Origin of the sequence: [Limnothrix rosea] IAM M-220, assembly GCF_001904615.1 — a bacterium.
Classification (GTDB): Bacteria; Cyanobacteriota; Cyanobacteriia; order Cyanobacteriales; family MRBY01; genus MRBY01.
On sequence record NZ_MRBY01000002.1, the window covers coordinates 1 to 115343 of the forward strand.

Annotated in this window: 93 protein-coding genes and 2 pseudogenes (1 of these 95 running past the window's edge); 44 read left to right on the forward strand and 51 right to left on the reverse strand. The window is 46.0% G+C overall.

Annotated elements, in window-relative coordinates; genetic code table 11:
• Positions 1-175 precede the first annotated feature (175 nt).
• Both NIES208_RS01345 and NIES208_RS01350 read right to left on the reverse strand, forming a co-directional pair.
• Complete coding sequence (locus tag NIES208_RS01345) at positions 176-1132, reverse strand: ABC transporter permease (RefSeq protein ID WP_075888945.1); 957 nt, start codon at positions 1130-1132, stop codon at positions 176-178.
• Between the two features lie 21 nt (positions 1133-1153).
• On the reverse strand, positions 1154-2095 hold the full coding sequence (locus NIES208_RS01350; protein WP_075888947.1) for an isoaspartyl peptidase/L-asparaginase: 942 nt from the start codon (positions 2093-2095) through the stop codon (positions 1154-1156).
• Between the two features lie 310 nt (positions 2096-2405).
• Between NIES208_RS01350 and NIES208_RS01355 the strand changes: the two genes are divergently transcribed.
• Positions 2406-3128: a WecB/TagA/CpsF family glycosyltransferase gene (locus NIES208_RS01355; protein ID WP_075888949.1), complete on the forward strand. Its 723-nt coding sequence runs from the start codon at positions 2406-2408 to the stop codon at positions 3126-3128.
• Positions 3129-3174: 46 nt separating this feature from the next.
• Here the strand turns inward: NIES208_RS01355 and NIES208_RS01360 are convergent, their stop codons facing one another.
• On the reverse strand, positions 3175-6966 hold the full coding sequence (locus tag NIES208_RS01360) for a response regulator (protein ID WP_216349338.1): 3792 nt from the start codon (positions 6964-6966) through the stop codon (positions 3175-3177).
• Positions 6967-7513: 547 nt separating this feature from the next.
• On the opposite strand from NIES208_RS01360, the gene NIES208_RS01365 reads away from it, so the two are divergent.
• Positions 7514-7951: a hypothetical protein gene (locus tag NIES208_RS01365; protein ID WP_139324951.1), complete on the forward strand. Its 438-nt coding sequence runs from the start codon at positions 7514-7516 to the stop codon at positions 7949-7951.
• A 71-nt stretch (positions 7952-8022) separates the two neighbouring features.
• Here NIES208_RS01365 and NIES208_RS01370 read toward each other — a convergent pair whose 3' ends face one another.
• Together NIES208_RS01370 and NIES208_RS01375 are read right to left on the reverse strand one after the other, a co-directional pair.
• Entirely contained in the window at positions 8023-8649 is a 627-nt protein-coding gene (locus NIES208_RS01370; protein WP_075888955.1) for a class I SAM-dependent methyltransferase, read from the reverse strand.
• Between the two features lie 196 nt (positions 8650-8845).
• Entirely contained in the window at positions 8846-10159 is a 1314-nt protein-coding gene (locus NIES208_RS01375) for a DUF4912 domain-containing protein (protein WP_084176491.1), read from the reverse strand.
• A 322-nt stretch (positions 10160-10481) separates the two neighbouring features.
• Here NIES208_RS01375 and aroA point away from each other — a divergent pair, with 322 nt between their 5' ends.
• Positions 10482-11822: a 3-phosphoshikimate 1-carboxyvinyltransferase gene (aroA, locus tag NIES208_RS01380; protein ID WP_075888957.1), complete on the forward strand. Its 1341-nt coding sequence runs from the start codon at positions 10482-10484 to the stop codon at positions 11820-11822.
• A 25-nt stretch (positions 11823-11847) separates the two neighbouring features.
• Here the strand turns inward: aroA and NIES208_RS01385 are convergent, their stop codons facing one another.
• Entirely contained in the window at positions 11848-12693 is an 846-nt protein-coding gene (locus NIES208_RS01385; protein ID WP_075888959.1) for an HAD family hydrolase, read from the reverse strand.
• A 291-nt stretch (positions 12694-12984) separates the two neighbouring features.
• Here NIES208_RS01385 and NIES208_RS01395 point away from each other — a divergent pair, with 291 nt between their 5' ends.
• The gene (locus NIES208_RS01395; RefSeq protein ID WP_139324952.1) at positions 12985-14610 is read left to right on the forward strand and encodes a hypothetical protein; all 1626 of its coding nucleotides are present in this window, start codon (positions 12985-12987) and stop codon (positions 14608-14610) included.
• On the opposite strand, the gene NIES208_RS01400 is transcribed toward NIES208_RS01395, so the two are convergent.
• The 6 genes from NIES208_RS01400 to NIES208_RS19760 form a co-directional block, all read right to left on the reverse strand.
• The gene (locus tag NIES208_RS01400) at positions 14600-17587 is read right to left on the reverse strand and encodes a UPF0182 family protein (RefSeq protein ID WP_075889165.1); all 2988 of its coding nucleotides are present in this window, start codon (positions 17585-17587) and stop codon (positions 14600-14602) included. The two genes, NIES208_RS01395 and NIES208_RS01400, sit on opposite strands and share 11 nt — an antisense overlap.
• 72 nt (positions 17588-17659) lie before the next feature.
• The gene (locus tag NIES208_RS01405; RefSeq protein ID WP_075888965.1) at positions 17660-18577 is read right to left on the reverse strand and encodes an NAD(+) kinase; all 918 of its coding nucleotides are present in this window, start codon (positions 18575-18577) and stop codon (positions 17660-17662) included.
• 3 nt (positions 18578-18580) lie between these two features.
• Entirely contained in the window at positions 18581-19198 is a 618-nt protein-coding gene (locus tag NIES208_RS01410) for a hypothetical protein (RefSeq protein WP_075888967.1), read from the reverse strand.
• Between the two features lie 3 nt (positions 19199-19201).
• The gene (locus tag NIES208_RS01415) at positions 19202-20344 is read right to left on the reverse strand and encodes a citrate synthase (RefSeq protein WP_075888969.1); all 1143 of its coding nucleotides are present in this window, start codon (positions 20342-20344) and stop codon (positions 19202-19204) included.
• 91 nt (positions 20345-20435) lie between these two features.
• Complete coding sequence (gene sixA, locus NIES208_RS01420; protein WP_139324953.1) at positions 20436-20936, reverse strand: phosphohistidine phosphatase SixA; 501 nt, start codon at positions 20934-20936, stop codon at positions 20436-20438.
• A gap of 148 nt (positions 20937-21084) precedes the next feature.
• Complete coding sequence (locus NIES208_RS19760; protein WP_075888971.1) at positions 21085-21198, reverse strand: hypothetical protein; 114 nt, start codon at positions 21196-21198, stop codon at positions 21085-21087.
• Positions 21199-21441: 243 nt separating this feature from the next.
• Here NIES208_RS19760 and NIES208_RS01430 point away from each other — a divergent pair, with 243 nt between their 5' ends.
• Both NIES208_RS01430 and psb32 read left to right on the forward strand, forming a co-directional pair.
• Positions 21442-21927, forward strand: coding sequence for a photosystem I reaction center subunit XI (locus tag NIES208_RS01430; protein ID WP_075888973.1), 486 nt, complete (start codon positions 21442-21444; stop codon positions 21925-21927).
• A 310-nt stretch (positions 21928-22237) separates the two neighbouring features.
• A complete protein-coding gene (psb32, locus tag NIES208_RS01435) occupies positions 22238-22936 on the forward strand; it encodes a photosystem II repair protein Psb32 (RefSeq protein WP_075888975.1) in 699 nt (232 codons plus the stop codon).
• Between the two features lie 655 nt (positions 22937-23591).
• Here psb32 and NIES208_RS01440 read toward each other — a convergent pair.
• The 3 genes from NIES208_RS01440 to NIES208_RS01450 form a co-directional block, all read right to left on the reverse strand.
• Positions 23592-24434 (reverse strand): prephenate/arogenate dehydrogenase, encoded by an 843-nt coding sequence (locus tag NIES208_RS01440; protein ID WP_075888977.1) that lies wholly within the window; start codon positions 24432-24434, stop codon positions 23592-23594.
• A 121-nt stretch (positions 24435-24555) separates the two neighbouring features.
• The gene (locus NIES208_RS01445; protein WP_075888979.1) at positions 24556-25008 is read right to left on the reverse strand and encodes a YlqD family protein; all 453 of its coding nucleotides are present in this window, start codon (positions 25006-25008) and stop codon (positions 24556-24558) included.
• Positions 25009-25375: 367 nt separating this feature from the next.
• Complete coding sequence (locus tag NIES208_RS01450; RefSeq protein WP_075888981.1) at positions 25376-27283, reverse strand: AMP-dependent synthetase/ligase; 1908 nt, start codon at positions 27281-27283, stop codon at positions 25376-25378.
• 227 nt (positions 27284-27510) lie between these two features.
• Between NIES208_RS01450 and argF the strand changes: the two genes are divergently transcribed.
• The 4 genes and pseudogenes from argF to NIES208_RS01470 all read left to right on the forward strand — a co-directional run bounded on the left by argF (position 27511) and on the right by NIES208_RS01470 (position 29910).
• The gene (gene argF, locus NIES208_RS01455) at positions 27511-28431 is read left to right on the forward strand and encodes an ornithine carbamoyltransferase (protein ID WP_075888983.1); all 921 of its coding nucleotides are present in this window, start codon (positions 27511-27513) and stop codon (positions 28429-28431) included.
• Between the two features lie 185 nt (positions 28432-28616).
• Positions 28617-29128, forward strand: a pseudogene (locus NIES208_RS01460) (Uma2 family endonuclease).
• Positions 29129-29193: 65 nt separating this feature from the next.
• Positions 29194-29556, forward strand: a complete 363-nt coding sequence (locus tag NIES208_RS01465; RefSeq protein ID WP_139324954.1) for a 3'-5' exonuclease — start codon at positions 29194-29196, stop codon at positions 29554-29556.
• A gap of 24 nt (positions 29557-29580) precedes the next feature.
• Complete coding sequence (locus NIES208_RS01470) at positions 29581-29910, forward strand: hypothetical protein (RefSeq protein WP_075888987.1); 330 nt, start codon at positions 29581-29583, stop codon at positions 29908-29910.
• 3 nt (positions 29911-29913) lie between these two features.
• On the opposite strand, the gene NIES208_RS01475 is transcribed toward NIES208_RS01470, so the two are convergent.
• Positions 29914-31188: an MFS transporter gene (locus NIES208_RS01475; RefSeq protein WP_075888989.1), complete on the reverse strand. Its 1275-nt coding sequence runs from the start codon at positions 31186-31188 to the stop codon at positions 29914-29916.
• A gap of 114 nt (positions 31189-31302) precedes the next feature.
• On the opposite strand from NIES208_RS01475, the gene msrP reads away from it, so the two are divergent.
• The 7 genes from msrP (at position 31303) to NIES208_RS01510 (ending at position 39165) form a co-directional block, all read left to right on the forward strand.
• The gene (gene msrP, locus NIES208_RS01480; protein WP_075888991.1) at positions 31303-32277 is read left to right on the forward strand and encodes a protein-methionine-sulfoxide reductase catalytic subunit MsrP; all 975 of its coding nucleotides are present in this window, start codon (positions 31303-31305) and stop codon (positions 32275-32277) included.
• 248 nt (positions 32278-32525) lie between these two features.
• Complete coding sequence (locus NIES208_RS01485; RefSeq protein WP_084176492.1) at positions 32526-35042, forward strand: response regulator; 2517 nt, start codon at positions 32526-32528, stop codon at positions 35040-35042.
• A 90-nt stretch (positions 35043-35132) separates the two neighbouring features.
• A complete protein-coding gene (xth, locus tag NIES208_RS01490; protein WP_075888995.1) occupies positions 35133-35918 on the forward strand; it encodes an exodeoxyribonuclease III in 786 nt (261 codons plus the stop codon).
• 52 nt (positions 35919-35970) lie between these two features.
• A complete protein-coding gene (gene folP / locus NIES208_RS01495) occupies positions 35971-36819 on the forward strand; it encodes a dihydropteroate synthase (RefSeq protein WP_075888997.1) in 849 nt (282 codons plus the stop codon).
• 111 nt (positions 36820-36930) lie between these two features.
• Positions 36931-38166 carry a polymorphic toxin type 44 domain-containing protein gene (locus NIES208_RS01500; RefSeq protein ID WP_075888999.1) on the forward strand — a complete coding sequence of 412 codons (1236 nt, stop codon included), beginning with the start codon at positions 36931-36933 and terminating at the stop codon, positions 38164-38166.
• A 125-nt stretch (positions 38167-38291) separates the two neighbouring features.
• Complete coding sequence (locus NIES208_RS01505; protein ID WP_139324955.1) at positions 38292-38633, forward strand: hypothetical protein; 342 nt, start codon at positions 38292-38294, stop codon at positions 38631-38633.
• Positions 38634-38859: 226 nt separating this feature from the next.
• Positions 38860-39165, forward strand: coding sequence for a hypothetical protein (locus NIES208_RS01510; protein ID WP_216349339.1), 306 nt, complete (start codon positions 38860-38862; stop codon positions 39163-39165).
• Positions 39166-39330: 165 nt separating this feature from the next.
• Here the strand turns inward: NIES208_RS01510 and NIES208_RS01515 are convergent, their stop codons facing one another.
• The gene (locus NIES208_RS01515) at positions 39331-40008 is read right to left on the reverse strand and encodes an SAM-dependent methyltransferase (RefSeq protein WP_075889005.1); all 678 of its coding nucleotides are present in this window, start codon (positions 40006-40008) and stop codon (positions 39331-39333) included.
• A 340-nt stretch (positions 40009-40348) separates the two neighbouring features.
• On the opposite strand from NIES208_RS01515, the gene NIES208_RS01520 reads away from it, so the two are divergent.
• The 5 genes from NIES208_RS01520 (at position 40349) to NIES208_RS01540 (ending at position 47066) form a co-directional block, all read left to right on the forward strand.
• Entirely contained in the window at positions 40349-44350 is a 4002-nt protein-coding gene (locus tag NIES208_RS01520; RefSeq protein ID WP_075889007.1) for a magnesium chelatase subunit H, read from the forward strand.
• 110 nt (positions 44351-44460) lie between these two features.
• Entirely contained in the window at positions 44461-44721 is a 261-nt protein-coding gene (locus NIES208_RS01525; RefSeq protein WP_075889009.1) for a type II toxin-antitoxin system RelB/DinJ family antitoxin, read from the forward strand.
• 3 nt (positions 44722-44724) lie between these two features.
• Positions 44725-45033 (forward strand): type II toxin-antitoxin system YafQ family toxin, encoded by a 309-nt coding sequence (locus NIES208_RS01530; RefSeq protein ID WP_075889011.1) that lies wholly within the window; start codon positions 44725-44727, stop codon positions 45031-45033.
• 264 nt (positions 45034-45297) lie between these two features.
• Positions 45298-46389 (forward strand): hypothetical protein, encoded by a 1092-nt coding sequence (locus NIES208_RS01535; RefSeq protein WP_075889013.1) that lies wholly within the window; start codon positions 45298-45300, stop codon positions 46387-46389.
• A gap of 128 nt (positions 46390-46517) precedes the next feature.
• Positions 46518-47066 carry a Uma2 family endonuclease gene (locus NIES208_RS01540; RefSeq protein ID WP_075889015.1) on the forward strand — a complete coding sequence of 183 codons (549 nt, stop codon included), beginning with the start codon at positions 46518-46520 and terminating at the stop codon, positions 47064-47066.
• Between the two features lie 339 nt (positions 47067-47405).
• Here NIES208_RS01540 and NIES208_RS18445 read toward each other — a convergent pair whose 3' ends face one another.
• Both NIES208_RS18445 and NIES208_RS01550 read right to left on the reverse strand, forming a co-directional pair.
• Positions 47406-48599, reverse strand: a complete 1194-nt coding sequence (locus NIES208_RS18445; RefSeq protein WP_139324956.1) for a hypothetical protein — start codon at positions 48597-48599, stop codon at positions 47406-47408.
• A 327-nt stretch (positions 48600-48926) separates the two neighbouring features.
• Positions 48927-50021, reverse strand: a complete 1095-nt coding sequence (locus NIES208_RS01550; RefSeq protein WP_075889019.1) for a YbaY family lipoprotein — start codon at positions 50019-50021, stop codon at positions 48927-48929.
• Between the two features lie 564 nt (positions 50022-50585).
• Between NIES208_RS01550 and NIES208_RS19855 the strand changes: the two are divergent.
• Positions 50586-50660, forward strand: a pseudogene (locus NIES208_RS19855) (hypothetical protein); the annotation flags it as partial.
• Positions 50661-50704: 44 nt separating this feature from the next.
• Here NIES208_RS19855 and NIES208_RS18790 read toward each other — a convergent pair.
• Both NIES208_RS18790 and chlG read right to left on the reverse strand, forming a co-directional pair.
• Entirely contained in the window at positions 50705-50851 is a 147-nt protein-coding gene (locus NIES208_RS18790; protein ID WP_171971687.1) for a hypothetical protein, read from the reverse strand.
• 74 nt (positions 50852-50925) lie between these two features.
• Positions 50926-51927: a chlorophyll synthase ChlG gene (chlG, locus tag NIES208_RS01560; protein ID WP_075889023.1), complete on the reverse strand. Its 1002-nt coding sequence runs from the start codon at positions 51925-51927 to the stop codon at positions 50926-50928.
• A 207-nt stretch (positions 51928-52134) separates the two neighbouring features.
• Here chlG and NIES208_RS01565 point away from each other — a divergent pair, with 207 nt between their 5' ends.
• The 4 genes from NIES208_RS01565 (at position 52135) to NIES208_RS01580 (ending at position 56242) form a co-directional block, all read left to right on the forward strand.
• Positions 52135-53277 carry a pyridoxal-phosphate-dependent aminotransferase family protein gene (locus tag NIES208_RS01565; protein ID WP_075889025.1) on the forward strand — a complete coding sequence of 381 codons (1143 nt, stop codon included), beginning with the start codon at positions 52135-52137 and terminating at the stop codon, positions 53275-53277.
• Between the two features lie 108 nt (positions 53278-53385).
• A complete protein-coding gene (locus tag NIES208_RS01570) occupies positions 53386-54132 on the forward strand; it encodes a DsbA family protein (RefSeq protein WP_225875227.1) in 747 nt (248 codons plus the stop codon).
• 352 nt (positions 54133-54484) lie between these two features.
• The gene (locus NIES208_RS01575) at positions 54485-55204 is read left to right on the forward strand and encodes a mechanosensitive ion channel family protein (RefSeq protein WP_235641323.1); all 720 of its coding nucleotides are present in this window, start codon (positions 54485-54487) and stop codon (positions 55202-55204) included.
• Positions 55205-55303: 99 nt separating this feature from the next.
• Complete coding sequence (locus tag NIES208_RS01580; RefSeq protein ID WP_075889031.1) at positions 55304-56242, forward strand: bestrophin family protein; 939 nt, start codon at positions 55304-55306, stop codon at positions 56240-56242.
• Between the two features lie 56 nt (positions 56243-56298).
• Here NIES208_RS01580 and NIES208_RS01585 read toward each other — a convergent pair whose 3' ends face one another.
• Positions 56299-57234 (reverse strand): LysR family transcriptional regulator, encoded by a 936-nt coding sequence (locus NIES208_RS01585; protein WP_075889033.1) that lies wholly within the window; start codon positions 57232-57234, stop codon positions 56299-56301.
• Positions 57235-57453: 219 nt separating this feature from the next.
• Here NIES208_RS01585 and NIES208_RS01590 point away from each other — a divergent pair, with 219 nt between their 5' ends.
• Positions 57454-58818: a cytochrome P450 gene (locus NIES208_RS01590; RefSeq protein ID WP_075889169.1), complete on the forward strand. Its 1365-nt coding sequence runs from the start codon at positions 57454-57456 to the stop codon at positions 58816-58818.
• A gap of 156 nt (positions 58819-58974) precedes the next feature.
• On the opposite strand, the gene NIES208_RS01595 is transcribed toward NIES208_RS01590, so the two are convergent.
• The 6 genes from NIES208_RS01595 to NIES208_RS01620 form a co-directional block, all read right to left on the reverse strand.
• Positions 58975-61245 (reverse strand): heavy metal translocating P-type ATPase, encoded by a 2271-nt coding sequence (locus tag NIES208_RS01595; RefSeq protein ID WP_075889035.1) that lies wholly within the window; start codon positions 61243-61245, stop codon positions 58975-58977.
• Positions 61246-61654: 409 nt separating this feature from the next.
• Positions 61655-64870 carry a response regulator gene (locus NIES208_RS01600; RefSeq protein ID WP_075889037.1) on the reverse strand — a complete coding sequence of 1072 codons (3216 nt, stop codon included), beginning with the start codon at positions 64868-64870 and terminating at the stop codon, positions 61655-61657.
• Positions 64871-65121: 251 nt separating this feature from the next.
• Complete coding sequence (locus NIES208_RS01605; protein WP_075889039.1) at positions 65122-69504, reverse strand: GAF domain-containing protein; 4383 nt, start codon at positions 69502-69504, stop codon at positions 65122-65124.
• 96 nt (positions 69505-69600) lie between these two features.
• Entirely contained in the window at positions 69601-70095 is a 495-nt protein-coding gene (locus NIES208_RS01610) for a chemotaxis protein CheW (protein WP_075889040.1), read from the reverse strand.
• Between the two features lie 155 nt (positions 70096-70250).
• On the reverse strand, positions 70251-70613 hold the full coding sequence (locus NIES208_RS01615; RefSeq protein ID WP_075889042.1) for a response regulator transcription factor: 363 nt from the start codon (positions 70611-70613) through the stop codon (positions 70251-70253).
• Between the two features lie 84 nt (positions 70614-70697).
• Positions 70698-71930 carry a response regulator gene (locus tag NIES208_RS01620; RefSeq protein ID WP_225875224.1) on the reverse strand — a complete coding sequence of 411 codons (1233 nt, stop codon included), beginning with the start codon at positions 71928-71930 and terminating at the stop codon, positions 70698-70700.
• A 757-nt stretch (positions 71931-72687) separates the two neighbouring features.
• On the opposite strand from NIES208_RS01620, the gene NIES208_RS01625 reads away from it, so the two are divergent.
• Positions 72688-73365 carry a uracil-DNA glycosylase family protein gene (locus NIES208_RS01625; protein ID WP_075889044.1) on the forward strand — a complete coding sequence of 226 codons (678 nt, stop codon included), beginning with the start codon at positions 72688-72690 and terminating at the stop codon, positions 73363-73365.
• Between the two features lie 89 nt (positions 73366-73454).
• Positions 73455-74054: a hypothetical protein gene (locus NIES208_RS01630; RefSeq protein WP_075889046.1), complete on the forward strand. Its 600-nt coding sequence runs from the start codon at positions 73455-73457 to the stop codon at positions 74052-74054.
• On the opposite strand, the gene NIES208_RS01635 is transcribed toward NIES208_RS01630, so the two are convergent.
• Positions 74051-75586: an NAD(P)/FAD-dependent oxidoreductase gene (locus tag NIES208_RS01635; RefSeq protein ID WP_084176494.1), complete on the reverse strand. Its 1536-nt coding sequence runs from the start codon at positions 75584-75586 to the stop codon at positions 74051-74053. The two genes, NIES208_RS01630 and NIES208_RS01635, sit on opposite strands and share 4 nt — an antisense overlap.
• Positions 75587-75852: 266 nt before the next feature.
• Here NIES208_RS01635 and NIES208_RS01640 point away from each other — a divergent pair, with 266 nt between their 5' ends.
• The 3 genes from NIES208_RS01640 (at position 75853) to ftsH3 (ending at position 84358) form a co-directional block, all read left to right on the forward strand.
• Positions 75853-76242, forward strand: a complete 390-nt coding sequence (locus NIES208_RS01640) for a hypothetical protein (RefSeq protein ID WP_139324957.1) — start codon at positions 75853-75855, stop codon at positions 76240-76242.
• Between the two features lie 301 nt (positions 76243-76543).
• Positions 76544-82357 (forward strand): translocation/assembly module TamB domain-containing protein, encoded by a 5814-nt coding sequence (locus NIES208_RS01645; RefSeq protein ID WP_075889050.1) that lies wholly within the window; start codon positions 76544-76546, stop codon positions 82355-82357.
• Between the two features lie 138 nt (positions 82358-82495).
• The gene (ftsH3, locus tag NIES208_RS01650) at positions 82496-84358 is read left to right on the forward strand and encodes an ATP-dependent zinc metalloprotease FtsH3 (protein WP_075889052.1); all 1863 of its coding nucleotides are present in this window, start codon (positions 82496-82498) and stop codon (positions 84356-84358) included.
• Between the two features lie 470 nt (positions 84359-84828).
• On the opposite strand, the gene der is transcribed toward ftsH3, so the two are convergent.
• Complete coding sequence (der, locus tag NIES208_RS01655; RefSeq protein WP_075889054.1) at positions 84829-86190, reverse strand: ribosome biogenesis GTPase Der; 1362 nt, start codon at positions 86188-86190, stop codon at positions 84829-84831.
• A gap of 225 nt (positions 86191-86415) precedes the next feature.
• Here der and NIES208_RS01660 point away from each other — a divergent pair, with 225 nt between their 5' ends.
• A complete protein-coding gene (locus NIES208_RS01660) occupies positions 86416-86964 on the forward strand; it encodes an NUDIX hydrolase (RefSeq protein WP_075889056.1) in 549 nt (182 codons plus the stop codon).
• 62 nt (positions 86965-87026) lie between these two features.
• Positions 87027-87173 carry a hypothetical protein gene (locus NIES208_RS18795; protein WP_171971688.1) on the forward strand — a complete coding sequence of 49 codons (147 nt, stop codon included), beginning with the start codon at positions 87027-87029 and terminating at the stop codon, positions 87171-87173.
• A gap of 85 nt (positions 87174-87258) precedes the next feature.
• Here NIES208_RS18795 and NIES208_RS01665 read toward each other — a convergent pair whose 3' ends face one another.
• From NIES208_RS01665 to NIES208_RS01705, 9 genes are all read right to left on the reverse strand, one after another.
• Positions 87259-87492, reverse strand: a complete 234-nt coding sequence (locus tag NIES208_RS01665; protein ID WP_075889058.1) for a hypothetical protein — start codon at positions 87490-87492, stop codon at positions 87259-87261.
• 195 nt (positions 87493-87687) lie between these two features.
• Positions 87688-89157 carry a TM0106 family RecB-like putative nuclease gene (locus NIES208_RS01670; protein WP_075889060.1) on the reverse strand — a complete coding sequence of 490 codons (1470 nt, stop codon included), beginning with the start codon at positions 89155-89157 and terminating at the stop codon, positions 87688-87690.
• Between the two features lie 205 nt (positions 89158-89362).
• Positions 89363-89668, reverse strand: coding sequence for a CpeR family transcriptional regulator (locus NIES208_RS01675; RefSeq protein ID WP_075889062.1), 306 nt, complete (start codon positions 89666-89668; stop codon positions 89363-89365).
• A 175-nt stretch (positions 89669-89843) separates the two neighbouring features.
• On the reverse strand, positions 89844-90470 hold the full coding sequence (locus tag NIES208_RS01680) for a chromophore lyase CpcT/CpeT (protein WP_075889064.1): 627 nt from the start codon (positions 90468-90470) through the stop codon (positions 89844-89846).
• A gap of 42 nt (positions 90471-90512) precedes the next feature.
• On the reverse strand, positions 90513-91046 hold the full coding sequence (locus tag NIES208_RS01685; RefSeq protein WP_075889066.1) for a phycobiliprotein lyase: 534 nt from the start codon (positions 91044-91046) through the stop codon (positions 90513-90515).
• A gap of 251 nt (positions 91047-91297) precedes the next feature.
• Complete coding sequence (locus NIES208_RS01690; protein WP_075889068.1) at positions 91298-92065, reverse strand: phycobilisome rod-core linker polypeptide; 768 nt, start codon at positions 92063-92065, stop codon at positions 91298-91300.
• A 77-nt stretch (positions 92066-92142) separates the two neighbouring features.
• Complete coding sequence (locus tag NIES208_RS01695; protein WP_075889070.1) at positions 92143-92877, reverse strand: phycobilisome rod-core linker polypeptide; 735 nt, start codon at positions 92875-92877, stop codon at positions 92143-92145.
• A gap of 231 nt (positions 92878-93108) precedes the next feature.
• Positions 93109-93873, reverse strand: a complete 765-nt coding sequence (locus tag NIES208_RS01700) for a phycobilisome rod-core linker polypeptide (protein WP_075889072.1) — start codon at positions 93871-93873, stop codon at positions 93109-93111.
• A 60-nt stretch (positions 93874-93933) separates the two neighbouring features.
• Positions 93934-94815, reverse strand: a complete 882-nt coding sequence (locus tag NIES208_RS01705; protein WP_075889074.1) for a phycobilisome linker polypeptide — start codon at positions 94813-94815, stop codon at positions 93934-93936.
• Positions 94816-95406: 591 nt separating this feature from the next.
• Between NIES208_RS01705 and NIES208_RS01710 the strand changes: the two genes are divergently transcribed.
• The gene (locus tag NIES208_RS01710; RefSeq protein WP_075889076.1) at positions 95407-95919 is read left to right on the forward strand and encodes a hypothetical protein; all 513 of its coding nucleotides are present in this window, start codon (positions 95407-95409) and stop codon (positions 95917-95919) included.
• A gap of 357 nt (positions 95920-96276) precedes the next feature.
• Here the strand turns inward: NIES208_RS01710 and NIES208_RS01715 are convergent, their stop codons facing one another.
• Positions 96277-97380, reverse strand: coding sequence for a zinc-binding metallopeptidase family protein (locus tag NIES208_RS01715; RefSeq protein ID WP_139324958.1), 1104 nt, complete (start codon positions 97378-97380; stop codon positions 96277-96279).
• A 249-nt stretch (positions 97381-97629) separates the two neighbouring features.
• Between NIES208_RS01715 and NIES208_RS01720 the strand changes: the two genes are divergently transcribed.
• A complete protein-coding gene (locus tag NIES208_RS01720) occupies positions 97630-99021 on the forward strand; it encodes a malic enzyme-like NAD(P)-binding protein (RefSeq protein ID WP_075889078.1) in 1392 nt (463 codons plus the stop codon).
• A 185-nt stretch (positions 99022-99206) separates the two neighbouring features.
• On the opposite strand, the gene NIES208_RS01725 is transcribed toward NIES208_RS01720, so the two are convergent.
• The 3 genes from NIES208_RS01725 to NIES208_RS01730 all read right to left on the reverse strand — a co-directional run bounded on the left by NIES208_RS01725 (position 99207) and on the right by NIES208_RS01730 (position 101285).
• On the reverse strand, positions 99207-99464 hold the full coding sequence (locus tag NIES208_RS01725; protein ID WP_075889080.1) for a DUF6761 family protein: 258 nt from the start codon (positions 99462-99464) through the stop codon (positions 99207-99209).
• Between the two features lie 528 nt (positions 99465-99992).
• Positions 99993-100259, reverse strand: a complete 267-nt coding sequence (locus NIES208_RS18450) for a hypothetical protein (protein WP_139324959.1) — start codon at positions 100257-100259, stop codon at positions 99993-99995.
• Positions 100260-100640: 381 nt separating this feature from the next.
• The gene (locus NIES208_RS01730) at positions 100641-101285 is read right to left on the reverse strand and encodes a DciA family protein (protein WP_171971689.1); all 645 of its coding nucleotides are present in this window, start codon (positions 101283-101285) and stop codon (positions 100641-100643) included.
• Between the two features lie 92 nt (positions 101286-101377).
• Here NIES208_RS01730 and NIES208_RS01735 point away from each other — a divergent pair, with 92 nt between their 5' ends.
• Together NIES208_RS01735 and NIES208_RS01740 are read left to right on the forward strand one after the other, a co-directional pair.
• Positions 101378-101857, forward strand: coding sequence for a J domain-containing protein (locus NIES208_RS01735; protein ID WP_075889084.1), 480 nt, complete (start codon positions 101378-101380; stop codon positions 101855-101857).
• Between the two features lie 83 nt (positions 101858-101940).
• A complete protein-coding gene (locus NIES208_RS01740; protein WP_084176495.1) occupies positions 101941-102216 on the forward strand; it encodes a DUF3143 domain-containing protein in 276 nt (91 codons plus the stop codon).
• On the opposite strand, the gene NIES208_RS01745 is transcribed toward NIES208_RS01740, so the two are convergent.
• A complete protein-coding gene (locus NIES208_RS01745; protein ID WP_171971690.1) occupies positions 102173-102736 on the reverse strand; it encodes an ATP-binding protein in 564 nt (187 codons plus the stop codon). The genes NIES208_RS01740 and NIES208_RS01745 overlap by 44 nt on opposite strands.
• Between NIES208_RS01745 and NIES208_RS01750 the strand changes: the two genes are divergently transcribed.
• Together NIES208_RS01750 and NIES208_RS01755 are read left to right on the forward strand one after the other, a co-directional pair.
• Complete coding sequence (locus NIES208_RS01750; RefSeq protein ID WP_075889088.1) at positions 102736-105255, forward strand: O-antigen ligase family protein; 2520 nt, start codon at positions 102736-102738, stop codon at positions 105253-105255. The genes NIES208_RS01745 and NIES208_RS01750 overlap by 1 nt on opposite strands.
• A gap of 25 nt (positions 105256-105280) precedes the next feature.
• Positions 105281-106540 (forward strand): MFS transporter, encoded by a 1260-nt coding sequence (locus NIES208_RS01755; protein WP_075889090.1) that lies wholly within the window; start codon positions 105281-105283, stop codon positions 106538-106540.
• A 42-nt stretch (positions 106541-106582) separates the two neighbouring features.
• Here the strand turns inward: NIES208_RS01755 and NIES208_RS01760 are convergent, their stop codons facing one another.
• From NIES208_RS01760 to NIES208_RS01780, 5 genes are all read right to left on the reverse strand, one after another.
• Positions 106583-107011 (reverse strand): DUF29 domain-containing protein, encoded by a 429-nt coding sequence (locus NIES208_RS01760; protein ID WP_075889092.1) that lies wholly within the window; start codon positions 107009-107011, stop codon positions 106583-106585.
• Between the two features lie 131 nt (positions 107012-107142).
• Positions 107143-108528: a TldD/PmbA family protein gene (locus tag NIES208_RS01765; protein ID WP_216349340.1), complete on the reverse strand. Its 1386-nt coding sequence runs from the start codon at positions 108526-108528 to the stop codon at positions 107143-107145.
• 4 nt (positions 108529-108532) lie between these two features.
• Entirely contained in the window at positions 108533-110317 is a 1785-nt protein-coding gene (locus tag NIES208_RS01770; protein ID WP_075889096.1) for an ABC transporter substrate-binding protein, read from the reverse strand.
• Entirely contained in the window at positions 110307-110705 is a 399-nt protein-coding gene (locus tag NIES208_RS01775; RefSeq protein WP_075889098.1) for a hypothetical protein, read from the reverse strand. Before NIES208_RS01775 ends, NIES208_RS01770 begins: the two co-directional genes overlap by 11 nt.
• A gap of 103 nt (positions 110706-110808) precedes the next feature.
• A complete protein-coding gene (locus NIES208_RS01780) occupies positions 110809-112254 on the reverse strand; it encodes an ABC transporter substrate-binding protein (protein WP_139324960.1) in 1446 nt (481 codons plus the stop codon).
• 223 nt (positions 112255-112477) lie between these two features.
• Between NIES208_RS01780 and ndhC the strand changes: the two genes are divergently transcribed.
• Genes ndhC through NIES208_RS01795 form a run of 3 tightly spaced genes read left to right on the forward strand, consistent with a single transcriptional unit; the run spans position 112478 to position 114085 of the window.
• Positions 112478-112840, forward strand: coding sequence for a photosynthetic/respiratory NAD(P)H-quinone oxidoreductase subunit C (gene ndhC / locus NIES208_RS01785; protein ID WP_075889102.1), 363 nt, complete (start codon positions 112478-112480; stop codon positions 112838-112840).
• A complete protein-coding gene (ndhK, locus tag NIES208_RS01790) occupies positions 112831-113562 on the forward strand; it encodes a photosynthetic/respiratory NAD(P)H-quinone oxidoreductase subunit K (RefSeq protein ID WP_075889104.1) in 732 nt (243 codons plus the stop codon). Before ndhC ends, ndhK begins: the two co-directional genes overlap by 10 nt.
• 1 nt (position 113563) lies before the next feature.
• On the forward strand, positions 113564-114085 hold the full coding sequence (locus tag NIES208_RS01795) for an NAD(P)H-quinone oxidoreductase subunit J (RefSeq protein ID WP_075889106.1): 522 nt from the start codon (positions 113564-113566) through the stop codon (positions 114083-114085).
• Positions 114086-114178: 93 nt separating this feature from the next.
• Here NIES208_RS01795 and NIES208_RS01800 read toward each other — a convergent pair whose 3' ends face one another.
• Both NIES208_RS01800 and NIES208_RS01805 read right to left on the reverse strand, forming a co-directional pair.
• Positions 114179-114604 carry a pre-16S rRNA-processing nuclease YqgF gene (locus NIES208_RS01800; RefSeq protein ID WP_075889108.1) on the reverse strand — a complete coding sequence of 142 codons (426 nt, stop codon included), beginning with the start codon at positions 114602-114604 and terminating at the stop codon, positions 114179-114181.
• A gap of 138 nt (positions 114605-114742) precedes the next feature.
• A protein-coding gene (locus tag NIES208_RS01805) for a DUF3084 domain-containing protein (protein ID WP_075889110.1) crosses the window boundary here: on the reverse strand, positions 114743-115343 show its 3' portion. Its footprint extends 770 nt past the window's final position; the window shows 601 of its 1371 coding nt (coding positions 771-1371); its start codon lies off the right edge, out of view — the gene reads right to left on this strand; the stop codon is at positions 114743-114745.

Here is a 115343-nt window from a genome sequence, read left to right on the forward strand (position 1 = left end):
GCTCTCCCATTCACCGCGTCGTACTTCCGAGCATGCTTAAGCAAAACTCACGTTAAATATCAATATTTATTTTCTGTTTGTTCTCGATGGCTAAATCCATAGGCGATCGCCACAAAAATTCAGACATCAGGCATCTTTGATTTTGCAAACTTTTCATTGGGCAGCATTCCCAGATTCAGCGAGAAACACGGGGGTCAAGGAGAGCATAGCTGAGGTCAGCGATCCCATTAAAAATCACCACCAAAAACGCATAGATAATCGTAATACCCATAATCACAGGCGTGTCATTGCGGTTAATTGACTCAATTAACAGAGCGCCAATACCCGGAACCCGAAAAATTTGTTCGGTAATTAACGCCCCCGTAAAAATTGAGGGCATATCAATGGCCATTAATGTGACCACGGGAATTAAAGCATTGCGGAGAATGTGTTTTCTGAGGACAGCAAATTCTGTTAAACCCTTGGCGTAGGCGGTGCGGATATAGTCTTGGGGTAATTCTTCGAGGATGGCATTGCGAATGAAGCGCGTCAAAACGGCCGACTGGTACAACGCCAACACAACAATGGGCATCATCGACTGCTGGATCTGCTGCCATAGGGTTTGTAAATTCGTGATTTCTAATGTGCTGTTATAAATAAAGGGCAACCATTTCAGCCACACACTAAAAATAATGATGAATAATAGTCCGGTAAAAAATGTCGGCAGAGAATAGCCCAGAAAGGCAAAGGTTGTCGCCAGTTGATCCAGTAGAGAGTTGCGGCGCATGGCTGAGATAATCCCCAAGGGAAAGGCGATCGCCGCACTGACCGCGTAGGAAATCCCCACCACCCAGAGCGTAGTGGGCAAACGTTGCAAAATTAAACCCAACACGGGGCTACGACTGGTAAAGGAATAGCCGAGATCTCCTTGGCATAACGCCCAGAGCCATTTCACATACCGAATATAAAAGGGCTGATCTAAACCCAGCGATCGCCGAATCGCTTCCCGCACCTCTGGGGTGATGGCCGGATTTGTGGCAAATTCACTCATCGGGTCACCGGGCGCTAAGGCCAAAATGGTGAAAATCACAAAGCTAATGGCTAGTAACGTCGGGACGGCGATCGCCAGTTTTTTCAAAATAAAACGAATCATTTAAAACCCCTACGGTACTCATCACACAGAACCAACACCCGGTTCAATGTGCCATTCCAGCGTATCGCCAACAGCATCACCATCATGGTAGGCCGCCAGTAGAACTTCACTAGTTTTGCCCCACACAATATTGCCTTGGACATCAAGGGAAATGGCACCGAGATCCCGCTGATTTTTTGTAGATTCATCAATGGACTTTTGCATCGCCTCAGCTAGAGTCATGCCATCTGTCACCCGAATCACAATTTTTGCGGCCAAACATTCATCAATAATGTCTTCCCCAATGCCTGTGCAACTCACACCCGCCACAGTTGTCGCATAATTTCCCGCAGGCATAGCCGAATCACTCACCCGACCAATACGCTCTAGCCCTTTACCACCAGTGGAAGTTGCAGCAGCCACCTTGCCGTCTTGATCGAGAGCAACTACCCCAATTGTGCCGCGCCGCGCCGTACTCGCCATTTCATCTTCAGCGACAACACCCGCCATACTGCTCCTGAAATTTCCTTGGCGCTCAGCCAGCCATTCATGGAGCCGCAAATCGGTGAGGGGGTTATGAATAGGCATTTGTAATTCGCGCACCATTTCCGCCGCCCCAAGATCTGATAACACACGATCCGTTTCCGTCTGGAGAACCTGCGCCACTTCGATAGGATTTTTGATACGACTCACATTAATGACACCACTAAATTTTTGGGCTGAACCATCCATGAGGGAGGCACTCATGCGAATTTGTCCGTCCGACTGCAACACCGATCCTGTACCGGCATTAAACCGAGGCTCATCTTCCATGAGTTTTGCGCCTAAAATTACGGCCTCAACGGCACTACCACCCTTTTCTAAAAAGTCATAAACTGCGGTGACAATCCGATGGAGGGATTCACGTACTGCAGTTAAACCACCTTTCCCTTTTAGGGAGCTGCCGGCTCCACCGTGAATAATGAGTTTTGGTCGGACACCCATGTTTTTTAGCCTCAGTAATAATCGCTCATATCCGTGTGCAACGATATCACGTTAAACCTTGCCTTAAAGACAGTGATTGATCGAGACTCAAATTTTTATAACATCTAGCAATTCACTCCGGGCGATCGCCCCAGTCCCCTGCAACCTTAAGAGCTGAAACCTAGATTTTTCGGGATCAAAATTCCCGTCATCCCACAAAAAATTCACACAATGGAGAGTTGAACGCTGTAAAGTGTGACATATATTTAACCAACCCCCTATTTTGTCGTTCGTTGTGACTCATTCTTACGAGTTCTCTACCCAACCGTCTATGTTGACCACTGACGCATTGCCCAGTCTGCCGGTTTTTGAAATTCCTGTTCATCTCCACGGAGACTATCCCCAATGGTTGACGAACCGCATTTGTGCGGGCGAAGGAACTCATGTTGTCACTCTAAATGCTGAAATTGCCATGATGACCCAGCGGGATCCGGCGATCGCCACGGTGATCAAGCAGGCGGATTTGGTGATTCCTGACGGTGCAGGGGTGGTTTTTTATCTCAAGCTTAAGGGCAAAAATCAAGCGCGTTTTCCGGGTATCGAGCTAGCAGAAGCCATGCTGGCAAGGGCGGCAAAAAATCATTGGCAAGTGGTTTTTTTTGGCGGTGCACCGGGTGTTGCCGACAAGGCAAAAGACAAATGGCTGCGACATTATCCCCAGCTACATATCACCACCCAACACGGCTATCTCACCCCCGAAACAGAGCAGGCATGGCAAATCACACTTCAAGATTTACAGCCTCAGTTGATTTTCACCTGTCTCGGTGTACCAAAACAGGAATTTTGGATCCGCCACCATCGTCATCTCTGTCCCCACAGTACATGGCTCGGTTTGGGGGGGAGTTTTGATGTGTGGTCTGGCCTGAAACAACGTGCTCCTAAACTTTGGCAACAGCTGCACCTTGAATGGCTTTATCGCCTCTTGCAAGAGCCTTCCCGCTGGCGACGGATGCTCGCAATTCCGCAGTTTGTCTGGCGATCGCTCTGGTCCTAGTGACTCAACCCGGCAACCAGATTTTTAATCCTTTTTATTTTTGTCGCTAACTGTTTTCAACGGACATAGGTTGCAACCTTTGAAGGGTTTGGGCAGCTTGTTCTAACACCGTCACTAAAGCTGGAATTTTAATGGGCTTACTGAGGTATTCATCCATACCAGCTTCTAGGCAAGCTTGGCGATCGCCGGCCATCGCATTGGCTGTCATCGCAATAATTATTGGCAGCGGAGCCGTTAAATGAATAGATTGCCAACGTTCTTTGATCACCCTAGTCGCCTCTAAGCCATCCATTTCAGGCATTTGCACATCCATAAAAATCACGTCATAGCCACTAATCTCCACAGCACAAATCGCCTCTAAACCATTTGCCGCCACATCAGCTTTATAGCCCAATCGCTTTAGCACATTAAGCGCCACCTTTTGATTGACGACATTGTCTTCCACCAGCAAAATCTTTAGGGGATGAGTGCCACCAAAGCTCTGATCAAAGACCGATAACTGCCCCCGTTGAGATGCCATGTCCGACGCACTTGATTTCTGAGTAAACATCGACATCAGACTGCCATACAGCTGTGATCGTTTAATAGGTTGATTGAGAATAATCGTAAAATTATCTTGGGACAAGGATGTCTCACTTGGCTGTTGTCCAATGCCATTTAACAAAACAACAGGTAGCCTTGGATATCGCTCTCGAATCTTTTGGAGAGCCTGTAACTCATCCTCCTCCATCGCCCAATGACCCATCAAGAAAACATCAACAGATAATTCACCAGAATCCATTTGCATTAAGGCATCAGCTAGAGAAGTGGCGATGTGGCTACGGACAGCAAAATATGCCAGATGAGCAGCCAGACTACGGCACACAAAATGATTGGGATGCAGAATCAACGCTGATTTTTTGAGCAATTGTTTGCTGACGGTAAGCTGCGGTTGTTGCTCTGGTAGACCCTCGTCTGGGGCAATTTCCAAAGGCAGCTGACAATAGAACACCGTTTGGACACGGTCAAAATCATATCCCTCTAACTGTAAAGGGCGTATAGCTTCTGCTTTTTCGCCAGCACTACTGCCGTGGCTTTCTACCCAAATTGTGCCACCCATGGCCTTGGCCAAACGCTGACTAATGGCAAGTCCTAAACCAGTACCACCGTAATGTCTTGTTGTTGAAGCATCCACTTGACTAAAGGACTGGAACAGTCTGTCCATTCGCTCTGGCGGAATACCGATGCCTGTGTCTAAGACGGCAAAGGTCAATAGCTGCGATCGCCGCGCTCCCACACCACAAGCATTAGCCTGAACGAAAATGGCAATTTCCCCTTGATCGGTAAATTTGACTGCATTGCCCAAAAGATTCACTAAAATTTGCCGCAGACGCGTGATGTCACCAATCACCCAAGGCGCGAGGTGATCATCCATGACATAGGCAAGGTGTAGGGATTTTTTGCTGGCACGGGGCGCGACAATATCAAGGCATTCTTCAATGCATTGGCGTACCTGAAAGGGTTGAGTTTCGAGCTCTAATTTCCCCGATTCAATTTTCGAAAAATCTAAAATGTCATTAATAATTGCTAAAAGATTATTGCCACTATTGCGAATAATTTCGACAAATTCCTTTTGCTGGGGTTTTAATTTGGTATCGAGCAATAATCCGGTCATAACAATGACGGCATTCATCGGTGTTCGAATTTCATGGCTCATGGTGGCAAGAAATTCACTTTTGGTACGGTTCGCTTGTTCGGCTTCTTCCTTGGCAAGTTTAAGTTGATTATCGGCGGCTATTTTCTCGGTAATGTCTGTCATGGTGCCGACAATCCGAAACGGTAGACCCCGTTCGTTGCGAAGACATTTAGCTTTGTTGTACACCCAACGGTACTCGCCATCACGATGCAAAATGCGGTGGGTGGATTCGTACAGGGGCGTTTTTCCCGCAAGGTGTTTTTGCAAGGTGGCTTCGGCGATCGCCAGATCATCAGGATGTACCCGCCGTGACCAGGTTTCATATACATGGGGCAAAGGCTGATCTTCGTAACCAATAATCCTCATCCACGCAGGAGAATAATAAACATGGTGGGAATCTAAATTAATATCCCAGATGCCATCATTGGTGGCGGCGATCGCCAACCCATAACGCTCTTCACTCTGTCGAAGTTTTTTCTCCGTTGCATGGCGTTTTTGTACCTGTTCATAGAGATCATTCGTGCGAATCTCGACCTGCCCCTCTAAACTAGCCGCATTATGCCGAATCGATTCAAACTGCGCCTGCAGCACATTTAACATCACCTGAAAATTGTGACTAAGATTAGCAAACTCAAAAATCTGACTCTCCGGCAAAATAATTTGCTGATCATGCTGAAATCGATCCTGCACATTCGCCGTCATTGCACTCAGACGATTCAGCGGCGTACCCAGCCAGCGACTCACCCAAAAAGCAGTCACCACCGTCGCCAACAATAAAATCCAAACGAGAGAAAGACTGCGAATATAGTGAACTTCCAGCTCTTCGATGTAGGGCGCAATATCAAGCGTCACCCACAAATCGACGGGCAACAAAGTATCACGCACAGGACTATTAATCACGCCAACGGACTGCCGCCAACGACTCATGGCAGGAACCCCATGTTCTATCGGCAGCAACGACAAAGAAACCCCCTCAGACAGCGGCTGATTATCCCGCTCCCCTAAACCCGTCCAAGGCTGTCCCACTGCCATCAGTCCATCAGAATCCGCAATAATTTGCTGAGCTGGGCGATCGACAATGAATGCCCGCAACCGATCAATGCCCAGTCCCCGTAGTTCAGTCCGTAAAAAAGTATTTAAAACATTGACATTGATCTCTGCATAAACTGCCCCTTGACGCTCTGGCAGTGGGAAATAGTAATCCAAATGCAAAGTCCCGTCTTTTTTTTCAATAGCGGCCACCGGATCGCCTGTTTGGAGAGCCTCCTCAAATTTCAAACGAATACTCTCATGGATCATCCCCCCCTGCTGCTCCGGTGAGGAGTCACGGCTTTGCTGCATAAGAAGTGACCCATTTTGGTCAAAGAGCTTAATTCTGTCCAGCTCAGGCAACAACGTTTGCAGACTTTCCATGGCGATCGCCACATTTTCTGACCCTAGACCTCCCCGAGCGATCAACTCCACAAGATAATTTAACGGCAAGAGATATTGATTTTCTGACAGGCGTAGCTCCTCCATTAGACCTTGACTAGATTGCACTAAAACTTGCTCAACCTCTTGAGTAATTTTGTCAAATCTCTCATTTGCATAGAGCACCATTTGAGTTAAGAGAGAAAACAAAACAAAGGCAATTAAAACATTGAAAATAACTTGCTGAAGGGAAGATTTTGATTTATTTTCTTCGTCAAAAAAAACCTTTTTTAAAGGAATATAAGTAATGATCAGACTGCTAATTTCCACATTGAAAATACCATTCACAGCTTGTTTCAATGCAATCATCCAAGTACTTTGCCAATCCATAGGCAACAGATAACCATAGGAAATCAAAACCAATGGGATCCCCAAACATAGCCAGTAGACCGCATTATAACCAACGATATTTTGGCGATTTTTTTGCCATAAATAGCTAACAAATAAAACTTCGGCGGTAAAGATTACAACGGCATAGGGATGATGCCACAGCGTATAGGTATAACTACTAGCAAGGCATCCAGTTATAATCGCCCAAAATGGCCCATAGATAAATAAGACAAGCCAAACCGCAATGGAACCAAATAAAAAATCAATCCCAAAAAACAAGTTAAGATTGCAAACATTTCCAAGGTAGGCACAGGCGGCCAGAAGTAATAATAACCAAGGTTGTCTTGGGAAGATGGATCTCATTTTCTGTTGGATCTGTTGCACACTATCCATTCTTTATGAAAATAACCTTAAAATATCTATCTAGAATGACATTTTCTCCATCTCAGTAAGGGATCAATACACATTTTTTGATAAACAGAGAACTAGACGAAAGTTAGTCAATTGTGGAGGCTTTAGTTTAATGTAATTCAATCAAGATAATAATATTATATATATCTTCTTTTGTTTTGCTTCTATTGCTTGAATCTTCGGTTTTCCTTAAGGAATATGGTGCTCGGAGAAGGCTTTGAATACAATTACTCTACAGTGGTTATCAAGGGTATCTGCTAGGTTTCTGTCAAAGGAGTAATGAACGATGATGAAGGGATAAAAAAAGTTGATGTGGTATTTACTTCAGAAAAAAATGTGTATTTTAACTGGACAAGGAAAAATCTATTGCTCTGATGCTGGTTGCGAGAAAAGCAGTTTTTTTTAATCTAAAGTGATCGATTTATCTTCTGCTTTCGTTTCTTTTGCGAAATTCGGGCATACTTTGTTCAGTGGTATTTTGAGTGGGGCTATAGGGGCTATGAAAACGGGATTTGTCACAGTGGGTATTTGGTTGGCGATGGGTTTTGTCTCGTCGGGAATGCAGGCTTTGCCATGGCAGTCTAACCGTACAACGATTCAAGATCTAGAAAATCTTTGTCGGGGCGATCGCCAGCTGGAACAGGTCAAAACAGAGTTTGGCAATAGGGTCTATAGCGGCACAATTAACTTAGCTCGCGTTTTTAAAACGTCGGGCTGTGAGGCAGGCGATCGCCTTGAGGGAAAATTTACGGTGATGGGCATTGGGCAGACTCGCTGTGAGGGTGATATCACGATTGAATTTGTTGATCAATACACTGCCAATCTCGAATGGGATATCGTTAACGCCAAAAACCAAGCAAACTGTCCTGTGCGCCATACCTTTTGGCAAACCCAAGTCACCCGCAGTGATGCACCGCAAACTGACACAGGGTTTTAGTTCGATCAGCTCTTGTTGAGAGTAATGCCATTCTTGAGGTCAATAATCTCTGGCGATCGCCATTTTTTTGCTTAATTAGAAAGGTCAGGTTTTTGCCAAATGGTTAACAGCACGCCAAACATCAAATATTCATGGCGCACGGTTTCTAAACCAACTGCATTGCCCATTTCAGTACGTTCTTGGCGAGAATAAAACCGAATACCACCCGGTGAAAAAGGCGACCCACTGCCCTGGAATAATTCACCCTTGCCATAGTCCGCTAAATAAAATTTGCCTTCCGGTTTTAAAACCCGCGCCATTTCCCCTAGAACTTTCTGGGGATTTGGGTAGTGCAAAAAGCTAATTGTGTTAAAGGCAGCATCAAATGTATTGTCTGCAAAAGGCTGTGATTCTGCGTTGCCGAGGGTAAAGGTGAGGCGATCGCCCCATTGATTTTTCTCTCTCGCCTGTCGCAACATTTCCGGCGATAAATCCAAACCCACTCCCGTTAGATCAGGATAAAGGCCACCTAAACGTTTAAACAATTTACCCGTGCCACAACCGAGATCGAGCACATACCCATCCTCTGGAAAATCCGTATATTCCAGCATTCTTTTATGGACAGCCTGATAAAAAGGTGTCGTCAACAAAATGTCGTAGTTCGGTGCCCAACGATCAAAAAAGCTTCGTTTTCTCTCAAAAAGGCGATCGCCCCTCATTTCCACATTCCTCAACTAATCTGTTTTTAACCTGACTTATTTTTTAACGCATTTATCGCCACAACCTGTCACGATTTAGCGCAAAAGCCATAGTGCGGGCAATTACCCGTTTAGAGAAGCAAACCCAACAAAAAATCTCCCCGGCGCACCGAAGAGACAATAGACCTTTTACGTGAAACTGGAAATTAGGAAGCGATTAAGCAAACCATTCTTCTACAGCATCTTCTTTCGTATTGGTATTACGAGAAGGAGTCGCTCTATCGAAGGTCATGTGAACAGAACGAGTTTGCTCACCATCTGCCGCAACCGCAACAATGGGGTAATCAATATTGCCGTCTTGGAAAGACATCTGGAAGCGGAAAGTCCCATCGGGATTGAGCTTAATCGGCTGACCACCAATAGTCACCGTTGCATCAGGCTCCGTCGCACCGTAAACAATCAGCTCAGCATCAGCAACGAGCCAGAACTTGCGGGGACGGGCGGGCGGCATAGAAGCAAAACCAGCACCGGACATATTGAGGCCAGAAACATTGCTGAGACCAGACGCATTCGGCACAGCCCACATGCCCATACCAGAGGGGAAAACATAGGAACTGAGGGACTCTTGGGGTGGTACAGAACCCGCAACATGTTGCATAGAACCATAGAGAGAACCCGCAATACGTTGTGCTTCGAGGGACTGTAAATCACCAAAGATTTCGTCGTAAATAGGATTGCTCTCTGCTGCTGCTGCCGCCGCTGCTGCTGCCGCTGCTTCTGCTTGCTTCTTAGCGGGCGGTACAAGATTGTAAACGGTCTTGCCTTGAAGATCTTCTTCCCAATTTACGGTGACGAAAATGTCCTCAACCCAGTCGCTGGGGTAAACGGGAGGAACACGGATCGGTGCAGATTTAGCGAGGCTTAACCAACGACCATCGGCACAACGGTAACCAATATCGAGAATGTAGTCGCGATCGCTGACCGGAATAGGGAAATACCATTCCCGAGCCATTTCATCACAGAGATATTCCTGAACGTTATGGGGGGCTTGGTGGTTGAGATCAAGATCAGTAACGTCATAGAGACGTAAAGCAATTTGCTGACCTCCTTGGTTGCGGAGATATTGCTTGTGGTCGTTGGGGATATCCCAGTAAGCGTAAGCCCATTGAGGATCGCGGGGCAGCAAAACAATACGACTTTGGCCGTAACCACCGGGAAGATCACCGAGATCTTCATCAGCAGTGGCTAGATCTTCCTCAACAGGATTGTCTTGACCGATCTCAAATTTTGCTGCTTCCACTAGGGTTTCCTCCTCTTCACGATTGACGGGATTTGCTGTTTCTTCTGTTGGTGCTTTTGCGGCTATGGGGTTGGTGTTGTAGTTCGCTTTTTGCTTTACTTCAGCAAGGAGTTGATCCTTGCGCATACGGCTATAGCGACTGATATTGAGTCTACTTGCCACTTTGCGCAGCTGCCTTAGGGTCATCTCTTCGAAGTTTTCTTCGAATCCATTGCTATTGGCCATGGTCATTTGATTGCTCCTCCGTTGCGCTTCTAGTTGGTTATCGATGACGAAATTATTGTTAGCTTCGACGCACGGCGATCGCCTGCCTACAAATGTTGTAACAAAGAACGTGAATGATGGATCCCCTATAAGTCTGCTTTCCATGACATTTAATGATTCTGCGTTGTTTCAGGCTGCCTTTATGTCATGCAATCTTGACTTTTGTGATTCTGATAAGTGTTTTTGCTTAACAAAATACTGGTTCAAATATGATATTTACCATTGTGAATAGTCAATGTTTAGGGAAATTCGGTAATATGACATCGCTCATTTGCAGTGCAGAGTAACCATGATTCGTCTAGACACAATTTCTCCCCATCAGCAGCTTGTGATTACGCCGCCAGAGTCTGGCTTGAGTCTCCAAGGCACTGTCACAATTCCCGGTGACAAGTCGATTTCTCACCGTGCACTCATGCTCGGGGCGATCGCCGAAGGGGAGACAATTATTGAAGGATTACTTTTAGGGGAAGACCCTCGCAGTACTGCGGCTTGTTTTTCGGCAATGGGCGCAGAAATTTCTGAGCTTAATGCCACCGAAGTTCGTGTTAAGGGCGTTGGTTTAGGTAATCTCCAAGAACCAGACAATGTCCTTGATGCGGGCAATTCTGGCACAACCATGCGCTTGATGATCGGTTTATTGGCCTCTTCACCTGGGCAATTTTTTGCTGTCACCGGGGACAGTTCTCTGCGATCTAGACCCATGTCCCGCGTCGTTAAACCATTACAGGAGATGGGTGCTCAAATTTGGGGTAAAAAAGATGGTTCCCTAGCACCCCTCGGCATCAAAGGCTCCCAACTGAGAGGTATTCATTACCATTCGCCGATCGCCTCAGCCCAAGTAAAATCCTGTGTTTTGCTGGCGGGCTTACTGGCAGAGGGTTCAACAACAGTGACGGAGCCAGCCCTTTCCCGCGACCATAGTGAACGGATGCTGCGCGCCTTTGGCGCTAAGTTAGCCATTGATCCCGAAACGAATAGCGTCACAATTGATCCTCGCCCGACCCTTGTGGGACAAAAAGTCGTTGTGCCGGGGGATATTAGCTCAGCAGCTTTTTGGATGGTGGCGGCGGCGATCGTGCCCGACTCAGATCTAACCATTGAAAACGTGGGCATTAATCCGACTCGGACAGGGATTATTGAAGCGATGCAACTCATGGGAGCCGATATGACCCTTGATAATCCCCGTGAAGTGGCCGGGGAACCCGTTGCGGATTTACGGATAAAATATTCTCGCTTAAAGGGTTGCACCATTGGTGGTGAGATTATTCCACGCCTCATTGATGAGGTACCGATCTTGGCAGTGGCCGCTTGTTTCGCAGAGGGTACAACGATGATCAAAGATGCTGCAGAACTACGCGTTAAAGAGAGCGATCGCCTCGCAGTGATGGCGGCAGAGCTGGGCAAAATGGGCGCACATATTGTGGAGCATCCCGACGGTTTAGAAATCACCGGCGGCGCAACATTAAACGGCGCTGAAATGGATAGCTACACCGACCACCGCATTGCCATGAGTTTGGCGATCGCCGCCCTAAATGCCAAGGGCGAAACAAAGATTCACCGTGCAGAAGCAGCTTCTATTTCCTATCCAACCTTTGTCGAAACCCTAACGAATATTTGCGAAATCACATAGTTTTTGGAAAGCGGCAGCAACATCTTTAGCCCTGATAAATATTGCCCTGGAGAGAAATCTTTTGGGCAAGACTTTCTACGGCCATAATCAGGGAATTCGATAAAGCCCGTTTTTCCTCAAAATCAGCCGGTACTAGATTCGATACACGACCATCTTCCACAAACCCCCAAGCTCGACCCCAGCGATCGCGCCGCTCATTGTCATAAACTCCAATGGCAATACCACCGCCTTTGCGCACCAGAGTAAAACAAGGAATATCCGTATAGCCATCCCCCACAAAAATCATTTGATTGAGCGGAATACGCGATCGCCCCGACGGCATTTTACGATTTACCTCAAAGGGTTTGCCCCGCACCGCATCGACAGACAAGCCCTTTTTAATGTGAAAAATATAGCGCGTTTTATCCGTAAAGCTCACCACTTTCTTCGGGTAGGCGATCGCCCCCGTTTCGTCATAGGAAAAATTTGAAGCCCAAATATCATGAAACTCATGGGCAATTTGTGTATGGCGCAGTACATCTTCAATGCCACTACTAATCAAATAAAACTCAATGGAAATACGAGGATTGATTTTTTTCGCATGGTCACGAATCCGCTGAAAAATCGAAGTCACACCAACATGCAACGGCAATCTTTGTCCCCAATCTTCCAGCATTTGTTGAGTAATCGTTTCCACTTCACCACTGCGAGATTTCTGAATCATTTTAACGAGATATGCCGGTACAGGATCCCAATCATCTCGAATTAGAGGCTCCACCTCATCACGCCAAAATATTTCAACATCGACTCCTAACTTTTGTAGCAAACCCGAAGTACTATCCGGTGCTAAAGTATCATCAAAATCGAAAATGACGGCGATCGTTTCCCGCATAACATTCGACCTAGTAATATCCTTAAATAACGAGCACAATTACTATTATAAGTCTCCTAAGCTACTCACCTATTTCCCTAAACGAAATACCAACTAAAATCTCTTTTCCCAATCATGCCAACAAATGTCAGCTATTTCAAAGACCCCAAAAATTGCCTAAACCCTGATCAACTGACAACCTAAAAACATCAACTATTCTTGATCAAACCCAGGAAATATCTATAAAAAACCTTTAAAGATAAACCTAAATAATTCATGATTACTTAACCAATATAAAAACGGCACAGTAGTATGACAAACATCAGAAAAACAACAAATAAAATTGATTTAAAGAGAATTTCCGCGAACTTTTTTTCAAACTTAAAACCACTAAATATTTCATTTCTATTAACTCTAATATTTAGTAGTTTACTCATAAAAACAGCTTGGTTGTGTGACGACTCTATGATTACACTGCGCAGCGTTTTAAACTTCACCCATGGATATGGCCTTGTTTTCAATATTGGAGAAAGAGCCCAAAGTTATACACATCCAATATGGATGCTACTACTCTCCCTCGTTTCATTTATCACAGGGGAAGTTTTTTTTACAACCCTTTTCATCAGCATGGTATTTGCACTAGCTGCCTATGGAATTGCGTTGTATGTCTCTCGAAAAAGCATTTATTCAATATCCATAGCAGGACTGAGTCTCATAGCATCGAAAGCTTTCATTGACTACAGTACATCAGGATTAGAAAACCCACTATCTTTCCTGCTGTTTGGCATACTAATGCTGTTACTTTTAGAAAAGTCCAGCACTCCAGAAATACGTCTTACCAGAGCCGTTTTCATTGGCAGCTTGATCTTTCTTTGTCGCATGGACTATGCCGTGATTTTAGCTCCCATTGTAAGCCTGCTTTGTTTTCAGACAAAAAGCGTAAAAAAATCCTTACTTGGTATTTTAGTCGGTGGAATACCAGCATTTTCTTGGTTGCTTTTTTCCCTAATCTATTACGGTACAGTCTTCCCAAATACTTATTTTGCTAAACTGAGCACCAATATCCCTAAAATCCAGTACCTTTATCAGGGTCTTCTCTATGTGTATGACAGTAGCCTTTATGATTCTTTTACTTTGGCAACGATCGTAACGGCGACAATTTATACAATCTTTTTCCTTAAGGATAATACGAGAAAAAGTGTTGCGACTGGCGTGATTCTTTACTGCCTATATATTGTCAATATTGGCGGTGATTTTATGTCTGGCCGCTATTTCGCTATACCACTTTATATTAGTGTATTTCTATTGAGTGATTTGTTTGTAAGGCTTAATAGAAAAAGTCTCATTGCAGTAGTGATGGTGGCTTATTTTAGTTGTGCAAATATTATTTCTATTAGTTTGCCATCAAGTCGTGTTATTCATGCCCATGGCATTAATAATGAGCAGGCTTTTTATTATGGCAGAGATGGGAATGCTGCCTTCTCTTTTGGCCTATTAGCTCCAAATCGTGATTACCCAGATGTAACAAATTGGCGGCGGGATACAGAACCTAATGTGATTGATGATGTTCAGATAAGATGTGGTTTGTTGGGTAATCATGCTCTATCTAGTAAGCCAAATACCCATTGGATTGATCCCTGTGGATTGACAGATCCTCTTCTAGCTCGTCTTCCCATTGATACGTCAATTGACAGCACAGATGGTAATCGATTTGGTTGGCGAATTGGGCATATAAAACGTCGTGTTCCTGAAGGGTATGCTGAGTCGATTGCATCTGGTGTAAATGTAATCCAGGATCCTGATATTGCTCGGTTTTATGATCTTATTAAAGTAGTTGTCAGTGATCCGGTTTTTAGTAGAAAACGCTTAGTCTATTTGTTTAAATTCAGTGGAATTAAAACATTTGAGGATTTCAAGAGTAGTTCTTTTAAAGAATAGTCGGATCAATTATTGATGGAATTGTTGTACTAGGGATTTCATATTCTGCCCCTCTAAAAATTACATCAAGGGCTTCTTGGAGAGTCTTTTCCATCACAATTTGATTGTCATAAACAACAATAACCCGCGCTAAAGTTGGCACACTATTTTCGTCAGCTTCTAGGTACAAAGGCTCGACATAAAGTAGTGATTGTTCAATGGGAATAACGAGTAAATTTCCTTGGACTGCCCGCGAACCTTCACGATCCCAAAGGGATATTTGTTGGGAAATAATGGGGTCTTGTTTAATTAATGCTTCGATTTGATCTGGGCCATAAATTAGTTTTTGTTTGGGGAATTGGTAGAGTAATAATTTGCCATATTGGTCGCCATCGGAACGCCCTGCTAACCATGCAATTAAATTTGGACGACTGGTAGGAGTGTAGGGATGCAAGAGGATAAATTCTTCGGACTCGGCGGTGGGTAATCGCATGATGAGGTAATAGGGGGCGATCGCCTGAGACTCGTTAGCGTAAGTTTCCTTGGGAATTTCCCATTGATCTTCACGGTTATAAAAAACCTGTGGGTCGAGCATGTGATAGCTCAATAATCTTTCCGATTGCACACTAAATAAATCCGTTGGATAGCGGAGATGCTCACGTAAGACATCTGGCATGTCGGCAAAGGAACGGTATAGATTGGGAAATGCCTTTTGCCAAGTGCGAATCATCGGATCATTTTCATCGGCGATATAGAAAGTGACGTTGCCGTTATAGGCATTAATGACAACTTTGACGGAGTTGCGAATGTAGTTAAATCGGTTCTCCCCCGGATCGGAATAGGGGTAGTGATCGCTCGTGGTGTAGGCATCTAAAATCCAATACAAATAATTTTTATCGCCGAGTTCATTAGTTTCCCCAACGTCGGCTGCAACGAGGTAAGGGTCACGGTCAAAGTATAAAAATGGGGCGATCGCCCGAACCCGCTCATTAATATTGCGACGCATGAGCAACTTCGTATCAGAAATTAGATCATTGGAAAATAAAATCCGCCAATCTCCTAGGTAACGGGCAAATAAAAGACGCTTAAATGGATTGCCAAACGCAATGCCGCCTTTGCCATCGTAGGTGTTGTAGCGATTATCTTCGCCGCTAGGATAATCTAACTCTTGCACCTTCGTGGAGGTCATGACATAGGTATTCGTCAGTTCGCCATAGTAAATGCGGGGCTGCCCAATGGGAATTGACTCACGAATTTCCGGCGTTAAAGTCGTTAAATTGCCTTCTTCTGCTTCTTCGCCCACGCCAATATCTTGGACATAATATTTTGGCAAGCCCGTCCGCTCGGCTTTGTTGACCGGACTTAAGGTAAAACCGTAGCCATGGGTGTAAACCAAATGCTCGTTCACCCAAGTTTTTGCCTGTTCGGGGACAGCTTCATAATCTAGTTCCCGCGGTGCCATAATCACTTGTTCTTTGGCAGCGGGGACATCGGGCTGTAATTGCAAGGAATAGCGATCAATATCCGCATCAGAAAAGCGATAATACAAACGAATTTGCTGGAGCTGACGATTTGTTTGTAAAACTGGCCGACTATCCCAGAGGCGAATATTGTCGATGGTTAGGGGGTTATTTTCAATGTCGGCAGCAGTTAGTTGACCTTCTGGGTTAAAGACTTTTGATTCGATGGCATTGAGTCCAAAGGCATTACGGGTGTATTCAATGCTGTGTCTGAGGAAAGGTTCTTCCCGCGCCAATTCATTCGGTTGCACAATGAGCTGTTGGCTTGCGGTCTGTAGCATGACCCCCGCGACCATCACGCTAATGTAGAGGACAACGCCTTTTAAAACTTGGGGTTGCTGGCGGCGAATGGACACAGTACGGCGGTAGGGGTAGCGCCAAAATTGCACCAAACACCACGCGGCGATCGCCACCGCCATTAGCGTTAAAGTCGTTTCAACATGCTGATCAACAGTGATATTGGTATAACTAGCACCATAGACCACCCCTAGCTTGGAGTAGAGCAACTCATAACGTACCAGCCAGTGGCGACCCGCAACCGCCAGAAATAATAGGCCTGTGAGTAAATTGAGATGGCGCAGCTGAGCTGGACTAAAACCGGGGAATTTCCCCTGGGAAAAACTATCCCCAGACAATAAATAACTGAGGGTCACACTCACCAAACTGTAGAGAAAGAGACCTTCAAACCAAAAATCAAGGATTTGCCACAGGGGCAGATTAAATACATAAAAACCCACATCCTTGCCATAAAGCGGATCGACCTGGGCAAAGGGAGTCGCGTACCACCCCTGCAACACCCGCACCCAATTGTTGGCCAATACCATGCCAAAACACAGGCTCAGCATCACGGCGATCGCCCGCAGAACAAACCACCGTCGCCACAGTACCAACGCAAATAAAACAACAGCAATACCAATACGCCACAGTTGTTGTTCCAGCATCGTCACCACAGAACGAACAGAACGCAAGGCAAAGGGATCAGGCAAAGCAGGCGTAATCAGTGGCAAGCTTAAATCAAGCTGTCTTGTGTCCCAGACAACCGAACCATAATGGAACAAAATTAAAATAATTAACAGCCCAAAACCCAGCATGAGCAACAACAACCAACGGAAGCCAATGGCCGGAGACTCAGGAATTTTTGTGTGATAGGGAATCGGTTGCGGCAGGATCTTTTGCCACCATCTCAGTGGTTGACGAGGGACATTAGCGCGGCGATCTTCCCCCGACTGATCGGGGCGTTCTTTCCAATCTTGGCGATCAACCACTCGATAATTGACCCAGATGAAGACCAAAGAACCAATAAATCCTAGGCTCCACAGCCCCAAACGGGTAAAAACCTGCTTAATGAAAACAGATTGGTAGCCGATTTCGTCAAACCAAAATTTTTCCGCAAAAAATGCTGACATCAAGCCAGACATCCCCCAAATTGCGGCGACAATGGAGCAAAGATAAATTAGCCATAACCATTTTTTTCCCATGTTGCCGATTTTATCGACTTGCGGGGAGGTTTTGCTGAAAGTTTTTGTCATCTTCTCTGGCAACACCTTGGGTTAATTATGATTATTGTTGTAGGGAATGCGGGAGCCTTGCCACTGGAGTTTTTCGCGGATAGTTTTGTAAAAGGAATAACTCTCGCGCAGCATAATAAATTTGCAATAACAACGGGCTTTACGGACATTCACCCACTGTCCCGGCCAAATGGAGGTGCCGAGGGCACAGTCTACCCAAAGCTTATTTTTTAGTTCGTAGTCTCCCAGCGGCCAAATATCGACACTCGTCCCAGCGGGTAAGACAATGGGACGACTAGAAAGACTCAGGGGACAAATGGGAGTGACGGCGATCGCCTCTAGTCCGGGATGCATAATGGGGCCATTGGCTGAGGCTGTATAGCAAGTTGATCCGGTTGAAGTGGCAACCAACAAACCATCACCATGGTATTGATCGACGATCATATGATCGGCTTCCATCTCAAAAATCGCCGTCGGCATCCGGTCTACAGCCGCGGGTTTAACACACATTTCATTGAGGGCAAAATGTTGGTCACTGACAATGTCAGGGTTGAGGCGATCGCCTTCACAGATAGACGCTTCTAGCATCATCCGTTTTTCAACAGCATAAACATCATTTTTCAAGCGCTGCCATAACTTTTGGCTCTCTTGGATCTGCTCAATCGGTTCCGTCAAAAAACCTAAATGCCCGCCGACATTCACCGCCAAAATGGGAATATTTTCAACAGATAAATGTCGCGCCGCCGCTAGCACCGTACCATCACCTCCCAAGACAATGGCCAGATCAATGGGTTCTGTCGCCGAAGCAAGAAAGACAGGATAGGGATTATCCTTAAACCCACTAGGCCCCATCAGTACTTTACAGTCCAGGGCTTCTAGCTCTTCTGCACAACGCTGTGCCCATTTTTTTGCGAAGTTATTGCCCGCTTTATAGGCAATGATCACTTGATCCAGTTTCACGATTTATTCCGCTTCGGTAAGAATCTCAACGCTACGACGACTGCGTTCAATGGTCGTTGCCGCCAGTTGCCCATGCTCACCACTATAGGTGACAACCCAAAATTCTTCCGCACCGGGGTAAACGTAAATCAATTGTTCTTGATTTTCTGTCTGGAGTTTTAGAGCACCCACCGACGTATCAGTTTCAATTGCCAGTAATTCAACAGTAATCCCTGCGGCCTCTAGCTGAGTCACCTGTTTCGCGACATAATTTTCTAATGTTTCGTCAGGCGATCGCCCAACCTGAATCACATTAATGGCCGTCAGTTGATCACCCGTTGCCTCAAACGCCAGTAACGCAATCTCTTCGGCATTTTGGGCGAGCCAACCTGTACGATTTTCAAAACCAGCAGCCACCAAACTAGCCTGCAGTGCCTTTAATTCCAGACCCGGTTGACCCGCAACAAAATTAGGAGGGATGTCGAGCTGAAGGCCCCCATACTGCACCGTCGTCCAGTCTTGGTTGGGTTCAATGGCAAGGGTTATAGCCTCTGGCGCGACAGTATTAGCACAGCCCCAAAGACCCACACAAACCCCTAGGGCGATCGCCCACCCCAAAACTGCCGCAAACAACTTACCCATCACCTAAACCCGTTCCTCTAGGGGAATATAAGGCTGACCATGGAGCCCAGTGTATTGCTGGGTCGGACGGAAAATTCGGTTTACACCAAGCTGCTCCTTCCAGTGGGCTAGCCAACCAGCCACCCGGGCGATCGCAAACAAAGGCGTAAACAAATCACTAGGAATGCCAAGCTTGCGGTACACCAACCCAGAATAAAAATCGACATTGGCATAAATTCCCTTATGGCCATATTTATCCTCAACAACCTTTTCTAGCTCAAGGGCAACCTTATAGTAAGGATCTTCTCCCTCAACCTCAAATAGTTGCTCCGCCAAACCTTGCAAAATCACAGCGCGGGGGTCTTTTACCTTATAAACGCGGTGACCGAAGCCCATAATTTTTTGCTTATTTTCGACACACTTATCGACGTAGGCTTGAACATTATCGACAGAACCAATTTCTTCCAGCATCAACAACACTTCTTCATTGGCTCCACCGTGCAGTGGCCCAGCTAAAGTCCCCACCGCCGATGCCACTACTGCATAGGGATCTGTTAAAGTCGAAGCCGTCACCATCGCGGAAAAAGTAGACGCGTTAATGGTGTGCTCAGCGTGAAGAGTTAGGCAAGTATCAAAAATCTGCGCTTGCAGATCATAGGGTCGCCTCTCCGTCATCATATAGAGAAAATTTGCCGCATAATCCAAGCTATCGTTGGGTTGAACAGCGTCATTGCCCTTCCGCATCAAGTTAAACGCCGCGATCATTGTCGGAATCTTTGCCAACAAGCGAATCACAGCATGGCGAATATATTCAGGGTCATCGAGGGCACGCCTCGAATAAAATAGCCCCAACGCAGCTGCTGAAGTTTGCAACGCATCCATTGGGTGACAAGTGTCTGGGAAACATTTCATCATGTCCCGAATGCGGTATTTAATGCGGCGATGGTAAAGAATATCGTTTTTAAAGTCTTCTAGCTCGTTATAGGTCGGTAGCTTGCCCCAAATGAGGAGATAGGCAACTTCTAAAAAAGAGCTTTTCTTAGCTAGTTCTTGAATCGGAATACCGCGATATTCGAGGATACCCTGTTTACCGTCAACGAAACTGATACTGGATTGGGCGGCAGGAATTCCTTCCAAACCGGGTTTAAATTCACAACCAGTGGTCATATGCGATACCTTTACTTGGTCTTCTAATAATGTGTAGTTTTAAGGCTGACTTCTCAGTGCCCGTGGCTAAACTAGCCTATCACGTGGCTTATTACGGTAGCCATTTTGGCGAGGTGAGTAAAAAGAGTTCGTTATTTGTTTCTGAATGACTGAGGTTGCCCAGCTTAATACCAATGATGCCTGCTTTTTTGACGATGAGGCGATCGCCGACTTTTCCCCAGAGCAACTGTTCTGCCCAATGTCCAAGATTGGGTTGATGGCCCACAAACACAACATTGCTCTCCGTCGTATGATTCTGCTGCCAATCCTGTAACCATGCCATCCCCCTGGCAAACTCCCCCGTCGGTGCTAAAGGTGGCAACGGGATCGGGAGATCCCCCAACCCTTCCTCATGGAGAATGTCCGCCGTTTGTTGAGCCCGCAGAAAAGGACTCGTCATAATAACATCAAAACGCAAGCCAATCTGCTGTAGTCGCCGAGCGACAAGCCTTGTACGCCTTTGCCCTTTCGGGATTAAGGGTCGTTCTGCATCATGGATTTTGTCAGAGCGCTCTGCAGCAATACCGTGGCGAAATAAGTATAAATTGATCAATGTTTAGAGGCCTCGGCGATCGCCGTAATTCAGATAAAAATAATCCCTGCACATCACCAAAAGGCAAATATGACAGGGACACATGGAAAATCAAATCAAAAGCGACTTTAAAATTTCACTTTTTCAGGAAATACTATGGCATAAATTCCTAAGCTTCCGACTCAATGTAAGTGAATAAAAGACCCAAGACAACAAAGTTGAGAACAGCCATCATCGGAACTAACATAGCGGGCAAAAAAGAAGCGGCATATGCTCCAGTCATATCAAAATTACCTTATTTATATAAGTGGATATCAAGATACTTTTGGATGGTACTGTAGGATGCTTCGAGATACAGCAGACATTACGATTCTTTACAAAAGATGTTGAGAAACGCCCTAAATCAACCGAATGTTGCCATTTACTAAGAAAGCCTAGAATCCCCGCAATATCTCTTATAATCCCTTACAAGTATTCATTTCCTTACCCTTTTTAAAGTTTGTTTTGAGAGGAGCTTAATCGTTCAATGGATGTTATTACACATGGTGGCGATCCCCAAGTGGGCAATCTCGCCACCCCCGTCAATGCTTCTGCTTTTAGTAAAGCTTTCATCAATAATCTGCCGGCTTACCGCAAAGGTCTTTCCGCCCAACGTCGTGGCTTAGAGATCGGTATGGCCCATGGCTTTTTTGTTTATGGCCCCTTTGCTGTACTTGGCCCCCTACGCGACAGCGACTACGCCGCTTTAGCTGGTTTATTGGCAGCAGTAGGTCTCGTTTCGATTTTGACTGTGGCTTTGTCCCTTTATGGCGCGGCTGGTGTCAGCACACCGACGGCAACGTTAACAACCCCAAATCCTCCGGAGGATCTTGGTACTGACGCTGGCTGGAGCGAATTTGCGAGCAGCTTCCTGCTTGGCGGTTGTGGTGGTGCGTTCTTTGCTTATTTCCTTTGCGGCACACCCTTTGTTGAGCCTCTAGTACAAATCGCTGGTGGTGTTTGGTCTTCGTAAATTATGTGTAGTTTACGGTGTTAAAATCGGCGACTTAGCTTTCCTGTCACTGGTTTTGACTTTTGGATCATAATCCCTTTGAGTTTGTATTTTCTTTATTGAGTTTGCTGTTTTATCGAGCCTAGTATGTTGTTACTGGGCTTTTTTTTATGGGAATTCGCCTCGAAGGGGATCATCATTGGTAATTATTTTTTATACTTTAGAAAAATATAGTTCTGATAATCAGGGACTGTATGGCGGGCGATCGCCTCAGGCTTTTCCTGAGGGACGGCAACTGCCGCAATAAATTTAAGAGATAAACACAGTCATTATGATGATGCAAACTAAAACCATAAGTAGGTGGCAAAAGCTGGGTCTATGGCTAGTATCGGTGGTGCTAGTTTTCGGTGGATTTGTACTGCCCGCCCAAGCAACAGGGGTCTATGACGTTCCCTATTCGACTCCGGATCAACCTATTTGGTTAGTGGATCAGGCCGAAGCCATTAGTCGCGCTAACGATGGTCGTCTCAATCGAGAGCTAGAAACACTGGCAGAGAAAACGGGTAAGGGTCTGCATTTTGTTGCTATCCGTCGCCTTGACTATGGCCAAACCATCGAAGAGTTTGCAGAGAAAGTCTTTGCAAAATGGTTCCCCACAGCAGCAGATGGCTCTGATGAAATGGTGATAGCTGTTGATGTTTTAACTAATAATGTGGCGATCGCCCTTGGCGAGAACCTAAAAGAAAAGTTCCCAGAAGAAACAATTAAAAGCATCACAGAAAAAACCGTCGGCTATCCATTACGAAAAAGTGCCTACAATCAAGCACTCCTAGAGGCAGAAGAACGTGTTAGCGCAATCTTTGCCGGTGAAGCAGATCCGGGTCCCCCACAAATTGCCGAGATTAATATCGAAAGTACTTTTACCAAAGCTGAAGATACAAAAACAACAAGTTCGACTATTTGGTTAATTGTTTTATTAGTATTAGCAACAGCTATTCCAATGGGTACTTATTGGTGGTATGTCCGCTAGAAATCAGCTAAATCTTAATCATATTAAGGGAGAACTCTAGACAAAATCTAGTTCTCTTTTTTATTATTTTTTACAGCATATTGGTCTTTGCTTTTAAACCTTAAGAAAACATCTTCTTTTATTGTCAAAGCCAATAAGTTTAGGATGATAAATTCAAGAGTTTACGGCATTTTAGCGCAGTAAATGACAATGTTTAAAAAAATTCAGATTTTTGAATCCTAAGATTTTTGTGCTAATTTTACTAGCCTTTGCTATGGCTTGGAATAGGGATTAATGTTACCCTTTTTTGAAAAAAAGTGAGGAGGGGATTTTCCGTAAGTTGCGCAACTCATCGAAAGCTCTTCTGCTCTCCGAGCAGCATCCCCAAAGAAGGACATTAATCATTCCAAAGAAACGTCAGTTTTGCTTAAAAATTGTGTCTAAAATTCTTTGAGACAAGGAGACACAGGGAATATTGATATTATTCTCACAACATTCTTGTCCACACCTATGAGCTGAGGAGATCTTCTCCCCACCACCTTCTCGGCTGTCCACTATGCCGCTATTACACACTCTGGTTAACCTGAGCTCTGGTTAAGAGTGGCTCGAAGCGAGCATAAATAACGAGCATAAATATGGCGATTAATCATTTTACAAATTGACCCAAAAGCTATGATCATCGCGATAAAAAGCTGTCCCGTTGCTGGTGGTTTTTCTGGAGGAGTACCTCAATTTTTTCCCATTGATTAGTATCAATTTGCTGGATGATTTCGTCGAGCTGATCACGATAGGTATCCAGCGATCGCCGTAGCGCTTCTTTATTTTGTTTTGCCATCATGAGTCCCAATTCTGGATTGCCACCACCAACACGACTGGTATCTCGAAAGCCTGAGCTAGCAAGGGATTTCGACATTTTCAGAATTGCGGGATCATCTTCACCCAAACAAGCTGCAATGAGACTAGCACTGACAAACACGGGAAGATGGGATATCCATGCCACAGACTGATCATGCACTTCTGGAGAACAGGAATAATAGCGGCTATTGAGGATTTTAATTAGTTTCTTTAGGGTCTCAATCGCTATGGGCGGTGTCGTTTCTGTCGGCGTTAACACGTAGGGGGCATCAATGAATAAACCGGCTATGACGGCATCAATGCCTTGTTTTGCTGTGCCTGCCATCGGATGACCCCCCACAAAATTTTTCCAGAGGGGGGCGATCGCCGCAACCATTGTTCCTTTTACCGAAGCAACATCCGTCAAAACGGCATCTGGTTTTAAATGGGGGATCACAGCTTTTGCTGAATCAATCACATAGTCCATTGGGGTGCACAAAAACACAACATCAGCAGTTTTTAAAATACTGGCATCAGTGCTGGCATGGTCAACAATCTTGCGGTTTAAAGCCGTTTGGCAAGTGGCGGCTTTTCGGGATGTGGCAACAATTTCTAAGCCTGCTTCTTTAAAGGCGATCGCCAACGATCCACCAATTAACCCCAGACCAACAATACCTATTTTCATATTGTATTCTCGACTAATAAAAATCCCCAATACAAAATAGTATCAGGGAGATTTTCAATTCTGTTTTGTTGGTCTATAAATGCAACTTAAAATTACATATCAAAACGACATATCACCAAAATTACATCGAACCACGAATTTCTTCAACGATGCCGTCGCGAACAATGATTTCAACATTGAGCTTTTTAACCAAATTGTCGCCTTTCTTAATCTCAAAGAAACTTTCCATTTGACCCTGGAAAAACTCTTGCTCAAGCTCAAGGGTTTGGACTTGTTGGAGCTGCTGGAGGGCTTGATTTTTCTTCTCTAAAATTTCGCTTTTTTTCTTGTTTACCTGCATTTGAATATTATCAATCTGCTGGGTCACTTGGGGAGGAATCGGGCTAATGCTTTGCTGTTTAAGCTCATTAATCGTGCGATTACCCTGAACATCAATTTGCTCAAGCTGAGAATCAAGGTTGGTAATTTGCCCCTGAAGTTGCTGTTGTACTTCCTGCTTCCACCGGGGAGTGACAATAACTTTGAGGTTTATTGGCCGCTTTAGGGTCACAGAAAGATCTTGATTTTCGTCCATTTGAATTGTCCTAGGGTTTATAAAATTTCTGTTTCTATTACGCTAATCAACACGCAAAACATTTTCAGGTTAGCATCAATGTCCCATTGCCAAGCAATTTATTCATTTAGCTTCTGTAAAGATCTACGCCCGGCGATCGCCCAAATCCCGACTAAGGGTGCAGCAAACAAATAAATATTCTCTTTATAGTAGGGTGTGTTAGCGAAGCGTAACGCACGGTTTACTTAGCTAATCACAACTTCAGATGCGTTACGACGGATAGATACATTATGGTTTTGTCTTGCATATCACAGCCGTCTAACACACCCTACAATTACTGGATTTACCGGATGAATATTTTTGGGGAGTACTCTAAGAGACCAGTGACTTATGCATAAAGCTCGTCAATTAGACCTTGATACTTCTGAGTAACAATGGGGCGTTTCATCTTTAGCGTCTGGGTCAGAAGGCCATTTTCCATGGAGAAAGGCTCAAGGATTAGCGCAAAATTTGTAATGCGATCATCCGGGCGGTAGCCGGGGCGATTTTTTACTTCGCGGGTAATTTCATCTTTAAATAATTTCACCACTGCTTTGCTGTATAAATCAGTTTGGTGTAAGGCTTCCGGAGCTGTCGCGGGATCAGGCAGAGTCAAACCCAAGCTATTGTCTGTAATCCATTTTTCGAGGGCTTCAAGGTTGGGGACAATCAGTGCACCGAGGGATTTTTGATCTTGACCCACCAGCATAATTTGATCGATGTAAGCACTACGGGCACAGGCATCTTCAATGGGCTGCGGCTCAATATTTTCGCCATTACTGAGTACGATGGTATCTTTAGCGCGCCCGGTTAAAACCAGATCACCTTGGGGTGTGAGCCAACCGATATCACCACTGTCAAACCAGCCGTCTTTGTCGATGGCTTTGGCTGTCGCTTCAGGTTTGCGGTAGTAACCCTGCATAATTTGAGGACCCTTGAGCAATACCAGTCCTTTTTCACCCTGAGGTAAGTTTTGGCGGGTTTCAAGATCGACAATCCGGACTTCTGTACCGGGCAAAGCAGGACCAGAACTGCCGCGCACATTGCGTTCAGGACGACGGGCATTGGTCACGGGGGAGGTTTCGGTTAGGCCGTAGCCAACGAGAATATTGATACCCACCATTTCAAAGAAGGTATCGATGTGTTGGGCGAGGGAACCGCCGCCGCTAATGACGTAACGAATTTTGCCGCCTGTTGCTTCACGGATTTTGTTGTAAACGAGTTTTTCGCCGAGGAGGTGTAAAGGGAGTAGGGCGATCGCCTTCAACTTATTAATTAATCTTGTGCCACTAGAAACATAGAGGTGTTCGAGGCTGAGATTCTTGGCAATGCGGTTGGCGAGGACGTACTGGCTGGAGAGGGCAATGAAAAAATTCACCAGTTTTTGCTTATTAGCGGGCTGCTCGCGGAAATTTTTTTGCACTCCTTCATAGATCGATTCCCAAATACGGGGTACTGCCACCATGAAAGCTGGTTTGTAGGTTTTGAGGTCTTTTTTGATATGGCGAATGCTGGTGTAAATCTGGGTACAGCCCTTCGAGAGCAAATAATATTCGGCGGTGCGTTCGTAGGAATGCCATGTGGGGAGAATACTCAGCACCTTGTCTCCGGGGTTAGGCAGCATAACTGCGTCAAGATTTTGCACTTGATATAGCAAATTGCCATGGGAAAGCATGACACCCTTTGGTTTGCCCGTTGTGCCGGAGGTATAGATTAATGTCATTAAATCGCTGGGCGATCGCCGTGGCATCGTGAGTTCTTTACCGTTACCTAAAGCCATCAGCTGCGAAAAGTTGAGCACAGTCAGGGGACTGTCGGGAATATCTTCATCGGAAAGTAAAATTATGGCTTTGGGTTGTAGGCCAGAGATTTCCGGTTCGAAGCGTTGAAAAGTTTCTAGATTTTCCGCAATTAAAAATTGACTTTCACTATCTTCGTAAATGTAGAGCAGCTCCGTTTTCTCCGCTTGGGATGAGCGCACCGCATTGACTGCACCTGTGGCGATCGTGCCTTGGTCTGCAATAAACCAACGGAGACTGTTATCGGCAATGAGGGCGACCTTTTCGCCGGGCTGGATGCCGAGGGCTTGCAACCCCGCTCCAAACTGCTGGATCTGTTGCCATAGCTGAGTGTAGGTCACTTTCATTTCCGGCTCACTGTGGGGATCGTAGAGCGCTAAAACATCGCCATACATCTCGGCGGCGATCGCCCAAATTTCTGAGAGGGACTGGATATTAGCGTAGGCGGAGTTACTCATGACAAATACTCATACAGAAAAGAAACAAGGCCATAATCGTGGCTTTCATCCTACTGTAAAAGTTTCTGGGGCATATCTCCCGTAACGGTGGACAGTTAAAAAATCGTAATGGGATGAAATTCCCTATCAAAATTTCTTGACTTGGGTCATTAATGGCGGATTTCGGCGCTAGTTGGCAAAACCAGCAGCTTATAATATTTTTTTCGTCACACAGGAATAGATTAGGTATGAGTTCACTAAAAGGTCGGGATTTGCTGAGCATTGCGGATTTGAGTGCCACAGAAATGATGGAGGTGCTCAATCTCGCAGCCGATCTCAAAGCGGGCAAAATCAAACCTAACTGCCCGAAAACCCTTGGTTTACTTTTCTATAAAGCCTCTACCCGCACCCGTGTATCTTTCTCTGTGGCGATGTACGAACTGGGTGGCAATGTGATCGACCTCAATCCCAGTCGCACCCAAGTCGGTCGCGGTGAACCTCTCAAAGATACCGCCCGCGTCCTTGACCGTTACCTTGATATTTTGGCGATTCGTACCTTTGACCAGCAGGATCTCGAAGAAATTGCCGACTATGCCACGATTCCGATTATTAATGCCCTCACCGATTTAGAGCACCCCTGTCAGATGTTGGCGGATCTCCAAACCATGCAGGAAACCTTCGGTAAGCTGGACGGTTTAACCATGACCTATGTGGGTGATGGTAATAATGTTGCCCATTCGATTTTGCTCGGTGGTGCTTTAGTGGGGATGAATGTTCACATTGCCACACCCAAGGATTATGAACCGAGTCTGGAGATTGTGGCGCAGGCAAAAGAAATTGCGGGCGATCGCTCCCATATTCTCATTACCAACGATCCAAAAGAAGCTTGTGAAAATGCCCACGCAATCTACACTGACGTTTGGGCAAGTATGGGTCAGGAGGATTTGGCCAATACCCGCATTCCGATTTTCCAACCCTACCAACTCAACAGCGACCTCATGGCTGTAGCAGATAAAGAGGCGATCGCCCTCCACTGTCTCCCGGCACACCGTGGCGAAGAAATTACCGATGAAGTGATGGAAGGCAAGCAGTCCCGCATTTGGGATCAGGCAGAAAATCGAATGCACGCCCAAAAAGCGCTTCTGGCTTTACTACTCGGCGCAGTGTAAGTCCAGCATTTCAATTTATTTTTTATCGCGATCCAAAGATTAGTTTCGGGTCGCTTTTTTATGGCAGAAAAACCATCGTTACAATGAGAATCAGCAACAGTCGAGCATTTCAGACTATGACGGCAAATCTACTGATTCAAGGAGAAACTTCCGGTTGGAGTGTGGTCTTTCCCAGAGCACAGCCCATGAGTCGCGAAGAATTTTACGAATTTTGCCTAGCGAACCGTGACCTCCGCATTGAACATACCGCTACAGGAGAAGTGATTGTGATGCCGCCAGCTTTTTCTGATACAGGGAATCGTAATTTTAACCTTGCAGTTCAACTTGGAATATGGGCGGAGAAAGATGGCACAGGTTTAGGGTTTGATTCTAGGGCAGGATTTACATTACCTAACGGTGCAACGCGATCGCCGGATGCTTCATGGGTTCGCCTGAAAGATGGAATGCCCTAACAGACGATGAAAAATCCTCATTTGCGCCAATTTATCCAGACTTCGTGATTGCACTGCGCTCAAAAAGTGACACGCTCAAATCGCTTAAGGAAAAGATGGAAGAATATATCGAAAATGGCGTTTTGCTCGGCTGGTTAATCGATCGGAAAAATCGAACTGTGCATATTTACCGCCCTAATCAAGATCCACAGATTCTTGAAAATCCAGAGGTCATTAATGATGATCCAGAATTAGCAGGTTTTTAATTATCGATGGCAAAAATTTGGTAAATAAACATTGCAAAAATGTCTTTTTAGAACAAATCAAAGTAATGACAGACTTATTACTCATTGTTGATGTAGAAACAACAGGTCTCGATCCAAAAGAAGACGAAGTAATTGAACTTGGGGCGATTTTATATTCCGTCAAAGAAGCATGTACTCTACAGCAATTTTCCACTCTCTTTCCTGTCACGCAGAATCCCGCCGAAAACATTAATAAAATTAGTCCACAGGCCAGTCAACAGCTTGATTCCCAAGGGATAACTCCATTTATCTTACTCACAAAAAACTGGATTGATCAGGCTGATTACCTTGTCGCTCATAATGCTCAATTTGACCGACAATGGTTTGGCAGAAACTTTTTAGTGCAGGTCAATAAGCCATGGTTATGTACTTATGATGATTTTGTGTAGTCGAGAAATGAAAAACCAACTTCTTTGATTAATACAGCGTTAAATTATGGCATTGGTGTGAGTAGCGCCCATCGCGCTTTAACGGATTGCCAATTGATTGCAGCATTGTTTGATCGAGTCAGTGAATTAGGTGAATTAGACAGTATTTTAAAAACTGCGATTCAGCGCTCAAAGGAAGCAAAAATTAGGGCGATCGCCGACGTTTCTTTCGACAATAAACATTTAGCAAAAGCACATCGATTTCGCTGGAATCCTGACCAAAGATATTGGTTTAAAGATCTGCGGGAATCAGATCTAAATCTTGAACAAAAAGATTATCCTTTCTCCATTCAGAAATTAGTGATTAATACTTAAAAACTAACCTTCAAACTTTTGGGCATAGCGATCGCCGGTTTTACCGATGGCGAATTTAAGAGAAGGCTTAACGTATTGGTTGCCTTGGGTCAAAAATAGCAAGAAAGCCAACAACGCCAACCCCGCGGCGATCGCAAACCCCCCTTGATAACCGACTGTTTGGGTGACCGTACCGAGGAAAAAACCAGCCGCCGCAATACCCACATCAAAACCACCAATACAAAGCGAATAAACCTTTCCCCGTTCATTACTCGAAGAGCGATCCGACATCAACGCAATCATCATCGGAATCAACGTTCCAGCACCCACCCCCTCAATAACACCAGCAATAATAAACAGGGGCGGACGATTGGCATGGGTTAAACAAACCATCGCGAGGGCATAGCACAGCAAACTACCACTAATAAATAAGCCCCGCCCTAGACGATCTGACGCTTTGCCGATGAGTAACCGACTGGAAAAACTAGAAATAGCCGCAGCACCATAAAACAAACCAGTATTAAAATTGATGCCCAGTTCACGGATATATAGCGGCAAAAAAGTCACCAATGTGCCAAACAATAAGCCGATAAAGAGCATGACTAACGACGGAATATAAAGACTTTTGTCGGTCATCAATTCGCGAAATTGACGGTTGGTTTTTGGTTTTAATGGAATTTCAGAGGTTGGGCGATCGCCTAATACTGGCGTAACTTCAATCATTCTAGGTTTTTCATGGGTTTGACTCGCAAAAACAAAAGCCGCCATCCCACACAACGCCGAAACAGAAAAAATAACCGGATAACCGACCGTCCCAAGCATATACCCCCCCAACACAGGCCCAATAGACATCCCAAGGGGAATCGCCAAACTCATATAGCTGACAACTTCACCACGATTTTCCAGTGGCGCTAAATCAACAACCAAGGCACTATAGCCCGTGGTAAAAGCCGCAATACTAAGACCATGAAAGGCTCGCCACACCATCATTTCAGGAATCGAATCAAGAAAAATATAACCCCAAGGCGCAATGCCCACCACCGCCGCACCAATGAGAATTACCAACTTACGACTTTTTTCATCGGCCATTTTTCCCAGCTGGGCACGGGAAAGCAACAGACCAATGGCAAAACACCCCATCACAAAGCCCACCTCTTGATCCGTGGCACCGAGGTCTTGGATATAGGCAGGCAAGACGGGCAACAGACTGGTCATGCTCAGCCAAAATCCCAACGCCGCAGCAAACAGAAAAGCCAAATTAACTTGCGTCTGCCGTTCCAGTTGTAAAAAAACCTTCACAACATTTCCCTCTGAATAGTGCTTTCTAATTGTAAAAGAATGTTACAAACCTTGAGGAAACCCTGACCTTAGAAATGCGTTACAGTCTTAGACGACAGCCGTTACAAAGTCCCTATGGTTCTCTTTAAAGTCCCTCCTTCCTACTCGATTTCTGAAAATATGGTGACCGCCGAACGGTCATACTGGAACCGTCGCAAGTTTATTCAAACTGTCATTGGGGCAGGGATTGGGACAGCTTTAGTGGGTTGTCAGTCGAAAGATGATAAGTACGCCGAACTCCGCAAGACCCTAGATTTACCGGATTTGCCCGCTACAAAAAACACGGCATTTCAAGTGGGCGATCGCCCCATCACGAAGGAACTCTTTGCGGGACAGTACAATAATTTCTACGAATTTGGCGGCACAAAAGGCATTTGGCAGAACGCCCAAAATTTACCCACAAAGCCGTGGCAAGTAGAAGTTGGTGGCTTAGTCAATAATCCCCAAACCTACGACATTGATGATCTCAAAACGAAATTTCCCCTAGAGGAAAGAATCTATCGGTTCCGGTGTGTGGAAGCTTGGTCAATGGTGTTGCCGTGGACTGGTTTCCCGATGCGTGAACTGATTAAAGCTGTGGAGCCGAAAAATAACGCGAAATATGTCAGTTTCTCTAGCTATTACGATGAAAATGTCACCTATGGCCCCAGTTTTCATTTGGGTAGCTTGCCTTGGCCCTACACAGAAGGTCTGACCATCGAAGAAATGAATAATGATTTAGCTTTCTTTGCGGTGGGTATTTATGGTCATGATTTACCGAAGCAACACGGCGCACCTATCCGGATGGTTGTGCCGTGGAAATATGGCTTTAAGGGGGCAAAGTCCATTGTCAAAATTGAGTTTTTAGCTGAACAACCGAAGACCTATTGGAATACCCTTGACTCGAACGAATATAAGTTTGAAGCGAATGTTGAGCCAGATGTGCCCCACCCCCGCTGGTCTCAGGCGACGGAAAAATTCATTGGCAATAGCAGTGAATTTGGTTGGGAGCTCAAAGAAACACTCCCCTACAACGGCTACGGTGAATATGTTGCGGCTTTATATAGCTAGGTTTTGTCCACGTAGGTTTAGATAAATAGTTGATGTTGATATCAGCGGTATCTTTGTTCGAGACTGACCAAACTCCATACATTTTTCATAATTAACAGCGACTTTTGCAGGAAAGCGATCTCGTAAGTACGAGAAAGGCAGTACTTCTTACTGATCCGATTAGCTTGTTTTAAATGTCTTAATGGATAGTAGGTCGGGCAGCTTTTTGCTCTATCGACTAAATATTTAAATTCTTTCTTTTTACCGCTTTGACTTTGCAACTTTTCGCTCAAAAATTGTGGCGATCGCTGCCTTTACGCACGGTACTCATCGCCCCTTTTGTCCTTCAAATTGTTGGGACAGTGGGAGTGGTCGGCTGGTTATCCTTTCGTAATGGGCAAAAGACGGTCAATGAATTATCGACACAATTAACTTCAGAAATCACTTTTCGTATTGAAGAACGATTACAAAACTACCTAAATATTCCCCACCAAATTAATCGTCTCAATACTGATTCGGTACGTTTAGGTCTTTTGGATCCAAGCAATGTCGAGCAAATGGAAAAAAACTTTTGGCGACAAATCCAGCAATTTGAGGCGGCTACTTACATTTATTTTGGTTCACCAGCGCCGGAATTCATTGGGGCAGGACGAGAAGGTAATGATATTACGCTTGGTTATTCAAACTCGGAAGCACCGGGACGTTTTTTTAGAACTTATCGGGCAAATGTTAAGGGCGATCGCCTTGAACTACTGAATGTTGTCACTGGCTATGAATTATTGGAGCGTCCTTGGTATCAAACGGCGATCGCCCATACGGAGCCGGTGTGGGGAGAACCCTATGTGTGGCACGCGCCATATCCAAATCTAGCTTTACCAGCGGTGACAGCTGTTTACACCCCAGAATTTAGAGGAGTCTTTGCCGTCGATTTTTCACTTTTTGATATTAGTGAGTTTTTACGCAAAATTAGGGTCGGCAAAACAGGCAAAACATTCATCATGGATCGTAATGGCTTATTAATTGCCAACTCTGGTGAGACCCTTGCATTTCGAGAAACCAACCAGACCATTGAAAGAATTGCCGGTGTGGATAGTGAAAACCAACTCATTCGTAGTGCCAGTGAATTTCTCCAAAATGAGTTTGTCGATCTAAACGAAATCCGCAGTTCCATTCATCTAGAATTCGAACAAAATAACAGTCGTCAGCTCCTACAGGTTAGTCCCTATGGTGATGCCTACGGCCTGAACTGGCTCATTGTTGTGGTTATTCCTGAGTCTGATTTTATGGCTCAGATCCATCAAAGTGCTCGTCAGACAGTTTTCCTCTGTACGGTCGCCTTTATTACCGCTTTGGCATTAGGAATATGGACTAGCCGCTGGGTTTTAGCGCCAATTTTACGGCTAAACAAAATTTCTCAGGGGTTAGCGGATGGTAATTGGCAACAGGAAATCAAAAGCGATCGCCGGGACGAGTTGGGTCAGCTTACCGAGGCGATCGCCCAGATGGCAGCTCAACTCAAAACAGCATTTACAGACCTAGAAGCACGCGTCGACCGACGAACTGCTGACCTTGCCAAATCGAACGCAGCCTTATCCGCAGCCAAGGAAAAAGCAGAAGTTGCCAACCAAGCAAAAAGTCACTTTCTTGCGCAAATGAACCACGAATTACGGACACCACTAAATGCGATTTTGGGCTTTATCCAAATTTTGCAGCGATCGCCAAACCTTGATGCCGAAGAACAAGAAAACCTTGACATCATGCAGCGCAGTGGCGAACATTTGCTAGATCTTATTAACACCATTTTAGATTTATCAAAGATTGAAGCGGGCGAGATGAAGCTACAACGCCAGCCGACAAATTTACACGAAATATGCCACGACCTCAGTAGTCTTTTTTCAGCACAGACCAGGGCTAAAAAATTAGATTTTGTGCTGACATTACCAGACAATCTACCCCAATTCGTCCTACTAGATCCCCAAAAAACAAGACAAGTCTTACTTAACCTACTAGGCAATGCCGTCAAGTTTACAAGGCAAGGGTTTATCGCATTAACCCTCACCGAGCTGTCTCGCCAACCCGACACAATCACCCTAGAGTTTACCGTCACAGACACCGGAGCAGGCATTGCCAAAGAAGACCAAAAGAATGTATTTCAACCCTTTCAACAGTCAGAATCTGGCCTCAAACTCACAGGTGGTACAGGGCTAGGACTCACAATTTCCCAACAATTTTTACAGTTGATGGGCAGCGACCTTTTGCTACAAAGCACAGAGGGCAAGGGTTCTAGCTTTAGTTTTAGTCTACGTTTACCAATCGTCGAGTCCCGGAGGATCACCCCATCGAAAAAATTAGCTCAAATCCCCGCAGCAGACCAATCCCAATACAAAATTCTCATTGTTGATGATAGTCCCATTAATCGTCTCTTGTTTAAACGATTATTGACCCCCTTCAAGTTCCAAATTGCCGAAGCAAAGGATGGACAACAGGCGATCGCCCAGTGGCAAGCATGGCAACCAGACTTGATTTTTATGGATTTATTAATGCCAGTGATGAATGGTAAAGAAGCAACACATACCATTCGCCAAGCTCCCCAGGGCGATCAAGTCACGATTATTGCCTGTAGTGCCAGCCTAGAAATTAAAGATACGCAAGCTTTTCTCCATCAGGGGTTTGATGATGTGCTGACGAAACCATTTCGTACCGGCGATGTTTTCCAAATCCTCAAAAACTACTTGGCGATCGCCCTTGTAGATACAGAAACAACATCCACCACCAATAACCCTTAAATGTTCTGATGGCATATCGAAAAACAACGTTCTCCTTTGCCGTGAAGCAAATTGCGGTAAATTAATCACCTGTCCCATTTTCCGGAAACGATGCAAATTGCCACTTGGAACGTCAACTCGATTCGCTCCCGTAAAGAGCACGCCGTTAACTGGCTCCAGAAAAACGAGATTGATATTCTCTGCCTACAGGAAACCAAAGTTATCGAGCCAGACTTTCCCCGCAAACCCTTTGAAGAGATTGGCTATCACACCTACGTTTCAGGCCAAAAATCCTACAATGGCGTGTCTTTATTTAGCCGAGAACCCTTAGAAAATGTGTCAATGGGCTTTGCACCGATTGTGGGGGAAGATGTTGCCGGAGATTTTGACGAACAAAAGCGCGTCATCACAGGGGTCATTGGGGATTTGCGGGTGCTAAATCTCTACGTACCGAATGGCTCGTCCGTGGGCAGCGAAAAGTATGAATATAAATTAGGTTGGTTTGAAGTACTCAAAACCTACGTGAAAACCCTCCTTGCAGAAGGGCGAGAAATGTTGATTTGCGGTGATTTTAATATTGCCCTAGAGGAACGGGATATTTACGCGCCGAAAAAAGAAAATCACATTATGTATTCTGTCCCAGAAAAAGAAACGTTGCGGGAGGTTTTAGCATTGGGCGATTTTGCCGATGTCTTTCGCAAAGTAAATCAAGACGAAGACCAATTTAGCTGGTGGGATTATCGGACGCGGGCATTTAATACAAATCGGGGTTGGCGCATTGACCATATTTATCTCACGCCAAAATCTTACGAAGCGGCGAAAAATTGCTGGATTGACCGCGAACCTCGGGGTTGGGAAAAGCCTAGCGACCATACGCCTGTCATCGTTGAACTGTAGATAACGTGGGGGTTTAACATGTTAAGCCCCCACCTAAAACGAAAAGGTAGAAATGGAAAATTTGCGTTTACGAAATCAGGAATTTCAATGGGGCGATCGCACCTATGTGATGGGAATTTTAAACGTTACCCCAGACAGTTTCAGTGATGGTGGGCAATTTAATTCTGTTGATTCTGCCCTCAGCCAAGCGGCAAAAATGGTGGCAGCAGGTGTCGATATTCTCGATATTGGTGGACAATCCACCCGTCCCGGTGCAGCGCAAATTTCTGTGGCAGAAGAGATTAACCGGACAGTGCCCGTTATCCAAGCGTTACGGCAAAGATTTAACACAGTGATTTCCATTGATACGACTCGCGCTGAAGTGGCAAAACAGGCGATCGCCGTCGGAGCAGACATCATTAACGATATCTCTGGGGCAACTTTTGATGAGCAGATGTTATTCGTTGCCAAAGCCCTCGACGCGCCAATTATTTTGATGCATATCCGTGGCACGCCGGAAACAATGCAGACATTGACCGATTACGAAGATTTGATTACAGATTTAAAAGCATTTTTTGAGGAACGCATCCAAGCCGCCAAGCAACTGGGCATTAAAAACTCCCACATCATTCTCGATCCGGGGATCGGCTTTGCGAAAACTGCCATGCAAAATTACGACCTCATCCGCCATCAACAAGTTTTCCGAGATCTAGGCTATCCCTTACTCGTGGGACCTTCTCGCAAAAGCTTTATTGGTTACATTCTGGATAAAAAAGATCCCAAAGAACGAGTGTGGGGCACTGCCGCAGCCTGTGCGGGGGCGATCGCCTTCGGAGCTGACATTTTACGAGTCCATGATGTCCCCGAAATGATCGATGTGTGCAAAATCAGTGACGCAATCTGGCGGCCTAAGAGTACCTAGCTTTTAACAAATTTTTTCACTCTGAATGCCAGCTCAACAAACATAGTGTTATCTTGGGAGAGAAAAAGTGTTTTTTTGAACACATCCATAAAAGAGACACAGGAGTAGCTCATGCCTTCATCTCGACCAGTAATTCAAAATAATCCCATCTTGACTATTCGTTGGCTCAATACAGAAATAGTAGGAAATATAGGCCCTGACTTGAGATTTACTTCACAAGTTGAATCCGAGAAAGCGATTCGAGGTGGTGTAAAAGCAAAGAACACAGATGGGGGAGTTCAAGAATACAACAAATGTATTTATCAAAAGCCAATCCTCGGTTTTAAATTAGGAAACTCATATCCTTACACTGTTAAAGCAACTGTCGAAGAAGAAGATCCAGTCAATCCATACGGACCAGTCACTACTTTTTACTCGTTTAATGTGCAAGTCCCAATTCCTGAAAGACCAAATGAAGACTTATTACCAGGAACTAATGCGATTGGACCAGTTGTTCATGAAGCAACAGATGATGATGGCCCAAGGTTCGGCATACGAACAGCAACTTTTTCATTTAATTATCGTTGGTATTTGACGGCAGATATTTCAGACACGATTTTCTATATTGCTTCAGAAATGGAGATCAATAGAAATTCGGTGGATGTTCTGATCATCAAAAACCTAAATAGCATGGCAAAAAAGAATTTTGATGGGGTTGCTTTAAAGAAAATGCAGCCTTATTTGGATACCCGCAGTGATTTTGAAATATTGCTCAAAGGTCTTGCTTACGCATACTGGTTTTTGCTTGTTCGACCGGACGGAGAATGGGATCACAAACAATCAATCTTTCCTACCTTGGGCTTAGCAAGTCTTGATGTGACTAAAGGAAAAATATACTTTAATGACATTTGGTCTAACATGCATTACGGATACATTGGTAAAGTCGCTGGATTTACAGATAAAGAGTTACTCGGAGGAGCAGCATTAGCTCAAGCTGGTGATGACTCTCTCAGTGCTATTGAACAAGATATTAAGGAGTTAATAAACTTGGCAGTGAATATAACTTCACAAGATCTGGCGCAATCTTGGGCTGCTTTACTACAACTGATTACAAACACTAATACTTTAAAAACATTGAAAGACATTTACGATAGATTTCAGCAGGCGGGCATAGCTGGGTTAGATAATGATGATGACTCAGGATCAATCTCATTAGGCTCAGATCGTCTCTATGATAGCTACCTAGATAACTTTATTAATGATGATAGTTCGCGAGAATTTATCTTAAATATGGTCAGAAGACGTCGTAAATACTCACCTAATTCTGAATTAAAGCAAGATGCACCAGAAGGTATTTGTTCCCTCTAAAAAGCTTATCGACCTGAATGACTTAGAAATATAAGAATAGCGAAACAATGTATGGCAAACGAATCCTGCCCATCTTCTTACTATTTATCACCTCTTGCGCTACCTCAAAAGCCCGAGTAGATACCATGGCCTCATTTCTACAGGAGCGTGACAAGTACGACATGGTCGTAGAGGAAGTACAAGCTTATCGAGATAATCTTGATTGTAGTGAACCAGAATGTTCTTTTTCTAGCTTAGATGTGGGCATTGATGAAGAGATTCATTCAAGCTTAGGAGTCGGCATTTTTTCTATTGAGCCTTTGGTGATCCAATTCCAACCTGTGGACAGTATCTATGCGAAAATCTGGTATGCCGAAACACAAGAAGCAGAAGACTATCTAAATGCTCTTCCTGAAGTTAATCCCAGTGCATATACCATGTATGAGATGGAAGAACAGTGGTTTCTTGTGAGACTAGATTGGAATTGATGTTCTCTCAAAAAACAACTACATCAAGATAATCAAAAGAGCTTTTGTCTTCTCTAAAGAGGTAGTTTATCTAAACAATTTAGAAATTCAAAATACTTGAAAGATGAAAACAAACTGCGATAAATTTATCTTTTCTGTGACCCTAATACTTGTCAGCTCTTGTGCTAACGTACAGGCTTGGAGTGATACCAGAAAGTCATTTCGGCAGAATCGTGATGAATATGACATGGTGGTAGAAGAGATACAAAATTATCGGGACAATTTAGAGTGTGGAAAACCTAAATGCTTATTCTCTAGTTTAGATGTAGGCATTGATGAAGAGATTCATACAAAATTGGGAGTTGGTATTTTTTCTATTGACCCACTAGTCATTCAATTTCAGCCTGTGGATAGTATTTATGCCAAGATTTGGTACGCCGAAACACAAGAATCTGAAGACTATCTCTATGCCCGTCCTGAGATTTATCCTAGTGCTTACACTATGGATGAAATGGAGGATAAATGGTTTCTTGTATCGCTAGATCGAAATTAAGTTTCGCACTTCCATTGGAAAGCTTGAGAGCAATAAAGGATGCTTGAGATTACTCATTTTTATTTCGAAGGCGATCGCCTCTGGAACTGACACCCTACGAGTTCATGATGTCCCTAAAATGATCGATGTCTGCAAAATCAGTGACGTAATCTGGCGACCAAAAACCTAAAGAGATGTAATCACAAGCATTTCATTGCCGCCCCTCTGGAATTCGTAATCGACTTTTTTAATACGAGTCTTAAAATTTTGTGCGTCTAACTTTTCAATTACTGGCTCTACATAGGGAGAGCGATCGCCCATCAGATCCAGCAACGGAAAGACCCGAACCTCCGCCGCCACCCGCAACAATTCCCGCAAAGCCTCAAGATGAAAAACTTGCGATAGTCGATCCGAGTACAAAAAAAGAAAATTGGCGCACAAACACAATTCGAATTGCTGATCCTCGAAATTTAGTTTCGGCAAAGCTTGATGTTGATAGCGCCCTTCTAATTTGCCCTGTTCGTAATCTCGTAAAAAAGCGGTCATCGTTTGTAACCTTGACTGCCCCAACTCATCGGCATTCGCAAAATTTTTCCAAACAAACCGCTCCGATTGCGCTTTTACTTGCGAGATAACCGTGTCATAAATCGCCTCAATGCGCTGCCGAATCTGCTCCGCTGAAAACTCATAAATCGGATCAACAGAAATTACCGAGTGCCCTTGTTGAGTCATTTCCGCGTTAAAACTGGCGGGACCATCACTACAACCCAAAATCGATTTTTCTAAATTCGCTGCCGACAGACTAAACATTCTCCGATATTCATTAAGATTTCGTCCCCACGGAATGACTTCTTCTAACCGCATCGTTCCAGCTTGATATCTAAAATTGACTCGTTATTGTAAGACTCAGTCTTTAGGACAAGACACAAGTCTCCCATAGAATCTTCACCAAAAGCCGCCAAACGCCACCAAGAATGTCAAGCTATATAACGAAAATTTAAGTTTGATTTATCAAATTGTGTCAGAATGCCGCAAGTGCCCAGGGTCAATAGGTATTTTTTGCTAAAACTTTCTAAAGCCAAACCATTAAATGCCTAATTTATGATCATCTAAGCTTCATAAAATGAGATGATCCATAACTAGAATTAGTCTAGGTTTTTTCCAATATCCATCTACTTGCCTAAGTAAAGGAGAATCGCCATTTATGTTCACTAACGTCAAGTCCGCCATTCGCCATATCAAGCCTGATGACCTCAATGGTCGTACGTTAGTGAAGGTGGTCTATGTCGTGCTGGAGTCTCAGTATCAGAGTGCTCTGTCCGCTGCGGTCAAAACAATTAACGCGAACCACCCCAAAATTGCTATCGAAATCAGCGGCTATCTCGTCGAAGAATTACGTAATCCCGAAAACTATGACGAATTTAAACGAGATATTGCAGAAGCAAACCTCTTCATCGCCTCTTTGATTTTTATCGAAGACTTAGCTCAAAAAGTAGTTGAAGCAGTCACTCCACACCGTGACAACCTAAATGCGGCGATCGTCTTTCCCTCTATGCCTGAGGTGATGCGCCTCAATAAAATGGGTAGCTTCTCCATGGCTCAGCTCGGTCAGTCAAAATCGGCGATCGGCGAGTTCATGAAAAAGCGTAAAGCAAAGTCTGGCTCATCCTTCCAAGATGCCATGCTGAAGCTGCTCCGCACCTTACCAAAAGTTTTAAAATATCTTCCCGTTGAGAAGGCGCAAGATGCCCGCAACTTCATGTTGTCCTTCCAATATTGGCTCGGTGGCTCCCCCGAAAACCTCGAAAACTTCCTCCTGATGATGACAGATAAGTACATCCTCGAAGGCAAGTTAAACGAAGGTAGTGAAACCAAATACGAAGAACCTGTCGTTTATCCAGACATGGGTATTTGGCATCCCCTCGCTCCCAAGATGTTCGAAAGCTCGAAAGAGTATCTCCAGTGGTACAACGAGCGCGATGACATTAATGATGATCTAAAAGATCCTTTAGCACCCTGTATTGGTTTAGTGCTGCAGCGCACTCACCTTGTTACTGGCGATGACGCGCACTATGTGGCAATGCTCCAAGAGCTGGAATATAGTGGCGCACGGGTAATTCCAGTCTTTGCCGGCGGTTTAGATTTCTCCAAGCCTGTAGATGCCTTTTTCTGGGATGACACCGTCGCAGGTGTAGAAAGACTCCCCCTTGTCGATGCCGTTGTTTCCCTCACTGGTTTTGCCCTCGTCGGTGGTCCCGCTCGTCAGGATCACCCCAAAGCGATCGAATCCCTCAAAAAGCTAAACCGTCCTTATATGGTTTCGCTGCCTTTGGTTTTCCAAACCACAGAAGAGTGGGAAGAAAGTGACCTTGGTCTCCACCCCATCCAAGTGGCATTGCAAATTGCCATTCCTGAGCTGGACGGTGCGATTGAACCGATTGTGATGTCCGGTCGTGATGGTATGACGGGTCGGGCGATTACCCTCCAAGACCGCGTTGAGGCAATTTCTTCTCGCGCATTAAAGTGGGCAAACCTCCGCAAGAAGCCGAAGCTCCACAAGAAACTCGCAATTACCATCTTTAGTTTCCCGCCCGATAAAGGAAATATTGGTACGGCAGCATATCTCGATGTATTCGGCTCCATCCATGAAGTGATGAAAGGCATGCGTGACAACGGTTACGATGTCCAAGACATTCCCGAAACTGCAAAAGAACTGCTGGAATCTGTCATTCACGATGCGGAAGCACAGTATGCTTCGCCAGAGCTAAATATTGCCCACCGCATGAGTGTGGAGGAATACGAGCGCTTAACGCCCTACTCCCACCGTCTCGAAGAAAACTGGGGTCCCCCACCGGGAGAATTGAACAGTGATGGTCAAAACTTACTGATCTACGGTAAGCATTTTGGCAATCTCTTTGTTGGTGTACAGCCGACATTCGGTTATGAAGGCGACCCAATGCGTTTGCTGTTCTCTCGCTCTGCGTCTCCCCACCATGGTTTTGCGGCGTACTACACCTACATCGAGAAAATTTGGGGTGCTGATGCGGTTCTTCACTTCGGTACTCACGGCTCCCTCGAATTTATGCCCGGTAAGCAAATGGGTATGTCTGGGGAATGTTATCCCGACAATCTTATTGGCAATACACCCAACATTTATTACTACGCGGCAAATAATCCTTCTGAGGCAACGATCGCCAAACGTCGGAGTTATGCGAACACCATTTCCTATTTGACACCTCCTGCCGAAAATGCGGGTCTCTATAAGGGTCTTAAGGAACTGAGTGAATTAATTGCGTCCTACCAAACTCTCAAGGATGGTGGTCGTGGTGTGCAAATCGTCAACACGATTATGGATCAAGCGCGGGTCTGCAACCTTGATAAAGATATCGATATCCCCGATGTCAATGCGGCGGATATGAGCAAAGAGGATCGCGACAATATGGTCGGCATCGTCTATTGTAAGCTCATCGAAATTGAGTCCCGCTTACTTCCTTGTGGTCTCCATGTGATTGGTAAGCCCCCTACGGCTGAAGAGGCGATCGCCACCCTCGTAAACATTGCGAGCCTTGACCGCGAAGAAGACGAAGGCTTCCTCGGCTTGCCGAGCATCATCGCCAATAGCATCGGTCGCAACATGGAGGACATCTACCGCAATAGCGACAAAGGTATCCTCGAAGATGTCAACCTACTCCAAGACATTACCGAAGCTTGCCGTGCTGCGGTTCGCGCATTAGTTGAGCAGCAAATCAATGATGAAGGTCGTGTTTCCCTTGTTGCCCGCCTAAACTTCCTCAACCTCGGTAAGAAAACCCCTTGGCTCGAATCCCTCCACGAAGCGGGTTATACAAATATTGACGACGAAACCCTCAAGCCTCTATTTGATTATCTAGAGTTTTGCCTTGAGCAAGTTTGCGCCGACAAAGAGCTAGCTGGTCTCTTGAAAGCCCTCGAAGGAGAATACGTGCTGCCCGGCCCCGGTGGTGACCCCATTCGTAACCCCAACGTTCTACCCACCGGTAAAAACATTCACGCCCTCGATCCCCAGTCCATTCCCACAGCGGCAGCAGTCCAGTCTGCAAAGGTTGTGGTTGATCGCCTGATTGACCGTCAGAAGCTTGATAACGATGGCGCGTACCCTGAGACGATCGCCTGTGTTCTTTGGGGAACTGACAATATCAAAACCTACGGTGAATCCCTTGCCCAGATTATGTGGATGGTTGGTGCACGCCCTGTACCTGATGCCCTCGGTCGTGTGAATAAGCTTGAGCTAATCCCCCTAGAAGAGTTAGGTCGTCCTCGGATTGACGTGGTTGTGAACTGTTCCGGTGTATTCCGTGACCTCTTCATTAACCAAATGAACTTGCTCGACCAAGCAGTGAAGATGGCGGCAGAAGCTGATGAGCCCCTCGAAATGAACTTTGTTCGCAAGCATGCCCAAGAGCAAGCAGAAGAAATGGGCATCAATATCCGTCAGGCTGCAACTCGCATCTTCTCCAACGCTTCTGGTTCCTACTCTTCCAACGTCAACTTGGCAGTGGAAAACAGTTCTTGGGAAGAAGAGAAAGAGCTGCAGGACATGTACCTAAACCGTAAGTCCTTCGCTTTCAACTCCGATAACCCCGGTGTGATGGACGAAAACCGCAAGGTATTTGAGGCTTCTCTCAAAACTGCCGATGTTTCCTTCCAAAACCTTGATTCTTCTGAAATCAGTTTGACCGACGTGTCTCACTACTTTGATTCTGACCCTACCAAGGTGATTTCTCAACTGCGAGATGATGGTAAGAAACCTGCTGCTTTTATCGCAGATACAACCACTGCAAATGCTCAGGTTCGTACTTTGTCTGAGACTGTTCGTCTGGATGCGCGTACGAAGCTCCTCAATCCCAAGTGGTATGAAGGAATGCTGTCCCACGGTTATGAAGGTGTGCGTGAACTTTCTAAGCGCCTCGTCAACACAATGGGTTGGTCGGCGACTGCTGATGCGGTAGACAACTGGGTCTATGAAGATACTAATGACACTTTCATCAAGGATGAGGAAATGTGTAAGCGTCTAATGGATCTCAACCCCAACTCCTTCCGCCGCATGGTTAGCACTCTTCTCGAAGTGAATGGTCGTGGTTACTGGGAAACCAGCGATGAAAACCTAGAGCGTCTCCAAGAGCTTTACCAAGAAGTTGAAGACCGCATCGAAGGTATCGACAGTTAAGAAGTCAATAATCACAATTTAGTAAGATCTTAGGTGGGCTAGTCCCACCTTTTTTTCTATGGAAATCACCACGCTAAAATGAACTTGAGCTTTTTAGTGGTGAATGATTTATGGATAACCCCGTCACTGTGGAAGTCAATATTGAGGAAACTTTGCAGCAAGATGTCGAAAAAATCTTAGGTTGTTTAGGTCTGTCAGTTGATCAGGCGATCGCCCTATTTTATGAGCAGATCGCAAAACACAATGGTTTACCGTTTCAGAGTGATGACTGTAACGGGGAGACTCTAGAGACTTTTACTGCGACAGACCGAGGTGACGACTTAGTGGTGTGTGAAGACGCAGATGATATGTTCAGCAGGTTAGGAATTTAATGAATGTATCAGCCTGTTTATACGAAGCGTTTTGAAAAAGACGTTAAAAGGGCGAAGAAACGAGGAAAGAATTTAGAGAAGTTTAAACGTATTGCTCATTTGTTGATTCTAGGTGAATCTTTAGATGATAAATATCGTGATCACAAATTAATTGGCAACTATCAAGATCGTCGGGAATGTCATATTGAACCAGACTGGTTATTAATTTATAAACTGGAGGGAGAAAATATCATCAATTCATCCCTGAAGCGGATCGGCGCTCGCCTCGCTATTCAGGTTATTTTCTCTACATTCCAACAGCAGCTTTTTTAGATGGTTTCAGACAAATTTAAATTTAAAAGCTTTGGTTGTTTTTAGAGGCGAATTGATTTTTCCATTTCAGGCGATCGCCATCGTTAGTGTCTTATACAAGACTATACATAGTTGTAGAGCTTCGGGGGCTAGCTACGACAAACTGTATATAGATTTAGGATGAAATTATGTCTATTTTTCTATGTTGTCTCGGTTTCCTGATTAGACTTGTGAATATCTCGACTGATTTAAACGAGAGCACACCGGTCATTTCACAACGGTCATATGAAAAATACATTATCAAAACTTAGTCTCGGCTTTTTGCTTAGCGCCACAACTTTTTCTGCGTCATTCTTCCTCACTCCGGCGGCGATCGCCCAACAAATCACTAGCGCAACACCTTCGGGAACTGATGTGCCGAATGACAGCTCTATCACTTGGAAATTTGACAATACTAATCTCATTAAAAGTGATTCGATCCAAATTCTGCTAGATGATGTGGATGTCACGGACGAAAGTTTCATTGATGTCGGTGGTAATACCTTTGGCTTTAAGCCCGATACGCCATTGGAGCCCGGAATGCACAAAGTTGAGGTTCAGTTTACCTCTACGTCTGGGGTGGGTTATCGTGCGGCTTGGTCTTTTGAGGTTGTCGATGTTGACCTCGGTATTGAGGTGATGTACCACAATGCGGTAGATGTTGCCCTCACCACAGGTGATACTTTCAGAGCTGAGCTACGCGGCACACCGGATGCGGATGCGGATATTCTTCTTTTGCAAAATGGTCAAACTTTAAAAACGCTAGACGCAACGGAAGAACAGCCCGGTATTTATCGCGTCTCGATGTCTGTCGGCAGCGGCGATCGCGTTAGTGAAGGCATTGTGATTGGTCGTCTAGAGAAAGCAGGACAAGTTGTTTTCTCTTTGGTTGATGCACCTTTTGCGTTAAATCCTGCGGCGACGGGTGATACGGCAGTAGTTACCCAAGAAGTCACCACAAGTACTGGTACTGAAACCGCACTGACTGAGACCACCGAAACTGTCGAGCCTTTAAGCCTTGAAATCACCAGCCATGAAGATGGCGACATGATTCGCTCTGATAATGGTTTTACTTTAGTCGGTCAAACTAATCCCGATGCTGATGTCAGAGTTACTGTTGTCTCGGAAGCACCGAGTGTCCTTGGTGGTTTCTTGAGCATTGGTAGTGCAACGACTCTCCTCAACCGCTCTCGAGCGCAGGTAGATGAAACGGGCACATTTGAAATTGCAATACCTCGTCCGGCCATTATTAATAGCGGTCAGCAGTATTCGATTACTGTGATATCTGAGCTAGGTGACCAAAAGGAAGAAGTTGAATTTGTTGTGGAGCAACGATAAGACGTTAATTCTTTAATCTTCAAATTTTTGGCGATCGCCGTGCTGTTTTGAGTGAATAGGGGGCGATCGCCTGATTTTTTGAGAGAGAATCTACAATAGAGCCATATTAGTTTTTTGCGAGAGAGACAATGCTGCAAACCTCTGTGAAATGGTCTGTTGAGGATTATCATCGGATGGTTGCGGCTGGAATTTTAGAGGATCGTCGGGTTGAGCTTTTGGCAGGGGATATTGTTGCGATGAGTCCAGAAACGCCCATTCACTACAACACGGCGAAACGGGGGACTCGATATCTACAATCTCTACTCGATGGTTTGGCTGATGTGCGTTTCAATGGGCCAATCACGCTAGCGAATTCTGAGCCTGAACCGGATATGGCGATCGCCCGTTTACCGGAGTCAAATTATGATGAGCGGCATCCTGAAACGGCGGATTTGTTTTGGGTAGTAGAGGTTGCCAAGACGAGTTTCCAAAAGGATTTCACGGTTAAGGCAGAAATCTATGCTCAAGCGGGAATTCCAGAATATTGGATTTTAGATTTGGCGCAGCAGCAAATGGTTGTGATGCGTGAACCAAAGGGCGATCGCTATTTACAGATTCAAACAGTATCGGATGGTGAAATTCAGCCTCTAGCTTTTCCTGAAATAACAATCAGCCTCAAAAAATTGCTTGGCGACTAATTGCCGTTTACATTTTCAAATTTGTGTAGGGGCGTTTCGGGAAACGCCCATTTTTAATGTCTGTGCAAATACTACAAATGCATGAATGACACTAAAAACAACGCTAGGATTCTAGGGTCAGTTCCTAACGATTTTGGTTTATGGTTGCGGGCATTACCTCAGGTTTATATCGAAGAAAGTTTTGGTTAAAAAGATGGCTGTCGCTAGCACTAGCGTTTTTGATGGCGTTTCTGTTCTTAGTGAATAGGGAGGCGATTGTCTAATCATTCTTGAGAATCTTGCTATTGTTATCTGACATTAACTTTTGAGCGACTTTAGGCAAGGCAATAGTCTCTAAAACTAGCTTAAGACATTTGTAATTGCGGCGATCACCAGGGCAATTAATTTCTCTGCCCCGTCTATTAGGCGTTCATCCCAGCTTTTGAATCTTGTTGATGCTTGATTCTGATTGCTGTTTATAGATGTTGACTGTGAAGCCGGAACCAAGGATCGCCCTGTACGCACGGCAAAAGGGAGCGTGGGACGTAGTAACAAAGTCTTCAGGGACAGCAAAAAATTAGGAGATGGTGGCGTTAACTCTTCTGGTAATTTGCCGAAAAGGTAGTGCAGGACTGTCGCTGTGGCTGCAATGTAAACCCCCCAACTGAGACTCGTTGCGAGGTGACCTGCGACAAATAAACTACCACCTGAATTGAGACTTCCTCTAAATAAGAAAAGTGTCAAGCTAATGATACCAACACCTAAATGAACGTAGAGCCAGCGAGAGGCATTAGGAATTACTTTACGCAATACAATCCATTGCGCTATGCCTGAAAAGACCATGCCAAAAGGTAGGAGAGTACCCAGCGCTGTAGCGACCCCCCAATACCAAGGATTAGATAGTCGTCGCGCTAAGACACAGGTTTGTAGGTATGCAACTCCTACTGCACTGATGATGACGAAGAATACTTTGTCAACTTGTGACAGCATGATCCAACTGATTATCAAATAACACAAACCATTGATAGTGACCCATTCTTGCCAGAGTGAAGGCCAGTTCTTTGGTTCTATTGTGGGTGATCGCCGTGATGTAGATTCATTCGCTGGTAGCGGAGTCGTGGATATTTCTGCGAAAGGATTGGTCAACGTTCTAGGTTCTGCTAGTGGTTCATCGAAGGGATTAACAAGCTCTGGCTTTTCTTCTGAAGCTCCGGGAAAAGAAGGAACTTCTTCATCGAAAGGATTAGTAAGGGGTTGATGATTTGTTTCTGAGGCAAGATTTTCGGGAATGGTTACTTCTGGATTGTCTTCATCAAAAGGATTTCTTACTGTCTGAGATGAAGATGCTGGGGCAATAACTCCTTGTGAGGATTCTTGGGAAGAGTTGATTTCTGATATCCGACTTTTTGGTAACTGTGGAGAAGGAGATTTTGGGCGATCGCCATCCCTTTTACGAACACCGGAGCCGTAGTGGTAATGAGCGAAACTTGACCTGAGTTCGGGATAAGCAAGGCTTGAAATATTGACGGGGAGACGGGGGAGAGTGGGTGACACGGAGAGAAGGAGAGCTAGCGATGGGGAAATATTATAGAAAAAACGTCATGTGCAACTAACTTTTAACCTTTGTAAAATCAAGGTTTTAGGAAGTGGCTAAGTAAAAAAAAGAGCCTACTCTGCCGTTTTATGGTCTTTTCAGTTGAGTTCGAAACATTCGATCCCCCTAAATCTCCTCACTAAAGCTCCGGCTGATCAAGGGTTTTAGTTATCCCATAGTTTTTTGAAATGACCATAAATTACGCATCGCAAAAAAAAGGGTTTTGGTTCACAATGAATCTCCTTTTCTCTAAAGCTTTTTCTCTAAATCCTTAACCCGAACTTACATTACTGAGAGAACTGCATCATGCCAGCACCAGATTTGAGGGCGATAAACAGCTTGCCATCCTGAAAGAAATAGGCGCTTGAATCTTGTAACGCTCGGAGATATTCTGAGCCGATGGACTCCGGTGGACAAGCAGCTAAGGTTGTAGGGCCTAGATTAATCGACAAACCATCATCACCAGCTTCGGTGAAACGACCCAAGGCTCGGTTGCAGTCGGCACGGATGGCAAGTTGACCATCATCCATAAATTGAACGGTATAGTCGCCAAGGTTATTAGCTTCTAATTGCTGGCCGTCGCGGTACATGATTTGTTCTAGCTGCCATACAGTATTTTTCAACATCGCTGCATCAGTGGTGGCATTATTTGCTTTCATCGGAGCTGGTTGCTCGACTCGAACTGCGACTGTGCTTGGATTGTTGTTTGTGATGACCGAAAACTGATCCCTAGTAACAAACTGTGTTTCACCTTCTACTGTGATGCGAGACTGAACTGTATAGGAGGAGCGTTGATTAATTTGGCCGGGATCGTAGGGCAGTGTAAAGGGGAAAGGAATTTGTCGCCCGTTAGCAGCAATCTGCTGGGAGGAAAGCACTTTTTTGGTGGAGGCCTCGACGAGGATCGCTTCAACTACGGCATTGGGCGGCAGTGCGATGCGGGGTAGGTAAGAGATTGTACCTGTGACTGCTTGGTTTGTTTGCTGGGATGTGCCATTGATCGTGATCGTTTGTGCGCCTGAGTTGGCGATCGCCACCGTAACGGACTGGTTGCCGCTATGGCGATAGGTGACCCCTGTGCTCGTAGCCTGAACCGTGACTGGAACGCCGAGCAATTCTGTCATGCCCGTTTGCTTGTTGTAGAGATTAAGGCGGGTTGCTCCGCTGGAGTTGTACACCCGCACGGCAATACGATTAGTTTGGGAAAAAACGATTGTGCCCTCTGGAAGAATTACAGTGCCAATATTCGGTTTCTGGGCTAGTTCACCAAGGACACCCACTGAATCATACTGGGCTGTTTCTGGCTGGGCGATCGCCGCAAATGGCGTCAAAATACCAACCGTTGCTACCGCTAAACCGACACCGACTATTTGAGAAAACACGCTTTAATACTCCTTGTAAAATTTCATTTTGTCTATTGACTGACGAACCACACCAAACCGTTAAATCACAGCTTTGATGACCCTATTAACAATCTACTGCCACTTCAGGGATGCCTAAGGACAGTTGCTGTTTTTGTAACCAATTACACCATTTAGCCTACCTTTCTGTCAGTTTGTTTAATTAAAGACATACCTGAATTGAATAAGTTGGAATTGGCAGAAGCGGGTGACGCAGTGAATCTGAAGCATTCATCAAGCGATGCAATGGTTGGGCTTTATTTTCTTCCCCTCGTCTATCTTTGTTGCCAATCGTCGAATATTCAATACAGTTTCTACAATCGGTAAACCACGGCGATCGCCCACGACCATCCGGGAAAACTGGGGGATCTTTTTTCGTGTTTGTTTAAGGGATAGGGATAAAGTTAGAATTGGATCCATTGTGCCCAAGCGTTTTGAGTTGCCATGACTTCTGCATCTTCTCCTAAAAAATTTGCTGCGACCGACCAGTCTGTAGTCGAACTCAAACCGAGTTTTAACATTACCATCGTCCTCGTGGCGGCTGGGGTGGCGATCGCCCTATTCCTCCAAATTTGGGTCGGGGCAATTATTGGCGTGTTCGGACTTTTTCTCGCTTTTCAGACCACGACATTGCGACTACAATTCACCGCGACGGATTTGGATATTTATCGCTCCGGCGATCGCGCCAAGCCGCCGTGTAATGGCTTGGGAGAAAATATCCTTCCTTGGGGGAAAGTACTCGAAGAGGGGAAGGGGTTTCGATCAATTTTGTCACTCAAAGAGAGGCGATCGCCACAAGTTTTTAAACACAAAAAAGATCAAAAAAAAGTCCCCCTTAATAAGAGAGATTTAAGGGGATCTTGTATTTTTGATTTTTCTCTAATTTCTAGATACCAGCATGACCCATCGCCAAACCAGCAACCAACATGCCGAAAACAAGAAAAGGTTGCGCACTCGCCTGATATTTCACGTCGTTCTCTAAAGGATTACGCAGAAAATACATATCCTGAAACACAATTTGCGGAATGACTAAAAGCACAAGAATCGACGCATAAAGTTGCTGGTGAATACTGACAAGATAACCGGCAATGCCGATTTGGAAAACATCGATCATAATGACGCAAATCCAAGCCGCCGTACCCACACCAAACATCACAGGTAGAGACTTTAGACCAAGTTCTTCGTCTCCTTCCACACTCTTAAAGTCATTAACAATCGCAATACCAAGACCCGCAAAACTATAGATGAGCGTCACCACCATCACAGTCGGCGTAAGCGTCCCAAACAACGCATGGCCAGCCCACCAAGGCAGCGCAATATAGCTCGCACCAAGAGCATAATTTCCAAGCCAACCATTTTGTTTGAGTTTGAGTGGCGGCGCAGAATAAATGTATGCAACAAAAGCACCACCCAAGGTTAAGACCAACATGATGGGAAAATCATGACCAGCCCAGACATCAAGCAAATAACTCAGGATAATCCCAGAACCCAACAGCACCACAATTTGAGTGACAACCTGCGGCACAGAAATCGCCCCAGACGGAATCGGACGATACGGCTCATTGATCGCATCAATCTCGCGATCATAATAATCATTAATAGTCTGGGTATAACCAGTAAGAAGGGGCCCCGACAACAACATACAAGCCATCGCCATTGCAAAATCTTCCACTCCCCAGACATAACCACCCGAAGAGGCAGCACCACAGACCACACCCCAAATGAGCGGAATCCAAGTAATCGGTTTCATGAGCTGGAGGCGGATTTTCCAGATGGATGTTTCACCATCGGCGGCTCCTTTCATCCCCAGTAGCTGACGAGCTTTAGAGCCTTGCTCTTCTTGCTCCTGCTCTGTCGTTATATTTTCTGGATTCGGCGTTTCTGTCATGGCGATTTATTATCGATGAGGTGTAAAAAATAAAACGTAAAAAAATAGGCAAAATGCGCCTTAAGGCAATTATTGTAGCAAGGCGATCGCCGGGATTTTGTAGAAAAACTACGGTAATTCAATCTCTAAAGAGAGAGCTTCGCCGATGTGGGAAAATAATCTCGTTAAATTTTTTACAGTTTGCTTTTAAAAAAGAGCTTTTAGCCCATGCCCACCGTCAGTGAAAAATATCTAAAAAAAGTCGATCAACTCGACTTACCACCCCGTCTTTTACTAGGCCCCGGCCCATCCAATGCCCACCCAAGAGTTCTCGCCGCCCTAGCCATGCCCCCCATCGGCCACCTCGATCCCAAATACTTGGAGATCATGGAAGAAGTCAAAGACCTACTCCGCTACACCTGGCAAACCTCCAACGAATTCACCATTTCCGCCAGTGGCACAGGCAGTGCCGCCATGGAAGCCACCCTCGCCAATACCGTAGAACCCGGCGATGTTGTGCTGATCGGCATTAATGGTTATTTTGGTCACCGTCTCGTTGATATGGCGAGTCGCTATGGCGCTGATGTGCGCACCTTCTCCACAGATTGGGGTAAAGCTTTTACCCTCGAAGAAATTACAGCCGCCGTTGCAGAGCACGAGCCTAAAGTTCTAGGCCTTGTCCATGCCGAAACCTCCACTGGTGCAAGACAGCCCCTCGAAGGCGTGAGCGAAGTCTGCCAAAAGCATGGCTCCATGTTGCTCATCGATACCGTCACCAGTTTGAGTGGTGTGCCCCTTTTCCTCGATGAGTGGGGTGTCGATATGGCCTACAGCGGCACTCAAAAAGCTTTGGCTTGCCCTCCCGGTCTTGGCCCTCTTACCCTTGGCCCCCGCGCCCTTGAAGCCTTAAATAATCGCAAAACCCCCGTCAAAAACTGGTATTTGGACATGTCCATGATCAGTAAATATTGGGGCACAGGTAAGCGGGTTTATCACCATACTGCGCCGGTCAATATGAACTATGCGTTGCGAGAAGCCTTAATGCTAGTCGTTGAAGAAGGTCTCGAAAATCGCTGGCAGCGTCACCAAGATGTGGCAAACCTATTCTGGGAAGGCCTTGCAGACATGGGTCTGAAATGCTATGTCGATAAAGAAATTCGCCTCCCCACACTCACCACCGTTTGTATTCCCGATGGCGTTGATGGGGCGGCTGTCGCAAAGCAACTCATGGCAGACTACAACATCGAAATTGCAGGCGGCCTAGGGGATCTCGCTGGCAAAGTATGGCGTGTTGGTCTGATGGGTCATAATGCCCGTGCGGAAAATGTCATGCTGCTCCTCGCTGCCCTAAAGAAGGTGCTCTTTAGCTAGACTGGGAACGATCTTTTGTTCTAAATAATCCCAATGACATTTCTATCTTTATCTCGGCAAGGTTTTTCTCGGAGGACACTTGCCTTTTTTTCTGTCTTCGTTTTGAGCATGACCCTCTGGAGCTGTAGCAATGACCAGGATGCCCAAGCCGATGTGCAAGTAGATAAAGAGCTGGAGGAGGAAGTGCTAGAGATTATCCGCAATAATCCTGAAGCTATCCTTGAGGCGGTGCAACAGTATCAACAATCTCAGCAACAGCAACAGCAACAACAGCAACAGGCCGCGGCTCAAGAATTCCGCAATACGATCACGACAAATCCCCAAGTGATTATTGGTGATTCTCCAGTGATGGGTTCAGAAGATTTTAAGGTTGTATTGGTGGAATTTTCAGATTTTGAATGTCCGTTTTGCGCCCGTGCCCACGGCACGATTAAGCAATTTATGGATAAGCACAGCGATACTGTGACCCTAGCCTATAAACATCTTCCTCTACAGCAAATTCATCCCCAAGCGACTCCCGCCGCTGCTGCGTCTTGGGCGGCTCAACAACAGGGGAAATTCTGGGAGTATCACGATGCTCTTTTTGAAAATCAACAGCAATTAGGCGATCGCCTCTATGAAGAAATTGCCCAAGATTTAGAGCTTGATCTAGATAAATTTAAAGCCGACCAAACCGCTGCCCAGCCAGCTATCGAACAAGACATTGAACTTGCCCGTCAACTACAACTAAACGGCACACCATTTTTTATTCTGGCCTCCACAGAAACCGGAAAAATGGAAACATTTTCTGGCGCATTAACGCTACAAGAATACGAAACACAATTAGCCACTGTGACCACTCCTGACGCTGAATAATCTCAGTGCCAGATTGAATTTCCATTACCAATACCCCTTAAGAAATCTGCTTGAAGATACACATCAAAAGCAAATTTATCTCTTTAGCCATATTGTCAAGCACTAGAGGTTATAGATAGTATTATAAGCAAGAAATATACGAGATGAGGTAGTAGTAAAGCAGATTACTATGGGGCAGTTTACAGACACAATAATCAATAGTCTTCAGGCAATACTGAGTGGTGGAATCCAAAGAATACCGGGACTTCTGGGCGGTATTATTATTATTTTTCTGACTCGATATGTGACTGAGTTTTCCCAAAAGATTGTTCACAAAATAGCAGGGAAAACTGTCAAAAACAGGTCTTTGCGAATGCTTGCAGATAAAGCAAGTTATGTTGGGATTTGGGTTATTGGTGTCTTATTTGCCTGTGTCGTTGCCTTCCCCGGCCTCAAACTTGGAGACATCGTTGCCACCCTTGGAATTGGTTCCATTGCTGTTGGTTTTGCGTTCCAAGATATTGTGAAAAACTTTTTGGCTGGTATCATCCTTTTAGTAGAAGAACCGTTCCGTATTGGTGATGAAATCTCTGTCAATGGTTATAACGGTGTAATCCAAAGTATTAATATCCGTACGACTCATATTCGTAGCTATCAAGGCGAAAAGGTTTTACTGCCCAATGCCGATGTTTTTACCGATGCGGTGATGGTACAAACTGGCTACGATGCAAGGCGTACTGACTTGGGTGTAGGTGTTGATTACAATACGCCGCTGCCTGTTGCGAAGGATATTTTGTTTGATACGATTCGCTCGGTGGAAGGTGTCCTTGCGGATCCTGAGCCTGAAATTGATCTGGTGAATTTTGGGGATAGCTCCATCGATTTCATCGTTCGTTACTGGACTAAGCCTCAACAGAAAAATGTTCGTCAAGCTCAAACTAAGGCGATTTTAGGCATTAAAAAAGCCCTCGATCAGGCAGATATTAGTATTCCGTACCCTATCCGTACTCTCTACTATTTTAATCAAGATAAGTACGATGACTATATGCCTGAGCAGAATGGTAATCAGGTATCAGAGCAAGTCCACAATTAGATTAAAACCTGTGGCGATCGCCGCCATTTCAGAATCCCCATATTGGCTACCAGAAAAAAGCCGTGTGGGGAATTTATTTAGCGTGACTTGGGAGAAGCAATGCTGACACAAGACAAATTTGAAAAGTCCAACTGGTTAAGTACGGTTTTTCAACTGCAAGGCTCTGTTGTGTTGATGATTTTGCCGAGAATTTTCTTTTTCTGTGGCTTTACAGCAACGGTCACTTTTTTGTACATTCAAGGACGACCGATTTATTTGGAGAAACTAGGAGATTTAACCACAAATGTGATCTACAACCTAGTCTTAGGTTTACTAATCGTATTTCGTACAAATACTTCCTACGACAGGTTTTGGGAAGGACGCAAAGCTTGGGGTAGCATCGTTGTAAACAGTCGCAATTTAGCCCAAGAAATTCGTCTGGGAGTGCGGGCAGATCATGATAGTGATCAGACCCAAAAGCAAAGGGCATTAAAGCTAATCTCGGCATTTGCGATCGCCACAAAATTACATTTACGAGGGGCGGCCGTTGACGAAGACTTAAAAGCTTTAACGACAAAAACCCAAGCAGAAAAATTAGCCGAATCAGAACATCGCCCCTTTGATATCCAATTTTGGTTACGCTCTTACCTCAGCGACCAACTAGAAGCGCAGAAAATTAGCGATGGCCAATATAGTATGGTAAGCGCCATGCTAAACGACCTCATGGGCAGTGTCAGTAGCTGTGAAAGAATTCTGACGACACCGATTCCCATCACCTACCGCATGTATTTAAAGCGACTTATTTTAATTTATTGCTTTGGCTTACCATTCCGCATTATTCCCGACCTGACTTGGTGGTCAGTGCCCATTACCGGCGTTGTAAGCTTCCTCTTACTCGGCATTGAAGAGGTGGCTCGCGAGCTAGAAAATCCCTTTGGCTTTAACTTGAACGACCTGCCCCTTGATGATCTATGCAAAGTCATTGGCCGAGATGTTGAACACATAGCCGCCGACGAAAGGCCTGACAGTGCAACTTTCTCCGAAAAAATTACAGTTTAAATATTAGACAATTAGACAGCCTAAATATTAGGAAATGAAGCTAAATCTGCACAGTATTATGTCTGTAAAGCAAGGGAGCGACGGCTAGAATTTTCGAGGGTTTGTTTACTAGAGCGCAGCATAAATTCAAGGAATGCTGCTGCAATCACGGAAAGCTGTTTACCCGCAAGGTGGGCAACGTACCATTCCCGTTGAATGGGGAAATGTTCCACATCTAAAACTGTTAATTCCCCATTGGGCGGTTCTGTAATTAAGGTATGGCGCGACAGCACGGAAATCCCGAGGCCGCCGGCGATCGCCTGTTTGATGGCTTCATTAGAGCCGAGCTCTAGACGCACCTGCACTTCTATCTCATTGGCAGCAAAGAGTTTTTCGACAGCCAGCCTTGTACCGGAACCCATTTCCCGCGAGATAAAGTCGACACCATCGAGGGACGAAATGGGAATATTTTTTTGCTTCGCAAGGGGGTGATCCGCCCGCGCCACAACCACTAAAGGATTATCAAGAAACCCCTCGGAGTGAACTTCTAGATCATCGGGCAAATTACTTAAAATATAAAGATCATCTTTGTTGTCCGCCATACGGTCGTGGAGTTTTTGGTGGTTAATGACCTGCAAAGACACATCGATATTGGGGTAACTTTGACAAAATTCCCCAAGAATACGAGGCACAAAATATTTGGTTGTGGTGATCACACCGAGACGTAGCTGCCCACGCCTTGCTCCCTGGAGCGCCGCCAATTTCATTTCAAAGTTGTCTAGTTGCTCAAAAACATCTTGGCAAGTAGAAAGGAGTTCTGAGCCGGCTTCAGTCAGATAAAGTTTACGTCCAATATGCTCGAATAAAGGCATCCCAATGGTTTGGGTTAATTGTTTGATCTGCCCTGAAACCGTGGGTTGGGTAATCGAAAGCTCGGCAGCGGCTTTTGTAAAACTGCCATGTCGGGCTGCCGTTTCAAAGACTTTAAGTTGGTGCAGTGTCGCAGGAATCAAAAAAATACCTATTTATCGGACTACAGTTTTTAGTGTAACGACAACATAGGTTTTGGTCAATGCTTTTTCCTCGACCATAGCCTATAACCTATACAAGGCACTACTTGGGCTGGTGGGGCGATCGCCGCCGTGATTAACTGTTTCCTGTGGCAGGGACAACAATTCTTAAAATATTCGGAATAATAGAGGGGCGAATGTCTTTGTTTGAGGATGCTTTTTATGGTTGCCGCGACTAACGATACTAAAACTATTCCTATCTTGCCGCAGTCAGCGCTACAGCAACAGTTGCGGGCAATTGTTAATCCGACAAAAATTCTCTCGGAGCTACAGGCACAAGGGCCAGACTTGGTTTATATGCCCTCGGCTGGCTATGAAAAACCCTTAATTGCGGTGCATCATCCTGAGGCTCTGAAGCAAATGTTGGTGGATGATCAAAAGATTTTTACTGCGCCGGGGGAACTGAATGGCATTATGGAGCCGCTCACGGGTTCCCATTCGTTGCTAAATCTTAGCGGCGATCGCCACCGTCGGGCGCGGAAGTTGATTATGCCGTCTTTCCATGGGGAGCGGATGTACAACTATGGGACATTGATTCAACAAATTATCCGCGAAGAAATTGCCAATTTAGAAGTCGGGCAATCGTTTTTAGCGCTTGAACTCACCCAACGCATTACGCTGCGCACCATTATTGAGGTGGTGTTTGGCATCAGGAGTGGCGATCGCTATGAGCCGATTATTGAGTTGACGCGGGGCATTCTCAGTCGGTTTCAGTCACCGATTTCGACCAGTTTTCTCTTTTTTTCGGTTTTACAAAAGGACTTTGGGGCCTGGAGTCCGTGGGGCAGTTTTGTTCGGGCGAGGGAAGCGTTAGATGAATTACTTTACGCTGAAATTGGCGATCGCCAAGCCAACCCTGATCCAAACCGCACCGATATTTTGTCCCTATTAATTGCCGCGCGGGACGAAGCAGGAAATGCCATGACTCCGGTAGAGTTACGGGATGAGTTGATGGTTTTACTTTTCGCCGGGCATGAAACAACGGCGATCGCCATGGCTTGGGCAATGTACTGGATGCACCACAAACCAGAAATTTTGCAGCAAGTCCGGGAAGAATTAAAAACCCTCGACGGTAATCCTGACCCCATGGCAATTTATCGTCTGCCCTATTTATCAGCAGTGGGCAATGAAAGTCTCCGCATTAACCCCGTGGCTATGTTTACCTTTGCCCGCTTCGCAACCGAAGAGACTCGCCTTTTAGACTACGATATTCCCGCCGAAAGTATGTTGATGGGCTGTATCTACACCCTCCACCAACGGCCGGATCTCTACCCGAATCCCCGCGAATTTCAACCAGAACGCTTTCTCGAACGCAACTATACCCCCTACGAATTTATGCCCTTCGGTGGTGGGGCACGCCGCTGTGTCGGTGAGGCTTTGGCACAGTTTGAATTACGTTTGGGCATTGCCGCTTTTGCGAACGATGCCCAGTTTGAATTGTTGGAACAAAAACCGGTTACGGCAAAGCGAAAAGGTCTCGTTTTATCGCCAGATACTGGGGTAAAAATGCGTTATCTCGGCAGCTAGAGGGAAGACACGGGGGAAGGGAGAGTGGGAGACAAGAGGGCAAGAAAATGACGATACGAAAATCTTAAATTTGTTCAGCTTCACGACATCTCCCCATCACCCCGTCTCTCTTTCACCGCGTCATTCATTGCAGACACGGCTTCACTAAGCTTTGAATTAGCCTAACCGCAACCGCAGTGAATTTAGCACGACTAAAACTGAGCTGGTAGCCATGAATCCGGCAGCAACTGCGGGACTTAAAACGAGGTCGAATTTTGGTAGTAAAAGACCCGCAGCGAGGGGAATAGCGACAAGATTGTAACCCAATGCCCACCAGAGATTTTGGCGAATTACCGCGACGGTTTTTCGACTGAGATTTAACATCGCCATCACGTCTAGCAGGCGATCGCCCATCAGCACGACATCGGCGGTGGCAAGGGCAACATCGGTACTGCCGGACAGGGAAATCCCCACATCAGCAGTGGCAAGAGCCGGGGCATCATTAATGCCGTCACCAACCATCGCAATACCCGCTGTATCTTGCTTTAAATCGGTAATAATTTGTGCTTTTTCGGTCGGTGAAACGGCGGCGAAATGACGTTTAATATCGAGCTTCTTCGCGAGTCGCTCCACAACCGTTTGTTGGTCGCCACTCAATAACACAACTTCCAAACCCGCTGTCTGCAAATCTTGGATCACCTGCGCTGCGTCTGTGCGTAACGGATCGGCGATCGCCACCATTCCCGCAATTTGACCATCAACGGCGATGCCAATGGGGGTAAAGCCTTCTGCCGACCATGTTTGAGAACGTTGTAAAAACTGCTCCGAACAGGAGAATTCTTGCGTTTGCAACCAATGGAGACTGCCAATTTGCACGAGGCGATCGCCAACCTTACCGCAAACACCTTTTCCTAAAATTGTTTCGACGGTTTCTGGCTCTTGGAGATTTTCCGTTTGGGCTGCTTGGAGAAAAGCTTTAGCGTAGGGGTGGTTAGTGCGCTGTTCGATGCTCGCTGCGAGATTTAGCAATTCTGTTTTATCGTAATTTTCTGCGCAAAGGACATCAATAATTTCCGGTTTCCCTTGGGTTAATGTGCCCGTCTTATCAAAGACAATCGTTTGCAGATTACGCAGCCGTTCGAGAATGTCGCCGCCTTTAATGAGAATGCCCTGCTCCGCCCCAATGCCCGTGCCCACGAGCAAAGCTGTCGGTGTGGCCAAGCCTAACGCACAGGGACAGGCCACCACCAACACGGCGATCGCCAACTTTAAACTCAGTATTTCTGGATTGACCGCCCCTAGATCAAACCAAAGTTTAGTGCCAATAAATTCCCAAAAAAGAAATGTGATCAAGGCGATCGCCATGACACCATAGGCAAAATAACCAGCCACTTGATCCGCTAATTTTTGGACTGGCGCTTTGCGTGTTTGAGCCGCCTCCACTGTCCGAATAATTTGCGACAAGACCGTATTTTGAGCCGTCTTTGTGACTTGAACAATCACTGTCCCCAACTGATTTAGCGTGCCAGCCTTCACCACATCCTGCGGGCATTTCGCGATGGGTATAACTTCCCCCGTTAACATTGATTCGTCGACCGTAGTTTCACCACGAATCACCTCACCATCCACCGGAATATTTTCCCCCGGTAGCACCCGCACCCATTCACCGATTTGCACCTGAGCCACCGGAATCGTAATTTCGTCCGTTTCCCCCTTATTGGCGCGACCCATCAGCCTTGCCCCTTGGGGTTGTAGTGCCAGCAAAGACTCCAATGCAGACATTGCCTTGAGCCGCGCACTACCCTCTAAGGTGCGCCCCAGTAAAATAAAACCGAGCAGCATCACAGGCTCATCAAAAAAACATTCCCAGCCTAGCTGAGGCAACGCCCAAGCCACACAACTAGTAAGATAAGCGCTCAGCGTTCCCAAACCCACCAAGGTATTCATATTGGCGTGACCTTTGATCAAGCCAGTCCAACCATCACGCAAAATCGGCATTCCCGGAATCAGTAGCGCTAAGGTTGCCATGCCCCAGTGCACTCCCATCAAATTTAGAAGGGGAATTTTAATGCCGCCGAGGTGATGCAAATGTCCAAGGGTTGATCCCACTAAGAGCAAGACTGCTGCCCCTAAGCGCCAATATTGTTCCCTCTGACTACTTTTTCGTTTAGCTTGATAATCCTCAAAAGTTTCAGTGTCTGTCAGGCGTGGCTGGGTGGGAAAACCCATGGCCGTCAATTTGTCGGCGATCGCCTCCGGTGCCACCTTTTCCTGCTCATAGGACACAACCGCCACTTCAGTAATCAGATTCACCGTTGCCGTAAGGACACCAGACTGCTGCTTGAGCTGTCTTTCTACTGCGGCCACACAACCAGCACAACGCATACCCTGTACATCTAGAGTCGTTGTCACTGCATCGTTTTGAGGAAGCACAGGAGATGAGGTCATAGAGTTGCTCAACACAAAAAGACTATGCTTCGAGTATGACGAAAATTTCCAGAAAAATTCAACCTCGCCATAATTTCTAGGCAAAATCGACAAAAATCTTCAGACTCTTCCGGATAAGACCTTTTCCTAAAGAAGTATATGAGTGGTAGATGCACCCTGATTGATGGTCTCGGCTTTCGCGCCGAGATTTTTTTTGTCTAAAATTAGCCTTACAAAAAAAGCCCAATTGCGCCATCACGACGAAACAGCAAGGAGGGAAAAGAATAAACAGTGAACTATCACCACACCACAAAGTTTTAGCGAGCAAACAAGATATCCCCGCGTCTCTCTCCGCATCCCCTTGTCCCCGCGTCTCTTCTCTCCGTATCCCCTTGTCTCCGCATCTCCCTCTCTCCCCCTTCCCTAAGTCCTAAGAAGAGGCGATCGCCGGTGCAGACTCTTTCTTCGTTTCCACAACCGCCGCCTGCAAAGTTTCAATGAGTTCTTGATCAAGATAGGGCTTCGTCAAATAACCATTAGAACCGAGCTGTTCAGCGAGCTGACGATAACGCTTACTACCCCGTGAAGTCAACATTAATACCGGCAAATCAGTTTTGGCATATTTTTTGCGGCAGCGACCGAGGAATTCAAAACCATTCATCTGGGGCATTTCCACATCACAAATAATCCCTTCGACTTCCGGATGCTGCTCCAACTGATTAAGACCATCGGCACCGTCCTGCGCTTGAATAACGCGGTAGCCAGCCTTTTGCAATGTTGTAGATAGCGTTTGTCTCGTCGTCAAAGAATCGTCAATAACCAGGACTGTCGGCAACACAAGCTTTGGCTTTAGACGGCTAATTTGCGTGTCAATGACAGCAATATTTTGTGTTCCTTTACGGACAAGTCGTTCAATTAAAGCTGCACTATCGAGCACCGCCACCAAACGTCCATCACCGAGAACCGTACAGCCCGAAATATAGCTTGGTGGATTAATAGCACTACCAAAGGGCTTAATCACTAAGTTTTGTTCCAGTAAAATTTGATCAACTTTAATGCCCATCACATCTGTACCTTGGGAAATGACAAGCACCATTTGTTGTCCAGCCTGTTTCCACACCGTACTCATATTGCTCCGTGCCCAAGTACCCATCATTTGTTGACGGCTGGCGATCAGTGATGAGGGGTAGTTAAAACCAACTAGCAAGTCTTGGATGAGGGGGACAGGGCGACCCTTCCAAGTGAAGATTTCTTTGTTATCTTCTTTTTTGATGTCTCCCGGAGCTGCCGCGGCGATCGCCGCCAGACTGTTAACGGGAATGGCGAGGAAACTTTCCTGGGCGCGGAATAAGAGTAACTTCGTAATCGTCATACTCCAAGGCAAACGCAGCGTAAACGTTGTCCCTTTGCCTCGTTCTGAGGTGATGGAAATATTACCCTTCAGCGAGCGAATTTGCAGCCGTACCGCATCCAGACCGACACCCCGACCCGATAAATGACTCACCTGTGTCGCGGTCGAGAAACCCGGTACAAACAACAGTTCATAAAGTTGAGCTTCGGGCATTCCCTCTGCTTCTTTGGCATCAATTACACCTTTTTCAATGGCTTTAGCGCGGATTTTTTCAATATCAATGCCCCGCCCATCATCGCGGACTTCTAAATAGGTCGAGTTACCCCGGTTATAGGCTTTAATGACAATTGTGCCGGACTCTGATTTACCCGCAGCAAGGCGTTCTTCCGGGGTGTCGATACCATGGTCAAAGGCATTGCGGACGAGATGTACCAGCGGGTCGTAGAGCTTTGAAAGTACCGCACGATCAACCAGTGTATTTGTCCCTTCTAGCTCCAAAGAAACAGGCTTGTTTCCTTTAACGGATAAATCCCGAATGGTACGGGGAAAACGATTTAACAAATCACCAATGGGCAACATTCTTGCTTCGAGGAGGTTGTGCTCTAGTTGCTTAATGGTTTGCTGTCGTTGCTTGAGGTTTTGCTGATCCTGCTGGTTAATGAGGGTCGTATCTTCGATGGTTTCTCCGAGTTGCGCCATTTCTTCGGCGATCGTCGCGGCAAATACAACGAATTGGGCGAGCTGGGCACGGGCTTGGGGATTTTTAATCACCAGCTCCTTGGCGTATTGCTGGAACTGGTTGGTAATTTTATTGAAGCGGTTAAACCAGCGCTTGAGGGAATCTAGGGCATCAAGGCTCTGTTTGTTGCGCAATAAAGCGCTATTGTCTTGGGTTACGAGTTCACCGACAAGGTTGTTGAGATAATCCAGTCGTCCCATATCCAAGCGGACGCTCAAACTGCTGGTATCAATCATTGGTGCTGCTTGACTCGGCGATCGCCCAACGGACAAATCTCGCTTTGGTTGTGCCGGGGTCACCTCTGGTTTAGGGGCGGCGATGGGGGGTTCCGAGGTTTCTAAAGCTGGTGGTGCAGCTGGGGATGTGGTGACAGCAATGTTTGGTTCTGGGGTTGGAACAGGCGGGGTTTGTTCTCCTGTTGGTGCTGGCTGCGATCCTGCCGCAGTGACGGAGGCCAGATGTGCTTCAATGTCCTTGCCATTGAGTTCGAGGGGAGAATTAATGGCGGCTTCGACTGTTTCCTCCGCAACAGCACTGAGCAAATCGCTGGAATCTTCATCTTCAATGATCAGGCTCGCTAGATCATCCTCTGAGAATAGCGGGATGCTGTCACCTTCTTCATCGTCTTCATCCCAAATATTGAGGGACGTTAGCTGTGCTTGTTCAAAAAGGAGGTCTGCTTCGGTCGCGATCGCCTCAGACACATTACTACCGTTAGGACTATGGGTTACATCTTCTACCGCCGCAACAATGTTATCTTCACCTGTTTTGGGTTGTGTTAATTGCAATAAAGTATGACTCGGCTCACCGCCCTGGGTACGATCGCCATTCACGACGGCCTGTTGACCTAAGCGAAAATCAGTTAAGGCCAGTGCTGCAATTTTTATAACATCATCGCTATTGACTTTAACCGCGTCTGTAGCTGCTTGGGCGATCGCCGCAAAGCCCTCTAGATTCAGCATATCTCCCAAGGTAGAGAGTACTTCTAGTTGGGAAGTCAGCTCCGTAGTGGGAGAGCGAGTTGGGGGCTGTTTAACAAATTTCTCCAGACGTGCCAAGGCTTGGGGCACTTCCTCTTGGAAAATAAATTCTGTTAAATCCCCTTCCATTTGCATTTCGGGGAGTTCTGCCGCTTCGGAAAGGGCATGGCCGAGCTTTGTCTCTAGGGACTCAAAAATCGGTTTGGCTTTTGCCAAGGCTTGTTCGGGCTCATATTCGCCCATTTGGATCTGCTGCCGAATGGGTTCCTGGAGAGCATCATAGGCTTGCAATAACAGATTTTCTAGCTCGACATCAAAGACTGTGTCTTCTTTATAGAGGGCGCGAATGCCATTTTCTAAATCGTGGGCGATCGACTGCACAGCCATTAAACCAATACAAGCCGCACCACCTTTAATCGAATGGGCAGCTCGCATCAAACCGTGGATTTTTTGTGCTTCATGATCTTGCACAAGAGTCATCAAACCAGACTCAAGATGCTGGAGTAGTTCCAATGATTCTTGCACAAAAAATTCATATGCTTGATCGTTGGTATCAACGCGTGTTTCGCTAGCCATCACCAAAATACGACCCTCTTAACAGCCAATAATAAACATTCAAATTACACCTACATCACCATACGTAGAAATATGGGTTGATTCCGTGACAATCTCAAGACAAAATCGCCCCATATCACTAAATCTGGTTGCCCAGTACCTGAGCTCGCCTCCTCACCCGGCAGGCGATCGCCAAATCGAAAGTATTTCCTAAACATTTTGATTTAATGATAGGGAAAAAGATCCGGCGATCGCCCAGAATCAGAAAGCACCTACTTAACCTTAAACTCAGACACACTCTGTTTGAGTTCCTCAGCAACACCGAGCAGCTTAGTAAAAGATTGAGCAACTTTCACCGACTGCTCAGATGTTTGATTAGAAATACTCGCCACATCCTGCATTGTCTGATTGAGTTCATTAGAAATACTCACCTGAGTCGAAGCCGAGTTCGCAATCTGTTCAACCACACGGTTGATACTCGTACTCACCTTCGCCAAATCCGTCAGCGTTTGACGTGTCCCTTTCACCAACTTTGTGCCGATCAGAACCCGCTTACGACCGATGTCCATCGCCTTAATTACCTCATTAGTCTCCGATTGGATCTCCTCAATAATTTCCTCAATTTCCTTCGTCGCATTCGCCGATTGCTCCGCCAGAGTACGAACCTCATTCGCTACCGCAAAGCCCTGTTCCTCTTCACCCGCTCGAGTTGCCTCCACCGAAGCATTAAGGGCAAGCAAGTTCGTTTGGTTCGCCAGTTCACGAATCAAATTCAACACGCGGGAAATCTTTTGGGACGCATCAGCCAAGTTCTTTACCTTACGGGCAGTTGCCTCCACCGTTTGTTGAATCGCCAAGATACCCTGTACAGTCCGGTTCATCGCCACATCACCCGCTTTAAGGGTTTTGTTCGCGAGTAATACTTTCTGTTGGGCATCCTGGGCATTCGTTGCGACCTCACGAATAGAAGTCGTCATATCCGTAATCTTTTGGAGCGCTTGACCAACACTTTCGGCCTGACGCAGGGACTCCGTGGACAGACTCTTAATTTGAATTTCACTTTCTTGAGCCGTTTCCGACACAATCAACGTAGAATCTTGCACCTGTTCCACCAGTTTTTGGAGATTCTCAATGGTGGCATTAAAAAAGTCAGCAACCGTCCCCATTTCCCCCTCAGTTACCCCTGCTCTGACGGTCAAGTCACCCTCAAAGGAGTTTTCGATTTCCTCTAGGAAGTTTTCGATCTGTCCTTGAAGTTGTTCTTTTTGTTGACGTTGTTCTTCGGAAGCTCTCTCAGCTTGCTCCCTCGATTCTTCAATTTCGCGCAGGAGGAGGGCTTGGTCTAGGGCATAACCCAACTGAATCGCCACCTGTCGGAAAGACTCCACCAGCGGTGCTTCCCATTCACGGGTTCCGGAACATTGGTGCGCACCGAGCAAACCGTACAGCTTTTGGTTTACCAAAATGGGGACTACCACATTTGCCTTCACCTGCCACTTGCCGAGCTGTTCTTCGTGACAAGCTGTCAAACCCGCTTGGGACACATCGGGCGTGACCTGAACACGACCTTGGCGGTATGGCTCCACATAGTCCTCGGGGAAACAGGGCACTTCACCATCAGCCATCATGTCTTGGCTTAGTTTGCGCCAACCGGAGGCAACGGCTTCATAGGGAATATTTCCACCCCAGTTTTCATCAAAGCGATAAACCACAACGCGATCACACTTCATGAGCTTGAGGGCTTCTTCCGTTCCTGTCCGGAAAATTCGCTCAACATCCAAGGATTCACGAATTCGGAAACTGATCAAGTTCACCTGTTTCGTCCGGGTGACCGCCTGTTCTTGGGCGCGGCGGAGGAGGGCTTGGTCTAGGGCATAACCTACTTGTTCAGAGAGTTGGCGCAGGGTTTCGGTTTCGAGCTCTGTCCAAGATCTTGTGCTTGAGCATTGGTGGACTACGAGCAAACCGTAGAGTCTCTGGTTCGCCACAATGCCGGCTGCCATGTAGCCTTTCACGCCATAGGGCGAAAATTCATTGATGTGGCAATCTGCAAAGTCCGAATTAAAAATATCGGTAACGGCTTTAACGTTGCCCTTGAGATAGGATTTGGAGAATTTTTCTGTAACATGGGGTTCGTTCGTCCGTACACCAAGGGTTGCAGGGTAGCCGGCATTGACTGATTCTGCGGTAATCAAGCCTTTCCACGAGGAGTCGAATTCATACACAATGGCGCGATCGCTGCCGAGGATATCGCGGGTTTCTTCCACTGCCACGGTTAAGATTGCTTCAACCTCAGATGTTTCCTGGAGACGCAGGCGGGTTTCATCTAACCGTTTTGCCTGTTCTTGATCTTGCCGTAGGAAGGCTTCTTCTAGGACATAGCCCACTTGCTGGGCAATTTGTTTGAGGGTTCCCGTTTCCGTTTCATTCCATTGGCGTGGCCCGGAACATTGATGGGCAATGAGCAAACCATAGAGTTTTTGGTTCGCCACAATCCCCACAGCCATATAGCCTTTCACGCCGTGGGATTCAAATTCCTTGATGTGGCAATCTTGGAATTCTGCGTCGTAGATATTGGCGTAGGCGGTCACTTTACCGCGCAGGTATGACTTTGCGAATTTTTCGGTCACTCGAGGCTCGTTGGTCTTGAGTCCCATGATCGAGAGGTGGCCTTGGCCAACGGATTCGGCATTAATTAAGCCCCGCCATTCTTCGTCAAATTTGTATACAATGGCGCGATCTGCCTTGAGGATATCGCGGGTTTCATCTACTGCAGCGGCGAGGATTTCACTCACTTCAAAGGATTCTTGGAGGCGAGCACTAATGTCACTGAGGCGTTGGGCACGCTCTGCGGTCATTTGCCGTTGTTCAATTAGACTAATTCGCTCTAGGGCAAAGCTGACTTGGTTACTGATTTGACGTAGTAAGCTATTTTCGGAGTCTTGCCACTGGCGTGTTCCGTGACAGTTGTGGACGACGATGAGACCAAAGAGTTTTTTCTCGATAGTGATTGGCGCAATCATGAGGGAGCGCACTTGAGCGAGTTCGAGATGTTCTAGCTGAAATTCACTTAAGCCGGCACCGGATAAACGGTTAAGGATAGTGGTTTTGCCTCTTTGTGCTTGTTTCACGTAGCGTTCGTCTAGGCCACAGTCATGCAAGCTCTTGTCTATTAGGCTCTTCCAACGGGGGTCTGCGGATTCGGCGATCGCCATGCCTTTGAGTTGATCATCAACCTTAAAGACCAAAACACGATCTGCCTTAAGGGCTTCTCGGGCATCATCCACAATGCTATCGAGGATTTCTTCAACATCATCATACGCACCCAAACGCGATGAAATGTCATTGAGAATTTTTGCTTGGAGCGCCGCATTTTCCTGTTGCTGTAGTGCGAAGGCTTGGTCAAGGGCAGTACCAACTTGTCCGGCGGCCTTCTTCAGGAGTTCAGCCTCACCATCGGTCCAACGGCGCGCCATTGTACATTGGTGCACAACCAAGAAACCCACCAGCCTTTGGCTCGCGATCACAGGGGCAACCAAACTTGCTCGAATGGCTCGTGCTTTCAATTGATCAACAATCGCGTCATCTAGTTCTAAATCGTAAATATCATTCACGCGATTTAGTTGGCCTCGCCCATAGCCTTCGTGGTAGGACACATCAAACCACGGACTCGGCAAAGCCATCCCCATTGTGGTGGGAAACTGACGCTCGACGGACTCGGCCACCACCTGATGTTGTCCATCGGTGCCTAGGCGACAAATCGTCACCCGATCACTTTTCATGGCACTATGTACTTCCTGTACCGCTGCTGTGAAAATATCATCCGGTGTTAACGATTCTCGAATGCGAACACTAATTTGGTTGAGCCACTGGGCCTGTTCTGCAGCATCCCGCTGCTTTTCCAAGAGTTGGGCTTGGTCGAGGGCATAACCCACCTGCACGGCCAATTGCCGGAAAAAATCAATTTCGGATTCTGACCATTCCCGGGGATTCGAACACTGATGGGCAACCAGTAATCCGTACAATTCACCTTCTAAAAGTAATGGTGTCGTTAAGCTTGCTTGGGTCTCTAGTTTCTGGAGCTGCTCTAACAGGGAACTATCCAGTTGAACACTATTACTCGTATCATCAACGGCTTCAACCCGGCCTTGTTGGTAAAGTTTGACGGCCTGATCCGACATTTCATTGGCCATGTAATAGGAGCCGAGGGCACTAGGCCAGCGGCGTTCAACGGCCTCATAGGCGGCCTTCGCCAAGTAGTTCTCGTCGAAAATATAGACTAAAACCCGATCAACATCGAGGGCATTGCGGGCATCGGCAACGGTGGCACTCAGAATGTACTCAAAGTTTAAGGACTCTCGAATGTGGGAGGTCATGGCATTAAGCAACTCTGCCCGCTCTACAGCTGCCCGCTCATTGGCGAGGAGTGACTGGAGCTCGTCCGTCATCATGTCGATATTCGAACGCAGACTGCTGAGTTCTCCCACTAAGGCTCCTGCTTTAGATGTGAGGGCGGAGTGTTTGGCCTCGGAGGAAGACAAGGATTGCACAGGAACAAGGGTCAAGGTTTCCTCAATCCGCCGTTCTTGGGAGGCAGAATCCATGCCATTGTTTTTGTTGGGGTCATTGTTCGGGCGAATAGGGATCTGGGTCATGGTTGTTTCGGCAAATTCAACAGGATGGGGTTTGGAAAAAAGTTAATCTAAAGGTTATGTTTCAAAATTTTGTTGCTGGTCGGTTTGGTCGCCTTTTTAGGTTGGCGATCGCAGGGTTTCGAGTAGGGCTTCTAAATTGAAACTTGTTACTTGAATATTCCCGGTCGTTGTCAGGTGACCAGCAATCAAAGGGGCGACCTCTGCTTTGAAAGGGACGGGTAATCCGGTTTGAATATCTTGGGGATCGCAACGCATCAGTTGTCGCACTTCTGCGACGAGAATACCAAAGCTTTGTTGATTGACAGTGACCTTGAGCACATTGCACTTATCAGACTGATAATCCGCACTCAGGAGGGGCGCTAAGCCGAGGGCATAGGACAAGTCAACGAGCCAGAGTACCTCACCACGCCAACCGCAAACACCGACTACGGCTGGGGGAAGATCGGGGATCTGAACAATTTTGCCGAGCTCTAAATTAATGGTTTCAGTCAGCTGGCTCGTTTGAACCATGCCCCACACCTTCTGGGTCAGGAGGAAGCTGATAAATTGTTTCTGGGTAGTCGGCGGATCTGTAGAAGTCTTTGGAGCCATGTCATGCAACCTTTGAGAGGGGAATGGCAGATGTCCCTAGTAGTACAAATAAAAGCTTAAGATGTAAGGAAAAAAATCTTTGGGGCGATCGCCAGCCGGGTGAGGGGAGGGCTGACGAAGCAAACAAAACGTGTGTGCGATCTATTACTAAATAATTAACGAACCCATCTACGTACAGCAGCCACTAGCTCGTCTTGGTCAATGGGTTTTGTCACATAGTCATCAGCCCCCTGCTTTGCTGCCCATTTTTTGTCCATTTTTTCAGATTTACTAGAACACATCACAATCGGAATTTTTTCTGTCTTCGGATCCTTTTTGAGTTCGCGACATAGGCCAAAGCCACTTTGACCGGGCAACACCACATCCAAGACAATGCCATCTACTGGTTTTTGGCTTAAAATCGCCTTCGCTGCTTCTGCAGTAGTCACCTTCAGTAGCGTAAACCCAGCTCCTTCAAGACAGGATGTAATAATTTGTGCTTCAGTCGGACTGTCTTCAACGAGCAATAATGTTGCCATCTTAAACCTCTAAAATTAACGAAAAAAGGATATAAATCCTACGGTATTGTAAGGCGATCGCCCTTAGAAAACTTGTCGTTTTCTTCACAAAGCAGAACTAGAAACCTCAGCACTAAGACTCGCCTCACCTGTTTGCCCTTGCTCAGCTATTTCCTCCAAATATTTTTCAATCAGAGCAATCGTTTTTTCTGGATCTGGGGGTTTACCCAGAAAATCAGACGCACCCACTAACTTGGCACGATTACGATCAATGAGAGTATCGCGACTCGTCAAGACAATAATGGGCGTTTTCTCAAAGACCGATGTTTGTCGCAAAAACTTACAAACGCTATAACCACTGGCATTGGGCATCACCAAATCAAGGATAATAATATCCGGCTGGTTTTCAATGAGCTTGGCAACCCCCCGCATCGGTTCATTAATAGCTAATGTTTGGTAACCTGCACCTTCTAAAATCTTTTTTAATGTTTGAAGAATGACGGGACTATCATCAATACAAGCAATCAGACCTTCACGTCCTTTACCTTTACTACCCGCCTTACGGGAACCTCCAGACCCAGAAGCATCAACACTCCTATTGGCAAAGGGGTGGGGTAAATCAGCAACTTTTTTCAGTTGGACAATGCGCTTTTTCAGCAGGGGTATTAAAGCCTTTGTGACATTGGTGACGGATTTGCCCAGTCGCACAGAAATATCCCAGAGGGTATATTTTCCATTGAGGTACTTCCCGAATACTCCCAAGGCTGCCGGGTCAATCCCCGATTTTAGGACTGGGGCAAGGGTCGGATTTAAATTCCTCAAACCAGCCACTTGCCACTGGCGTTGGAGAGCCATCACCTTCGAGATATCTGGCTCCACTTCTAAATAGGACAAAGAAAGACTCAAAGCCATTTCTGTTGGGTTGCGTGCATCTTCCTGCCACTCGACCGTCGCGTTGCCATAACAACCTAAATCAAAAAATACTTCTTGGGCGATCGCCCGAATAATTGCCTTAGCCTGCACTACCGAAATCTGTTTATTTGTGATGCCCTGATACAACAGCTGATACTCCCACATGTGAGCATCTTGGAGATCGCTAGGATTTGGAATCCACTGGGGCATCAATCGCTGCGTAATACGATTCCAACGGCGTGTCTCATGTTGTCCAGCTTTTGCGTAGAGTAAACGGCCAGACAGCAAATAAATCCGCCCCTTTGTCTGACTACTACCCACGACCAACTCCCCCGTTGCCCGTTTTTGACAAAGAACATTCAGTTGTTCAGCAATCAATTTTAGGGTGTTAGCTGTCATATCATTTTTTAGAGCTTTATCGCTCATTAATATTAACTTTAGAATCCTATAGGTTTGTTGATTTTTGCTGATAACTACAGAAAACTTATCTTGCTTATATTGTGCGTTTAAAGTCGTCAACAACACTTCGTTGCAACTTCAACTTAATTGCTATTTTAAGTCACAATAAAGCTCAATTTTTTCCTTGGGCAATAACATCTAATCAACTTCACTGTAAGTCGCTGTGTGATACTGTTCGAGAGCTTCCCAGAGCAATCCGGATAAGATACAAATAATCTTCAGCACCTAGGTATTTACACGTAGGTACAGCAGTATGCAGTTTTACTTTAAGCAACTTTGTTGTTGTTTAAATAATCATGGTGAATGCCGCTACAAATCACTTGGGTAAAAAGTCTATTAAAGAAAAGTCAAAAGAGAAGATTAGATGTCGATCTTTTTGATAAATAGTATTGTTTCTCTTGCCTTTATTTGGCGCTTTATAAAATTGTCTTTAGTGTTTTTTACACGACAAAACCGAACTTAGAGCCCGGGGAGTGACACTGCTAAGTAGACGAGGGTAAAAAAGCCGAGTTACGCAATCCGTGGAAAAAGGGTGTGATGTCAATCCATATCATCTGACTCAGATTTGAGCTCGGTTTAATTAACCAAACTTACTTATAGGGGCAACCCCACAACTCAAAAAAAAGCTTAGTAGATAAAATATGGTTCCCGACCCTTGTCTGTACGAGTGAGAGGCCAGTGACTTAAGATCTAGGAAGCAAAAGTGAAATAATATTTTTTGACTATGGCAGATATTGCGTCACTGATTCATCAAATCCGTGTCGAAGCAGAGCGGGAAGAGTTTCCCATTGATATTCCGGTGTATAAAGCGGCAAAATTAGAACCGACTCAGCCGATTTTGTACGGAGGGAATCTACAAAGTCAATTGTGCTTTTTCGGGCGGGATCTGGGTCGTGATGAGGTGCATGGACGCCAACCCTTATATGGTGCTGCGGGGACATTGGTGCGTCAGGGTTTTTATTACGGTATGCATGGCAAAAAAATTCAAGATAAGCAGGAGCTAGCTAAGGTTTGTGAGCGGGTTTTGCTAACGAATACAGTGCCCTACAAGCCACCGGGAAATAAGGCTTATTCTGTGGCGGTTAAAAAGCGATTTCGACCGTTTATCGAAAAGTTGTTGGTACTGCATTGGCAAGGGAATCAAATTATCACCTTGGGTACAGAGGCGTTTAAGTGGTTTGATCCCTACGGACGTCGGGGGGAGGTGAATGGCTTTTTTCGACAGGACGACCGCTTTGAAACTTCCCTTGAGGTGACGTTAAAGGCAATAGATGATCAAGGTCTCGAACATCAAAAGGTCGTAGCATTGTCTCCTCTGCCCCACCCTTCTCCATTGAATCAGCGCTATTACGCAAAGTTTCCCCAAATGTTACAAAGGCGCCTTGGGGCGATCGCCTTTTAGATTTTTCTGGGCATTGTTGGGGATGGAACAATTTTTTTATCACAGAGACTTTTATCATAGAGAACATAAGTCTTTAGGAGAGATCTGGCATGATGGCTAAGTGGTTTACGGTGGGGGCGATCGCCGCACTTTTGGGTAGTGTTGGTCTGTGTCTAGGGGCTAATGCCTTACCCGGCGACATAAAGGATGATGTGGAAGCTTGGATTGAGGCGAACCCAAGTTTTCGTGAGAGCCAGATTAATAATTTGACAGTGACTCGCTTTAATACCGCTGCTCAGAAATTCACCTTTGAAGCATCCCTTTACTCGCCGACTTATATAGACGAAGAGCCCTATGGCCTCGTGCGCAGCGAAGAAATTAGCTTTTTTGATGTCACTAACGGTGTCACCTTTGAACGTCTTGAAGAGGCACTACGGACTATTTATGGTGTCAATGTTTACCAAGACTATGCCGCCGCCCGGGAAGTTTATGCCTATCCGAGTATTAGCACGATAAACCGCTCTAAACGCACTAATCTCCTGACCCTGCGCGCCCAAACGGGCAGACTCTACGAAGGCGATCGCTTTGCCTATTGGATTGAAGTCATTAAAGTCGATCCAGACAACAGTGACTTTGCCAACCGCGGCAAGATCGTTGTTATGGAAAAATTTGATTTACCGGCTTTAGAAAATCAACTCAGTAGCCGTTAGGTCGTTTCTGTCTCCCGCTCAAAATCATTGCCGGAACCGTATTTAAGAGCCTCTCGCCATCGCTTCATTTGAAAGTCTGTGGCGGGGGGCATCTTTTTGCTGAGATGGTAGCCAGAGCTATACAAACCGAGGGAAAGATAGTGGCGTAACCAGTCGGCTAATGCACCCACTCCTAGTTTTGGTAATAGGGGCAACACTGTTGGGAAGTTAACGCGTGGCAGAGTTTTCGCTAATCCTTGGAACTGCACTACATCTTGCAAAAAGGGATAGAGCACATCGTCACCGAGATCGGCCATTACTGCAAAGACGGCATTCATTAAATCATTAATTTCGTCGGGATTGCACCGCTGTTTCACTCCGACGCTCATCGCTTTTTGGAAGAGCCATGTCACTGATAAATTTGGTTGGTAGGGTTGGAGCTGACGAAGGGAGCGGCGATCGCAGCAATCTTGTTGCAGGACATCATTAAGACCTGCACTTAGACGTTTTAGGTGGCGTAACATCGAGCCAAACCCGCCAAAACTTACGGGTGATTGCGCGCCGCTACTATCACCAATGGGCACGATACGATCCCAGGGATAACGCACGGGACTCTGGCGATAGCTGGGAAAAAAGCCAAATAAAAACCGTTGAAAATCAAGGGCTGTTAATTCGGTTTGCTGATATTCTGGCAACAGCTTGAGATATTCGTCTAGTAAAAATTCGAGACTAAAGCGATCGGGATGGGCATCGAGATAGGTAAACAGATAGGTGGTGCGTCCATCTTTTGCGGGAAATGCTTCCCAGAAATATTGGCATTGGTTACGGATGGGTGTGAAGGAATAAATGAGATCGCCTGTTTTATTGTGCTCAAAGCCCTTGGCACAACTGCCCACCACTAGGCAAATACCGTCGGGCTTTCGGCCTTGGCGTGCTTGCTGGGCAATGGGAGAAAAGTGTCCCATACCGTCGAGAATGAGACGCGTTCTGAGGGTGAGTTTGTCGGTTTTGGCGATCGCCCCACCGTCACATACCTCTATTTCTGTACAGGCATTATGTTCAAACACTTTGCCGCCCCAAGTTAAAAACTTTTCCTTGAGCTTGGCTAACAACGCTTTGGGACTGACACCAATATTGAGGATATTCTCCACCCACAGCGGCTCACCCTTGAGAAACTGTACCCGCGCCGGATTATATTCTGTGAAAATCACTTCCTGTAATTCAGTGGGTGTCAATAATTCCAGTTCTGTTAGTGTATTTAGCTCAGAGCGAGAAATATTCCATTCCTGATCCCGCCCCTGCAAAATACCTTTTTCTAGCAGCACAACCTGCCAACCTTGGCGTTGGAGCGCCGCGGCTAACATGATGCCGAGAGTTCCACCACAGACCACTACGTCGCAGTCATAACCCTGACAGTTGTCTTGGCTCGTTCGGACAATCGTTGGGCATGGAATTTGTCCCTGTCGCCACTGAGTCCAACGTTGATCCGCAAATTGTAGACCCTTTAGGGGTTCTCCCTTGACCTGAGTGAGAATCTTTTGAACCTGTCCCACGGCGATCGCCTCCAGTTGACTCTCATTTTTCTAACTTGGTTTTATCATTTTTTTGGAATTTACTGGCTATAAATACTTAAAAACCAGTCAAAAGTAAGGATTATCTTGACTTAACAAAACGCAATCAATAGAATCAGCGTAACTTAAGTCACTTGTCCAAGCTTGGGCAATGTCTTCCTCAATTTTAAGAAACATTTATCAATTATTCCCCAAGGAGCTTGCTGATGCTGAAAAGATTTTTTGGAAATTCCCAAAAGAAATTTGCCATGGAGTTACCCGACTCCCCCGAACAGGAATCCAATGCGGTTTTTGCGCCCCCTGTTGTCGAGACAAAAGAAGCCAATGATGGCAGTACGCCAGCGGCTGACGAAAAGGTGAATGCCTCCACTGCAGCAGCTAGCGAAGCCCCAACACCCAAAGCTCCAACGCCGGCTCCTACCACCAGCAACTATGTTGTTGATCCCCGTGAGTTTATTATTGCGGCAGTGAAAGAGACTTCTGCGGAAACGAAAGCTGAGGTAGAAAAAACATCTTCTGGCGCTTCTTTTGCTGAGACCTTTCTCCTGACGACTGGTAACAAGAGCGATCGCCGTCGTCCCGGTCTAAGCATGGATCCTTTCATGGGACTGGCTAAAACCATGGGTTCTAAACTTTAGGTTCTAAACTTTAATCTAATAAATATTAGTAAATTAAATATTGGTTATGTACCGGGAGGCGATCGCCTCCTTTTTTTATGACTATTTTTCTGGCCACAATGTACATTTCCCCGATTTAGTCACTTACTAGCGACGATCAGAACAGTTTGACAAACTCCCCCTCCATGGCGATGACAAAATACCGTCCCTTAGCATTAGCCTTAACATTCATCACAATTCGCATAATTAAACATCGACAAACACCAAATTTGCCGAAACATCTATCTATAATGAGTCCAAACCACCGTGTACTGCCCCGTTTATGAACCCCAACGAGCCAGACCCTTCATCGCTCCCGGAAGAGAAACCCCAAACAAAAAAAAAGAACCGCCTCATAATCGGGCTCCTTATCGGTGCGCTCATTTCCATAGGCGGTGGCTTAGGCTATGCCCGTTATTTCATTTTTAAGCGGCTTTCCCCCACCGTCGAAAAACAATTATCAAAAACCATTAACCGCCCCGTCCAACTCGGCGAAGTTAAGTCCTTTTCCTTAGGTGGTGTTCGACTAGGCTATTCTGCCCTACCCGCAACATCAGAATCCACCGATGAAGTTTTAATTGAAAGTGTCATTGTCAACTTCGATCTTTGGTCACTGATTACCCAACAACAGCTCAACTTAGATCTCACCCTCCTCAGACCACAAATTTACCTAGAGCAAGATATTGATAATGTTTGGCTAGCACTGGATATCGAAGAATCAGACGACGATGAAGAAGGCGGTTTAGAAGTTGATATTGGCAATATTTATCTCAAAAATGCCGCCTTGACCGTCCGCTCTCGGATGGAGTCGGGAACCCTAAAAACCCCCATCAAAATTGCAGTTCCCTACGGCGAAGCTGAATTAATCGAAGGCGACACAGTCATTGACTTTGACCTAGAAGGGGAGTTAGAGCGTGGCGGCATACTCGGCGTTTCCGGACTAGCTGATTTGAGTGACACCTCTTTTTCCCTAGATTTACGGGCGAAAAAATTACAAATTTCAACCGTTACAGATTTGCTGCCGCTACCTTTTACCCTATCTGAAGGGTTAGTGGACGGCCAACTGGCTATGAATTTAGCGCCGGGCGGTGAACTGACCGATTGGCAGGGGGAAGTCGTCACAGAAGGTGTGACTTTGATTTTGCCTCAGCTGGTCAAGCCTATTAAAAATATGGATAGTGTGATCGCCTTTGAAGAGCAGCGGTTAGATTTTTCAGATCTTTCAGGCAGTCTTGGGGAAGTTGACTTAGCTGGAGAAATGGCGCTGGATTTGAGTGGTTCTATGGAAGGGAACTTGATTAGTCAGCCTGTTACTATTGGTGGTCTAATGCGTACTTTTGATTTGGCTGAACCAGAGTTTGTGGTTGATGGTCAGCTCCGCGCTTTGGTTTCGATTACGGGAGCCTTGGAAAATCCTCAATTTTTCATTGATGCGGTCAATTACGATACTTTAACGTTTGATCGTGTTACCTTTGGTCAGTTTCAGGGCACATTGACGGTTATTGGTAGTCAATTTTTTGTTGAAAATTTTGTGGCGACTCCGACCCTTGGGGGTCAGTTTCAGGGGCAGGGTCTCATTCAACTGCCGACGGTGGATCTTCCTGAGGGTGACATTCTAATCTCGGCAACGGGTACGCGGTTACCAACTAATGCTTTGGCGCAACTTTATGAGATTCCTACGCCGGTGCCTTTGGGTGTTGGTATGGGAGAATTTATTTTTGAATCGACTGTTGATAGGGTGGACGAGTTTGTGGTGTCGGGACGTGCTGTTGTTCCAGTCGCGGGAGGCTTGGTCACGGCGACGGATTTAAATGTGACGAAGGATCGGTGGCAAACGCCGGCGATCGCCCGTGGTTTGAGGTTATCGGGACTCTATACGCAGCCGCTACCGCCTTTTGTTCAAAATAGTCTTGTTAATGGTGAGTTTGAGGCGACGGGTTCCCTTGTGGCGAATGTCGGCGATCCGCTTCAGGTTACGGGTGAAGCGCGCACTAATCTTGCGGGTGGCACGGCCACGGCGAATAATTTGACGGTGAATGACGGTGTGTGGCGCTCAAATATTCGTTTGGCCGGCTTGGAACTCAATCGTTTAGCGCCGGATTTGCCTCCGGTAAATGCGACGTATCAAGGGGAATTTGTGGCGACGGGAACCCTCGATAATCCCAGTGCTGATGCTATTGATGCTGCTGGTGTGGGTCGGTTGACCATTGCTGATGGCGGGGTGATTCGGACAGAGAATGTGGCGATCGCCAAGGGTGAGTGGTACAGCCGCGCGGAGGTAGATAATGTTAATTTGGTGAATTTTTCGCCCCAACTGGGCAACTATGTCACGACTGTGCCCACGAATGGCTCCTTTGAGGTGCGTGGTGTTCTCGATAATATTGCCCTCGATGCAGTGCTGGCTCAAGGTTCGGCGATCGCCCAACTGGCAGGCGGTGTGGTGAATGCAGGCACTATTACGCTCCGGGGGGGTCAAGTGACCAGTCAAATGACCGCCATGGGGGTGGCGCTTTATCCCTTTTCTGAACAGCTTAGTGGCGTTGCGTCGGGGACTTTTGATGTGGTTGCTGATGCGATGAATCCTGACCTTAGCCGCCTTCAGGCTCAAGGGAACGTTCGTTTCAGTCAAGGATTGTCTTTGATTAGTTCTCCCCTCACCAGTGAATTTGCTTGGACAGGTTCGCAACTGCAAATTCAGGAGGCGATCGCCGCCGGATTTTATGCCAATGGCCTAGTGGACATCGACACTAACCGCCTCAGTACTGACCCCCTCGCCGCTATCCAAAACTTAGCCCTCAATCTTGATATCGAAAATCTTGACCTTGCCACTTTACCCCTGCCGCCAACGGCTCAATCCTTAGATCTAACCGGACAGACGAGTTTTGAAGGCACAGTCCAAGGTGCACCCCGCCAGCCCACAGTGAATGGCAATATTTTCCTCAATAATGTCGCAGTCGGGAGCCTCGATTTTGAAAATCAGCTCAGGGGCTCCATTCAAACCCGCGGCGATCGCCGTCTTATGATTGCCGTCGAAGGGGAGCGCGATCGCCTCCTTGCCCGACTCAATCCCAACCTCCGTCCCGAACAAGCCTATCTACAAGTCGCCGACACCAGCCTCGACCTCGCCGTGCAATACGGTGCAAATAACCTAGACCCCAAACAACTCCGACTCCAAAGCGAAAATTTCCCCGTTGCCCTCGCCCAGGCGATCGCCAAAGATCAACCCCAAATACAACAACTCGATTTCCCCATTGCCACCATTCAAATGGGCGGTCGCCTCTCAACCCAACTCACCGCCGATCTCCAAAACCTATCAGCCTCTGGGCGTTTAAATATTACCAATCCAGCTCTCGGCACTGTCAGAGGTGATCAGCTCAATGGCGACTTTTACTACGGCAACAATCAATTCATGGCGCGGGATATGCAGTGGCAAAACAATGGCAGCATTTATGCCGTTAATACCACCATTAATCTTCCCACCGGCGATCGCCCCCAACCCACCATTGCCCTCACCGGACAAATTGAACAAGGCCGCATTGAAGATATCCTCGTCGCCATGCAGCTCTTCAACTTCACCGACTTTCAAAACCTCGGTCAGCTTTCCATTACCGATTACTTTGGCCGCTCCAGCATCTTTGATAACAGCAAAGACCTCTACGAAACAGCAACCCAAACAGACCCCACAGACATTTCCCAAGACGTTGCCCTCCTCGAAGTACCTGCCAACCCCGATTTACTAGAAATCACAAATGACGTACGACTAACCCTGAGCTGTCGCGAATTAATCGAACACCATCAAACCACAACCTCTGAAGCCCTATTTAGCATCAATAGCCAAAACCTACCCTTTGCTGAACGCATTGCCCTTGTCAATTGTATCAACGCCCAACTAGCCTTAAACGACGAAGAAGCCGCAGAATCAATATTGCCCGCCCAACTTGCCGATTTAAGCGGTGCAGTTAACGGCGAAATCACGATGAATCTAGATAGCGAAGCCAATCTAGAAGCCGAGTTTGACTTCCGGGGCGGTTACCAAGAAATTGACGAACTAGGAGAAACACGCCTTATCGGCCAACCTTGGCAATGGGGAGAAATTGAGATTCCCTACGTTGTGGCCCGTGGTGTTTTACGTAACAACGTCCTCACCCTCAGACCAGTAAACATCCAACTGCCCAATGGACAGGTCATTTTCATTGGTAGCTTCGGTGGTGAAACCCAAACAGGCCAGTTACGCCTCAATGAAATTCCGGTCGCCTTCGTCAAAAAATTCATCGATTTACCAGAGGCGATCGCCCTACAAGGCTCTATCAACGCCAACGCCAACCTTGCCGGGACTCCCCAAGATCCCTCAGCAAGAGGTGACATGAGCATGACCAATGTGCGCATTAATGACGCAGAAATAAATGCCGTCACAGGGAACTTCACCTACGAAGACGCTCGCCTTGACTTTGCAGTTGATGGAGAACTAGTGACCGATGCTGAACCTCTCACCATAGTTGGCAGTATCCCCTACCAATTGCCGAACGCAGAAATTGCACCCACTAGCAATGATTTAAATCTCAAATTTCAGCTAGAAGATGAAGGATTCATTTTGCTCAATATTTTGTCGCGGGGACAATTAGCCTGGCTAGATGGCGAAGGTCAAATGGATCTAGAAATTGATGGCACCTTTAATCCAGATACAGGTCGCCCCACAAATTTAATCGCCAATGGTCAGGTGGCGATCCAGACAGCAAAGATCCAAGCAAAAACCCTACCAGATGCACCCCTGACAAATGTCAAGGCCGACATCGACTTTGACTTCGACGACTTTACTGTCCAAGAACTAACAGGAGACTTTAGCGGTGGCAACGTGCAAGTCAAAGGTAGTTTGCCGATCGCCAAAGCCATAGCCAACAACGAAAAACCCCTTAGCGTCGAACTAAAAGACCTAAATTTTGAACTACCCAATCTCTACAAAGGCGGCGTTAACGGCAATTTAAGCATTGTCGGGACAGCCCTAGAGCCGATTATTAGCGGTGAAATTAACCTCAGCGAAGGACGAATATCCCTCGTCGGCGATCAGCAACAGCAGCAAGCCGAACAAAATACACTCGAAGCAGAAACCTCAACTCCCGACACTCAATCAACAATAGAAGCCGTCGATACCAGACAAACCAAGCAAACTTCACCATCAAATATACCCACTTCAAACCTTGACCTGAGCGCCATTACAGAATTTCAAGATCTCAAAATCAACCTAGGCCGTAATATTCAGATTACCCGTAGTCCCATTCTCAACTTCTTGGCGACTGGAGAAATGCTCTATAACGGCACACTCATTGCTCCAAAACCCAGCGGTGTAATCACCCTAGAACGAGGGCAAGTAAACCTATTTACTACCCAGTTCCGCCTCGACAAAGGCTATGACAACACCGCCACCTTCATTCCTAGCCTTGGCCTCGACCCTTACCTAGACGTTGTCCTACAGGCCTCCCTCATTGAAACCCCCCAGTCTTCTATCATCAACACCGATCCCTTATCCGCTGAAATCCAAGACAATAGCGTCTTTAGCGCCACACAAATTGGTACCATCGAAACAATACGAGTTAGAGCCGCCGTTCAAGGTCAAGCCAGCGAGCTAAACCAAGACAACCAAAGCCAAGCTAGTGCCCTCAATCAAGTTCTAGAACTCAGCAGCAGCCCCCCCCGTAGTGAAACAGAACTTGTCGCTCTACTCGGCGGTACATTTTTCGATAGTTTCACCTCAGAGGGATCCAACAGCGGCCTCGCCCTAGCAAACCTTGCGGGTTCTGCTTTACTCAACTCTATTCAAGACACTATTGGTAATGCATTGGGTCTCAGCGAATTTCGTCTTTTCCCCACAGTGATTACCGACGACGATGAAGGCGATCGCAACTCAACCCTCGGCCTTGGCGCAGAAATTGGCGTTGACATTAGCTCCAACTTCTCCCTATCCGTCCTCCAAATCCTCAATAGCGACGAAGCAACCCAGTTTGGTTTGCGCTACCGAGTCAACGATCAAATTTTTCTGCGAGGCTCAACAAACCTAAACGACGATAGTCGTATAACAGTGGAATACGACCTGAAATTTTAGGCATAGAATAAGAAAAATGAACAATCTTTCCTGAGAAACGTTAACATTAGTTAATAACTAACCTGAATGACAGGATAAGACTCTCTTTTAAGAAACACACCATATTGCTTATCCTCAGATGCTAGGAGGCTCCCAGTAGTGAATAAAAACAATAAAAAATGGCGCAGTGCAGGGCTTTATGCCCTTTTGGCGATCGTTGTGATCTCCTTAGCCGTGTCCTTCTTTGATCAGCAACCCCAGAGCCGTGAAACATGGCGCTATAGCGAATTTCTACAACAAGTTCAAAGCGGCAACATCGAAAGCGTCAAAATTAGTTCGGATCGCTCCCAAGCATTCGTCCCCGCCCAAGATGGCACACCTATTCTGGTTAACCTTCCCCCCGGAGATACAGAGCTTATCGATATCCTCAGCGACAACAACGTTGATATCGCCGTTCTGCCCCAGAGTGATGACAATTGGGTTTTCCGTGCCCTTAGCACCTTAATTTTCCCCATCTTGCTACTCGTCGGCTTATTTTTCTTGCTCCGCCGTGCCCAGAGTGGCCCCGGTTCCCAAGCCATGAACTTTGGTAAATCTAAAGCTCGCGTCCAGATGGAACCCCAAACCCAAGTTACATTTGGCGATGTTGCCGGTATCGAGCAAGCCAAGCTTGAGTTGACTGAAGTTGTTGACTTCTTGAAAAATGCTGATCGCTTTACCGCTATTGGCGCGAAAATTCCTAAGGGAGTCCTCCTCGTTGGCCCTCCCGGAACTGGTAAAACCCTCCTTGCAAAGGCTGTAGCTGGTGAAGCCGGTGTACCTTTCTTCTCCATCTCTGGTTCTGAATTCGTTGAAATGTTTGTGGGTGTTGGTGCATCCCGCGTCCGTGACTTATTTGAACAAGCAAAACAAAACGCACCTTGTATCGTCTTTATCGATGAAATTGATGCAGTTGGTCGCTCCCGTGGCGCAGGCCTTGGTGGCGGTAACGACGAACGTGAACAAACCTTGAACCAACTTCTCACTGAGATGGATGGCTTCGAAGGCAATACAGGTATCATCATCATCGCGGCAACTAACCGTCCTGATGTGCTAGATGCAGCCCTCATGCGTCCTGGTCGTTTCGACCGCCAAGTCGTCGTTGACCGTCCTGATTATTCTGGTCGCCTCGAAATCCTGAATGTTCACGCCCGTGGCAAGACCCTTTCTAAGGATGTTGACCTTGAGAAAATCGGTCGTCGTACTCCCGGTTTTACTGGCGCAGATTTATCTAATCTTCTCAATGAAGCTGCGATTCTCGCTGCACGCCGCAATTTGACTGAAATTTCGATGGACGAAATCAACGATGCGATTGATCGCGTTATGGCGGGTCCTGAGAAGAAAAATCGTGTGATGAGTGAAAAACGCAAGACCCTTGTGGCTTACCACGAAGCCGGTCATGCCCTTGTTGGTGCTCTAATGCCTGACTATGACCCCGTACAAAAAATTAGCATTATTCCCCGCGGTCGTGCTGGTGGTCTAACTTGGTTTACACCTAGTGAAGATCGCATGGACTCTGGTTTGTACTCCCGCTCCTATCTCCAAAACCAAATGGCTGTTGCCCTTGGTGGTCGGATTGCTGAGGAAATTATTTTCGGCGCTGAAGAGGTGACAACTGGTGCATCCAATGACCTTCAGCAGGTTGCTAATGTCGCCCGTCAGATGATTACTCGCTTCGGTATGAGCGATCGCCTTGGTCCTGTAGCACTTGGCCGCCAAAACGGTAACGTGTTCATGGGTCGCGATATTGCCTCTGACCGTGACTTCTCCGATGAAACAGCATCAGTAATTGATGAAGAAGTACGTGGCCTTGTTGAAGAAGCGTACATTCGTGCGAAAGATGTTCTCGTGAGTAATCGTCCAGTTCTCGATAAATTAGCAGACATGCTTGTTGAGAAAGAGACAGTCGATTCCGAAGAACTTCAAAACCTCCTCATGGAAAGTGATGTGAAAATGGCAGCTTTCTCAAACGCTTCGGCGTAAAACAAATATTCACTGGCGCTTTTTTGCTCTCGAATATTTTTAAATAATTAAAAGAGCGACTTTCAATTAATTTTGAGGGTCGCTTTTTTGCTCACAATAGTTTTATAGTAGTTTCGACTAAGATATAGAATTCTTTTTTTCGCTAGGGTCTAAGGGGAAATGAGCATGAGTGGCGTAGCTTTCTAAATCCCCTTCTTCATATGAAGAACTTTCCCAAGGAAGGAGAGGAGAGAGCCTCTAGAGCTTATTCGGAATGGCGATATAGTCGTGGTCGGCAGGATTAGTAAGGAGCTTAGTATGTTAAATCCATAGAGCAAGGCTTTAAAGACTGTTAGATGCCTTAACTTTGATAGCTTTGAGTATGGTTGTGCAGGATTAGTAAAGTTTGTATTTCACAACAAAACTGAGCTCAATTGCTACCGAGCAGCTTGGTCTCATGAATTGTTCAAAAATTGTTCAAATTAAATTGTTTAAACTTTTGTCGCTCGGTTACTGGAACCGCGTTCAATTTCTCGAACTTTTTTGCCACGCCATACGAGTCGAATCGGTGTACCGGGAAATGCTAGATCTTTTCTAAATTGTTTTTCGATATAACGGCGATAGTTATCGTTAAAGCGCTTTGGATCATTCACAAATAGTGAAATTGTTGGTGGTTGGTTGCGGACCTGCGTGCCGTAGTAAATTTTGCCCTGACGGCCTTGGCGATTTGTTGGTGGGGAGTGCCAAGTAACGGCCTCTTGAATGACTTCGTTGATTACGGAAGTACTAACGCGACGGCGGTGGGATTCTGCGGCTTGGTCTACTAAATCTAAAATTTTATTGACCCGCTGGCCTGTCTGGGCACTGATAAATAGTATGTCGGCCCATTCCATAAAGAAGAGACGGGCTTGCAATTCTTTTTTGTATTCGTTGATGGTGTAGGTGTCTTTTTCGATAGCGTCCCATTTATTGGCGATTACAACTACGGCGCGGCCTTCGTCGATAATGCGGCCTGCTAATTTTAGGTCTTGTTCTGTAGCGCCATCTAGGACATCGACAACGAATAATACGACATCTGAACGACGAATGGCTTTAAAGGCGCGGTTAATACTAAAAAACTCTGCGCCGTAGTCAACGTTCTTTTTGCGACGGATACCGGCAGTATCAATGAGGCGGTATTGTTGACCATTACGTTCGACGAGGGTGTCGATGGCATCGCGGGTTGTGCCTGAGATCGGGCTAACGATCGCCCGCTGTTCTCCGGTTAGGGCATTCAATAGGCTTGATTTGCCGACATTGGGACGGCCAATAATGGCAACGTTAATGGTTGTGTCTTCTGTTAAATTATCGATGGCTGGAATATGCTCGATCACTTGGTCAAGCATGTCGCCAGTGCCGCTACCGTGAATGGCTGAGATGGGAAAGGGTTCGCCCATACCTAATTCCCAAAATTCTGCGGCTTGAACATAGCCTTGGTCGATGGATTCGCATTTATTTACTGCGACAACGATGGGTACGGTTTGTTTGCGCAACCATTCTGCGATTTCGATGTCTGCGGCGCTAAGGCCATTTTTTCCGTCAACGACAAAAATACCAACGGCTGCTTCATTCAGGGCGATCGCCGCCTGTTCGCGAATCAGGGGGAGAAATGCCTCTTCGTCATCAAAGACAATTCCACCAGTGTCTACAATTTGAAAATTACGATCTTGCCAAAAACCCGGACGATAGGTGCGATCACGGGTAATACCGGGTTGGTCATGGACAATGGCTTGCTGATCACCAGCAATTCGGTTTACAAGGGTCGATTTACCCACATTGGGACGACCAATTACGGCGATAATAGGGAGCTTCATAGGATTTCGGCGGCAGTTAACGGAAAAGACTGGATATTTTGGCTCTAAACTTGATGCTGGCTCAATTTGTGGCGATTTTTGCTATGATAATAGTACGTAAGATCTATTTTGCGTTTTGCCAGTACTTAAACTTAAAAATTTTTAGAATATCCAATACTACAGGATTTTTGAGGCGATCGCCATCATCCGGTATTATCTTCTCAGTTTTAAGGAACCAAATTACCTATGTCGGCTGATTATGCATTGCCCCAGTTGCTAAAGCCCATTGCCAAATGTTTTGGGTCGAAATTCAGTTACGAAGTGAACCGTATGCGGTTACCAAATGGTACTGTCGGTGAATATGGTTGTGTGCGGCATCCCGGTGGTGCTTTGGTCGTACCAGTGACGGAAGATGGCAAGTTAGTCCTTGTGAAGCAATATCGATTTGCTATGCAAGGGCGAATTTTTGAGTTTCCTGCGGGAACGATTGAAGACGGTGAAAAGTCCTTGGATACCGTCAAGCATGAACTACCAGAAGAGGCGGGTTATGACGCTGCAAACTGGCAATTTTTGGGTAAGTTTCCGATTTGTCCGGGTTATTCTGATGAGTGGATTTTTTCTTATCTGGCGACGGGTTTAACGAAACTGGATAATCCTCCAGCCCAGGATGAAGATGAGGATATTGAGGTTGTTTTGTGGACACCTGATGAATTTGAAGAGGCTGTTAAACGTGGCGATCGCATTGATGCGAAAACAATTGCAAGTTTCTATTTGGCGAAGCCATTTTTAGTTTAGAAATTAAGTCAAAGAAAGGGGCAATAACTTTAGACAATCATTGTTTAAATTTATTGCCTTAAATGCAGTTCTTTTATCGGGCTAAAAAAGCAGTTTGTACGATGCTAAATGGCTTTCTGCGGCAAGGGATTGGCTTAGATTTTAATACTTTCCCAATGGGCGATCGCCCGTTTATTTTGACAAAAAAAGAGACCCATCTAAAACTTTAGACCAGTCCCATAATATTGCACAAAGAGAAATCAAACTTGAAAGCGACGATCAGTTACTCACATCACCGCCAATACATACCCAGTCTTACAATTTATCTACCGAAATCGGTTTAAGTGGAAAGTAGAAACGGTAGCGCACTAAAACGAAAAGACACAGCAGGTGTAAACCCCAATGGGTGGCAGCAAAACCCCAAATAATGCAAACAGCGGCCATTGATGCAGCGAGAACTTTTGTCACCTCGTGTTCAGAAGCTTGGTACAAATAAATACTCACAAAGGCGATCGCCCAAAGTAATGGAGCTAGAAAAAAACTCATCATATTGGCGACCTCGCATCTTAGGAAAACTGCAAGTCAACTTTGAGGAAAACTGTTATTGTTCAGCTTTACTTCTCATTTACATTAGCATTATTTATTTATTGTTTTGGAGAGGTCATGTATTTTCGAAAAAAGTTTTAAAAAAAGTACATAGTCCATGGGTATGGCGGCGTAAATTTGCCCTAAACCCCTTGGGGATCACGATAAAAGGGCAATATTTTCCTTGGATTCAATAAATTCTGTTATCCATTGTTTGAGGTGATGGGTTGCTCGACAATCGTCTTCGTTATAACGAATAATGGCATCTAAAAGTTGGCGATCGCCCGTTTCAAGCCATGTATCATACCAGCACACCGTTTGATCCCCACTCACACCCACTTCATACCAGTGATAACCTAAAGCATTGGCAAGGGATTTGAGGGAATAACTTTCAACGGGAAAAATCAGATATTTTGTCACCCATTGATGAACATCCATTAGCCGACCAACGATCCCCTGCAATTCATTGATGGGCGTTCCATATTTTTTGCCGAGACGATTTAAAGTATCCCGCTCATAGGGCGAAAAATGAAAGATTGGCGCTTGGGGAAACTGTTGTACAAAAGCGACAAACTCATGCCAAATCTTTTCTTCTTCTTCTAGGGTCTCTGCCACGAAAGCATAGAACTTTTCCACTTGATTGCGATGGTCAATAAAATAAACACCGAGTAAATAGTCCACATTGCGATCCGGCTCAGCTTCGATATCAAAAAATAGTTCTACGTCACCTTTCGGCATTAATTGTATTTTATTAGGACGATTAACTCGCCAGACGACTTCCTTGTAAACGATCGCCTTTGCCTGCTGTTGTAATTGCATTGCAACATCGGGTCCGAGGTGTTGCCCGAGATGTTTGGGAGGCGTATTTGCCAAGGTTTCAATGCTATGGATGCCCATTTCTTGAAGAGATTCGTAGCGATTGGGGGTAACGCCGGGAACGAGGGATAAATGCTGATCTGCTTGGGCGATCCCGTAACAATGGTTGTACCAAGAACAGAGATGACAGCGTTGTCGAGAAATAAAAACTTCTGGTTCGGTCGGGTTGCTTAGCACTCGCACACAGTCAGTGATGGTCTCCCGGAGTTTTTCGGACCATAGCTCCATATCAACTTTGTGGGGGCGACGGGAGCGCAAAATTAACTGGGTCAGTCGCGGCGATCGCCCTTGAATATGTTCCAACAGAAAGCTATGGAGCATCGATATCAGCTTATATTCGGGCTTCGGTTTTTGCCCCAGTTTGACGCTGACAGAACGATAGTGCCATTTTCCCCAGCGGGATTCTCCGGCCTGCCGTAGCAATACCGTGGGTTTGCCCACGAGGGTCAACTGCTCAATCTTTGTCCCCTCCCACTGGTCAAAGCGATGTAATAGTACACCTTTATAAATGCACTCAACCCCTTGAGCCATCAGCTCTTCCGTTTCCTTCGCCCGCGTTTCCCAATCCTCTGACTGGGGTTGACGATAGGGACGTTGACCTAAATAAATATTGATGTGTAGTTGATTTTCCTTGCGCAGCTTCATTAAAAAATCTTTCTCAGAGGATTTTTCGCGGCGATCACCAAACAGATTCAGAAAAGCGCGTCGCTCACACCGCTTAAAATTCAACAACAAATCATCGGTCAATAACATGCAGCTTTAATCATAAAAAGTCTTCCTTGGAAAATAACACATTCAAATGAGCCACGAAAAATCCACTCCCCAAGCAAAAACTTAAAATGCCAAACATCATCATTCGGCGATCGCTGACCAATCCCACCACAAATCCCGCTCAAACCATTAAATACACAAACCTAAACCATTCAGTTCAAACACAAAAAAAACAAAAAAAGAGCCATTACAAAGACTCATCAAAACGACTTTTAAAACTCCCTTTCTTATACCAATATTGCTTCAATTCATGGTGAGGAGTATGCAAACTCGCCTTTGCCTGATAAAGCAAAATACGCCGATGAGTCCCAATCCAAACACGCTTCAACGGATCCACAGAAATCAACGTCCCCCCCAAACTTTCAACACATTCTTCAAACCGCTCAATCGTTGAATAATCAAGCGTTTCAAAAACAAAAAAGTTGCCGGAACAAATCAAGTGACGACTCCGAATCCACGCTTTCATTTTTTTGCTGGCGACCGGAGGTAACATCGTGACTTTAAACTACCGTAGGAAAATCTTAAAAAAGCTAACAATATATTAGTTATTGCCCAAGGCAAATAAATCTTTCTTTTGACTGTTTATCTCCCAAATTTTATTTTTCTAGTCTGTTCCATAACAAAAAACAATTATTTATATCATGACAACAATACTGACAATTTTAATACTAGTAATTTTCAACAACCTCAGAAGCATAACTATCTGTCTTCTCAAACTTTAAAGGACCAACAGCAGACCCCCAAACTTGTTCATCCGTATCAATATCCAAACCTCGATCCCAACCCGTAAAACTCGTTTCCGTGAACCGAGCATCACTGACTAAATAAGTCTTTTTTCCACGCTTCTCAATCACACAATCCCGCCCTTCTACCCGCCCTTGAAACCCATCATGATCTGGCCGAAAAATCATCGAGCAGTGACAACGGCGTTCAATAACATCCGGCTTAATACTGCAGAGAATATCTAAATTACGACCAGCACCAGCATAAACCAGCGCATCTTTAAGACTGTAATTTTCGATATAAACTTCATCACCATAGGGAACAAAACGATGAATACCTTGACGATAGGGTAACCACAAATCATAGTCATACACTTGCTCTGAGTAGAAGCCAATACCGTCAAAAAAGTCCCAAGGTAAAGGCCGAAAAAAGACACGAATATGGGCATAATTCTTAGGGTCAGCAAATGACTGCTTCTGATTACTAAAACCACCAGCCATCGTACGAGCCAAAGCATACATCAATGACTGCTCTGCAGCAGTAGGAATTTTTTCTTCTAGTTGATAAGCCATCGGTAGAGTAAGTTCGTGAATATGTTAAATCGTTGGAAATATCTAAGATGGGACTTCTGCGCGAATTTCAGAAGAAAAAGAGGCTGTTACAACACCACTACCACCACTTGTTTTAATTAGGGAAACTCGCATTCTAAAATTGGGATTTGCAAACCAAATTCGCTCCTCTGCAGCAGCACGTTCATAGGCTGTTTCCAAAACAAAAGCTCCATCTTGATCAAAATGATATTCGCCAGCAGAACTAATGGTTTCAGCATAGCCTTGGTCACGTAATAGTTTTCCCTTTTTGACATCATTAGCATCGGGAACAGGTACTAAAATAGTTGTCCCCGAAAACGTTTCATCATCATCCCAATCAGATTCCCCCTCCCAACTCATGCGGAAGGGTGTCGCTGCCACTGTGGGGTCAACATTGTAGGTTTTACAAAGTGCAATTACTTCAGAATCATCTTTAGTCAAAGGTTCAATCTTAATGGTCGAAGTGACCTGTTCAAAATGTCCAAAAGCGAGATGATGGGCACTACGTTGCGATCGCCATTGACCTAGGGAAGCACTAATAAATTTTTCTATATCCATAGAATAATCAATATTAAAAAATAATTAAAAAATATTTTATATTGGGCTCAATAGCCAAGTTTTAAAAAAGAAAAAATATAGCACTAATATTCTCTCAGTTTAAATTAGTGCTGATGCTTTTGTGGAGCAGTTATCGTAATATTTCGAAACATAAAAAAGCGGACTACCTTGGTAAGCCGCTTTATGTGGATCCGCAATATTTATGGGAAATAAGCACAGCCTAAATATGATTTAGAGCTGAAACAATCAACCTAGGCGACCTCAGAAACGCCAAGAATTGTGCCGCCCATTTTCTGGATGCTTTGGATATTACGAGAGAGCTGCTTATAGTTGACTTCGATGAAAGTTTTGCTTTGTTTGCTCACGGGAGTTGTACCTGCCCCGGCAATATCAATGCGAAAACGCTTACTCGTTGAAGTAACAGCGCCACCGCGGGAACTGGCAACCTTGATGGACTGGGGTAAATTGCTAGCAATGCTGGTAACGAGCTGAGCTTCACTGCTGCGATCGCTAGTTGCATAGCCACCGAGCAAGGAAACGGTTTGGTTAAAGGTATTATTCTTAAAACCAGTTTGGGTGCTGATTGTGCGGGGATAGGGCACAACATTTTCACCAAACGCTTCGGTGTATTCACGACTATCGATGAAGGAATCGATATCAGCGTTATAGCCTTCGGTGTTATAGATTTTGACGTGCTCAGCAATTTCAGATTGATCTTCAGGAGAACGACCTAAAAGGTGTTTGAAGTTCAACTCAGTGCTGCGATAAGCTGGGTTTCCCTCGAAGAAAAGAGATTTGTACAGCTCAGACTGGGCAACAGTGCGTACAAAATCACGCACGGTGATGTCGCCATTGCGTAATAAAGATTCTGCATTTTTAAATGCTTGTTCTGAGAGAACGTGAACATTGCCGAGGACTTGCTTGTAAACCGCACGAATTACAATTTGCAAATCATCTTCAGAAGCATTGTCTCGTAGCTCTACGGGGGCATCTGTAAAGCCAGCAGTTAAAGTCGACATGGTGTCACTTCCTTTGGAATATAGTAGGTTTTAAAGTGTTTTTTATGCTGCCACTTTAGTAGGTAGCAATCGCTGTTTTACAAACTGATCAGTTCGAAGGCAGCAAGGGCAGTTGCCACAGTCAGTGCAATCAATGCTGCTGCGCCGCTAAACACAATAGTTTTGCCGACTAAGGTCACCCAAGCTGGTGCCACCCAAGGGGCTTCTTCTAGAGGTTTGTTGCTAAAGTAACCCTGTGCAATGAGGCGATCGCGGTGATCGTTCCCGTAGCGGGGCATCCGCGCCGTGGGTAGGTCTCCCTGGCTTTGCTGCGGTAGAATGCGGCGTTTTTGATAGGGCACAGTATCAAGGCCGAAACTGGCAAAGTATTCGTCGCTTTCGAGGAGTTCATCGACGAAACCTTGGAAGCCCTTAGTGGCAATGACAATAGACCAAGCAATTTTCTCTTGCTCGCTGTAAACTTCCCGTCCAAGCACGCGCTGCACTGTCATCTGGACAAGACGGTAGTTATTATTGACATCGACATTACGCTGACGGAATGTGTCAGACAGGAGTAACCCACGCACAAAATCACGGACAGTGATTTGACGGTTCTTGAGTTGAGATTCTAGTTCACGCTTACGGTTAACGGACAACATTTGTTGTTCGTTAAAAATCTGTTGGTAAGCGGCTCTAATGACCAATTCAATCTCTAAATTCGAAGAAAGATTTTCGGCACTAAAAACCTGTAGCTGTTCGTCACCAGGCACTTCAAAGCCTTCTACCCGTTGGTTTTGGCTGCGTGGCGCGTAACTCAGTCGAGGAATAGCCATGATTTTAAATTAAAAAAGAAAATAAATTAAATTAAAAAATTAAGGTTGTGACTAGAGAGAAGCCGTTGATGATCGTCTCTTTGACAAATATTTCTTTAGAAAATGTTTTCTTTAAGGAATGTCTCTGCCCTAAGGGGCGATCGCCAACGACTCAACTCACAATCAAGACCGAAGTCGTGTAGTTACAATGATTTAGTTTCGATTAAAGACAACCGAAGCCAAGCTCAGCAATTAATCAACTTCAGTAATGCTCACAATGCGACCACCAGCACGGTGGATACGCTGAATCTGAGGACTCATGCGATCGCCGGGAACGATGTACTCATTAGAGCTAATCCGACGGGGACTATCAAACTTGAAGCCAGTGGCCACAATCTTGAAGGTCTTATCCGTCGCATCCGCATAGCCCGCAATACGGCCACCAGTAGAAGGCGTATCTGCATCAGTAGGTAGATTTGATGCAAGATCACCCACCAGACGAGCACCAGTAAACGCACTATCAACCCCGGCATAACCCTGATATACAGAGAGAGTACGGTTGTAAGTTACATTCTTCTGACCGACTTGTGTCTGAGCACCACGGTAGTAAGGAACAATGTTTTCACCGAAGTTGCTGATGTACTCATCACTATCGATATAGGAGTCAATTTCAGCGTCGTAGCCACTATTAACAGTCGTTTGAATATGCTCCGAAAGCTCCGCCTGGTCTTCAGGAGAACGGCCTAGTAGATGTTTAAAGTTAAGCTCGACAAAACGGTAGGGAGCGCAACTCTCAAAGTAACGGCTTTGGTAAAAGCTGGACTTTGCAACAGCACGCACAAATTCTCGGATAGTAATGTCGCCATTGGCAAGCTGAGACTCAGCCTCGGTCAGACGCTCACTCTCCATCACATGGGGATTACCGAGCACCTGCTTGTAAACAGCACGAATTGCGGTAGCAACATCATCGACGCCCGAATTACGAAGTTCTACCGGAGAATCTAAAACTACACTCATAAAAAGCAAGCTCCTAAATAAATTAAATTAGGTTTTTTAAAAAAGCTTAGAATTTGAGACCTAGCAAGGCGTAATGCTAGAAATCACACCGCCAGTTGCGTGAATGCGCTTGTATTCATCGCTCAGACGCTCGAAGGGCACGTAGTACACCTTGTTGCTGCGGCGGAATTTGGAAATACGATTGACTTTGCCGGGAGAAGAATAGCCAGTAACTTCGATACGGAAGACTTTGCCGCTATCACCTGCACCTGCACCAAGACGGGTTAAGCCAGCATCGCGAGTGGTGGATTCTTGGAAAGACCAGCCATCACCAGATGCACCAGCAGAAGGTGCAACCACAGGCATTGGCGTGGGGTTGATCACGTTACGGTTGAGGACTGGGCTAATGCCGGAAAGGCTACCTTTGAGGTCGCTGCTCGACGCACCACGTTGCATTGCAAAGATATGGGTAAAGCCAACCATGCTAATGCCAGCATCGGTCTTATAACCACGAAGGTAGGGAACAAAGTACTCACCAAAAGTGGCTTGGTACTCGTCACTGTCGAGGTAAGAGTCGATCTCTGCTTCGTAACCGCCGTTATCTAGGAGGTCACTGTGCATGCGCATTTCTTCGAGGTCTTTGGGTGTACGACCAAGGAAATGTTTGAAGTTTAGTTCAATAAAACGGTAGCGGGGGGTTGTTTCGAAGAAACGGCTGCTGTATAGGTCTGATTTGGCGATCGCCCGAACAAATTCCCGTACACTTAGTTCGCCATTTTTAAACTGCGACTCAGGTACAGAAGCGCGCTCACTTTCCATCACATAAGCATTACCGAGGATTTGGCGATAGACAGCACGAATAATTGCTTCTTTCGCATCATCACTCTGTCCCGGAATAAACTCAATGGGGTCAGTCTCTTCAAAGAGAGCAACACCGAGTCGGGATGCGGGTCCAAAAGTCATAAGAAGAGGATCTCCTTGTTATCAATCAATATTTAGGTTTTTAGCTGGGAATGTGACCACTGAGGAAAATCACCCAACACGACACCTGAGTAAATCAGTTCACCATCTATGCGGAATTTCGCCTCGGAATTGGGGCACAATGCCGAGCTAACAGGAGCAACCATAGCGCTTTGCCCAGTCAACTACTGCGGGGAAATCCGTAGCATATGTGACGATCAACATGGGATACTCAAAACAAATATTGCGTTCTAGAGGACACAAACTACGAATGAGTGACATATAACGTAATAAACGTTACACAACGTTATGTGACGACCTTAAGGGCTTTAGAGCTTGGCCATTGGCAGGAAAATCACAATAGTTCAAAGAGTCAACGGACTGGAAATTTGTCTCTTTAACTAGGTCATGGTTCACGTTGTGCAAGGTTTTCTTAAGATTTAAAACTATTTTTTGTCCAGCAGTCTTAGGAACGGTGGCTCGTTAATTGATGGGCAGGTAAAAAGGGGGTTGGTTAGGGAGATTTACCTACGTTACGGATGGCGATCGCCTACAATCAGAACTTAACGTTTCTGCTGCTAATTTTGTTTGTCCATGAACTATCTGATTGCTGTTTACCCTGACCGTATGACCGCCGAAGCTGCCTATACAGATCTAGAGGAAGCGGGCATTCCTAAGTCAGATTTAGTCATCCTTGGTAAAGGATACACAACGGCGGATGAATTTGGATTTATTGATCCGACCCAGCAAGGCAAAAAACAGGCGAAATTAATGTCCTATTGGCTGATTCCCTTCGGCTTTTTTGGGGGGTTTGTTTTTGATTACATTACAGGTCTGAATACTTTTGCTTGGGCAGGAACGCCCGGTAATCATATCGTTGGTGGTTTAGCTGGTGCGGCCAGTGGTGCCATGGGGAGTTTTTTTGTGGGTAATAGTATTGGTGTTTTAACGGGCAGTGGCGATGCTCTGCCTTACCGTAATCGCATCAATATGGGGAAGTATCTTGTTATTTATAAATACGAAATAAATCGGTATCGTGATTTAGCGACCCGCGTTTTTCAGGATAGTAATCCCGAAAATTTACAGGGCTATTCGGAAGGTTCTTAAGGTTAGTCAGAGGTTTGTTGAAAGGTGGTAAAACGACGCGGTGAAGGGGAGAGTGGGTGACGGGGAGATTTTCATTGAATTGATTTTGGGTCGAGTAGAGCTTGCCAGATTGATTCCGCCGCGTCCCCTTGTCTCCGTGTCTCCCTCGCTTTCGGGTTTTAAATATAACGTCCGTTCGGGTTAAGGAGTTATCTGAATGCCTTGAAGACATGGGGACATTGGGATGGGGAGACATGGGACATCAACGGACACTCGCATTTTTTGACTCCTAGAATTGTTTGAATGAAAAATCGCCCCATCCTTCGCTCTCCCTGTCGCCGCGTCGTCATTCCAGACCATGCTTAAACCGAACTCAGGTTAAATATAGGACATCAATAGTTTTAAAACACCGGCGATCGCCGACAAAGAAGCAGTTTCCGTTGCTGTGTGATAATCCGTCGTCGGAATTTGTAGCGTTGTGCCGTTGATTTCTCCTTCAGTGGCAACAATAATCCGGCCTAACTCCGTGCGACCAAGGGGATAGGGTCTACTACGGGTTTCGTTTTGCGTTGCAATATATTCATCCTTAAAGCCGTAACTTAAACCTAATTCCTCGCAGCGAGTCACTAATTCTTGGGTCATGGCCTCCGAAAATTCCCCATTAGCATCTCGATGACGCAACGTTACCTGTTGAACATCCGCATCTTCGCGGGTGGCGTAGGGACTTGTATCGAGCACCACTAATCTTTGGGTGGTCAATCTTTCCCGTTGAAACCAAGACAAGGCATAGCGCCAACTGCGGCCAGACTCTTCTTGGGCTGTAAATAAACCTGTGCCCTGAAATCCTTTCCGAAACAGATAAATAATCATCGCAGCACTGACGACATTATCCAGCTGTGCCGACATTAAACCATTTTCAATTTGCAAACGATCTAGAAAAGAGATGGGTGTACCCGGTTGCAAAAATTCCAGACCATCGACTTCAAAAATTAGATTATTGCGTTCGGGGCAAATGTAGGAATTTGTGATTTCTCCTTGGGCAAGGTAAGTGCCGGTATAGGGAAAATGTGCTTGTACCCGCTGTCCTTGGAAGCGATTTTCGATGGTATTCAGCATATGTTCCGATACGGAGTCTCCCATTACTTCACCGCGATTTCCGGCGATAAAGGCGGCATATTGAAATTCATTGGGCCCTGTGCAGAGTAAGCCGTGGCGGTCAATGTGGGCGGAGAGAAATAGGTCATGGGGTTTACTGCCCTGGGCGACGAGGACACCGTGGTAAAGCTGTACGTTGAGGTGGTCAAATTCTTCTAGCTCCCGGCGCAAAATTCGGAAGAATGCGTCTTCGTTACCCACTACGGATGGCTGACGAATGAGGGGCTTAAGGATATCAATGAATTCTGCGAGTTCGGCATAGTCGGTTTCGACATCGGCGATCGCCCCGAACGTTAATTGTTCAAGTCCCAATTCCAAAGCATCCATGTATGTCGTCCTCTTGGGGGAAATGATGGGATATTGCTATCAGTTTAGTCTTCTCGGTTGTTAATTAGTGGGGACAAAAGTAAAGAATATTCGCTAAATGTAGACCCGTATGGTGGCTGGAACGGGAGAAAGGCGATCGCCTGATTACAATTCTGTCGCGCGGCGGCTTCTGCAATCGGGAAAAGTGAGGTTAAATGGGATGGGAATTTTCCCATTAGCCTTTAGTGTTCGAGCATTAAATACAAAATTATGGTTGCCCTTACCCCCAATCCCAGTTACAGCGTTACCCTCCGTCTGCGTATCCCAAACCAAGCGGGAACCTTAGCGCAAGTAACTCAGGCGATCGCCGCAGTGGGGGGCAGCTTAGGCAATATCGAGCTCATTGAACGGGATCTCAAGTTTTTGCTGCGGGACATTACCGTCGATGCTTCTAGTGATCAACATGCCGACGAAATTGTCGATGCCGTTAAAGCTCTCGAAGATATTGAAGTTCTAGATGTTGCAGACCGTACCTTTGCCATTCACCGGGGCGGCAAAATCACTATCGAAAGCCGCATTCCCCTCACCGTGCAGTCAGATTTAGCCATGGCCTATACGCCCGGTGTTGGTCGGGTTTGTAAGGCGATCGCCGAATCCCCGGAGCGGGTGTTTGACCTCACCGTAAAAAGTAATATGGTGGCGATCGTCACGGACGGCAGCGCCGTTCTAGGCTTAGGGAACCTCGGCGCAGAAGCTTCAATGCCCGTGATGGAAGGTAAAGCCATGCTCTTTAAAGAATTTGCTGGGATCAACGCCTTTCCCATTTGTCTCGATACCCAAGATGTCGATGAAATCGTCAAAACAGTAAAATATCTCGCCCCTGTTTTCGGTGGTGTCAATTTAGAAGATATTGCTGCCCCCCGTTGCTTTGAAATTGAAAAACGTCTCAAGGAAGAAACTGATATTCCTATCTTCCATGACGATCAACACGGTACGGCGATCGTTTCTTTGGCTGCGCTGTTTAATGCCATCAAGCTCGTCAAAAAATCCCTAAAAGATGTCCGCATTGTGATCAACGGTGCTGGAGCTGCCGGTATTGCGATCGCCAAACTTTTGCGTCAAGCAGGCGTGGGCGCAATTTGGATGTGTGACTCTAAAGGCATCATTTCCACCACACGCGAGCATCTCACCCCAGAAAAAGCCGAATTTGCAGTAGATGCCACAGGCAATCTTGCCGATGCAATGAAAGGAGCCGATGTCTTCCTTGGTGTTAGCGTACCGGGCGTTGTCACCCCAGAAATGGTCACCTCAATGGCGAAAGACTCCATCATTTTTGCCATGGCAAACCCCATTCCGGAGATTCAACCCGAACTCATTTTCGATAAAGCCGCAGTTGTGGCCACAGGTCGAAGCGATTACCCCAACCAAATTAACAATGTCTTAGCATTTCCGGGCGTTTTCCGCGGTGCATTAGATTGTCGCGCCTCAAGTATTACCACTAATATGTGTCTCCAAGCCGCCCAGGCGATCGCCTCCCTCGTCAGCAATGCCCAACTGGATAAAGAGCACATTATCCCCTCTGTCTTTGACGAACGCGTAGCCGTAGCCGTATCAGCCGCCGTTGGTCAAGCAGCACGCCAAGACGGTGTCGCCCGTAGCTAGCCACCTTACCCCAATCCACATCCACCTTAAACTCGCCCAAACCATGACGGTTTAGGGCGATTTAGTATATTCAGACAAAAACTGTGTCAGATCCCTTCACGGCCTAGACGGCGATCGCCCACCCAGCCATTACTTCCGATACACACAAAAAAATACCCCGCTCAAAAGAGCCCTGAACACAAAACCTAATAATGATAGTCCGTTTCCGTCTGAGTCTGGGGATAAGCCATTTCAAAATTTGAGGGATCACGCAAAAAGCGAAAAGCCTCATCCTCTAGCCGATGAATTTTGTACGCCTCCAGTGAGCCAGTATGGCGCAAGCAAGCGATGTAGCCATCCATATAGTTACGAATATCCTCATAGCGGCTGCCCCGTCGCCATAGTTCCACCATCGCATCGGTCAAACGCTGATAATAACGAATTGTCAAACTGTCTTGAAGCATAAATAAAAGGAAAAAAAGTTACTAAAGCAGCAATAGTTTTGAGGACTACAATTTGGCTCAAAAACCACTATTTTTTGCCCTTATGCTTCATTTTACCGATTTTTGTCGTCCGAGGAGATATTTTTCAGATCCGAATAGTACTGATTACCCTTAAGAAAAAATACTTATACAGCTTTCAGCTCTTCCATTTACCCCTCCGATTCAGAACGCTTTTTCTATCGTCAAATACCGATTCATCCTTAGCAGAAAATATAGCTTGCCCTCCCCCATTTCAAGCAACAATCACTAAATTTAGTGACCAGAATTTAAAGAAAAACAAAAAATATTTTTTGCTAAAATACCTAAAGCGTAGAAAATTTCAAGGACTGACTTTCACCGAACAATATCCCTTTAAATCCAAGCTAAATCAGCCTTTTAGTCATTCGATAGGTTTTAACTAAATGCACCATTAGGGGATAGAGTCAGCACTATTATTTTTATTGTCTAATTTTGCGACTCTACCCATTGACCAACCAAACCAGTAGAGACTTAAGCAACATCAGGACAAGTTGACGGCTCAGTCAAAGCTTGCACCATAGACTCTCCCGCAAACTCCAATGTAAAAGAGTGTTCCAAAACTTCAATAGGCTGTACCTCCTTGGGTACTGTCTCAAAGGCAGCAACCCCTAGTGGACAGGCATTCCAAGCGGGATCCATGAATGTCCCAAATTGCTCACAAGTACCACCTCTTCTCCCTTCTGTCCGGAAGTAGCGACAAGTTTTACAGGTAGAGATGGAGCAATTTTTACTGTTCATTATGGTGGCTGACTATTAGATGAGAAATTGTGATCGGGTCTCTTATGTCTGTTTATTATGACTTGTGTAAGAATTGCTACAAAGTAAACTCAACACCATAGAAGGTCATCTATGTAGAGCCTTTTTTCGCTTGGTAAGATTTAGCTTTTTTTTATATTCTCTATTGCGTTATGTAAACAGACTTGTATTTTCTTTGGCTTGATAAAATCTGTGGTTATTTTGATTAGAAAACAGTTTTTCGGCACTGGGATCAATTTAAATATTTTTTTCTAATCAGACAAGTCTTACCCGGACAGGTTAATGAACTAATTTAAAGTGATAAAAAAATGAGTAGGGAAAAATACTTTACTGAGTCATTTTTCTAGGTATTAACTGTCAAAGTTATGTCGTGATTTCTTGATTAGTGGTGGGGTTATTACGTAACTGTTGCGACATATTTTGTTTGTGATGCCATTTTTGCGCGATGCAGCATCGACAAACTTGCCAACGTTTAAGTTCGCCGGGGGGGGTGGGAACGTGACATTTTGGACAGGGGGGTTGATTTTCCAGTTGTTGCTGTTGTTTTGTTAGCCACGCGCGTACGGCTGCACTGGGGGAGTCGCCACCGGCTCGTTTTGCTTGGGGGGAACGGGAAGTGGTTCGACTGGGGTGGGGGGAATCTGGATCGGCTAGGGGGGAATAGGCGGGTTTTTGGTGCCAGTGGGTGCTGGTAAAGCGAATATTTTGTATGGCTTCGCTCGGGGGCAATTTTGCGTTGAGTTTTTTTTGAATGTTGAGGCGCTGGAGGGTGAGGTGCTGGGACCAGGTGTCGTTACTTGTGGCGATGAACAGGGTATTGTTTTTGATGCTGTGGGGATAGCTATTGAGTTTGGTTTTTGGGGGGAGCAGTTGCTGCCACAGGGTGGTGATGGTTTGTAGGTGTCGTTGATGTTGCCATGCTTTTTGGTGCATGACTGTTTTTAGGACTGATTCTAGGGGCTTAAGGGTCATGGCGATCGCCGCACTCACAGGAAAACTAAAGGTCAAAAAAAGGGCTATAGCATCCCACAAAAACGGCATAGTTAAGCCGAAATTTATTGTGCGGGGTAGAATATCAAAAATTTTGGCATCTGGTTACGATGGCACAAACTTCGCCGGATTCTCGTGCACAACAGGCAAAAAAAACGTTAGATGTAAAAACGCGCATCGCTCTTAGTTATTATGGCGTGTTGGGTTTAAATCCGACGGCTTCGCCGATGGAAATTCGTCAAAAATATCGGCAGCTCAGTAAAAAGTTTCATCCTGATACGACTGTTTTACCGGAGGCGGAAGCTCGGGCAAAGTTTCAGCGTCTCAATGAGGCCTATGGGACGCTCAGTAGTCCGGAGCGGCGATCGCTTTATGATCTAAAAATTGGCTTTTCTCGATATAGTGTTGTGCAAACTGACCGGGAGTCCAGCTCTGGTGAGTCGAATTACACCAGTTCGGCTTATCTTGATCCCACGGATCGACCTTTATCGGCAGGAGAAATTTTTGCGCTATTTATTATGTTGACTACTTTTGCGGGCTGTTTACTGTTGGCGATCGCCCTGAGTTTGAGCCAGGGTAATGCAGGTTAATTCCAGAAATAACGTCAAATTGTTAAACTAAAGCCACATTTTCTAAACTTTGTTACGTCGCGTTATTGCCAAGCAAAAAAACTATGTCTGCCATGCCGTCCGTTGACAGTCCGCTGTACAATCATCCTTTACCAAAAATTGAGCAATGGCTATATTCCCTTGGCTGTGAGCAGCAGTCCGAAGAACTACATTGTTGGATGGTAAGTCGCCCGACTTGGGAAGCAGAAATCTGCCTAGAAATTGAAGAACTTGCAGTGCGTTATGTGAAAGCGGGAGCTGACGGTTCGGACATTGAGCGGTCTTTTAAATATTCCCTCAGTCGCAAAGATATTGAAGATGCTGTTTTTTCAGGGCCCTAAGCGTCGATATATCGCTATTTGGGACTGCAATAATTGCTCGTAAACCTTCCTCACATCGCGGCGGATTCTCTATAAGTTCCCGCGCCATTTTTTGCAGGATTTCACAAGGTACTTGCCGCGATCGCCGTTGATTACGCTGCCAACACTCATCAAAAGGGGTTTGTAAGTGCCAGCCAATCCAGGGGATTTGGTTGTACTGCGCTAAAAAATCTTGCCGCCATTGCCGATTAAAATTCGTGGCATCGTAAATAATAGTTTGCTGGGTGGCGATCGCCTCTTGTATGAGCTGATCAATGACAGCCGCAATGGCAGCCCAATCTCCTTGGATACTCGCAGCACCGTAAAGCCGTTGACGAATATCATCGGGTGAGACAATTTGTCCTTGAGTTTCAGCTTGGAGCCAGCGTGCCACCGTAGACTTGCCGGCTCCCGGTATCCCAATTAGAAAATGCGAGATATGCTGGGAGAACTGCTTCATTTTGAGGGAAAATTTGAGGAATTTCCATGGAAAAACGGTCAATGCTTGAACGACTTCAACTGCCTTGGTGGCAATGGCTTGGCAATGTCGGTGTCGCTCTCCTAACCATTTTTATGGTACTGCCAGAAAGCTATTACCTGATGGTGACATTTCCTTGGATTTTGATGTGGCAACTGGGCTTTCTGTGTTTGGGGATTGCCTTGATTGGTGTGATTCGGCAATTTGATTTGCCCTTTCGTCCCCTCGGTTATGGTTTGGATTGGGCGATCGCCGCAGTTATTATCGCTTGTGTTTTATCAACAATTTTTGCCCCGTTTCCGCGAGTTGCTGTGTGGCAGCTGATGACGATCAGCGGCTATGGCGTTGCCCTGTACACCCTCAGAAATTTTTTAGGGCAAGGGGGCTGGAATGCGAAGAATTTACGGCGCTTTCTCGTGATCCTCAGCTTCGGGATGAGTGTCTGGTCAATTGTTGGCTGGCTATACCTAGAGCGCCTAGATCGTAATCTTTTTCCTATTGGTCACCATAATTTTGTTGGTGCGTATTTTTGTTTAGTGTTGCCGCTGCTCCTCAGTTTTGCCCTTTCCCTAGGGGGTCATGTCAAAAAAATAATAGGCGTACCGCTTCTTTGTTTCCCCGCACTTTTTGTGATTTATACCAGCTCTTCGCGGGGGGCATTTGTCGGATTTTTGTTGTGGGCGATCGCCTCGATTGGATTTGTCATTTGGCGAACTAAAGGTAGAAAACGGTGGATACTTAGCAGCATTGCCCTCGGTTTCTTAACGTTATTTTTTGTCATTGCACTACAACATCCCCGTGTTCAGCGCCTTATCTTGGTTGACACCTCATCAAGTGGCTTACCAAAAGTGGAATTTCGAGTCGACGGGGAAACAGAAGACCGACTGTTTATGTGGCGTAGTGGTTTTAATATTTTGCAAGATCGCCCCCTCACTGGCGCTGGCTTGGGCAATATGTCCCGCATTTACAATCTCTATCGACCTATCACCGTTGGCACAGGCGCTGCCCACATCCAACAGCTCCACGGCACAGCTCCACACCTATTAGCGGAACTTGGTTTAATCGGCGGCGCGGCGATCGCCTTCCTGCTATTTCAGTTGATCAAGCTTGGTTGGCGGGTACAAAAAACGACCGATCATCCCAAAATTAAGCGACTCATTTACGGTCTCGGTGGTAGCTGGCTTGCCTATGGTGGCGCAACCTTGACAGATTACCAGCTCGAAAATATATCAATTAGTTTTACGTTGCTACTAACCGTTGTTCTACTCGTGGCGATCGCCGACGAAACCTTAACAACAGAACCAAAACCCCTAGCAACGCCCCTACGCCGTATCCTGAGCATCGGCAGTTTAGGAGGTGTCTTTGTGGCGCTTTTTGCTATTTTTCCTAGCGTTTGGTCAATGAATTTATTTCGCTCTGGACGTATCGCTTGGGAACAAGGGCAAAACGAAAAAGCTTTTGTTGATATGGCCACAGCCAGTGAAATCCACGCTTGGAATCCAAATTATGCCCTGTATCTCGCCTTTTGGTTCCTTGAAAATCGCACTTACCAAGAAGACTCACCCGAAGATTATCGAAAAAGTACAGCGCTCGCCGCTGAGTATCTCATGCAGGCACTAGAGGCCGCTCCCAACGATTCGTATTTCAATCAAAATGTCGGAATTATCCTCTCGGAACTTGATTTAGTAAAAGCCCAACCCTATTTCGAGCGTAATATTCAGCTTCTCCCCCGCGATCCAGTTTCCTCTAGTTACTTTTTATTGGGGTTAAGTCATCTCGCCCAAGGCAATGAGGAGAAGGCGATCGCCGCCTTAGCACTACAAGGACTAATCTCACCCGGCCATATGACCCTCGGCAACTGGAATGACAAACAGTTGGCAGGTTATCGCATTGCGGCAGTAGAAGCCTGCCTCGCCTTACACAAAGAGCTACTAGCAAGGATTGATCCCGACGATCCCTTAGTTATTTCCCTAAAAGAGCGCATGGCTTGGATTAGCTGGTGGCACGGATTACCGATTCCATATTTCGACGAAAAAGACCAATTTTCACCCATTATCCAAACTTTACTGCTGAGTGACAGCGAGCCAGAAGCCGCCTTTGAGCTCGTGGAAGCGAACCTTGCCGCTGACCCCGGACGGACTATTTGGCTGATTTTACAGGCGTATTTTAATCCGGAAAAACAACTAGAGCTAGGTTTCCGCGATCGCCTCGGACAAGTCACACAATATGTACTAGAAACACCCACCGAATCAGAGCGCGATTTACGCCAATGGTTGCGACAAATCCCCATGGATTCCCGCCGCACAACGGATCGCACAGCTTCCCAATTAGTTTATCGCAGCCAAAATTTTACAGGGGTTGATGCCATCCTTCATCCGGAGCGCCTTGAGCAATTTCGTTTGGTCTCCATCCTTAGTTTAGGGGGTGGCTTTCCGCGGACTTTACCGGAGCTTGATCGACTGGTGAATGAAGTTAACCGAGAAGAATTGGGCTTACCCCATCCCACCCAAAACGGCTTTACACTAGTAGATTCTGGCAATTGAGGGTGGCATTTTTCGTCATTAGTTCATGGGTAAAACGTCAAACACGTGGCTGTTAGGCTTGGATATTCAGGTTTGGATCTTAGCCGCGGGCAGATTGCTGTCCCACATTGGCACAGGCTTTGTGATGTTCTATGCGCCGATTTTTTTTGTGAATGATGTCGGACTCACGGCAACTCAGGTGGGTCTTGCCCTCGGTAGTGGTTCGATATCTGGGATATTGGGTCGCTTTGTGGGGGGATCTTGGGCGGATAATCCTCAGTGGGGTCGCAAAAAAACGCTATTGGTGGCTCTGGCGATCGCCGCCGTTGCGGATCTTGTTTTTGCGTCAACGAATACTTTTTCGATGCTGGTGGCAGGGAATCTTTTACAAGGTTTAGGGATTGGTTTGTATTGGCCAGCGACAGAAACGGTGGTAGCGGATCTGACCACTGGAGAACAGCGAAATGAAGCCTTTGCGATCGCCCGTCTAGCGGACAATGTTGGTTTAGGACTAGGTGTAATTCTGGGTGGTGTGATTATTTCGACCCTCGACAATTACCGTTTACTTTTTGTCCTTGACGGCATAACTTTCGTTGGTTTTTTCTGGCTGATTTTTTTCGCGATTCAGGAAAGTCAAACTTACCAACATCCGGATGGTGGTCCATCGCCCTCTATTTTTGAAAGCTGGTTTAAAGCCCTGCGCGATCGCCGTCTTGTGGTGTTTTTAGCGGTGAATATCGTTTTCACAATTTATATTTCACAGATTCAAAGTACCGCACCCCTCTACCTCACCAATTTTGCGGATGTTCAGCCCCAGTTAATTAGTATTTTGTTTACATGGCATGTGGTCTTTGCCTCGGTTTGCCAACTACCCGTGGCGCGCCTACTCAACCGCTTTTCTCGACCAAAGGCCTTAATGGTTTCGCTGTTGTTTTGGGGCATCGGTTTTATTGTGATGGGGGGAGTGGGCATGGCAACATTTCCGGTTTTTGTGGGGGCGATCGCCAGTCTAGGGATTTTATCTTTTGCGGTTGTCACATACACCCCTTCTGCATCGGCATTGGTGGTGGATCTCGCGCCCGAATCCCAGCGGGGGGTTTATCTCGCGCTCAATTCCCAATGTTGGGCGATCGGTTATTTCATTGGCCCTCCCCTCGGTGGTTGGGCGCTGGATCAAGCTCCGGCGATCGCCCACGGATTTTGGTTAGTGGCAGCCCTCAGTATTGTGCCTTGTATCGGCGTATCACTCTTTTTAGAACAATTACTTGGACAAAAAAGCCCTTCTTCAGCACCGTCCAAACAATAAGAGTAACTATGTGTTTGGGAGAGCATTAGGAAAATATTGCATTTAAATTATTTCGTAAGACTTTTCCAACACTTCTTCTAATTCAAACGGACACTCAACGGGAAAATCTGATAATCCAGTTTCTCGCTCTGCCCTCAACACAGCCAAAGGATATGATTTCTCGACATATTGTTGAAGCTGAGAACGTAGACTAGGGTTTTCGGACAACAGCTTTTCAATGCGAAGACGTTGTTCTTTAATCGTAAATTGCCAACTGCGAGATTGACGATTGGGCTGATATTGCCATTTGAGCATATGCATCATCAGCACTTCCAAACGACTTTCTAGTTGTCTTTTTTCAGAACGCCCCATGCTCTCTATTTCTTCGGCAATATTCGACCAATCCAAGTCGCTGAAATCTTGATTTCTCAAAAGTTCTGCCTGCTGTTGTGTCCATGCATGGAAATCGTCTTCGTAAGTAATAACATTCATCCGATTCACCAATTAAAGCGATAGGAGCGGCGATCGCCCCCATTTATTAAGATCTCCGACTTCTTTTGTTGCACTGCGACATAAATCAATGTCTAGCCAAAGAAGTCGGAGATCTAGCCTGCATGTTTAAATTAACGACCACCAACGACGACATTTTTAATGCGCAGGTGAGGGCCACCCACACTAACAGGCAAGCCACCTTGACCGCCCTTACCGCAACCACCGTTGGTATAAAGCGTATCGTCACCGATCGCCTCAATATCATTGAGAGTTTGGAAGACATTACCACTGAGGGTGACATCGCTCACCGGCTCCGCAATTTTGCCGTCGCGAATCATGTAGCCTTCCGCCGCCGCAAAGGTAAACATTTCACCGTTAGTTTGACCGCCGAGCATCCGCACCGCGTAAACACCCTCGTTGATGTCTTTGATCATGTCCTCAAAAGATGTATCACCGGGTTCGATCGCCGTATTGGTCATGCGCACCAGAGGAGGATAGGACGCGAGAATGGCGCGGGCATTACCAGTGGGTTCCTCTGCCATTTTTCCCGCTGTTTCGCGGGAGTGCAGACGCTGGGTTAAAACACCATCTTTGATCAAATATTTGCGCTGTCCGGGAACCCCTTCATCGTCGTATTTCATTGTGCCGGGCAAATTCGGTAAAGTCGCGTCGTCAATGACATTGAGCTGTTTAATGCCCAAGGGTTTGCCGATGGTGAGCAGCTCCTGCATCCGAGGATTTTCATAGACAAAATCAGCTTCAGATAAATGACCAAAGGCTTCGTGAATAAACACACCGGCAAGATAGGGATCGAGCACGACGGTATATTGACCACCTTTGACAGGCTTCGCTTCTAACTGACGCACTGCTCGCACGGCTGCCCCTTTGACGCGATCTTCAATGCCAATGAGGGCATTAAAGTCACAGCGAGAGTTGAGCGACTCAAAGCCCTGCCGCACCACACCGTCTTCACCACGGGCGATCGCCCCAAATCTGCCATTCACATCAAGACGTTCTTGGACAATGCAACTGCCATTGGAATTAACGAAGTAGGTGGTGACGAATTTATCGCTAATGCTACTCATCGTCGTTTGGATGCGAGGGTCATAATCCAGCAAAATCTGGTTATACTTCGCCACGAGATCCCGTTTTTCCTTCAGAGAAACGGCACGGGGATCTTGTTTAATATCAACCGGAACATAATCTTCAATCGCGCCGTTCGGTGCTAACTGCGTCGATTCCTTACCGACAAGTTTTGCTTGGGTAATCGCATCATCAAGGCGATCGCCCAGTTCTTCCAAACCGTTAAAGGTGACAAAACTCCAACCACCATCATGGCAAGCGCGGATGCCGCCTGCGAGGGCAAAACTGCGGTTACTGCCATCAAACTGGGGACCTCGAAACGAAATACTGGTCGATTCACTTTGCTGTACCCGTACTTCGAGGTAATCCACCTGAGCCTTTCGGTCGGCGATCGCACTCTTGAGGGTATCAGTCATCTCTTTGTTTAGTGGCATGGGATTACTCCTTAAAGTCAGTATCAGTAGCAGTTAAAGTCAACTCTTCAATATTCCAAAGCGGGCCGCCAAGGGCAGAGTGTTGTACCCCTTGAATTTTGTTGCGGACAGCCGCGAGGGAAAAATTATTTACAAGATAAATAAAAGGCAAATACTCAGAACCAATTTCTTGGGTACGGTCATAAATTTCCTTACGTTTCTCAAATTCCAGCTCCTGGGCAGCCTTGACATAGAGATCCGCAATCTCCTGTTCCCAATCACTGACCTGACGATCAGTAAGAGGCGTTGTGCCGGGACGAGCATTTTGATTAAACATGTGTAAATTGCCATCTATAGCCCAGACATTCGCCCCACTATTGGGTTCATTACCGCCAGTTAGGCCGAGGAGATGACATTCCCAATCAAGGGAGTTTGTCAGTTTATCCACAAGGATATTAAAGCCAATCGGAGTGTAGTCCACCTCCATGCCGATCGCCTCCAAATCCTGCTCGATCTGTGTGGCCATCGATTCACGGATCTTATTACCCGCGTTAGTGATGAGATTAAAGCGCACCTCATTGTTATTGATATCAAACAGCTTGCCTTGATCATCGTAATAAAAACCTTCAGCCTCTAGCAATGACCGGGCTTTTTCAGGATCGTAACCATAGCCTTCAATATTTTCATTAAAAAAAGGTGACTGGATCGATACGCCAGAATCCTGCGGCACACCCAAGCCCCGATAAATGTTGTTGACCATGCGATCGCGGTCGAGTGCGTAGGCGACAGCTTGGCGGAAATTGACATTATTGAACCAGACAGACTTGTAGGGTTCGACTAGCGGTTTGCCATCCCGTTTACCGGTATTGAGATTAAAGGCAATAAAACTTGTGCCGTAGCTAGGGCCGCCATTGTAAATGGTGAAGTTGCCGCGTTCTTCTTCTCTTTTAAGCAGAGAAAAATATTCGGGACTGACGCTGGTGACATCAAGATCACCGGAACGAAACTGTAGCAATGTGGTGTCTGTATTTGGCACAATTTGCCAGACTACTTTTTCGACATTGGGTTTTGGTGCATCCCAGTAGTGGGGGTTCGCTTTAAAAATAACCCTTTGACCAACGCCGTAACTGTCAATCTGATAGCGACCATTGACGACTAGTTCATTCAACGGTGTGCTAATCCCCCAAGTGTTGATAAACAGGGGATTACCTCCACTGTCTGAGGTTTCAATGGATTCCCTTAGGGCATGTTCCGGTAAGATTGGTAGTCCGATACTACTTAATATCGGCGCAAAGGGCTCGGACAGGGTAAAGCGCACTTGGCGATCGCCCACCTTAGCGACAGTCGGTAAAGTCCCTTCAACACCGATGCGGAGAATATCGCGGGAACTGGTGGGAATTTTGTCGTTGAGGTAAATATCGTTAAACGTAAACACCACATCATCAGCGGTGAGGGGTTCGCCATCAGACCATTTTAGATTTTCCCGCAGCGTAAAGGTGAGGTTTAATTTATCTTCAGAAAATTCCCACGACTCAGCAAGATGGGGTTCAAATTCTCCCGTTTCGGGATTTTGATCTAGCAGTCCTTCAAAGGTCAAACTAAAAACATTAGGCGACTCGGTGGATAGGGCCGGATTAAAGGTTTTCGGATCGCTGAGAATGCTCACGACAATCTGATTATCAGAGCCTGCACTCAAAAGTTGACCACTACAAGCTGTCAATACCGAGGGCAATGCCACCATCAGGGCGATCGCCATTACTATGCCCCACCACCGTAGAGTTTTGATACGCCGTAAAAAACTACTCTTCATCTTCGTATCGCTGTTCCCCATCGAGGCGACCTAACTCAAATACACCACAGCCGGCACAGGCCATGACACCCAAACTAATGGCCCAGCTATGGCCTAAGGATAATTCTACGATCCAATTAAATAGAATACCGAGCACCAAAAACGGCACAATACTGAGGAGAGATGCGGAAAAGGCACTTTTTAACTCACGAATTTCTTTATCTTTGTTGTATTCCTCTACCGAAAAATACAGCGATCGCTCTGCCCAATTCATCCAGCGTTCTAGCCCATCCGTAATGCCTTCACGCAAGGGGGCAATGCCGATATACAGCGCAAATGCCCATAGGCAAATTCCCGCGACGGTACTGGGGTCAAAGGGAATCTGAAACTGTAAAAACTCGCTAAGCATAGGTTGAGACAACAACAATAGAATCGTTTAAAGATTGTATCGATTGTCGTGGCTTTCGGCATCCTCACAGCGATGATTCCTTAGATTTGCATCCGGTTTCACGCTAGTTTTGGCCTTCGAGGAACTCAGCTGCAACATCGCTATCTACATCAAGGGGAACAAAATCAAAGCCTTTTTCAGAACGCTCATCCCTCACGACTTTGACAATTTTTAAAGAGTGTTGGCGATCGCCATTGTCCGAAAAAATAATTTCATCAGCAGCCCCTTGGGTCACGAAATCAGGATCAGCTAAAACAGCTTGCACAGCATGACGTTCATACTCCGCCGCTTCTTGCAGTCCCTTTAATAAAGCCCGGGTCGCATCATAGGCCATCGCGGTACGCCAGCTGACGTTTTCAATCCAGAGATCCCGCGAATCCACCGGGAATAAAGCCGAGGGATTGGTTAAAGCATGCCAAGGAACCGGCGCAACTAAGCCCAGACTGGCCTCAGCTTCAGCAGAGGTTTGCCAATCGTTATCAATCGCATCATCACCGGAAATTATTGGTAGGGCACGGTTATTTTTTTCGATGATTGCGACAGAATGGGGCGTGGTATATCGATCCAAGAGAAGGGCGATCGCCCCAACATTTTCTGCTGCCAAGATACTAAAGTCCTCGTCCACATCAAACCCTGGGCGATCAGCATCAATCACCACAACATCAGTGCCATCATGCTGCCCTAATTTATTGACAACAACCCTTTGCAACGAGCTACTGTAGGGACTTTTACTGCTATAGAACACCCCTAGTTTCCCAACCTGAAATTCATTGACAACATGGTCAACAATCGCCTCCCCAAAGTACAGGTTATTCGGCCCTGTTCGAAAAATAAAATCACCGATATTCGTCAAATCAGGTGCTGCAGCTGTATGGGTAATCATCACAAGACCCGCATCTTGATAAATCTGACCCGCTTCAAAACTCAGGGCGCTACTGTAATGACCGATCACGCCTAAAATTTCAGACGAGGCGACAAATTTATTCGCTAGGGCGATCGCCGATTCAACATTAGAATCATCATCACCAATGACAACCTTGAGATTATTCCCCTGTTCGATAAATTCCTTCTGAGCCTGAGCAACACCTTTTAAGATTTCCTTAGCGACACCGACTTCTAGATCATCAGCAAGATTCACAGTTACAGCAACCGTTAAATATTTGTCCTCCTGCCTCACCCGCGCATTATTCAAGTAAATTAACGCTTCGGGATCACGCTCAACAGATAAAGAATCCTGAAACAACCTTTCCGCTTCGCTATAGTTTCCCTCGCGATAGGCCACAATACCCGCATCCTTCAAAGGACTATGGTAATTTGCCAAAATTAATTGTTCTCCTTCGCTCACCCTTGCAGGACGATCAAAGTAAACAACAGACTCCGCTTCCGGCGATCGCCATAAAATCCCAGAGAGATCAGGCCGACCAAACAGTCCGATTGCCCCAACAACCGACAGAGCAACACCGAATAGTCCCCCTAGCCGCCAATCAAATTTCGAGCCTTTAAGCGCCATTTCCCACCTCAAATTGCGGCACAATACGCGAATAATTTGCCAAACTTTTGCTTTCCTTAACAGTAAAACAAGAAGATCTAATTGAAAAAAACAAAAAAATTGCCAGAAACCCACCTATTTTGGCCAATTTTTGAGTGCAGATACCTATAACTGCGCCAAGAGAAGTCTTATACTAAAAAGAACGTAAAATTCCAAGTCACAACTACGAGGTATTACCCGATCTGTGTTTATCCTCTCCGGCTATGAATACTTTCTGGGCTTTCTACTCGTCAGTAGCCTAGTCCCTGTCCTTGCCCTCACCGCTTCCAAGCTCCTACGACCGCGAGGTGGCGGCCCTGAGCGCAAAACTACCTACGAATCCGGCATGGAGCCCATTGGTGGTGCCTGGATTCAATTTAATATCCGCTATTACATGTTTGCCCTAGTTTTTGTGGTTTTTGATGTGGAAACAGTCTTCCTATATCCCTGGGCTGTTGCCTTTAACCAGCTCGGCCTTTTAGCTTTTGTTGAAGCACTCATCTTTATCGCAATTCTTGTCATTGCCCTTGTGTACGCCTGGAGAAAAGGAGCCTTAGAATGGTCATGAATTCCCCTGCTTTTGAACAACAACAAGCGGATAAGCTACTCAATCCCATGGGGCGATCGCAGATCACCCAAGACTTATCCGAAAACGTCATTCTCACCACAGTTGACGACCTCTACAACTGGGCAAGACTTTCTAGCCTATGGCCCCTACTATATGGAACAGCCTGCTGTTTTATCGAATTTGCAGCTCTCCTCGGCTCCCGCTTTGACTTCGACCGTTTTGGTTTAGTACCCCGTTCGAGTCCCCGTCAGGCAGACCTGATTATTGTGGCAGGGACAGTCACGATGAAAATGGCACCGGCACTTGTACGTCTTTACGAAGAAATGCCTGAGCCTAAATACGTGATTGCTATGGGGGCTTGTACGATTACTGGCGGTATGTTCAGTAGTGACTCCACCACAGCTGTACGTGGTGTTGACAAGCTCATTCCCGTTGATCTATACATTCCCGGTTGCCCACCTCGCCCGGAGGCGATTATTGATGCGATCGTGAAGCTCCGCAAAAAGGTTTCTAACGAGACCATTCAAGAGCGTTCTGTTTTAACGGAACAAACCCACCGCTACTACAGCACAACCCATAATATGAAGGTCGTTGAGCCGATTTTAACGGGCAATTATTTGGGACAAGATACTTGGAATAACCCCCCTGCCGAATTAACAGAAGCCATGGGCATGCCAGTACCCCCGGCATTATTGACATCAAAGCAAAAAGAGGAGGCCTAGCATGACAGAAGAGCAACAGACAAATACTGAAGAAACGGCGATCGTCGAAGCTGGTGCTGTTTCTCAACTTTTGTCAGAAAATGGCTTTGCCCATGATTCTTTAGAGCCGGATCATAGTGGTGTTGAAATCATCAAAGTGGATGCGGAGCTGCTTATTCCCCTTTGTACTGCGCTATATGCCTTTGGTTTTAATTATCTTCAATGCCAAGGTGCCTATGATATTGGTCCGGGTAAGGAGCTTGTCAGTTTTTACCATTTGACCAAGGTTAGTGATGATATGACTGACCCGGAAGAAGTTCGCATCAAGGTATTTTTGCCCCGTGAAAATCCGGTTTTACCTTCTGTTTACTGGATTTGGAAGGCTGCTGATTGGCAAGAGCGGGAATGCTATGACATGTTTGGCATTGTTTATGAGGGTCACCCTAATCTGAAGCGTATTTTGATGCCGGAAGATTGGATTGGTTGGCCGTTGCGCAAGGATTATGTTTCGCCGGAATTTTATGAGCTCCAGGATGCATATTAGGGTCTAATCTCGGCGCTTGTTAGTTTTTGGAATTTTGCAAAGCACCTCTGTGATGGGGGTGTTTTTTCTTGAACGTTTTTTTCAATGTTGGCTTTAGAGTTTGGTTATATTGGGACTTTGCAGGGATTCAAGGTAGCGTTCAATGAGCAGAATTGCGACAATGTCGTCGATGGGACGTGGGGGTAATCGCATACCTTTGGGTAGTAGTTTTTGTCTAAAGCTCGGCGGGAACATCTCCCAATATCTCTCCCGGGCTTCTAGGGTACTGTTGCGCTCGTTCACAAGGGCGATCGCCAATGGTGGAGAAATTTCGGTTTGTAAGCGCTGCTGCCATTGCTGTGCTGTTGTTTGATTTCCCATAATTAGTAATGAAAAATCATAGGTTTTACGGAGAGATTCCACCGTTTCTAGGACAGCATCGGCAAGAATGACTTCGTGGTAAAACAGGTTTGTGGCATCGTCCATTACTGCAACACCACATTTATCGCGTCCGGGGTCAAATCCTAAATATATGGTCATAGCAGCTAGTCTCTTGAGTTATCTTCAACTGTGATCAGCACCCCAAATCACAATGTTCAGCAATGGTTATTTCTATGGATACAGATTTAGCATGGCTGTAAGGGCAGATTCTTCTGCATATTGCTGTTATTTATCAACTTAGCGTCTAAATACGACTTTACCATTGCTTAGAGCTACAAGTTCGAGTTTTAAGGGGCCGGCGTTATCGGTGTCTTCCATGGCGATCGCCCGAATTTCAGTGACTGGTTCAAGGGACTCATTAATAGCATCGGCAAAGGCAATAATATGGCTAAGATCACCGTCTCTCACTTGGATATCACCCAGAATACCGGCTTGACGCGCTTGGAACTGCGCCGCCCCTAAAAGAAAATCAATGGGTTGACGGGCGGCTGTGGGGTTTTGGATGCTGAGGTTTTCTAGTGAAATGGCCGCAATCACCTCACCGGCATCAAAAACGTCTTCTCGCAAGACCGCATCAGCAAAGACTTGCACCTGACTTTCTCCCTGTAGATAATTACCGGCAGCTAACAAGCGTACGACGTAGTCACGTCCATCTTCAATTTCGTCAGCGAGATTTTGAACCTGTGTGTTGGTGATTTGTACCACTCGCTCATCAAAGTCAGGATTACGACCCCTTGTGGCCAAAATGGCATTGCGGTTTGCTTCCCGTAGTAGTTCATCTACGGCTTGATTGACCACGTCACGGTCTAAAATTCGTACGACACCAAAGGCTAATACT

Excerpts from the sequence above, each read along its gene's own strand:
- NIES208_RS01345 (WP_075888945.1), bottom strand. The coding sequence starts at position 1,132 with ATGATTCGTTTTATTTTGAAAAAACTGGCGATCGCCGTCCCGACGTTA.
- NIES208_RS01350 (WP_075888947.1), bottom strand. The coding sequence starts at position 2,095 with ATGGGTGTCCGACCAAAACTCATTATTCACGGTGGAGCCGGCAGCTCC.
- NIES208_RS01355 (WP_075888949.1), top strand. The coding sequence starts at position 2,406 with ATGTTGACCACTGACGCATTGCCCAGTCTGCCGGTTTTTGAAATTCCT.
- NIES208_RS01360 (WP_216349338.1), bottom strand. The coding sequence starts at position 6,966 with ATGAGATCCATCTTCCCAAGACAACCTTGGTTATTATTACTTCTGGCC.
- NIES208_RS01365 (WP_139324951.1), top strand. The coding sequence starts at position 7,514 with ATGAAAACGGGATTTGTCACAGTGGGTATTTGGTTGGCGATGGGTTTT.
- NIES208_RS01370 (WP_075888955.1), bottom strand. The coding sequence starts at position 8,649 with ATGAGGGGCGATCGCCTTTTTGAGAGAAAACGAAGCTTTTTTGATCGT.
- NIES208_RS01375 (WP_084176491.1), bottom strand. The coding sequence starts at position 10,159 with ATGACCATGGCCAATAGCAATGGATTCGAAGAAAACTTCGAAGAGATG.
- aroA (WP_075888957.1), top strand. The coding sequence starts at position 10,482 with ATGATTCGTCTAGACACAATTTCTCCCCATCAGCAGCTTGTGATTACG.
- NIES208_RS01385 (WP_075888959.1), bottom strand. The coding sequence starts at position 12,693 with ATGCGGGAAACGATCGCCGTCATTTTCGATTTTGATGATACTTTAGCA.
- NIES208_RS01395 (WP_139324952.1), top strand. The coding sequence starts at position 12,985 with ATGACAAACATCAGAAAAACAACAAATAAAATTGATTTAAAGAGAATT.
- NIES208_RS01400 (WP_075889165.1), bottom strand. The coding sequence starts at position 17,587 with ATGGGAAAAAAATGGTTATGGCTAATTTATCTTTGCTCCATTGTCGCC.
- NIES208_RS01410 (WP_075888967.1), bottom strand. The coding sequence starts at position 19,198 with ATGGGTAAGTTGTTTGCGGCAGTTTTGGGGTGGGCGATCGCCCTAGGG.
- NIES208_RS01415 (WP_075888969.1), bottom strand. The coding sequence starts at position 20,344 with ATGACCACTGGTTGTGAATTTAAACCCGGTTTGGAAGGAATTCCTGCC.
- NIES208_RS19760 (WP_075888971.1), bottom strand. The coding sequence starts at position 21,198 with ATGACTGGAGCATATGCCGCTTCTTTTTTGCCCGCTATGTTAGTTCCG.
- NIES208_RS01430 (WP_075888973.1), top strand. The coding sequence starts at position 21,442 with ATGGATGTTATTACACATGGTGGCGATCCCCAAGTGGGCAATCTCGCC.
- psb32 (WP_075888975.1), top strand. The coding sequence starts at position 22,238 with ATGATGATGCAAACTAAAACCATAAGTAGGTGGCAAAAGCTGGGTCTA.
- NIES208_RS01440 (WP_075888977.1), bottom strand. The coding sequence starts at position 24,434 with ATGAAAATAGGTATTGTTGGTCTGGGGTTAATTGGTGGATCGTTGGCG.
- NIES208_RS01445 (WP_075888979.1), bottom strand. The coding sequence starts at position 25,008 with ATGGACGAAAATCAAGATCTTTCTGTGACCCTAAAGCGGCCAATAAAC.
- NIES208_RS01450 (WP_075888981.1), bottom strand. The coding sequence starts at position 27,283 with ATGAGTAACTCCGCCTACGCTAATATCCAGTCCCTCTCAGAAATTTGG.
- argF (WP_075888983.1), top strand. The coding sequence starts at position 27,511 with ATGAGTTCACTAAAAGGTCGGGATTTGCTGAGCATTGCGGATTTGAGT.
- NIES208_RS01465 (WP_139324954.1), top strand. The coding sequence starts at position 29,194 with ATGACAGACTTATTACTCATTGTTGATGTAGAAACAACAGGTCTCGAT.
- msrP (WP_075888991.1), top strand. The coding sequence starts at position 31,303 with ATGGTTCTCTTTAAAGTCCCTCCTTCCTACTCGATTTCTGAAAATATG.
- xth (WP_075888995.1), top strand. The coding sequence starts at position 35,133 with ATGCAAATTGCCACTTGGAACGTCAACTCGATTCGCTCCCGTAAAGAG.
- folP (WP_075888997.1), top strand. The coding sequence starts at position 35,971 with ATGGAAAATTTGCGTTTACGAAATCAGGAATTTCAATGGGGCGATCGC.
- NIES208_RS01500 (WP_075888999.1), top strand. The coding sequence starts at position 36,931 with ATGCCTTCATCTCGACCAGTAATTCAAAATAATCCCATCTTGACTATT.
- NIES208_RS01505 (WP_139324955.1), top strand. The coding sequence starts at position 38,292 with ATGGCCTCATTTCTACAGGAGCGTGACAAGTACGACATGGTCGTAGAG.
- NIES208_RS01510 (WP_216349339.1), top strand. The coding sequence starts at position 38,860 with ATGGTGGTAGAAGAGATACAAAATTATCGGGACAATTTAGAGTGTGGA.
- NIES208_RS01515 (WP_075889005.1), bottom strand. The coding sequence starts at position 40,008 with ATGCGGTTAGAAGAAGTCATTCCGTGGGGACGAAATCTTAATGAATAT.
- NIES208_RS01520 (WP_075889007.1), top strand. The coding sequence starts at position 40,349 with ATGTTCACTAACGTCAAGTCCGCCATTCGCCATATCAAGCCTGATGAC.
- NIES208_RS01525 (WP_075889009.1), top strand. The coding sequence starts at position 44,461 with ATGGATAACCCCGTCACTGTGGAAGTCAATATTGAGGAAACTTTGCAG.
- NIES208_RS01530 (WP_075889011.1), top strand. The coding sequence starts at position 44,725 with ATGTATCAGCCTGTTTATACGAAGCGTTTTGAAAAAGACGTTAAAAGG.
- NIES208_RS01535 (WP_075889013.1), top strand. The coding sequence starts at position 45,298 with ATGAAAAATACATTATCAAAACTTAGTCTCGGCTTTTTGCTTAGCGCC.
- NIES208_RS01540 (WP_075889015.1), top strand. The coding sequence starts at position 46,518 with ATGCTGCAAACCTCTGTGAAATGGTCTGTTGAGGATTATCATCGGATG.
- chlG (WP_075889023.1), bottom strand. The coding sequence starts at position 51,927 with ATGACAGAAACGCCGAATCCAGAAAATATAACGACAGAGCAGGAGCAA.
- NIES208_RS01565 (WP_075889025.1), top strand. The coding sequence starts at position 52,135 with ATGCCCACCGTCAGTGAAAAATATCTAAAAAAAGTCGATCAACTCGAC.
- NIES208_RS01570 (WP_225875227.1), top strand. The coding sequence starts at position 53,386 with ATGACCCTCTGGAGCTGTAGCAATGACCAGGATGCCCAAGCCGATGTG.
- NIES208_RS01575 (WP_235641323.1), top strand. The coding sequence starts at position 54,485 with ATGCTTGCAGATAAAGCAAGTTATGTTGGGATTTGGGTTATTGGTGTC.
- NIES208_RS01580 (WP_075889031.1), top strand. The coding sequence starts at position 55,304 with ATGCTGACACAAGACAAATTTGAAAAGTCCAACTGGTTAAGTACGGTT.
- NIES208_RS01590 (WP_075889169.1), top strand. The coding sequence starts at position 57,454 with ATGGTTGCCGCGACTAACGATACTAAAACTATTCCTATCTTGCCGCAG.
- NIES208_RS01595 (WP_075889035.1), bottom strand. The coding sequence starts at position 61,245 with ATGACCTCATCTCCTGTGCTTCCTCAAAACGATGCAGTGACAACGACT.
- NIES208_RS01600 (WP_075889037.1), bottom strand. The coding sequence starts at position 64,870 with ATGGCTAGCGAAACACGCGTTGATACCAACGATCAAGCATATGAATTT.
- NIES208_RS01605 (WP_075889039.1), bottom strand. The coding sequence starts at position 69,504 with ATGACCCAGATCCCTATTCGCCCGAACAATGACCCCAACAAAAACAAT.
- NIES208_RS01610 (WP_075889040.1), bottom strand. The coding sequence starts at position 70,095 with ATGGCTCCAAAGACTTCTACAGATCCGCCGACTACCCAGAAACAATTT.
- NIES208_RS01615 (WP_075889042.1), bottom strand. The coding sequence starts at position 70,613 with ATGGCAACATTATTGCTCGTTGAAGACAGTCCGACTGAAGCACAAATT.
- NIES208_RS01620 (WP_225875224.1), bottom strand. The coding sequence starts at position 71,930 with ATGAGCGATAAAGCTCTAAAAAATGATATGACAGCTAACACCCTAAAA.
- NIES208_RS01625 (WP_075889044.1), top strand. The coding sequence starts at position 72,688 with ATGGCAGATATTGCGTCACTGATTCATCAAATCCGTGTCGAAGCAGAG.
- NIES208_RS01630 (WP_075889046.1), top strand. The coding sequence starts at position 73,455 with ATGATGGCTAAGTGGTTTACGGTGGGGGCGATCGCCGCACTTTTGGGT.
- NIES208_RS01640 (WP_139324957.1), top strand. The coding sequence starts at position 75,853 with ATGGAGTTACCCGACTCCCCCGAACAGGAATCCAATGCGGTTTTTGCG.
- NIES208_RS01645 (WP_075889050.1), top strand. The coding sequence starts at position 76,544 with ATGAACCCCAACGAGCCAGACCCTTCATCGCTCCCGGAAGAGAAACCC.
- der (WP_075889054.1), bottom strand. The coding sequence starts at position 86,190 with ATGAAGCTCCCTATTATCGCCGTAATTGGTCGTCCCAATGTGGGTAAA.
- NIES208_RS01660 (WP_075889056.1), top strand. The coding sequence starts at position 86,416 with ATGTCGGCTGATTATGCATTGCCCCAGTTGCTAAAGCCCATTGCCAAA.
- NIES208_RS18795 (WP_171971688.1), top strand. The coding sequence starts at position 87,027 with ATGCAGTTCTTTTATCGGGCTAAAAAAGCAGTTTGTACGATGCTAAAT.
- NIES208_RS01665 (WP_075889058.1), bottom strand. The coding sequence starts at position 87,492 with ATGATGAGTTTTTTTCTAGCTCCATTACTTTGGGCGATCGCCTTTGTG.
- NIES208_RS01670 (WP_075889060.1), bottom strand. The coding sequence starts at position 89,157 with ATGTTATTGACCGATGATTTGTTGTTGAATTTTAAGCGGTGTGAGCGA.
- NIES208_RS01675 (WP_075889062.1), bottom strand. The coding sequence starts at position 89,668 with ATGTTACCTCCGGTCGCCAGCAAAAAAATGAAAGCGTGGATTCGGAGT.
- NIES208_RS01680 (WP_075889064.1), bottom strand. The coding sequence starts at position 90,470 with ATGGCTTATCAACTAGAAGAAAAAATTCCTACTGCTGCAGAGCAGTCA.
- NIES208_RS01685 (WP_075889066.1), bottom strand. The coding sequence starts at position 91,046 with ATGGATATAGAAAAATTTATTAGTGCTTCCCTAGGTCAATGGCGATCG.
- NIES208_RS01690 (WP_075889068.1), bottom strand. The coding sequence starts at position 92,065 with ATGTCGACTTTAACTGCTGGCTTTACAGATGCCCCCGTAGAGCTACGA.
- NIES208_RS01695 (WP_075889070.1), bottom strand. The coding sequence starts at position 92,877 with ATGGCTATTCCTCGACTGAGTTACGCGCCACGCAGCCAAAACCAACGG.
- NIES208_RS01700 (WP_075889072.1), bottom strand. The coding sequence starts at position 93,873 with ATGAGTGTAGTTTTAGATTCTCCGGTAGAACTTCGTAATTCGGGCGTC.
- NIES208_RS01705 (WP_075889074.1), bottom strand. The coding sequence starts at position 94,815 with ATGACTTTTGGACCCGCATCCCGACTCGGTGTTGCTCTCTTTGAAGAG.
- NIES208_RS01710 (WP_075889076.1), top strand. The coding sequence starts at position 95,407 with ATGAACTATCTGATTGCTGTTTACCCTGACCGTATGACCGCCGAAGCT.
- NIES208_RS01715 (WP_139324958.1), bottom strand. The coding sequence starts at position 97,380 with ATGGATGCTTTGGAATTGGGACTTGAACAATTAACGTTCGGGGCGATC.
- NIES208_RS01720 (WP_075889078.1), top strand. The coding sequence starts at position 97,630 with ATGGTTGCCCTTACCCCCAATCCCAGTTACAGCGTTACCCTCCGTCTG.
- NIES208_RS01725 (WP_075889080.1), bottom strand. The coding sequence starts at position 99,464 with ATGCTTCAAGACAGTTTGACAATTCGTTATTATCAGCGTTTGACCGAT.
- NIES208_RS18450 (WP_139324959.1), bottom strand. The coding sequence starts at position 100,259 with ATGAACAGTAAAAATTGCTCCATCTCTACCTGTAAAACTTGTCGCTAC.
- NIES208_RS01735 (WP_075889084.1), top strand. The coding sequence starts at position 101,378 with ATGGCACAAACTTCGCCGGATTCTCGTGCACAACAGGCAAAAAAAACG.
- NIES208_RS01740 (WP_084176495.1), top strand. The coding sequence starts at position 101,941 with ATGTCTGCCATGCCGTCCGTTGACAGTCCGCTGTACAATCATCCTTTA.
- NIES208_RS01750 (WP_075889088.1), top strand. The coding sequence starts at position 102,736 with ATGCTTGAACGACTTCAACTGCCTTGGTGGCAATGGCTTGGCAATGTC.
- NIES208_RS01755 (WP_075889090.1), top strand. The coding sequence starts at position 105,281 with ATGGGTAAAACGTCAAACACGTGGCTGTTAGGCTTGGATATTCAGGTT.
- NIES208_RS01760 (WP_075889092.1), bottom strand. The coding sequence starts at position 107,011 with ATGAATGTTATTACTTACGAAGACGATTTCCATGCATGGACACAACAG.
- NIES208_RS01765 (WP_216349340.1), bottom strand. The coding sequence starts at position 108,528 with ATGCCACTAAACAAAGAGATGACTGATACCCTCAAGAGTGCGATCGCC.
- NIES208_RS01770 (WP_075889096.1), bottom strand. The coding sequence starts at position 110,317 with ATGAAGAGTAGTTTTTTACGGCGTATCAAAACTCTACGGTGGTGGGGC.
- NIES208_RS01775 (WP_075889098.1), bottom strand. The coding sequence starts at position 110,705 with ATGCTTAGCGAGTTTTTACAGTTTCAGATTCCCTTTGACCCCAGTACC.
- NIES208_RS01780 (WP_139324960.1), bottom strand. The coding sequence starts at position 112,254 with ATGGCGCTTAAAGGCTCGAAATTTGATTGGCGGCTAGGGGGACTATTC.
- ndhK (WP_075889104.1), top strand. The coding sequence starts at position 112,831 with ATGGTCATGAATTCCCCTGCTTTTGAACAACAACAAGCGGATAAGCTA.
- NIES208_RS01795 (WP_075889106.1), top strand. The coding sequence starts at position 113,564 with ATGACAGAAGAGCAACAGACAAATACTGAAGAAACGGCGATCGTCGAA.
- NIES208_RS01800 (WP_075889108.1), bottom strand. The coding sequence starts at position 114,604 with ATGACCATATATTTAGGATTTGACCCCGGACGCGATAAATGTGGTGTT.